The following is a 107,573-nucleotide window of genomic DNA, read 5'->3' as shown; positions in this document are numbered from 1 at the left end:
TCGGCCGGCTCTTGCCACAGCCACGCTGGTCGAACAGGGCGATGCGGTACTTCTGCGGATCGAAGAACCGCCGCATGGTCGGGTTGATCGCCCCGCCCGGGCCGCCGTGCAGCACGACGGCGGGGACGCCGCCAGGATTGCCGCATTCCTCGAAGAAGATCTCATGCGGGCCGTCAGTCTTCAGCCACCCGAAATTGTACGGGTCGATCTCGGAATACAGCCCCCGCCGGCCATGACTCTGGGCGACGGAGGAGGTGGGGTGGGCACGGTCCATGGTCCGAGTTCTACGACGGCTTCCCCAAGGTCGCCAGTGACCTTCCGTTCAGGTTGCCGGAAACCGCCGCCCCAGCCAGTCCAGCAACGCCCGGTTCACGGCCTCCGGCTTCTCCTGCTGCGTCCAGTGGCCGCTGTCCTGGATCAGGGTCTTCTCCAGGTCGTCGCAGATGTCTTCCATGCCGTCGGCGGACGAGGGCGGCAGCACCGCGTCCTTCTCGGCCATGACCATCAGGCTGGGCTGGCGTACCCGATGTTCAATTTTCTCGGCCGCATGCCAGTTGCGGGTGAAGTTGCGGTACCAGTTGATGCCGCCCGTGAAGCCGGTCCGCTCGAAGGTCTCGGCGAAGGCGTCGAACTCCTCGTCGGTCAGGAAGAAGGGCCGCGGATCGACCTGTGGGCTCCACACCGCCAGCATGTCGACGATGGCGAACAGCGACGGATCGCCCTCCTTGCGCTCGCTGGCGAAGCCGCCCGAGGTCGGCATGCCCGGCATGTCCAGCGGCCGGCGCAGGAAAAAGTCCATCACCTTGCGAGCGTCGGCGTTCAGGATCGCGTCGGCCTCGCCCGGGGTCTGGAAGTGGACGATGTACATCCGGTCGCCCAGCCGCTTGCGCATGATGGCGATGGGGTCGAAGGCGGCGCGGGGGTGGAAGGGGGTGTTGAGGCTCATCACCCCGGCCACCCGGCCCGGATGGCGGATGGCCATGTACCAGACCACGAAGCCGCCCCAGTCATGGCCGCAGAAGATGGCCTTCTCGATGCCGAGGTGATCCAGAAGCGCCACCAGGTCGCCGCACAGGTGTTCCAGGTCATAGCTCTCGACCTCCGCCGGCGCCTCGGTCAGGCCGTAACCCCGCTGGTCCGGCGCGATCACCCGATAGCCGGCCTCGGCCAATGCCTTGATCTGGTGGCGCCAGCTGAAGGCCAGTTCGGGAAACCCGTGACTGAAGACGATGGCCGTGCCCGTCTTCGGCCCGGCCTCGTAGTAGGCCATGCGGATGCCGTTGACCTGGGCGTACTGCACCGGCGGCATCATCGTCTCGATGGCGGACATGCTCGGTTCCCATCCCTGTTTTGAGCCAGCCTGACGGCCCGCCGCCACGGAAGGCAACCCACAATTCCTCCTCCGGCGCGCAGCGACGGAGGAGGAATTGCGCTCTCCTTCCGACCGGCCTAGTACCTCCCCGTCTTGTCCAGCACTCCCGAAACCCTCCCGCCGCCGGCCCCCACCCCTTGGGGCCTCGTCATCCTGCTCGGCGCGATGACGGCCTTCGCGCCGATGTCGATCGACATGTACCTGCCGGCCCAGACCGCCATCGTCGGCGCGTTGGGCGCCACCCAGGCCCAGGTCGAGCTGACCCTGTCGACCTTCCTGGCCGGCATGGCCATCGGCCAGTTCTTCTACGGCAGCGCCTCGGACCGCTTCGGCCGCCGCATGCCCATCCTGATCGGCTGCGGCATCTACACCATCGCCTCGGTGATCTGCGCCCTGTCGAGCGACATCAACGCCCTGATCGCCGCCCGCTTCCTGCAGGCTCTTGGCGGCTGCGCCGGCGGCGTCGTGGCCAGGGCCATCGTGCGCGACAACTTCGATCACCGCGACACCGCCCGCATCCTGTCGCTGCTCATGCTGGTCATGGGCCTCGCCCCCATCCTGGCCCCCATCGCCGGCAGCCTGGTGCTGGAGATCGCCGACTGGCGGGCCATCTTCTGGTGCCTGGCCGGCTTTGGCGTCCTGGTCGCCCTGGCGGTCGGCTTCCGCCTGCCGGAGTCGCGCTCGGAGGAGACCGCCGCCCAGGCGAGGTCGGAGAACCCGCTGCAGGCCTACCTGGCCCTGCTGACCCAACCCAAACTGATCGGCTACCTGCTGGCCGGGGCCCTGAACGGGGCGGTGCTGTTCACCTACATCTCCGCCTCGCCGGGGTTGATCATGGGCATCTACGGCGTCTCGCCGGTGGTCTACGCCTGGCTGTTCGGCTTCAACGCCTTCGGCATCATCGGCGCCAACCAAGTCAACCGCATGCTGCTGCGGACCTACCACCCCGACGCGGTGCTCAAGGGCGCCAGCATCGCCGGCCTGTCCTGCGGCGCCCTGTTGCTGGTCGCCGCCCTCACCGGCCTCGGCGGTCCCTGGACCGTCCTGCCGTTGCTCTTCGTGACCTTGACCACCTATTCGCTGATGGCCGGCAACACCACGGCCGGGGCCCTCAACTGCGACCCCCGCCGGGCCGGCTCGATCTCGGCCCTCAGCGGCGGGCTGTCGTTCGGGTTCGGCGCGGTGGCCTCGGCCCTGGGCGGGCTGCTGCACAACGGCACCCCGGGGCCGATGGCGGCGGTCATGCTGGCCTGCCTGGTCGGCTCGGCCCTCAGCCTGCGCCTGCTGGCCCTCAAGCGCGCCTGAAGGCCGCCAGCGCCAGCATGGCCCAGCCGGCCATGAAGGCGAGCCCTCCAACCGGCGTGATCGCCCCGAACCAGCGCGGCGCCCCGAACGCCATGGCCACGAGCGAGCCGCTGAACAACAGCACGCCGACGAGGAAGGCGACGCTGGTCCCCCGGACCGGCTTGAAGCCGCCCCGCGCCAGCCCCGCCACGGCGAGCACCGCCAGGGCGTGGACGGCCGCATACTGGCTGGCCGTGTGCAGCCATTCGATGGCCTTGGGGTCGCTCATGCCGTGGGCGGCGAAGGCCCCGAAGCCCACCGACAGCAGTCCGACCAGGGCCGCGACGGCCACATCCAAATTCCGCGTCAATTGACCCTCCGTCACCGTTGCGTCTCGCTGCCGTGCGCGTAACCTGAACGCCGATAAGACATATCGCCCGCAAAGAGGCGACCTGCTTTTCGAGGGAAGGACTACGGCATGGCGCTCACCCGCGGCGACGATTATCCGATTCACCAGACCCCGGAGCCCATCGCCTACGGCGGCACCGACCGCAATTTCTACGACCGCTACTTCTTCAACGGCTACCACCCCCAGGAGGGCGAGGACTTCTTCGCCGTCGCCTTCGGGGTCTATCCGCACCTCAACGTCACCGACGCCGCCTTCGTGGTCGTGCGCAACGGCGTCGAGGTCGCCCTGCACGCCAGCGGCCATCTCGGCGACCGCATGGACATGGCCGTCGGCCCGATCCGCATCGAGGTCCTCGAACCCCTGCAGAAGCACCGCGTCAGCGTCGACGCCCCCGACCATGGCCTGAAAGCCGAGGTGGTCTTCACCGGTCGCGCCTTCCCGATCGAGGAGCCGCGCTTCATCCGCCGCAACGGCACCCGCGCCTTCATGGACTACACCCGCCTGACCCAGAACGGCCGCTACAGCGGCTGGATCGAGCTGGATGGCGAGCGCCGCAGCATCGACGGTTTCGTCGGCACCCGCGACCGCTCCTGGGGCGTCCGCCCGGTCGGGGCCCGCGACAGCCAGGAGATCGTGCCGGCCGTGCCGCCGCAGTTCTACTGGCTGTGGTCGCCGGCCAGCTTCGACCACGGCGCCTTCTTCTTCCACTCCAACGAAGACGCCCTGGGCCGCGCCTGGAACACCCGCGCCGTCTGGGCCCCCGACAACGCCCATGAGGACGGCTTCGAACACCTCAACGGCGAGGCCAAGGTGGTCTGGAAGAGCGGCACCCGCCACGCCACCAGCGCCGTCATCGAGCTGACCGACGACTTCGGCAAGCCGGCCGGCAAGGTCGAGTACAAGCCGATCTATAACTTCCAGATGATGGGCCTGGGCTACACCCATCCCAAATGGGGCCACGGCATGCTGCACGGCCCCCTGGCCGTCGAGCGCGAGGACATCGTCCTGGCCGACGCCGACCCCAGGATGCCCTTCAACCTGCACGTCCAGGCGCTCAGCGACGTGACCTACACCAACCCCGACGGCGCCGTGCGCAAGGGCAGGGGGGTGTTGGAACAGCTGGTCATGGGGCCGCACCGGCCGTCCGGCTTCCAGGACATCCTGGATTTCGCCAAATGAGCCTGCAGGACCAGCTGGAAGCCTATCTGACCCGCACCGGCGGCAAGCCGGCCAAGGTGCATGACCTCAGCCGCATCCCCGGCGGGGCCAGCCGCGAGACCTACCGCTTCGACCTCGAGGTCGATGGGGGCGTGCGCGGCATGATCCTGCGCCGCGACCCGGTCGGCAGCCTGATCGACACCGACCGCCGGGTCGAATTCCTCGCCTTCCGCTCCTTCTTCGACAAGGGGCTGCCGGTGCCCGAAGCCCTGGCCCTGGAAGAGGAGGGGGCCGAGCTCGAACGGCCCTTCTTCATCATGGGCCGCATCGACGGCGGCAAGGCCCAGAGCCCCTTCACCGAGGCCCCCTACGGCCCGCATGCCGCCGCCATCGGCGAACAGTTCTTCAGCCACCTGGGCAGGATCGCCGCCGCCGACCCTGCCAGCCTGCCGATCAGCGAGGCGGCCCCGTCGCCGGCCCTCGACGCCTGCTGGTCGAAGGAGCTCGACTACTGGGAAGGCGTCATCGACACCGACGAGGAACATCCCCAGATGATCGTCCGGGCGGCCATCCGCCGCCTGCGCCGTCATCCCCCGGCGCCGGCCCAGAAGCTCAGCGTCGTCCACGGCGACTACCGCACCGGCAACTTCCTGCATGACGGCAATGGCAGGATCGTCGCCCTGCTCGACTGGGAGATGGCCCACATCGGCGACCCCCTGGAAGACCTCGGCTGGGCCATCGAGCCCCTGTGGTCCTACAAGGAGACCGACCGCGTCTCCGGCATGGTCCCGCGCGAGAAAGCCATCGCCCTCTGGGAGGCGGCCAGCGGCTTGAGTGTCGACCCGGCCGCCTTCGCCTGGTGGGAGCTGTTCGCCTCGGTCAAGGGCGCCGCCATCTGGATCTCCGCGGCCAAGGAGTACCGCGCCGGCGGCCTGAAGGACCCGATCCTCGGCCTCTCGGGCTGGTACACGGCCCGCCGCCAGGACGAGATCATCGCCGCCGCCCTGGCCCGGCTGGAGGGCCTGTCATGACCCCGACCGTTTCCGAACTGCTGCTCGGCAACTTCCTCTGCCTGATGGAGCCGCCGCCGCCGGAGTCGATGGGCGACTTCATGACCGGCAAGGTCGCCGTCACCGGCATGATCGCCATGCTGGCCGCCCAGGAGGCCGAGCGCGGCGCCGAGGCCCGGCTGTGGGAAAACGCCGCCATCCGCGAGCTCTTGAAACAGGGCGGCGCGGCCATCCCCGCCGACGCGGCCGTCGACAAGGACTTCGCCATCTGCGGCCTCGACCGCGTCAACGCCGCCCTGCGCACGGCCCTGATCGCCCTGCACATCCAGGCCGAGGAGAAGGGCGACCGCGCCCTCGACCACGCCATCCTGCGCTTCTATGTGAAGAGCGCCGACATGCGGCGGCTCGACATGCCGCCGTTGCCGGCGACGTAACACCGATCCTTCTCCCGACAAGCGGGAGAAGGAATCAGGGGTAAGCTGGCCCATGACCAAGCCCCTCGCCCTCGACCGCCAGACCCAGGACATCCTGGAACGCAAGCTGCGCAAGCATCTGCAGGACGAGTACGGCTTCGAGCTTGGCCAGTTCGAGGCCCTGGACCTGCTCGACTACCTCGCCGAGACCCTGGGTCCGCTCTACTACAACCAGGGCCTCTATGACGCCCAGGCCGTGCTGCGGAAACGGGCGGACGATCTCATCGAAGCCGTTGAGGCCATCGAGAAGCCGGTCAAACTCTGACGCCTGAAAAGATGCCCCCTTCCCACGGGGAGGACGGGGAAGGGGGCAGGCGCCCCGCTACCAGCGCTTGCTGACAGCGATGCCGTAGGTGCGAGGCTCGGTGTAGAAGGCGTTGCGGAACAGGCCCGAGGAGTCGTCCGTCAGGTAGGTGTCGGTGATGGCCTCCTCGTCCGTCGCGTTCTTGACGAAGGCGTCGAAGCTCCAGCCGCTGGCCTGGTTGTTGAAGGTCAGGGTCAGGTTGACGTTCTGCCAGCCGTCCAGCCTGTCGGCCTCGGAGTTGTAGATCCGGGTGTAGGTCCCGCTCTGCAGGTAGTAGTCGCCGCGCGCCACCGCCTCCCAGCCGTTCGGCAGGAAGAAGCTGTACTGGCCGCCGAGCGACCAGGTCCAGTGCGGCGCGTTGGGCAGCTGGTTGCCCTTCAGGTCGACCGAGACGCCGTCGCTGACCAGGCCGCCGAAGGCGTTGGAGCCGATCGCTGTGGCCCCGGAGCTGGTCAGCAACGTGCCCGCCGTCGCCGTCGAGGTGACGGTGCAGACGCCGAGCAGGGCGAAGGGGTTGTTGGTGGCGTTGGCGTAGGCCAGGGCGGTGGCCGCGTCGGCGGCGCGGACCACGCAGTTGGAGGCGGCGCTGGACTTCACCAGCACCAGGCCGGCGTCGTCCTGGGTGCGGTTGAAGGTGTCGATCGAAGTCCCGCCGGTGATCCTCGTCTCCAGCCAGCCCACCGAGGAGTTGAACCGCAGGTCCGAGGTCGGCGCCCAGATGGTCTCCAGCTCGATGCCGTGGATGCGGGCGTCGATGTTCTCGTTGGTCGAGGCCTTATTGACGATCTTCGACACCTGGTAGCCCTGGTAGTCGTAGGCGAAGGCCGTGGCGTTCACCACCAGCCGCCCGTCCAGCAGGGTGTTCTTGGCCCCGATCTCGACGGCGTTGACGAACTCCGGGTCGAAGTTGGCCACCCCGCAGCTGACCCCGGCCGAGGCCGAGCAGGGGGTGTTGAAGCCGCCGCCCTTGTAGCCGCGCGAAACGAATGCATAGAGCAGGGTGTGGTCCGTGAACGACAGGTCCGGGCTCCAGTCGACGCCAAACCGGCCGGTCGTCTCGCCGAACGACACATGCTGGCTGATCGGCGTGGTCGTGCCCGAGCCGGTCGTGCCCAGGGCCACGGCGTAGCTCTGGCTGCGCTTGTCGTCGTCGGTGTAGCGCAGGCCCAGGGTGACCTTCACGGTGTCGCTGGGCTTCCAGTAGACCTCACCGAAGATGGCCTTCGATTCCAGCTGATAGGGCGCATAGGAGTCGTAGTAGTTGTGGCCGCTGCGGTCGGGGTTCTTCTTGGGGTCGATGGCGACGCAGTTTGCGCCGGAGGTGCAGTTGGCGTTGCCGGTGTTGAGGTAGTTGAGCACCTGGTAGTAGGCGGTGCCGGTGTTGAACATCACATAGTAGTCGCCGTCCTCGACGTCGTAATCGAGATAGAGCAGCCCGACATTGAAGTTCAGCGGTCCGTCGAACGACGACTGCAGCCGCAGCTCCTGGCTGACCTGCTGGCTCCTGCCCCAGGAGATGTCGCTGGTGGTGAACTGGTTGGCGGCCCCGTTCTGCGGGTCGGAAACCGTCCCGCCCGGGAACAGGGCGCTGTAGATGGCCGAATAGGTCGCTGACCCCACCGAGCTGGAGAAGGCGTTGACCGGGTTGGGCGTGCTGTTGAACCCGACGCTGGGCGAGTAGCGGTTATAGTCCTGGCGCGTGTACAGGTAGCTGTCGGACCAGGCGGTCAGGCTGGACAGCGTCAGGCTGTCGGTCAGCTCCCACTCCATGTTCAGCTCCCAGACGTTGGAATGGGCGCGATAGATGGGGTCGAAGGCGGACTCGATGTTGCGGACGTTGCTGTCCTGCATCTTGCCGGCATAGGCGTCGCCGGTCTGCAGGCCGGTCAGGGCGGCATAGAGGCCGCCCAGCGTCGCCTGCGAATTGACCGTGCCGAGCGCGTCCTTGTCATAGACCGACGTCGCCTTGCAGCCCTGGCTGAAGAACCCGCGCTGGACGGTGGCGATGGCCGAGTTGGAGGAGTAGCTGGCGCCGCCGACCGTGTCCGGGCCGGTGTCCTTGGCGCAGTACTGCTTGCCGATCCGCGAGCGGTGGTCGTCCTCGGCGAAGCGGTCGTACATCAGGGTGGCGGTGAAGCGGTCGTTCGGCGTGAAGGCCAGGGTGGCGCGCACGCCGTAGAGGTCGCGGTCGTCGATGTCGTTGCCGGTCGTCGTGTTGACGCCGTAGCCGTCCCGCTGCAGCACCGAGCCGGCCACCCGCAGGGCGAACATGTCGCCCATCGGCAGGTTGACCATGCCGCGGAATTTGGCGCCGTCGTAGTTGCTGATCTCGGCCCGGGCGTTGGCCTCGAAGACGTCGGTGGGCTTGTTGGTGATCATGTTGACCACCCCGCCCGTGGCGTTGCGGCCGTACAGGGTGCCCTGCGGCCCGCGCAGCACCTCGACCCGCTCGACATCGTAGAACTCGGTCTCGAACAGGTTGTTGGAGACCAGGGGGGCGTTGTTCAGATGGACGCCGGTGCCGGCGTCGCCCGACGCGGCGACCAGCTTGGAGCCGACGCCGCGAATCTGGAAATTGTAGCCGGTGAAGTTGCCCTTGGAGAAGTTCACGTTGGGGATGGCCAGGACCAGGTTCGGTCCGCCGTCGATCTTGGCCTTCTCCAGGCTGTCGCCGCTGAAGGCGGACACCGCGATCGGCACGTCCTGGATGGACTCCTCGCGCTTCTGCGCGGTCACCACCAGCTCCTCGACGGTCTGGGCCGGTTCGCTGCTCTGCGCCCAGGCCGCCGCCGGGGCGCTGAGCGCCAGGCAGGACACGCCGCAAATCAGGACACGGCGCTGCATCTTCAGCGTCTTCATCTGTTTCTCTCCCTGGTCACCGCCGTTTTCCGGCGTTGTTTGCTTGTCAGCGCCGGGCCTGCTGGGCCTCGGGAGCGCTGCTTGCCAAAAGGAGGGCATGGACGTCAGAGACTGTCACGATGGAGGCCGGGGCTTATTGCTTGGAATACCAGCGGCGTCCGGCGTTTGTCTTCTGTATGTGCCGTGACAGGCACAGAATGTATCTTCGACGTTTCTTGAGTATTTCGCGCCGTTTCAAGTGAAGGCCTTCACCCACGATCTCGCCATCTTTCGGGACGGCGAGGGGAGGCCAGGCGGGCGCGACTCCTGCTAACGGAGCCCCATGCCCACCCAGCTGCGCCTTGGCCTCTACTATTGCGCCATCTTCATCGGCACAGGCGCCAGCCTGCCCTACATGCCGGTGTGGTTCCGCGCCCAGGGTCTCAGCGGGGCGGAGATCGGCGTCATCCTGGCGGCGCCGGCCCTGGCGCGGATCGTCATCTCGCCGATGGCCGCCGTCTGGGCCGACGGGTTCCGGCTGCGGCGCACGCCGCTGGTCATCCTCGGGGCGGTGGCGGCCCTGGCCTATGGGGCCATCGGCCTGGTCCACGGCTTCACCGCCTGGCTGCTGGCCTGGACCATCGCCGCCGCCATGCTCGGCACCCTGCCGTCGCTGGCCGACGTCATGGGCCTGCGGATGTCGCGCCGCGAGGGCTTCTCCTACCCCTTCGCCAGGAGCTTCGGCTCGGTCGCCTTCATCGTCGGCAACCTCGCCGTCGGCGCCCTGCTGGGCCTGCTCGCCCCGGACCTGGTGCTGTTCTGGACCATCGCCGCCGCCGCCCTGGCCGCCGTCTTCGCCCAGGTCCTGCTGCCGGCTGAGCCGGTCAACGAGACCGGCGAGGCCCCGCCGCGCTCGGCCCGGCTGCGCGGCCTGTCGGACCTCATTCGCAATCGCGGCTTCATGCTGGCGGTGGTTGGCAGCGGCCTCATCCAGGCCACCCACGGCTTCTACTACGCCTTCTCGGCCCTGCTCTGGCGCAAGCAGGAGATCGGCGAGGTCTGGATCGGGGTCCTGTGGGCGGTCGGGGTGATTCTCGAGGTCGCCTTCATGTGGTTCGCCGAGCCCTGGCGCCGGCGCGTGCGTCCCGAGGTCATGGTGGTGATCGGCGGGATCGCCGCCCTGGTCCGCTGGACGGCCCTGGCCTTCTCGCCGCCGCTGTGGCTGCTGTTCCCGCTGCAGGGCCTGCATTCGCTCAGCTTCACGGCCACCTTCCTGGGGTCCCTGGCGCTGATCGAGCGCTACGCCCCGCCGCACACCGCCTCGGCCGCCCAGACCATCAGCTCGGCCCTGGCCGGCGGCCTGTTCATCGGCCTGGCCACCCTGGCCTCAGGCCCGCTGTTCGACGCCTTCGGCCCGTTCGGCTATCTGGGCATGACCGCCATGACCCTGGTCGGCCTCGGCGTCATGGCGGTATTGATCCGTAAACCCTGAACGGTCAGAACCTGTCCAATTCTTCATGTTTGGCCGTCTTGCCACACTGGGGAACCCGTTGGATAACCGGGATATCTGGTTCCGGGGAGGGACGCCCCATGCAAGCCATTGTCGAACTGATCGCCGCGGTCCTCGTCTGGATGGCGGTGGCCAGCCTCAATCAGCTTGGCCTCAAGGTCGATCTGCCTGATCCCCCGGCCAAGGCCGAGCGGGTGATCCAGCGCGAATCGGCGCCGGACCGGAAGGCCGACGCGGACGAGTCCGACTGTCCAGAAGCGGTTAAGGTCGCCAAGCCGAAGGCCACCGCGGCCTAACTGCCGCAAACCTTAACGAAATCGTCGCAAGCGACTTAACTCCCAGCACAATCACGTCTAGGTTTCTCCCGTTGCGCGAGGCATGGGGTCGGGGCCTTGGCGCAGGTTGGAGGTCCGGCTCCCAGGACGACGCTAAGCGCATGGCCAAGAAGCGCCCGACGCTCGATTTCACCCGCATCGCGCCGGAGGGGATCGTCCCGCGTTTCGAGCCCGCCCCGGACCAGCGCCTCGACGCGCCGCCGGTGCTTGAGGCTGACTTCGAGATCGTCAGCGCCCCCGCCGTCGAGATGGCGGTCGAGCCGCAATCCTTCACGCGCCCGTCTTCGCCGCCCCCATCCGCCGCGCCCCAGCCTTCGCCCCCCGAATCGGCGCTCACCCCACCGACGCCGGAACAGATCCTGCGGCCGACCGCCGAACCGCCGCTGCCGCCGGCCGTGCTGCAGCGCGCGCCCAAGGTGAAGGAGGCGGGCGGCGCCGCCGTCTGGGCGCTGGCCTGCGTGGTTTCGGCCGTCTGGGCGGCCGCGCCGCTCGCCTACGCCTTCGGCTACCGCCAGAATGTCGCCCCGTTGCAGAACGATCCGATGGCGATGACCGTCTTCGCCCTGCTGGCCATCGGGCCGTTGGCCCTGATCTGGATCGCCGCCTACCTGATGCGCCAGGGCCAGAAGCTGGGCGGCGAGATTCGCCGCACCCGCGACCTGGCCCAGACCATGGTCGGGCCCGCCGCCCTGGCCGCCGCCGAGGCCGGCACGGCCGTGGAGGGCATCCGCCACCAGATCGAAGCCGCCGCCGCCTCCGCCGCCGAGGCCCGCGACACCATGCTGGCCCTGCGCCAGGCGCTGGCCGAAGAGACCGAACGGCTGGCCGAGGCCGCCGCCGCCGCCGAACGCACCTCCCGCGAGCTGGCTGCCACCCTTGGCCGCCAGCGTGATTCGCTGGGCGCCCTCTCTGGCGAACTCGACGCCCGCTCGGCCGCCGTCTCCGACAGCATCTCGATGCAGGCCCGCATGGTCGCCGAGGCCTCCGACCTGGCCGAAACCCAGCTCCGCGAAGCCGAAGCCGCTCTGACCGCCCGCGCCGCCGACCTGGCCGCCGCCGCCGGTGAGGCCAGCGACGCCGCCCGCGTGGCCGGCGAGGACCTGGCCCGCCAGGTCGCCCGGCTGGAGACCGCCGGCGTCGGGGTCGGCGACCAGATGCGGCTGGTCGAGGCCGGCCTGTCGCAACAGCGCGCCAGCCTGGTCACCGTCAGCCACGCCATCCGCGCCGACCAGGAGGACTTCGCCGCCCAGGCCGAGACCCGCGCCGCCCAGCTGTCCGAATTCATGGCCCAGGCGACGATGAGCGCCTCGGAGCTGGGCGACACCGCCGCCCGCGGCGGCGAGGCCCTGCGCCACCTGATCGGCGAAGCCGCCAGCCAGATGTCGGCCTTGCTGGAGACCGCCGCCTCCGAACGCGAGGCCCTGACCGGCGAATCGCAGAACGCCCTCAACCTCTTGAGCGACGCCGCCGCCGGCGAACGGGCCCGCATGGAGCGCGACCTGCGCGAGTCCATCGACCGCCTGACCCAGGCCGCCCTCGACGCCAAGAACGCCGCCGAAGGCCACGCCGGGGCCGCCCAGGGTCGCGTCGACCAGTTGAACGAAGCCGCCTTCGCCGCCCACCAGAAGGCCGACGCCATCTTCCAGGCCCGCCTGGACGAGGCCCGCGACCTGATCGAATCCTCGGCCCAGATGGTCGAGCAGGCCGGCGCCCAGACCGCCGCCCGGCTGGAGGAGGGGGCCGCCTCGGCCAAGGCCACCCTGGCCGAGCTGCAGGCCCTGCTGGCCGATCTCGACGCCCGCACCCGCAGCCTGCCCGAACAGGCCCGCGCCCAGACCCAGCAGGTCACCGCCGCCGTTGACCGCGGCATGGCCGACCTGATGGAATCGGCGCGCCACACGGCCGAGGAAACCCAGGCCATCGACACCGCCTTCCAGGAACGGGTGCGCCGCAACTACGACATGCTGACCGATGCGGTGAAGCTGATGGGCGTCGTCGCCGGGGCGGCCAATCAGGCGACACCCGCCGCTCCCGCCACCCCGCCGCCGGCCTCCCTGCGCAGCCGCGAGATCAGCGGCGAGGCCGCCGCCCGCGAGGCCGGCCTGCGTCCCCGCCTGCGCCTGACGCCGACCGCCACCGACGAGGAGTTCCGCAGCGTCTTCGAAGCCGCCGGCGGCCGGGCCCCCGCCGAGCCGCCGCCGGAAGGCGAGGCCGGCTGGAGCTGGAAGGACCTGCTCTCGACCATCGACGGCGACGACAGCGACGCCGAGGGCCTGGCCGAACGCCTGCTCGGCGAGATCGAGGCCATGGGCATCGACCCGACGGCCCTCTTGCCCCGCAACCGCATCGACGAGCTGGCCGCCGCCGTCCAGACTCGCGACTACGGCGGCGCCCGCGAGGTGGTCCGCCGTCTGGCCCCCGCCGCCATCCGCCGTCTGGTCCGCCGGCTGTTCTCCGACGCCGCCCTGCGCGGCCAGACCGAACGCTACCTGCGCCGCTTCACCGGCATGCTGGACGAGGCGGCCGAGCGCGATCGCGGCGGCATGCTGGTCGCCAGCCTGCTGTCGTCCGACGCCGGCCGCGCCTGGTTGCTGCTTGACGCCGCCCACGGCGATCTGGTCTGACCCGCTAGATGCCGCCCAGGAAACCTGTCTCCGCCAATCCTGCCCAGGGGGGTGATGCCGACACCGGTTTCTCGCGCCGGCGGGCGACGATCAACGACGTCGCCCGGCTGGCCGGCGTCTCCAAAAAGACCGTCAGCCGAGTCATCAACGACAGCCCCTCGGTGCAGCAGGAGACCCGCGAGCGCATCGAGGCGGTCATCAAGCAGACCGGCTATGTGCCCGACCCCCAGGCCCGCGGCCTGGCCTTCCGCCGCTCGTTCCTGATCGGCCTGATCTACGACAACCCCAACCCGCAGTATGTCGTGAACATGCAGCTTGGCCTGCTCGATGCCATGCGCGGCAGCGGCTTCGAGCTGGTCGTCCACCCCTGCGACCGGGCCAGCCCGCCGCTGGTCGAGGACATCCGCAACTTCATCGAGCGCCAGAAGCTGTACGGCGTCGTCCTCACCCCGTCGGTCTCGGAAGACGAGCGCATCGCCGAGATGCTGCGCGAGATCGGCTGCGCCTATATCCGCGTCGCCTCGGTCTCACTCGACGCCCCCGGCCACATGATCGAGACCCAGGACCGGCTCGGCGGCCTGGCCGCCGCCCGCCACCTGGCTGAGCTGGGTCACAAGCGCATCGGCTTCATCTCCGGCGTCGCCACCTTCCGCTCCAGCGCCGAGCGGCGCTCGGGCCTGCAGGAAGGCCTCGCCGAGCACGGCCTCAGCCTCGATCCGGCGCTGGTCGCCGAGGGCGCCTACACCTTCGAGTCCGGCCTTGAGTGCGCCAGGGCCTTGCTGAGCAAACAGGATCGCCCGACCGCCATCTTCGCCGGCAACGACGAGATGGCCGCCGGCGCGCTGCATGCCGCCCGCGAGCTCGGCCTGTCGGTGCCGGGCGACGTCTCCATCGTCGGCTACGATGACTTCCAGATCGCCAGCCGCGTCTGGCCGCCGCTGACCACCGTCCGCACCCCAACCCGCCGGATCGGCCAGATGGCGGCTGAAAAGCTGATGGGCAAAGAGGCCGCCGAACCGGCCCCGGAAGACCGTCTGCCGACGATCGTGGTGCGCCAATCCAGCGGCCCGCCGCCGCAATAGCGTAAATCGCTGTTCCACTCTTCCGCGTCGCACACTAGATACGCCGCATGAAGAGCCTGAACGATATCCGCGCCACCTTCCTCGACTACTTCGGCAAGGCCGGTCACACCGTCACGCCGTCGGCTCCGCTCGTTCCGCAGAACGACCCGACGCTGCTGTTCGTCAACGCCGGCATGGTGCCGTTCAAGAACGTCTTCACCGGCGCCGAGACCCCGCCCAGCCCGCGCGCGGCCAGTTCGCAGAAGTGCGTCCGCGCCGGCGGCAAGCACAACGACCTCGACAACGTCGGCTACACCGCCCGCCACCACACCTTCTTCGAGATGCTGGGCAACTTCTCGTTCGGCGACTACTTCAAGGAACAGGCGATCGACCACGCCTGGACCCTGCTGACCCGCGACTTCGCCCTGCCCAAGGACAAGCTGACGGTCACCGTCTACCACACCGACGACGAGGCGGCCGCGCTGTGGAAGAAGATCGCCGGCCTGTCGGACGAGCGCATCATCCGCATCCCGACCAACGACAACTTCTGGTCCATGGGCGACACCGGCCCCTGCGGCCCGTGCTCGGAAATCTTCTACGACCACGGCGACCACATCTGGGGCGGCCCGCCCGGCAGCCCGGAACAGGATGGCGACCGCTTCGTCGAGATCTGGAATCTCGTCTTCATGCAGTTCGAGCAGCACGCCGACGGCACGCGGACCAGCCTGCCCAAGCCCTCGATCGACACCGGCATGGGGCTGGAGCGGATCGCGGCGGTCATGCAGGGCGTGCACGACAACTATGACACCGACCTCTTCAAGACCCTGATCGCGGCCAGCGTCGACCTGACCGGCGTCAAGGCCGAGGGTGACCGCGCCCCCAGCCACCGGGTCATCGCCGACCACCTGCGCACCAGCGCCTTCCTGATCGCCGATGGCGTCACGCCGTCGAACGAGGGCCGCGGCTACGTCCTGCGCCGGATCATGCGCCGGGCCATGCGCCACGCCCACCTGCTGGGCGCCGAAGAGCCGCTGATGCACCGCCTGGTTCCGACCCTGACCGCCGAGATGGGCGGGGCTTACGGCGAGCTGCGCCGGGCCGAGCCGGCCATCATCGACACCCTGCGCCAGGAGGAGGAGCGGTTCCGCCGCACGCTCGGCCGTGGCATGGGCCTGCTCGACGAGGCGACCGCCAATCTGGCCGAGGGCGGCGTGCTGTCGGGCGATGTGGCCTTCAAGCTCTACGACACCTACGGCTTCCCGCTCGACCTGACCCAGGACGCCGTGCGCGCCAAGGGGCTGACCGTTGATACGGACGGCTTCGACGCCGCCATGAAGGACCAGCAGGACAACAGCCGCGCCAACTGGAAGGGCTCGGGCCAGAAGTCGGCCGCGGCCGCCTGGTTCGCCGTGCGTGACGAGGTCGGGGCCAGCGAGTTCACCGGCTACGACAGCGTCGATGGGACCGGCAAGGTCCTGGCCCTGCTGATCGACGGCGCGGCCGTGGAAGCGGCCGCCTCCGGCGAGACCGTCCAGGCCGTCTTCGACCAGACCCCCTTCTATGCCGAGAGCGGCGGCCAGGCCGGCGACAAGGGCGTCGTCGAATGGGACGGCGGCTCGGGCGAGGTGCTCGACGTCCAGAAGCAGGCCGGCGACCTGTTCGTCCACGACATCAAGGTGCTGAGCGGTTCGCTGACCGTCGGTGCGGCGGCGGCGCTGCATGTCGACCCGCCGGCCCGCCAGGCGACCCGCGCCAACCACTCGGCCACCCACCTGCTGCATGCGGCTCTCCGCCATGTGCTGGGCCCGCACGTCAGCCAGAAGGGCCAGATGGTCGACGGCGAACGCATCCGCTTCGACTTCAGCCACGGCGGTCCGCTGACCGCCGGCGAGATCGCGCGGATCGAGGATGAGGTGAACACCGTCGTCCTGCAGAACATCGCCTCCGAGACCAAGCTGATGAAGCCGGAAGAGGCCATCGAGGCCGGGGCCATGGCCCTCTTTGGCGAGAAGTACGGCGACGAGGTCCGCGTCCTCACCCTCGGCCGCGCGCTGGACGGGGAGGGGACCTATTCGGTCGAACTGTGCGGCGGCACCCACGTCTCGCGCACCGGCGACATCGGGCTGTTCAAGGTGGTGTCGGAAGGCGGCATCGCCGCCGGCATTCGCCGCATCGAGGCCCTGACCGGCGACGCGGCTCGCAAGTGGCTGGAAGGCCAGGCGGGCGTCGCCACCGGTCTGGCCGAGAAGTTCAAGGTGCCGGTCGGTGAAGTCGCCGCCCGCGTTGAGGCCCTCGAGGGCCAGCGCAAGGCGCTCGAAAAGGCCCTGGCCGACGCCAAGAAGGCGCTGGCCCTGGGCGGCGGCGGTTCGGCGGCGTCCGGACCTGAGGATGTCGGCGGCGTCGCCTTCATCGGCCGGGTGCTGGACGGCGTCGGCGGCAAGGACCTGCGGGGCCTGGTCGAGGACTTCAAGAAGCAGGTCGGCTCGGGCGTCGTCGCCCTGGTCGGCGTCTCCGACGGCAAGGCGGCGGTGGCCGTCGCCGTGACGTCTGACCTGGTCGGCCGTTTCAACGCCGCGGACCTCGCCAAGGCCGCCGTCATCGCCATGGGCGGCCAAGGCGCCGGCGGCAAACCCGACTTCGCCCAAGGTGGCGCCCCTGACGACAGCAAGGCGGCGGACGGCGTCGCGGCGGTGAAGGCGGCGCTGGGTTAGAACCCCGGGCGGGCTCGGAAAATCCTCCTTCGGCGCGAAGCGACGGGGGAGGGGGACCGCCGCCGAAGGCGGTGGTGGAGGGGGCAGCACCGGCCCTCGACGATGACCATAAACGCCGTCGTCGCCGTCCGCGCCAGAACGCGGCCAATCCCATCCGCCGGCGCTGCCCCCTCCACCCCCGGCCCTAAGTCGGGCCGGCGGTCCCCCTCCCCCGTGGCGCTTCGCGCCCCGAAGGAGGATTTTCGCGGTCGCCGACAGCGGCGAAGATGGTCAGGACGGCGGAATCCATGTCTCCGAGGACCAAGGAAGCAGGCAGGCGGAGCACACCAAACCCCTGGTCGGTCAGCCAACGGTCGCGCGCCCTATCCCGCTCAGGTTGGTCCCCGAAGTGGTGTGACTGCCCGTCGACCTCAATAATCAGACGACAGGCGCCGCAGTAGAAATCCGCAACATAGGGACCGATCGGCTGCTGACGCCGAAAGCGTATGCCCTCGAACTTCCGGCTTCGCAGTACCTGCCAGAGCAAGACTTCCGGCAGGCTCATCTCCCGCCTCAACGACCGCGCCAGAGCGATGGTCGTCCGCCGGCTACGCATGATCTCCCGCAGCCCGATAAAACGCCGACAGCTTGTTCCCCGTCGGGTCGCGCACGTACGCCAGGTAATACCCCTCGCCATACGCCGCCCTCGGCCCCGGCGGCCCCTCACAGCTACCGCCGTGCGCCAGCGCCGCTGCGTGAAACGCATCGACCTCCGCTTCCGACTCCGCATGCAGCCCGATCATCACGCCATTGCCCGCCCGCGCCGGCTGCTCGTCGAACGGCGGGCAGATCAGGACCGTGCCGTGATCGTCGCCCTCAGGCCCATAGCCGGCCCAGCCGTTCTGCAGCCAGACCCGCCCTATGCCGAGCGCGCCAAGCACCGGATCGTAGAAGGCCACCGCCTGCTCCAGGTCGTTGCAGCCGATGGTGAGATAGCTGACCACCTTGCGCATGGCCGTTACGCGGCCGCGAACAGCGCGATCTTGTTGCCAGTCGGGTCGCGCAGGTAGGCGCCATAGAAGCCCGGCGTTCCCGGCGGACGGTGCCCAGGCCCGCCCTCGTCCGTGCCGCCATTGGCCATGCCCGCCGCATAGGCGGCGTCGACCTCGGCCGCGGTCTTGGCCTGGTAGGCGACCATGATGCCGTTGCCGGCCCGGGCCGGCTGGCCGTCGAAGGGGGGGCAGATGGCGGTGTGGCAGTCGGCGAAGCCCTCGCCGCCGCCCTTGGGGCCGTAGCCGATCCAGCCGCCGCCCTCGGTCCGCCGGTCATGGCCCAGCGCGTCGAACAGTGCGTCGTAGAACTTGCCCGACTGCTCGCTGTCGAGCGCGCCGATGGTGACGTAGCCGATCATGAGAACCTCCCGTATCTGATCGGGAGACCTTACGCCCAAACGTGAACAAAACAAGAACTATCGTTCGCCCTCAGGCAGCTGCACATGGACCAGTTTCCAGACAAACAGGCTGCGCCGCTCGAAGGTCAGCAGGGTCACCTTCTCCGGCTCACCCGGCCGTTTGACCGCGAAGCGCACCCGCTCAAGCCCGAAGTAGGCGACGCCCGGCCAGGGGCCGCTGACCAGGCCCTTGGCGCCGCTCATCAGGCTGCCGTCCGGCTTGGCCTCCGGCGGCGCGCCGCCCGGCGGATAGCCGCGCAGCACGTCGCCCAGGCCGGCTACGGTGACATAGCGGTCGACCTTCGGCGGCTGCGGGGCGACGTCCTTCCAGGCCCGTTTGATGGCCCCGACCGGGTCCTGCCAGATGGTCGGCGGCTCGGCGGTGCGGGTCGTATCGGGGTCGAGCTGGCCGGCCAGACTCTTGCGCACGGCCGGGAAGTCGACGAGCTGGCTCATCGCCTGCACGTCCTCGGCCACGGTCGCGGCCCTTAAGGCCCGGTAGCTGTAGAAGGGCGCCGCCACGAAGGCGATGGCGAAGATCGCCAGGGCGAGCAGGACGATCCGGAAGAGGCTGTTGCGCATGGCCCCATTTAAGAGGGCCAAACCGCGCCTCCCGCAAGCTCTCTCCATCCAGGCGGGAACCCGTCAACCGGGCGGTCGGCATTCGGCCAGGGTACGGGCCACCAGGTCGGCATGGCTCATGGCCATCAGGCGGCCGGCGTCCTCGACCCAGTCGAAGCGGGCCTCCGGCAGAATCTCGCGCCAGACGGCGAAGGTCCGGGCCGGGTCGTGCAGGAAGTCGTGGCGGCTGAGCAGCACCCGCCAATGGGCGGCGCCGGCCAGCGGCGGGCTGGTCCAGCGGCCCATGGCTCTCTGCTCGGCCACATAGCCGGCCACCCGCCCGGTGCCGAACAGCCGAAAGCCGCGCCCGTGGTCGGCCAGGTTCCGCGGGTCGGCGAAGGTCGCCATGTCGAACGGACTGCCCTCGACGCTCTTGAGCATGATCCGCCTGACCCGGTCGGGCGACAGGTTGGCCCCGATCAGCCGGGCCAGGCCCTCGATCAGGTCCGGATGGCGCAGAAAGGCTTCCTGCATCGCCCCCATCGGGCCGCGTCGCCGGTCGTGCGAGGCGCTGGAGGGGTCGGGATTGACCAGCAGCACCCGGCCCATCAGGCCCGGCGCCTCGCGCGCCAGGGCGACGGCGACCTGGGCCCCGCCACGGCCGAGGATGTCGATGCGCTCGAGTTTCAGATGCGCCAGCAGCAGGCGCACATCGTCGACGGCGGCGCCGAACGGATCGGCCCGCCCCCGCGCCTTGTCGGGGTGGGGGTCGGTCAGGCCGAAACCCGGCCGGTCGAGGCTGAGCGGCCGGAAGCCCTGGGCCTGCAGGGCGGCGACCAGCCGGCTCGACTGCGGCCGCGAGGCGGAACTGGAGTGCAGCACCAGCACCGGCCGGCCGGAGCGGGGGCCGTAGTCGCTGTAGGCGACCTGCGAGCCGTCGGGGCGCCGCAGCAGGCCGAGCGGCTCCATCCGGTCGGTGTCCAGCTGGGCCTCGCCGTGGGTGGCGTCGGTGATCAGGGCCAGGGCACGGGCCTCGGTGACGGCCCGGGCCAGGCCGGCGGCCGAATGCACGCCCATGACCTCGAAGACGACCTCCAGCTCCTTCTTGGCGGTGGCCTCGGAGATGCCGGCCGCTGAGGCCGCCTCGGCCCGGGTCAGGCCCTCGGCGATGCGCAAGGCCAGACTGGCCTGGCGGGGCGACAGGCCCCAGACGTCGGTCAGCTCGGCGGCGCCGGCTTCGCCCTGCGGCCAGATGCCGAAGGAGAGCCGCACCAGCCGTTCGATGAAGCCGGTGATGCGCGGCGCCCCGACCCGCTTCATGGCGTCGAAGGCCACCTTGCGGGCGGTCTGGTAGGAGACCCCGGCCTGCTGGGCCGCGCCGCGCACGTCGCCGGTCCGCACCAGGCCGATGGCGACGCGGGTCTGCAGGTCGGTCAGGCCGAAGGCCCGGCAGACATCGCCCAGCACCTGGGCCGCCGACAGGGCGCCGACGACGAGGATCACGGCGGCGGCCCGGCCATCCTCCAGGGCGGCCAGGGCCTCGTCGGGCAGGGCCCAGTCGAGGGCCAGCGGGGCGGCGGCATAGAGGGCGGTCGAGCGACCGGCGGCGGCTGCGCCGTGGTCGATCAGCACCGTGCGTCGCCCGCCCCCGGCGATCACGCTGGCCAGCACCTCGCTGTCCGGCGCGCCATCCGCGAAGGCCTGGCGCCAGGCGGGGTTGGCGAACAGGGCGGCGCCCTGGCGGTCGACCACCGCAACGCCCAGCCGCTCGGCCCGCAACAGGGCGAAGGCCATGCCCGGACCGCCGAGATCCTTGGCGAAGTCGCGCGAGCCGGAGCGCAGCACCTCGATGACGGCCGCGGACTCGTTGAGCCACGGCTCGATTGAGCGGCCGGCCAGGGTCTGGTCTTCGGAGAGGGGAGTCTGGCGATCCACCCGGGCCTCAGCAGCGACGGTGGCGCGGGGGGACTGGACGCAACATGACGGAACTCTGTCGGTGATCGCCGGCGACTGGACGGAGTTTGGCAGAGGTCGAGAGGCGGATCACGCCGTTTCTTCGCCGGGCCTTATCGGCGGTACTGGATGAACCCGCTGGCCTTGGCGACGCGGTCGTAAAGAGCCTGGGCCGTGGTGTTGCTCTCGTGGGTCATCCAGTAGACGCGGGCGGCGCCCAGGGCGTCGGCGCGGGCGTAGACCGCCTCGATCAGCGCCCGGCCGGCCCCCGACCCGCGCACCGCCGGATCGACGAAGAGGTCGCCCAGATAGCAGTAGGGGCTCAGCGACCAGGTGGAGGCATGCAGCACGCACTGCACCAGGCCGATCACGGCGCCGTCCCGCTCGGCGACCAGTGCGAACATCGGCGAGGCCGGATCGAGCAGGCGCTGGAAGGTCGCCTCGGTCACCTCCGGCGCGACGCTCGACTGGTAGAAGTCGAGATAGCCGGCCCACAGCCGCGCCCAGGCCGGCCGGTCGGCGGCGGTCAGGTCGCGGATCGTTCCGGTGAAGGCCATTGCGGGTCTCGGAAATGAACAAGGGCGGCTGGATGATCCAGCCGCCCCGTTGTCGTCTAGGCCTTGGCCATCGCGACTTTAAGGTTCTCGTCGACCTTGTCGAGGAAACCTTCGGTGGTCAGCCAGCTCTGCTTGTCGCCGACCAGCAGCGCCAGGTCCTTGGTCATGAAGCCGGCCTCGACGGTGTCGATGCAGACCTTTTCCAGGGTGTGGGCGAAGGTGGCCAGGGCGTCGTTGTCGTCCAGCTTGGCGCGGTGGGCGAGGCCCCGGGTCCAGGCGAAGATCGAGGCGATCGAGTTGGTCGAGGTCGACTGGCCCTTCTGGTGCTGGCGGTAGTGGCGGGTGACGGTGCCGTGGGCGGCCTCGGCCTCGACGGTCTGGCCGTCGGGGGTCAGCAGCACCGAGGTCATCAGGCCCAGCGACCCGAAGCCCTGGGCGACGATGTCCGACTGCACGTCGCCGTCGTAGTTCTTGCAGGCCCAGACATAGCCGCCCGACCACTTGAGGGCCGAGGCCACCATGTCGTCGATCAGCCGGTGCTCGTAGGTGCCACCGAACTTGTCGAACTCGGCCTTGAACTCGGCGTCGAAGATCTCCTGGAAGATGTCCTTGAAGCGGCCGTCGTAGGCTTTCAGGATCGTATTCTTCGTCGACAGATAGACCGGGTACTGGCGGGCCAGGCCGTAGGAGAAGCTGGCGCGGGCGAAGTCGCGGATCGAGTCGTCGAGGTTGTACATCGCCATGGCGACGCCGGCGCTCGGGGCGTCAAAGACTTCCTTCTCGATGACCTGGCCGTCTTCACCGACGAACTTGATGGTCAGCTTGCCGGGGCCGGGGAACAGGAAGTCGGTGGCGCGGTACTGGTCGCCGAAGGCGTGGCGGCCGACGATGATCGGCTGGGTCCAGCCGGGCACCAGGCGCGGCACGTTCTGGCAGATGATCGGCTCGCGGAAGATGACGCCGCCCAGGATGTTGCGGATGGTGCCGTTGGGGCTCTTCCACATCTTCTTGAGCTTGAACTCTTCGACCCGCTGCTCGTCCGGGGTGATGGTGGCGCATTTGACGGCCACGCCGTGACGCTTGGTGGCGTTGGCGGCGTCGATGGTCACCTGGTCGTCGGTGGCGTCGCGGTGCTCGATCGACAGGTCGTAGTAGTCGAGCTCGAGGTCGAGGTAGGGGAAGATCAGCTTATCCTTGATGAGCTTCCAGATGATGCGGGTCATTTCATCGCCGTCCATGTCGACGACAGGATTGGCGACCTTGATCTTGGCCATGGGTGGGGAGTCTCCCGAGGGGTTGGCGCGCTGAAAGACGAGGGGACACAGGCCGTCTCGTCCCGCGCGAGGCGGGGAGGGCTATAACCCCGATTGCCGCCGGGTCCAACAGCGCGCTTGCGCAAGGGCCCCGGGCAGGTATGAGCGATACATGCCGCTGGACCAGCAGACCGCCGCCGCCGAGGACCAGAGGGTGCTGGACGCCGCCCGCATGGCCTTCGCGGCGCGGGGCTTCGAGGGCGCAGATCTGGCGGAGATTGCGGCCGGGGCGGGGACGTCGGTGGCGGCGCTGTCGGGTCGCTACCCCGACAAGAAGGCGCTGTTCACCGCCGTCCTGGTCTCCCTGGAGAAGGCCTTCGACGCCCACTGCCGCGCCGCGTCCTCGGACCTGGCGGCCGAGCCCATGACGCTGATCCTGGCCGGCTGCCGGGCGGCGCTCGAATTCAGTGGCCGGCGGGACTTCGCGCGCATTGTCATGATCGAAGGGCCCGGCGTGCTGGGGGCCGAGGAATGGGAGCGGATCGATCATGGGCTCGGTTTGCCGACCCTGCGTCAGGGTCTGCGCAACCTGGCGCCGCACGCCAATGAGACTGCCGTGCGCCCGATGGCGGTGATGATCATGGGGGCGCTGAACGAACTGATCCTGGCCCTGGCCAGGGGCGAGAAGGGCGTCGCGGTCGATGACAGCCTGGCGGTGCTGGAGCGGCTCCTGCGGGCCTGGGCCAGCCGCTAGTCGAACGAGGCCGGCAGCAGCCGCTCATAGATGCCGCGCACGGCGCCATAACATTCGCAAGCTACCGCCTCCAGGCCGTTGCGGTCGAGGATGTCGACGACGCCTCGGCGATAGCGGATCAGGCCCTTGGCCTGCAGACTGCCGGCCACGGCGGTGACGGTGGTCCGCTGGACGCCCAGCATGTCGGCCAGGAACTCCTGGGTCAGGCTGACGGTGTCGCCGTCGATACGGTCGCGGCAGGACAGCAGCCAGCGGCCGAAACGGGCCTCCACCGAATGCAGGGCGTTGCAGGCCACCGAATGGACGGCGTGGCCGAACAGGGCGTCGTTGTGGCGATCGACCAGGGCCATCAGGGCCGGACTGCGCTTGCAGCACTGCTGGAAGGCGGACGCCGAGATGCGCGAGGCCGAACCGGCGATCTGGATGACCGCCCGCGACAGCGCCGCCCGTGGGCCCAGCGCCGTCATCAGTCCGAAGGCGCCCTCGCGGCCGATGGTCACCGACTCGATGGCCGCGCCGCTGTGCATCAGGGTCAGCAGGGAGATGACGCAGTCGTGCGGGAAGTATACCGTCTCGATGGGATCGCCCGGCTCGTAGAGCAGGCGGCCCTTCTCCATGTCGACGGATGAAAGCTGTGCCGAGAGCAGGGCGAAGTCGTCGGGCGGCAGGCTGGCAAGCAGGCGGTTTTTCAAGCGTGGTGAACTCGTCATGGCGAATCGAAACGCCGTTACCGCGGCGGGGGTTGCAAGCTATCGGGAGGAAGAAGCAAGCACTGTCAGTTGGTCGACATAGTTCAGGCGGGTATCGGTGTTTCCGGTCCTGCAACAAAGTGTCGGCGGCGAAATCCGGCCACTCGATAGTTCATGCGGCTGTCGGGCGCCCGACACGGACATCATTCAACAACACTCAAATTGGGCGAATCCCTCGGAGAATACTCATGAAGTACCGCCGCCTCGGCCGCACCGGCCTCTATGTTTCCGAGATCTGCCTCGGCGCCATGACCTTCGCCGAGGAGAGCGCCGGCATGTGGGGCGCGATCGGGGCCGTGGCCCAGCCGGGCGTCGACGCCATGGTCGAGCGGGCGCTGGCCGCCGGGGTCAATTTCATCGATACGGCCGACGTCTATTCGATGGGGCAGTCGGAGCGGCTGGTCGGCGCCGCCCTGCGCAACCTGGGGGTCAAGCGCAGCGACGTGGTGATCGCCACCAAGGTCTATGGCGAGATGGGTCGCGGGCCCAACGACCGGGGCGCCTCGCGCGGCCACATCATGGACGGGGTCAAGGCCAGCCTGGACCGCATGGGGCTGGACCACATCGACCTGTTCCAGATCCACGCCAACGATCCGATCACCCCCGTCGAGGAGACCCTGCGGGCGCTGGACGACCTGGTGAGCCAGGGGCTGGTCCGCTACATCGGCTGCTCCAACTGGCAGGCCTGGAAGATGATGAAGGCCCACGGGATCAGCGACCGCATGGGCTATGCGCGGTTCGAGAGCGTCCAGGCCTACTACTCCATCGCCGGCCGCGACCTGGAGCGCGACATCGTGCCGATGCTGGAGGACCAGCAGATGGGGCTGATGGTCTGGTCGCCGCTGGCCGGCGGCCTGCTGTCGGGCAAGTTTGGGCCCGACAGCGAGGGGCCGGAGGGGGCGCGCCGGGCCTCGTTCGACTTCCCGCCGGTCAACCGCGACCGGGCCTGGCCCTGCGTCGCCGCCATGCGGACGATCGCGGACGCGCGCGGCGTCTCGGTGGCCCGCATCGCCCTGGCCTATGTGCTCAGCCGCCCGTTCGTCACCACGGTGATCGTCGGGGCCAAGACCAACGAACAGCTCGATGACAACCTGGCTGCGGCCGAGATCGAGCTGACGGCCGAGGAGCTGAAGGCGCTGGACGAGGTCTCGGCCCTGCCGCCGGAGTATCCGGGCTGGATGCTGTCCCGCCAGGGCGGCAGCCGCGAGCCGCGGCCGTTCAAGCCGAAGACGGCGTAGGCGGAGCCTAGTTCAGCGTCACGTCCGCGCGCCCGCCGAGCGCGGGCTCGCGGCCGGTCGCGTTGGCCCGGGCCACCTCCCACATGTACTTCACCGGGCCGGCGTCGCTGATCCACACCCGGGCGTCATGGCATTTGAGGCGCAGCAGCCGCAGGTCCGGGTCGTCCTTGCCCTCCGGGTACCAGGCGGCGACCATCATGCTCCACCATTGAGCGATCTTCTCGCGATCCATCTCGACGGTCAGCTCACCGCCGATGCAGGCTTGGCATTCACGGTCCCGGGCCTGGACGATGAACATCGCCTGGCGCGCGCCGCGGCTGACCTCGCGGGCCAGGTCCGTCTCGGCCCGGGTGAAGAACCAGATCTCGCCGGCCTCGGGCGCGGTGAAGGCGGTCATCGGCTGGAAATGCTGCGGCGGGCCGTCGACGATGCCGACCATGCCGATGTGCGCCTTCTCGATCTCCGCCCAGAGGCGTTTCTCGATCGCGTCAGGGGTGTCGGTGGACATGGGACCTCCTGCGAGTTTGTCGCAAGAGAATGCCGGTCACCCATCAGGTGTTCCGGCCGCCGGGCGATTTTAGGCGGCGGGCAGGGCGATCTGGTGGTCGACGAGGATGGACCAGGTCTTGCCGGTCCGGGCCCACACCCTCACGTAGTGGCCGCGCCGGGCCTTGCCGTCCTGCGTCCAGCGGGTCTCGCCCCAACTGTAGGCCAGGTCGCCGCTCTTGGACATTGCCCCGCCCAGGTAGCTGGCCTGCACGGCCGTCGGATCCTTGGCCAACAGGGCCCGCGCGGCGTCCTTGCCGGTGGCCGGCGCGGCGCCCGCGCGGATCACCCGGGCCGACTTGTCCAGCCTGGCGGCGATGGTCGTGGCCGTGTCGCGCGACAGGCCGTCGGCCAGCACAGCCTCGAGGCCCGCCGGCGTGACCGCCGACGGCTCGCCGCCGGTCAGCAGATGGGTCTCGGGCGGCGTCGGCGAGGCCGTGTAGAGGTTCGGCGTGCCGGGCGTGCCGCGATCGAGCACGAACTTCCAGCCGCCATCGGGCTGCCTGGCCCAGACGGTCAGGTAGTAGCCGGGATCGACCCCGTCCTTGGTCGTCCACTGCGACGGGCCAGAGGCGAAGGCCAGGTCGGCGCCGCTCGACACCACCACGAAGTCCGGCCGCCATTCGATCAGGCCCGGCCAGGTGGCTTTGGCCAGGTAGTCGCTGGCGACGATCGGCTCGGGCAGGAACATGATCACGCCCGGCGCGGCGAACTCCCGGAAGGCCGGGACATTGCCGATCTCGGCCGCTCGCTTGGCGAAGGCCGCCTCGGCCGCGACCACGCTCTGGGCGTCGCCGAGCTCGGCGCTGATCGCGCCGCCGCACAGCGCCAGCCCGAGGACCAGCGCCGTCAGGCTTGCGTTCAGAGCCCTCATCGCGGGCTCGCGAAGGCGCTGCTCATCCAGCCCCGGTTGCCGTTCTCGTCATCGACCTCCATCCAGACGCCGTTGCGGGCCCCGGTCGGATAGACCAGCACGCCCTGGCGCAGGGTGTAGACGATGGCGGCCTGCGGCGAGGGGCCCTTGCGCAGCTTGACCTCGGCGGTGGTCACCTGGGCGACCGGGCCGGCGTTGGCCTTGGCCTCGGCCCCGCCGGCGACGTTGCCGCCCTGGATGTAGTCGACCAGGTCGACGAAGGCGTTGAAGTAGGCGGCGCTGATGATCTTGCCGATGTCGGTGTCGCTGTAGCCGCCGCCGACCGCGCCGATCAGCCCGCCCAGGCCGGCGCCGCCGGCGCCAGCGCTGAAGGAGATGTCCTTCTTCTTGGCCGTGCCCTCGGCGACGTAGACCTGTTCGGTGGTGCGGCTGTCGACCAGGGTGATCAGCGCCTGGGCTTCGATGTTCTTGGTGCGGATGCCGCCGACGATGCCGCCCACGGTGCCGCCGATCAGGCCGCCGGCCACGCCGGCCACGTTGCCGCCGCCGGTGTTCTCATCGGCGTTGGCCAGGTCGGGGATGATGAAGTAGTCGGCCGCCTTGACCGTGCCGCGGCCGATGCCGCTGTCACGGCGCAGCTCGCCCGATTCCGACAGCTCGCGCTCGCCCTGGCGCATCGCCAGGCCGGCCCCGCGGTCGACCACCCGCAGGCAGTTGGAGCGCGAGGCGAACAACTTCAGCAGCTTCTCGGGGTTGGAGAGGCCGTAGGACCGCCACCATTGCACTTCCGGCTCCTGGATGGCGACTGTGGCGATGGGCGCGGCGCAGCGCGGCAGTTCCGGCGTCGCCGCCTTGGGCGCGGGCTTGGCGCCGTACTGGGCGTAGGCCGGCGCGGACAGGGCCGCGGTCATCCCGATGGCCAGGACGGTGGCGATGATCTTGCGCATGATGGTTCCCCAGATGGTTGCGCGAACGGTAGTCGCTGAACCTTACGCAGGCAATCGCTCAGCGGTTTGCCGCGGATGAAGAATTCGAGAGATCGGGGCCGCTGGAGGGTGGTTTATCGAAGCGGAACCATTATAGCACGGATTGAGCGGTGTGGTTTGGAAAATACGCTGTATTTTCAGTGTATTATGACCCATGCGAGACCAATCGGAGGTCGGCCTGGGAGGCCGTTTCGACCGGGGTGGAACCACCCGGCGACCACCGTGGCGCTTGCGCCAGGGAAGGCACGCGGTCTTTGGGCGACACGCGGCGCCGGCAGGACTTTTGAATCCTGGGTATGGTCGGGGCAGGGGGGTGGAATGCACAAGTTGGCGTTTGTGAGTTCGCCTCTGGTCTCCCTTCTCCCCTCGTGGGAGAAGGTGGCCCGAAGGGCCGGTTGAGGGGGCTCACCGACCTCCGACACAGCTTGTCCACACCGCCTCGACGCAGCTTACAGACCTATCGACCCCTCATCCGTCGCTTCGCGACACCTTCTCCCACAAGGGGAGAAGGGACCCCTCACGGCAGCTGACCCGGTCTTGGCCGCCGGCCGTATGCGGTTGCCCTGCCCCGGCGGGGTGCAGAACCGTTAGAACCCCAACACCTTGGCATACCGGTCCTTGTGGAACCCGGCCCCGCCGAACAGCTGCTCGGTGACCCGGGCCCGCTTCATGTAGAGGCCGGCGTCGTGGACGTCGGTCATGCCGATGCCGCCGTGCATCTGGACCATCTCGTTGCTGACCAGATGGATCAGCTCGCTGGCCTTGCACTTGGCGAGCGAGGCAGCGGCGCGGGCGTCGCCGCCGGCGTCCAGGGTCTCCAGCGCCGCCTCGATGGCCGAGCGGGCCATCTCCAGGTCGGTGAACATCTTGGCCGCCCGGTGCTGCAGCGACTGGAAGGCGCCGATCACCTGGCCGAACTGGGTGCGGACCTTCAGGTAGTCGAGGGTGACCTCGAAGGCCTGCAGGGCGCTGCCCAGCATCTCGGCCGACAGGCCGATGCGGGCCCGGTCGAGGATGGCCTCCAGCGGGGCCCAGCCCTGGCCTTCCTCGCCGAGCAGCTCGCCGGGGGTGCCCGCAAAGGTGAGTTCGGCGGCCCCGCGGCTATCGGCCAGGGCCAGGTGCTTCACGGTGAGGCCGGCCGCGCCCTTGGGGACGAGGTAGAGTGAGATGCCGTCCGTCTCGCCGGGCTTGCCCGAGGTGCGGGCGGCGACGATGAACAGGTCGGCGACGTCGCCGTCGACCACGAAGGTCTTCTTGCCGGTCAGCTTGCCGCCCGAGGCGGTGAGCGCCGTGCGGGCCGGGTTGTGGTGCGGGCCCTCATCGACGGCCAGGGCGGTGACCACAGCGCCCTCGGTGATCTTCGGCAGCCATTCGGCTTTCTGGGCCTCGGAGCCATAGAGGGTCAGGGCGCTGGCCCCGATCATCGCCGTCGACAGCAGCGGCGAGGCGGTCAGGGTGCGGCCGGTCTCCTCGAGGATCAGGCCGAGCGACAGGTAGCCGAAGGCCGAGCCGCCGAAGTCCTCGGGCACGATCACCCCGGCCCAGCCCATGGCCCCCATCTCGGCCCAGGCGGCCGGGTCGAACGGCTGGTGGCTGCCGCTGTCGCGCAGGGCCCGCAGCTTGCCGACGGGAGACTCCGTCTGCGTCCAGGCCTTGGCCCCGTCGCGCAGCATGGTCTGTTCTTCGTTCAGGACGGCCATCAGGCGGTCTCCATCGTTCGGTGATGCACGGCCCACTCAAGGGCGGATTCGAGACGGTCGTTGCCCCAGAAGAGCTCGCCGTCGGCGGTGAGGAAGCTGGGCGAGCCGAACAGGCCGCGCTCGCGGGCCTGGGTGACATGCTCTTTGAGGCGGGCCTTGGTCGCATCGGACTGGGCGGCGTCGAACACCGCGCCCGGCGCGGCCCCGACCTCGGCCAGCAGCGGCTCCAGCACCTCCGGCTTGGAGATGTCGAGGTCGGCGACGAAGTTGGCCTGGTAAACGGCGCGGCTGAAGGCCGGCGTCCAGCCGTCGTCGAGGCCGACGATGGCCACCCGGGCCGGCAGGTACGAGTGGCGCGGGAACTGGCTGGGGTGGGTCAGGGGCAGGCCCTGCTGGCTGCAGACCCGCTCCATGTCGCGCCACATGTACTGGCCCTTGACCGGGAAGGCGTTGAACGGGCTGTCGGTCAGGCCTTGGTGCTCATGCAGCAGCGGGCCCAGCAGGAAGGGCCGCCAGGCGACGGCGACGCCGGCCTCCGCCGCCAGCCCCTCGATCCGCATGGCGGCCGGGTAGCTGTAGGTCGAGGCGAACTCGTACCAGAATTCGATCATGCGGCGGCCCCACGGAGTTCCTTCTCCCGCCTGTCGGGAGAAGGTGGCCGCGAAGCGGTCGGATGAGGGCAGCACCGGCCTTGGAAGGCGTTGCGTGACGTGCTGCTGCTGACGCTGGTGTTCATGGTCATCGGCTTCCGCTGGTGCTGCCCTCATCCGACCCCCTTCGGGGGCCACCTTCTCCCGACGAGCGGGAGAAGGGCGCTATCGCGCTACTGGTGGTCCAGCAGCCCAAGCACCCGCTTGGCGATGACGTTGAGGTTCACCTCGCTGGTGCCGCCCTCGATGGAGTTGGCCTTGGCCCGCAGCATCGACCGGATGCTCCCCAGCTCCTCGCCCGAGAAGCCGTCGCCTTCCCAGCCCAGCCCCTGCAGGCCCAGGCTCTCGACCAGCAGTTCGGTGCGCTCCTGGTTCAGCTTGGCGGCGGCGTATTTGATGATCGAGGTGGCGGCGCTCGGCCCCGCGCCCTGTTTGCTCTCGGCCTCGGCCCGGCGGATGGTCAGGGCGAAACAGGCCTGGTCCATCTTGTGGCTGGCGATGCGGCCGCGCAGGTCGGCGTCCTCGATCCGCCCGGCCTCGTCCATGCCGACGTAGGCCTTGGCCGCGTCGACGACATCCAGCCCGCCGCCGCCGCCGAAACCGCCGGCCGAGATGTTCTGGCGCTCGTACTGGAGGAGCCGCTTGGCGATCTCCCAGCCGCCGTTCAGCTTGCCGACCAGCTGCGCCTTGGGGACCTTCACGTCGGTGAAGAAGGTCTCGCAGAAGGGCGAGCTGCCGCTGATCAGCTTGATCGGCCGGGTTTCGACGCCGGGGCTGGTCATGTCGAACAGGATGAAGCTGATGCCCTCGTGCTTCTTGGAGGTGTCGGTCCGCACCAGGCAGAAGATCCAGTCGGCCTGGTCGGCGTAGGAGGTCCACACCTTCTGGCCATTGATCAGGTAGTGATCGCCCTGGTCCTCACAGCGGGTCTGCAGGCCGGCGAGATCGGACCCGGCGCCGGGCTCCGAATAGCCCTGGCACCAGCGGATCTTGCCCTTGACGATATCGGGCAGGAACCGCTGCTTCTGGTCCTCGGTGGCGTACTCCAGCAGCACCGGCCCCAGCATCCAGATGCCGAAACTGGCCAGCGCCGGCCGCGCCTTGATCCGCCGCAGCTCGCTTTCGAGCACGCGGTTCTGCTCCTTGGAGAGCCCGCCGCCGCCATAGGCCTTCGGCCACATCGGCGCCGTCCAGCCCTTCTCGGCCATGCGGTCCATCCAGACCTGGATGTCGGGGTTGGAATAGCTCGCCTTGCGCCCGCCCCAGGGGGTGTCGTCCTCGCCGGCCGGGCCGTTCAGCGACGGCGGGTAGTTGGCGGCTAACCAGGCGCGGGTCTCCGCGCGGAAGGTTTCGAGTTCGGTGGCGCCGAAGTCGGCCATGGCGTGGGTCTCCCGCGAAGGTTTGCGTCCGGCGTTAGGGGGCCGGTTCGGGCGGGAGATTAGCGGGGGGAAGGGGAGGGGGGAAGGGGATTCAAACGGATGTTTGGCGGGTGTCATCTAGGGGAACTTGATCAGGTGGTCTTTTAGTTCCTGTCGGTCGGCCGCACTGAGTTGAATGTTATCGATCACCCATTGGATGACAGCCTTGGCGGTCTGGCGCGTATCCGAGGCCGGCTGAGAATTTTCGAGGCGTTCGCACCACTCAGCAATCGGCGGGTTTGTAGAGGACGAGCGCCAAGACCTAATCGTGTGGCGCGCATCAGGAAAGAAGGGGGCGTTTAACCTGGAAAGCGGCCAGCGTCGGCGGCTGCTGGATTTCAATGCAGCGATCTTTTCCAGAGGGCCTTCGTAGAGATGCCAAAGCGCCGGGTTGCCTTCCAAGCCCTCGACCCAATCAATTTCCCGCCCATCACTGAGACGCTGTATTAGGGGTCTCGCATGTCGCCGAGCCCAGTAAATCAGCTGGTCGGCTCTAAACAGATCATCAAAAAGCAGAGTGTACCCGTACGTCCCGTATCTGTTGCTGGCACTCCCATACTCATTTAGTCGGTTGAAAAATTTTTCATCCGGATAGTCATGCCAGAACTCGATTCCTGAAATTTTGGGCTTCTTAAATTTCGGTGGGGTGAGGCGCGGATCAATGGATCTCACCAGAGCGAGCAACTCAATAATATTGTGTCCGCCAGATTTCGCTGATTTTCCATTCATAAGAAGTATTGTTTTTAGATACTTTTCGGTAGCGTGCAGAAGGAGCCACCAAAAATCCCAGTCTCTCTGTTCGAAGAAGGAAGCGCGACTACTGATATAGTTTTGATCGGCAGTGCTTAGGAACATCCTGCTCGCAATGCCATTTGTGAATGGGCGAATTGAGTCCATGGAAGCGCTCTGAATTTCCCTTCGGGTGACCTTGAACATGCATCATGTTGGTTGGGCTTCGCTCTGCCAAGGCACCGAGATTCGACCAATCGTCCAGCACCTGCCCGCATCGTCTCGCAGTTGACGGTCCGCTACGCCCCGTTCAGAATCCCCACATGGACCTGCCCGCCGACGACCTCATAGATCTGAGCCTGACCGCAGCCCGGCAGATCGTCAAAGACGGCGTCGAGGAGGTCGATGTGCGGTCCGGCGTCGATTTCAGCGACCGGCCGGCCTACTTCATCTCCTTCCGTTTCGATGATGATCGCCACCGAGCCCGCGCCTCGCTGCTGAAGACGCGGCTGTCGCAACGCATCCGTGACGAACTCATCACGCGCGGTGACGGACACTATCCCTTTGTTCGCCTGCTGCTGGCCAAGGACTGGGCCATGCGGGGGGACATTTGAACCCCGCCGAGCTGCTGGACGTCGCCCGGCTGCTCAGCGATCCGGCTTCCGTGGCCGTGCCTTCCGACTCACAACTGCGCCGGGCCGTTTCGACCGCCTACTACGCCGCCTTCCACGCCGTCCTTGGCGCGGCGGCCGAGCGGTTCATGGGAGCGGGGGCCGCTGATCGGCCGGGCTTCGCCTTGCTCTATCGCGGGTTCGGCCACGAACAGATGCGGCGGCTGTGTATCGAGGTGGACAAGGCGGTCCTTGGCGAGAAATTCCAGCGCCAGCTCGGCCGCCAGTCCATCGATCCTCACCTGCGCGCGTTCGCGGCCGACTTTGTCGCGTTGCAGCAACTGCGGCATCAGGCGGACTACGACCCCCATGCGCGGTTCGTCCACAGTGACGCGCTGGACGCGGTCGCCACGGCGGAGCGGGCGGTCCAATCCCTGCTCGACGCCCCTGCGGAGGACCGGACGGACTTCCTGGCGCTCCTGCTGGCTAACGCGAGAGGTTGATCGCGCTCGCTCAGCGTCTGTCCCCGCGCTAGTCTCCCCAGCTGTCACCGTCTCCCGAAAGCGTACCCCACCATGACCGACCAGGACGACCCCACCGGCCTGCTCGCCAGCCCCGACCTCGCCCACGTCCTCGAATCCGATCGCTTCCGGCAGTTCCTCGACCAGGTGCCGATCGCCATCGCCGTGTCCAACCTGCGGCCGGACGAGCACATCTGTTACGCCAACATCGAGTTCGAGCGGCTGACCGGGCTGGCCGCCGCCGGCCTCGAGGGACGGCCCTGGTCGGCGCTGCCGGGGGCCGCCACGCGGGACGCCCGCCCGCTGGCCAAGGCGGTCACCGAGGAGAGCGAGTACATCGGCGTGTTCGCCTTCGAGCCGGGCGGGGCGGCCGCGTCGGTCGACGTCTGGAGCAACCTGATCGAGGACGAGGGCGGCGAGGCGGTGTTCCGGCTGATCGCCCTGGTCAGCGCCGACGGGCGCGGCGAGGTCGACCTCACCGCCTACGAGATGCGGATCAAGGAGAAGGACACCCTGCTGCGCGAGCTGCAGCACCGGGTGGCCAATAACCTGCAGATGATCACCGCCCTGATCCGCATCGAGGCGCGCAACGTCTCGGAGGCCACGGACGGGGCGCCGCACGACGACCGTTTCGACCGGCTGGCCGGGCGGATCGAGGCCATGGGGCTGCTCTACCGCTCGCTGTCGGGCGAGGACGCCGACGACACCATCGATCTTGGCACCTATCTGTCCGGCATCGCCGCCTCGGTGATGCAGGCTCACGCGGTGGAGGGCATCCACCTGAACCTGCAGGTCGACACCTGGCCGGTGTCGATCAATGTCGCCATGCCGACCGGGCTGGTGGTCAACGAGCTGCTGACCAACGCCCTCAAGCACGCCTTCGAGGGGCGGACGGGCGGGACCATTACCTTGAAATGCCTGGTCGAGGAGAGCGGCTGCCGGGTGGTGGTGGCCGACGACGGGGTGGGGCTGGCCGAGGGCGTGGTCTGGCCGCGCAAGGGCAAGCTGAGCAACCTGATCGTCCAGTCCCTGCGCCAGAACGCCAAGGCGCGGGTGGAGATCGAGACCGCGCCGGGCGAGGGCATGCGGGTCACGGCATGGTTCACGCGGGAGAATGCGCTGGACCCGGCGCCGCCGGCCTAACGGTTTGACGCCACCGCGATCCAGTCGACGGCCCGGTCGAACTCCAGGCCTGTCTGGTTCGGATCACCGCCCGGCGTTTGCAGGAAGTGATCGGCGCCCGGAACCCGCCGCAGGGTCACATCGCGGCCGTGAGCCAGCAGGGTGGCGTAGGCGACCTCCGTCGACAGGATCGGCACGCTCTGGTCCGCGTCCCCGCTGAGCAGATAGACCCGCGCGGCGCTGCGCATCAGCTCGTCCGCCGTCGAGACCCGCAGGAAGGATGACCAGCGGCGGTAGGGGTGGCCCCAGGCGAGGTCGTCGATGCTGTCCGGACGTCCGTTGATCGCCCGGACCTGGGCCTCGAGTTCGGCCAGCGCCCCGGCGCGCTGGATGGCCGGCTCGCGGTAGGTCAGGGCGATGAAGTCGAACAGCTGGGTGGTTCCGGTCGCGCCCATGGCGACGACATCGGTGACCTGGCGATCACGGCCGGCCAGCATGGCCGCCATCACCGCGCCCTCGGACATGCCGAAGACGACACGCCGGCCGCCGGCCGCGGGGGCGTTGGCCTGGGCGGCGCGCATCGCCGCCTGCAAGGCCGCCAGCCAGCGCTCGGCGGTGAACTCGCGGTTGAAGTCGGCGCCGCAATCGGTCGCCGTGCCGCTCCAGGCGCCGGGAGACCTGTTGGCGAAGGGCTTGTCGACGACGACCACGGTGAAGCGCTGCTTCCCCGCGATCCGCAGGGCGCCGTACACGGTGCTGCCCCAGTTGCCTCGGCCGTCGTCGATGAAGGCCGGCTGGCAGCCGGAGCCCTGGATGAGCAGCAGCAGCGGCGCGCCGGGCTCACCCGGGCTGAGGAAGTAGCGGATATCGCGGCCGAGCCGGTCGCGGGTGTGGAATTCGGAGAACGGCAGGCCCTTGAGGGGTTTGCCGACCCCCTTGGGCGCCGCCTCGCCGGCTGGCGCGAGCGCCAGCGCAAGCACGAGGCCGATCGCCGCGCCGATCCTGCCGCCGGCCATCGGCGCTAGGCCGCCTTCTTCGCCGCCGAACAGCCCTTGGCCAGGTCCGCCTTGGTCAGGTCCACCGCCTCCATCAGCGCCTGGTTCAGCAGCCCGGCCGTCTCGCCCTTGCCGCCCACCCAGTTGATGGCTTCCTTGCCGCCCCGGTAGATGTTCTCGCCCAGCGGGCCGCCCGCATAGCGGTAACGGATGCGGAAGACGACGCTGGCCGCCTTGCTGGTGCTGACGGCGAAGACGTAGCTCTTGAGGATCTCGACATCGAGGATCAGGTCGGCTTCGGCGGCCGTGTCGACCAGCGACCAGCGGGCGTCGCCCTGCAGGGTGACCAGGCCCGACTTCACCCAGCCGGGGGCGTCCGAGGACAGCACCGTGCCCATGCCCATGTAGCCCATGGTGGTGGTGTCCGACCGCTTGTCGGCGACGCCGGCGATGTGCAGACGGCAGGGAGGGATCTTGCCGGGCTTGGGCGGTGTCGGGGCCGGCGGGCCCACGGCGGCGGTCATGTCGAGGGGAACGGCCGGGGCGGAAAGGGCGACGCCGGCCGGGGCCGACAGGCCAAGCAGCAGCGCGAGCGGTCCGGCGATGAAGGCGGAACGGTGGGTCATCTTGGGGCTCCGTCGGGACGGGGCGGGGGCCTTGGAGGGGCGCCACGCCCTGGTCGCGGTCCGATAAGGAAGAATGGCCAGGAACCGGCAGGTCCCTGGCCAATCGCTGGTCCTACTTGGCGGCGACCGGCGGCGGCGCGCGCTGGATGTCCATGGCCAGCTTGCCGGCCACGGCGGCGGAGCCGACGTCTAGGGCTTCGCGGATGGCCTTGCCGTTGTTGGCCGACCACATGGCGATGTTGGTCTCGCGCTTGCCGGTCGCGCCCGGCAGCATGGTCACATAGGTGAAGGTGTTGCGGTACAGGGCGTTGCCCGGGAAGTAGGCGAACTTGGCGTTGCCGCCCTTGGCCGGCTTGAAGGCGTTCAGCGCGGCGCTGTTGGCGAACAGGTCGGCGTTCAGGGTGACGGTCACCGAGGCGGCGTCGCTGGAGAACTGGTAGTCGGCGACGGTCATCAACACGGCGCCCGACTTGGAGCCGGTGATGGCGTTGTCGATGCCGGGACGGAAGACGTCCTTGCTGACCCGCACGCCCTCGACCTTCAGGAAGCTGACCTGCGACAGCGACTTCTGCAGATCGGCCTTCAGCACGCCGTCGAAGTCGTAGTCGACGATGGCGTCGCGGGCCGGCTTGACCGCTTCCTGGGCGGCCTGGGTGTTGGCGGCGTCGATGCCGGCGGCGACCAGCGCGCCGATCATGCCGCCCTGGCCGCCGGCGCTGACCGGCGCGATGTAGACGTAGATTTCGCTCTGCTTGACCGGCGCCACGACCTCGGTCGAGGGGATGGCGTCGCGGGCGGCGGCGGCCAGCGGCACGTTGACCGGCGTGACGGTCACGCAGGCGCTCAGGCTCGCGCCGCCAAGCGTCAAGGCGCAGGCGAGCAGAATGGTCTTGAAGCTGTTGGTACGCATGAAGGCCCCCCAGGCCGAAGAAAAGCACAACCGGGGGCGATCATTCGCCCCCAATTACCCGGCAGTAGCAGCCGGGCAAGGGGAGGCCAAGTGAACTTCTTATGCAGGCCTGGCGGCCTAGCGCCGCGCCTTGCGGGCCGCGTACTTGGCGTCGCGGGCGGCCTGGGCCTCGGCCTTGGTCAGGGCCTTGCGTTCCTTGCGTTCGCCGCGCTTGGCGTCGAGGGCGGCGGCTTCGTCGGCGGCGCGGGCCGCTTCGGTGGCGGCGGCGGCGTCAGCCTGGGCCTGCTTGCGGGCGGCCTTTTCGGCTTCGCGGGCCTCGCGCACCCGGGCCAGTTCCTCGGCCTTCTTTTCGGCGCGGGGTTTCAGGGCAGGGTCGGTGACGGTGGGCTTGGGCTTGAAGCGGGCGAGCAGGGCGGCCTTGGCGTCGGCGGCGGTCTTCTGGCGGTCGGCGAACGTATCGCCCAGGGCGTTTTTCATCAGGGTCCTTGAAGAGGAGCGGGGGCAGCGACGGAGGAAAAAACCTCACGCCATGTTCACAACGCGCCAGAAAAGCCGTGGGGGCCAGCGGGCGTCGCAAAGTCGTTTGAAGGTCACCGATCCGAAGAGCTGGGCCGATGTGCGAGCCTGTAGGGTGCGTTTTTCAGGGCCTAAAAGCAAGGAATATTGCCGAACGACTTGTCGGGCGCCCCGAAATCTTGCCGAAAATTGCCCCGTCCGCGGCGCTTTTCGGATGCCTCCGCCGCCCCTATACCGAGCCCATGATCCCCTGGCTTCACCTCTCCACCGCGACCATGCCCGGCGGCGGCGGAACCCTGCGCCTGATGCAGCGTGGCCAGGAGTTTTCGATCATGACCGAGGGCGGCATCGAGCTGATGAACAGCCGCCTGAGCGGCTCGGAGCAGGCCCTGGCCCAGCTGACCGCCGAGCGCTTGGCCGGCCGGGCGGCGCCGCGGGTGCTGATCGGCGGCCTGGGCATGGGCTTCACCCTGCGGGCGGCCCTGGCGGCCTATCCCAAGGACGCCCGCATCGTCGTCGGCGAGCTGGTTCCCGAGGTCGTCGACTGGGCCCGGGGCCCGATGGCGGCGGTGCATGAGGACAGCCTGGACGATCCCCGCGTGAGTATCGCCGTCGGCGACGTGCGCCGGCAGATCGCGGGGGAGGGCGTTTGGGACGCCATCCTGCTCGACGTCGACAACGGTCCCGAGGGCCTGACCCGTCGCGCCAATGACAGCCTCTACGACACCGCCGGCCTGGCCGCCGCCCGCCAGGCCCTGACCCCCGGCGGCGTGCTGGCCGTCTGGTCCTCGGCCCCGCACGCGCCGTTCAGCAAACGGGTGCGGGCCGCCGGCTTCGCGGTCGAGGAGCTGAAGGTCAAGGCCGGCCCCGGCCGCCGCAAGGCCAGCCACGTGATCTGGCTGGCGGTGAAGCGGTAGAACTGGAAAAGCCTCTTGCTGACCCTAACGGCGCCTCTGTCAGGATCGCGCCAAGCTCCGGGAGAAACACCATGACCGACCGCGTGACCGTCGACATCCAGGACGGCGTCGCCGACGTCCGGATGGTCCGGACCGACAAGATGAACGCCCTCGACGACGCCATGTTCGCCGCCCTGATCGCGACCGGCGAGCGGCTGAAGACCGAGGCGGGGGTGCGGGCCGTGGTGTTGTCGGGCGAGGGGCGGGGCTTCTGCGCCGGGCTGGACATGGGCAATTTCGGCAAGATGGCGTCCGGCGAGCGCAGCGGCGGCGCCGGCCTGGTCGACACCCCGCGCACGGCCAGCGGCGCCAACCGGGCCCAGAATGCGGTGATGGTCTGGCGCGACATCCCCGTGCCGGTGATCGCCGCCGTGCATGGCGTGGCGCTGGGCGGCGGTTTCCAGCTGACCCTGGGGGCCGACATGCGGTTCGTGGCCCCGGATACCAGGATGGCCGTGCTGGAGATCAAGTGGGGCCTGATCCCCGACATGGCCGGCGTCGCCCTGCTGCGCGGCCTGGTGCGCGACGATATCGCCCGCGACCTGACCTACACCGGCCGCATCTTCACCGGCGAGGAGGCCTATGGCCTGGGCATCGCCACCCGCGTCTGCGCCGATCCGCTTGCCGAGGCGCTGGCGGCGGCGCGTGAGATCGCCGGCAAGAACCCGGCCGCCATCCGGGCCGGCAAGCGGCTGATGAACCTGATGGCCGACGGCGACCAGCAGGCCATCCTGCTGGAGGAGAGCGTCGAGCAGGGGGCCCTGATCGGCTCGCCCGGCAACATCGAGGCGGTGATGGCCAACATGGAAAAGCGGGCGCCGGTCTTCCAGGACTAGCCGAGCACCGCCAGGGCGACATCCGCCGCCAGGTCGCCGACCGGGGCGGTGTTGGTGTTGCCCAGCGCGACCACCGTCAGCTTGGCCTCCAGCACGCGGAACAGCAGGGTGTTGACGCCCATCAGGCTGCCATAGCGCTCGGCTGTGCGCAGCTTCTGGCCGGCGACCTTCAGGGTGCGGATCCACTGGCCGAGGCCATAGTCGTCCAGACCCGGCGTCAGCATCAGGTCCAGCGAGCCGGGGCTGAGCAGCCGGCCGCCGTAGAGGGCCTCCGCGAAGGCGGCCAGGTCGTCGACCGTCGAATACATGGCCCCGGCGGCGTAGAGGTTCTCGATGTAGAACGGCAGCTCACCGACCAGGGCCGCGCCGGGCTCGGGCTGGAAATAGCTGTCGGCCAGGGCCGGGATGATCCGGTCATGCGCCGCCAGCCCGGTGGCCTTGAGGCCAAGCGGCGCCAGCAGGTCGGCCAGGGCCGCCTCATAGCTCTTGCCGCACAGGGCCTCGATGACCTTGCCGAGCACGAAGTAGTCGCCGTTGTTGTAGTCAAACGCCGCGCCGGTCGGCCGGACCAGCGGACCGCTGGCGAAGGTCTCGACCAGGGCCTGGCTCGATCGAGGCTGCTGGAAGATCGGCATGCCCTCGCGCAGCGCCTGTTCGTAGCTTTCGACGGTGTTGGTGTTGGCCAGGCCCGAGGTGTGGTTGAGCAGGTTGCGGATCGGCACGGCCTCGGCCCCGTTGCCGGCGTACTTCGGCAGATAGCGGGAGACCGGCGCGGCCAGATCGAGGTGGCCACTGTCCCGCAGCCGCAGGATCAGCACGGCGGTGAACAGCTTGGTGATCGAGGCGATCCTGTAGCGGTGGTCCGGCGAGGCGGCGACCGCGAACGGCCGGTTGGACTGGCCGTAGGCGGCGCGGTGCAGGGCGCGGCCCCCATGCCGGACCAGCAGGGCGCCGCTGAAGCCGCGCTTGGCGGCCAGCTGGTCGATGGCCGAGGCCGAGGGAACGGCCGCCGCGCCGGACAGGGGCGCCAGCAGGGCCAGAAGCCCGGCCTGCCGGCGGTTGAGATGGGAGGGTTGGGTCATGACGCGTCCTTGCTTTCGGCGGTTGGACGAGGCGTCGAGGGCGGCTGGAGGCAGGGCGGATATCTTTTTTCGAGGGCGCCTCCACGGGGCGTCCTGGAAGCGTCTAGGGTCCGTGGCGCGGCATGTGGGAGATGGGCATGGGTCTGGCGATGGTCTGGGGCTTCCTGGCGCTGGTGGTGGTCTGCGTGACCCTGGCGAGTCACTTCGGCCGGTTGGAAACCGAGCGCACCCTGCGCCAGGCCATCGACCGGGGCGTGCCGCTGGATCCGCCGACCATCGAGCGGCTGAAGCGGGCGGCCAGCATGCCCTGGGCGGTGCGCCTGATCGCCCTGGGCATCGTGGTGCTGTTCGTCGCCGTCGGCCTGGCCGCCTTCGCCGGGGTGCTCGGCTTCCATGAGCCGGAGTCGCTGGCGCCGCTGCTGGCCATCGCCCTCTTCGTGGCCTTTGTCGGCGGGGGACTGCTGGCCACTGGGGTCTGGCTGCGCCGGGAATGGAAAGAGCCAGTCCCCTGAGCGGCCCCGATCCGGCGGATGAGGCGCGGCTGGTCCTGCTGGCCGTGGCCGGCGACACGGCCGCCTTCGAAGCCCTGGTCGCCCGCCACCAGCCCCGGCTGCGCCAGTTCCTGCGCCGGGCCAGCGGCGACGCCGCCCTGGCCGACGACCTGACCCAGGCGACCTTTCTCAAGGCCTGGCGGAATCTGGCGGCTCTGCGCGACGCGGCCGCCTTTGGCGGCTGGCTGCGCCGCATCGGCTTCAACCTGGCCATGGACGCCGCCCGGCGGGCGGGACCGGCGATATCGCCGCTGGCGGATGATCTCGCCGGCGCCCACACGCCGGCCTCGGAACAGCGGCTGGACCTGGAGGCCGCCCTGCTCCAGCTGAGCTTCCCGGCCCGCGCCTGCGTGCTGCTGCACCACGGCGAGGGCCTGAGCCACGGCGAAATCGCCGCCGAGACCGGCATGCCCATCGGCACCGTCAAGTCGCACCTCGCCCGCGCCACCGCCCAGCTGCGCAAGCGCCTCGCCCCCTGGAGGACGGAACCATGACCGATGCCTGGCTCGCCCAGAAACTGATGGACGACGAACCACCCGCCGACCCGGCCTTCACCGCCGGCATCCAGGATGCCCTGCGACGCGATCTGCGGGGCGAGCGCCGTCGGCGGTGGCTGTTGGCCGCGGGCCTGGTCCTGGCGGCCGCCGTGGTCATGCCCCTGCCGCAGCTGGCCCTGACCCGGATCCAGACGCTGGGTGGGTGGGGAAGTCTGGCGGTGTGGGTTCCCTTTTGCGTGCTGACGGGCCTGGTCACCCTTCTGCTCGCGCTCGGCCTGTCGCAGGCGCTGCAGGGCCCCCGGCGTCTGGCGGCGCACGGCAACTCCCGCTAAGCCTGCGCAGTCGATGCGCACCTCCGAGCTCCGAACCGCCGCCCTCGCGATCGCGCCGACTCTGTCGGCGGCGGCGGCGCTGTTTGGCGGCTGGCTGCTGTTGGCCTCCGGCGCGACGCCGACCGATCCCGAGCGCCTCAGCTTCCTGTTGCGGATGAGCGAGCCGGCGGTCATCGACGCCAGCCACTTCGCCTCCTCGCTGCTCGGCATCTTCCTGATCCTGCTGGCCTTCGGCCTGCGCGCCCGGCTGGGGGCGGCCTGGGCGGCGGCGGTGGCCTGCCTGGCGGTGGCGGCGGCGCTGGCCCCGCTGAAGGGGATCAACCTCGAAGAGACCGGCATCCTGGTCCTGCTGCTGCTGATGGTCGCGCCGTTCCGCGCCGCCTTCACCCGCACCGCCCGGCTCAGCCGCATGGAGATCACCCCCGGCTGGCTGTTCTCGGCTGCCGCGGCGGTGATCGGGGCCGGATTGCTGGGCTGGTGGTCGTTCAGCAACGCCCAGTACGGCGACCGCCAGGTCTGGCGGGTGATGTTCGACGCCGACGCCGAACGGGCCATCCGCAGCTCGGTCGGGGCCGGAATCCTGCTCCTGGCCGTCGGCGTCTGGCGGCTGTTCGCCACCCCGGCCACGCCCGCCGTGGCCGGCGAGGACGATCCGGACTTCGCCCGGGTGCGCGCCATCCTGGCCAACGCCGAGAGCGCCGAGGCGGAGTCCAACCTGGCCCTGCTCGGCGACAAGCGGTTCCTGTTCTCCGCCAGCGGCGAGACCTTCCTGATGTTCGGGGTGCGGGGCCGCAGCTGGGTGGCCATGGGCCCGCCGGTCGGCCGCCGCGACGAGCATATGGAGCTGTTCTGGCGCTTCCGCGAGATGGCCGACGCCCACGCCGCGCGGCCCTGCGTCTACGCCCTGGAGCCCGAGGACCTGGTCGATGTGGTCGAGCTCGGCTTCTTCATCCAGAAGACCGGCGAGAGCGCCCGCCTGCCGCTGGCCGACTTCTCTCTGGCGGGGCGCCGCCGCGAGGTGCTGCGCCGCAACTGGCGCAAGGCCGGCGAGGCGGGCGCCACCTTCGAGGTCGCGCCGCCCGGCGCGGCGCCGATGGACGAGCTGCAGCGCATCTCCGACGCCTGGCTGGCCGAACACACCGGCGGTGAGAAGGCCTTCAGCCTGGGCGGCTTCATCCCCCGCTACGTCGCCGAGTTTCCCGTCGCCCTGGTCCGCGTCGATGGCCAGATCGTCGCCTTCGCCACCCTGTGGCCGACGGCGTCCAAGTCCAGCCTGTCGATGGACCTGATGCGCTACGGGGCCGAGGCGCCGAAGAACATCATGGACTTCCTGTTCGTCGAGCTGCTGTCCTGGGGCCGCGAGCAGGGCTACCTGGCCTTCGACTTCGGGGTCGCGCCGCTGGCCGGGCTGGAGGACCGCCCGCTGGCCCCGATCCTCAGCCGGGTCGGCCGGCTGCTCTTCGAGCGGGGCGAGGACTTCTACAATTTCCGGGGCGTGCGCCGCTACAAGGACAAGTACGACCCGCTCTGGCGGCCGCGCTACATGGCCTGTCCGCACAAGTGGCAGGTTCCCTTCCTGCTGGCCGACATCGGCCTGCTGTCGTCGGGCGGCGTGGCCGGGATGATGGGGCGGCCGAAGAAGGACGCCTAGCGCGTCATCGCGAAGCCGAGCAGGGCGGCCAGGTGGACGCCCATCATCGCCGTGCCGGCGGCGAAACAGACCATCAGCGGCCGCCAGGGGATCATCCGGGGGCCCTTGACCAGGTTGGGCGGCAACGACCCGCGCCAGCCGGCGAACAGGGTCAGGCCGGCCAGGGTCGCCAGGAGGATGAGGGTCAGGGTCATCGGCATGGAGCCCAGATGGAACCCTCCGGCCGCGGACGCAAGAGGCCCGCGATGTTTCAGCGCGGGGCGGGGTTTGAAGGCCACAGCACTGGGTTTGGAAAGGTCTTGTTAACCATGGTGAGCGCGAAGTTCGCCCCGAAACGGGTGGTGCGTCCATCCGTCCACAGGTTATCGGGGGCAACGCAAGATATAGCGTTAACCTCGCGTTTACACACAAGGGCTCGCTGGCTAGCGTCCGAAGCCAAGTGCCGGGAGAACGATTCGAATGACGGCGGGGGCGCCCTGGAGCGTTAAGGGTATCGACCCCAAGGCGAGGGAGATCGCAAAGGATCTCGCGCGCCGCTCCGGCATGACGCTCGGCGAATGGCTGAATCACATGATCGTCGAGGGCGAGGCGCCCGAGGGCGAGCCTGAGATCGCCGATCCCTCCGTCATCCCCCATCCGCGCCCGGACGCCCCGGCCCGACTTGAGGCCGTGCACCACCCGGCCGACGAGGTCGGCAAGGTGACCGAGGCGATCGAGCGGCTGACCAGCCGCATCGAGGCGGCCGAGCAGCGCTCGACCCTGGCCATCACCGGCATCGACCAGTCGGTGCGCGGGGCGCTCAGCCGCCTGGAAGGGGCGGAGCGCGAACAGATCTCGGTCGCCGCCCGCTTCGAGGGCGCGGTCGACGAGATCCGCACCGAACAGGCCCGCGCCGTCGAGCGCCTGCGCCGTATCGAGGCAGAGTCCACCGGGCCGCGTTCGGCCGAAGCCCTGCGGGCCCTGGAGGGCTCGGTCGGCAAGGTGGCCAGCGCTGTCTACGACACCGAGGCCCGCAGCCGCGAGGCCATCGCCGCCCTGGAAGCCAAGGTCGCCGCCCTCGAATCCGGCGGCCAGGCCCCTGACGCCGCCGCCCTGGCCGACGAGGTGGCCGCCCGGGTGCTGGGCCGGCTGGAAGCGGCCGAGACCCAGACCAACGAGGCCATCCGCGACCTCGGCTACAGCTTCGTCAAGCTGGACGGCCGCCTGCGCAAGATGGAGGGGGCCGACAACACCGCCGCCCTGCAGACCCTGTCGCACAGCCTCAATTCGCGGCTGGAGCAGGTGCGCCAGGAGATGGCCGAGAGCCTGCGCCGCGCCTCCGACGGCGGTTTCGGCCGCGTCGAGCAGAAGCTTTCCGAGATGACCGCCCACGTCCATGCCGCCGAGCAGCGCTCGGCCGCGGCGATCGAGCGGATGGGCCGGGAGATGGTCAACATGGCCGACAACCTCAGCCGCCGGGTGCAGACGGTCGAGGGCCGCAGCGCCCAGGCGGTCGAACACGTCGGCGGCGAAGTTTCGAGGATCGCTGGGTTGGTCGAGCAACGGCTGGCCCACACGGACGGCAGTTCGGCCCAGGCGCTGGAACGCCTCGGCGTCGAGATCGCCCGCATCACCGAGCGGCTGAGCGAGCGCATCGCCAACAGTGAGCGCCGCAGCGCCCAGGCCATCGACGACGTTGGCGAACAGGTCGCCCGGGTCACCGAGCGGATCAGCCAGCGTCAGGAGCGGGTCTCCACCGACCTGGCCGAACGCATCCGCCAGAGCGAGGAGCGCACCGCCCGGCTGCTGGAGGAGGCGCGCGAGAAGATCGACGCCTCGATGACCAGCGCCACGCGCCGGATCGCCGACAGCGTCGCCGCCGCTCCTGCGCCGGCTCCGGCCCAGCCGGTGCGCCGCAACGAGCCGGCCGGCATGGACCCGTTCGCGCCCGATCCCTTCCCGACCCGCGGCCAGGCCATCCCCGAGGACGCCTTCGCGCCCCGCACCTTTGAATCGCCGAGCTTCGGCGGTTTCTCGCCGGGTCCCGCCGAGCCCGGCTTCGACGACGACTTCCCGGTCCGCGAAACCGGCCCCGCTGCCTTCTCGGACGCCGACTTCGACGCCGCCGACGCGTTCGTCGCGCTGGACGACCAGAATGAAGGCCTCGAATTCGAGACCACGCCGGCCCCGGTGTTCGACGCCGACCCCGGCCGACCGCTGAGCACCCGCGAAGTCATCGAGCAGGCCCGCGCCGCCGCCCGCAACGCCGTCGGGGCGACCTCCGAGCCGCGCGCCGCCAAGCCCACCCGCAAGGGTCTGTTCGGGGGCCGCGCCAAGGCTCCCAAAAAACAGGCCAGCTCGACCCTGATGACCACCATGGCCATCACCGGCGTCCTGGCCTTCGGCGGTGCGGCCGCCACCGGCTATGTGATCCTCAACGGCGGTGGCGATGGAACCATGGGCGAGCGCATCGCCCGGGGTCTGCAGATCAAGCAGGCGGACAGTCAGGAAATCCTGACCGCCGAGGCCGACACCACCCCGGCGCTGACCGTCGGACCGAGGGTCGCCCTGGCTGTCGCGCCTGACCTCGCCGACGCCACCGTGACGCCGCCGGCCGCGACGCCGACGGCCACGCCGCCGGCCGGTGCGCCGGTAACGGCCGCGGCGCTGTTCGGCGACGCCGTGCGCCGGGTCGAGGCCCGCCAGCCAGGCGGTCTCAACGACCTGCGCAAGTCGGCCAACCAGGGCTATGCCCCGGCCCAGTTCTACCTCGCCAAGCTCTATGAGAACGGCGAGGGCGGGGTGGCCAAGGACGCGGCCGAAGCCCGCCGCTGGACGGAACGGGCCGCCGAGGGCGGCGACCGCAAGGCCATGCACAACCTCGGCCTCTACTACTTCGAGGGCACGGGCGGGGCGAAGAACCGGACCACCGCCGCCCAGTGGTTCCGCCGGGCCGCCGACCTGGGCCTGACCGACAGCCAGTACAACCTCGGCAAGCTCTACGAGGAAGGCCTCGGCGTCGCCCAGAACGGGGCCGAAGCCTACAAGTGGTTCCTGATCGCCGGCCGGGCCGGCGACTCCGAAGCCAAGTCCAGCGCCGAACGCATCAAGGGCGAGCTGTCGCCCCAGGCCCGCACCGGCGCCGAGCGCGCCGCCGTAGGCTACCGCGCCGCCGCGCCCAACCCCTCGGCCAAACTGGCCGCCGCCCCGGCCGTCAGTTCCGCGGCTCAAGCCCAACGGGCCCTGTCGCGGCTCGGCTACTACCAGGGCCCGCAGGACGGCCGGGCCTCGCCCGCCCTGGAAGGCGCGCTCAAGGCCTACCAGAAGGACAAGGGCCTGCCGGTCACCGGCCAGATGGACGCCCAGAGCTCCGCCAGCCTGGCGATCTACGCGCAGTAGCTCCATCGGCGCCTTCGAGACCGCCTATCGAAGCGGTCAACGATTATACCAAGGTCCGGGGCGGGGAAGAGGATGCTTTGCGGCAAGCCTCTGATGTTTCGTGACTTTTTGGTAGCGGCCAGGGCTGTGAAGGTTGGCGCCGGCGTTGACACGGCGTGGGCGCCGGCGCGGGAAATGTTGATGTCCCGGTGAGTGGGCCCGTCTACGCGCCGAGGAGGAGAAGGAACACATTGAATCGCCGCAAGCCCTTGGCGCAGGCCCCGAGGGTCGGCGCTGGCGGCGATTCAATGTGTCCGCCGTGCCTGAAGATGAATATGTCTAGACATATTCGGCGACTATTTACCCTGCAAACCGAAGGCCCGGAGCACTGCTGGGGTTGAAGTGTCCGGGCGGGCCGCCCATCGCCCATCGTGCCAGTAGTGGCGGCCTTTTCGCGGCCCTTTGAGCCAGTACTCCCACGTACCTACACACCGCGACCCGCCTTCGTCACCACAATGGACGTCCGTGATGATCACGGCCGGAAGACCCTTCATGTGCTGCAGGCTGCCATAGCGTCGAGCCTTGCTCTTCGCATGGTCGTCATCGAAGGCGAATGCCTCCACGTCCATCGTCTCATACTCGGTGAAGCAGGTGATCTGATATCGCCGTAACGTCTCACTCACGTCGGGTGCTCACCAATGGGCGGCGCGGCGCCTTGGCCGCGGTCTTCGCCGTCTCTCCAAAGCGGGCTTTGTTCTCGTCGCACTCTAGCTCGCCGGTCAGGTCGGCGAACTTGTCAGCTTGAGTTTTGCTGCCGAAGGTATCGTGTTTGGTCATGTGATCAGCCGCGTCCTTTTAAGTGGCGCTTGCGGTGTCGGTCACGGGGCTTGCCGGGCATCCTCTTCAAAATGCCGGTCTCAGCAAGACTGTCGAGGACTCCTTTGGCGGTTCGCCATTCGGCAGTGAGAAGCAGGCTAGCTTCAATGACATCCCCGCGACCCTCCTCAATCGCCGCCGAGCATCGCCCAGCTCAGCGGGTGCGCCTTGTCCTTGCCCAGCGCCACGGCCAGCGGCGAGGCGCTGAACATCCCCGCATAGGCCTTGTCGCGAATGTTGAGACCGCCGGCATAGGCTCCGAAGGCCGGCAGGATGACCCGCTCGCCGTCGGTGGCGAAGCAGCGGCGGCGGACGGCGCGGCCCCGGCCGACCAGGCGGGCGCAGGGGTGCAGGTGGCCGGCGACCTCGCCGGGCTGGTGGCCCTGCTGCGGCTCGTGGCGGAGAATGAGGGTTCCGACGGCGATCTCGTCGGCGAGGTCGCCGGGCAGGGCGCGGGGGCCGTCCTCGTCGTGGTTGCCGACCGCCCAGACCAGCGTCCGGCCGAGGGCGAGGGCGGCGATGCGTTCGGCGACGAGCGGGGCGAGGCGGTTCTCGGCGTCGCCGTCATGGAAGCTGTCGCCGAGGAAGACCAGGGTGGCCGGCGCGGTGGCGACGACCTCGGCTTCCAGGCGGGTCAGGGTCTCGACGGTGTCGTAGGGCGGCAGCAGCTGGCCGCGTGACGCGTAGGCGCTGCCCTTTTCGAAGTGCAGGTCGGCGACGATGAGCATGCGTTCGGCCGGCAGCCAGAGTGCGCCGCTGGGGCGCATGACCACCGGGTGGCCGTGGATGGCCATGGCGACGCCGCCGCAAGGACTGCTGGCGAAGGCGCGCTCGCGCAGGGCCTGGGCGTTCACGACAGAGCCTCGGCGATCAGGTCCTCGGCCGCCTCGGCCAGGATCATGTCGGCCGTGTCGCCGCCGACCCGCTCCTTGCCGATCTCCAGCAGGATGGGCACGGCGAAGGGCGAGAGGTGGTCGAGGCGGGAATGCAGGATCTGGCCCTTGATGCGCGCCAGCATCTGGCCGACGCGGGCGACGTCGATCATTCCGCTGGCGGCGTCGGCGCGGGCGCAGCGCAGCATCAGGTGGTCGGGTTGATGGCGGCGCAGCACGTCGTAGATCAGGTCGGTCGAAAAGGTCACCTGGCGTCCGGACTTCTCCGACCCCGGCATGCGCCGTTCGATGAGGCCCGAGATGAGGGCGCAGCCCTTGAAGGCCCGCTTCATCATGAAGCTCTCGTCCAGCCAGGCCTCGAGGTCGTCTCCGAGCATGTCCTGATCGAACAGTGAGTCGAAATCGAGGTCATCCATGGGTTTGAGCGACCAGACGGCCATGGCGTAGTCGTTGACCACAAAGCCCAGCGGGCCGACCCGCAGCCGGTCCAGCCGCTTGGTCAGCAGCATGGCCAGGGTGGTGTGGGCCAGGCGTCCCTCGAACGGATAGACCACGAGAAAGTGGCGTTTGCCGCGCGGGAAGGTCTCCAGCAGCATCTGCTGCGGCGTCGGGATCAGTGACTTGTCCTGCTGCACGGTCAGCCATTCGCAGACGTCGGTCGGCAACGCCTTCCAGCTGTCGGGGTCGCTCATCATCCGCCGCACCTTGGCGGCCAGGAAGGTGGAGATGGCGAACTTGCTGCCGCCCCAGCTGGGCAGTTTGGGATTGTCGTTGGGGGCGGGCGTGACCAGGGCGTCGGTCGAGGTGATGCCCTGCAACCGCCAGACGCCGCCGGCGAAGATGAAGGTGTCGCCGGGCTCCAGCATCTCCAGGTAGCCCTCCTCGACCTCGCCGATCTTGCGGCCGACCGTGCCGCGCCGGCCGGCCAGGCGGATGTTGAGCACGGCGGGGGAGACGATGGCCCCGACGTTCATCCGGTGGCGCTGGGCGGTCTGGGCGTTGCGCACCCGCCAGAGGCCGTCCTGGCCCTGCACGATGCGGCGGAAGCGGTCGTAGGTGCGTAGGGCGTAGCCGCCGGTGGAGACGAATTCGACGACCTGTTCGAAGTCTTCCCAGGACAGGTCGCGATAGGGGCCGGCGGTGCGGACCTCGTCGTAGAAGGCCAGCAGGTCGAAGGGCTCGGAGACGGCGCAGCCCATGACATGCTGCGCCAGCACATCGAGGGCGCCGATGCGGGGCGGCTCGGGGTCGAAGGCGCTCTCGGCGATGGCCTCGCGGGCCGCCTGGCATTCGAGGACCTCGAAGCGGTTGGCGGGGACGAAGATGGCTTTCGACGGCTCGTCCAGCCGGTGGTTGGCGCGGCCGATGCGCTGGACCATCCGCGAGGCGCCTTTCGGCGCGGCCAGCTGGATGACCAGGTCGACGTCGCCCCAGTCGATGCCCAGATCGAGGGTCGAGGTGCAGACCACGGCCCGCAGGTCGCCCCGCGCCATGGCCGCCTCGACCTTGCGGCGCTGTTCGGCGGCCAGGCTGCCGTGGTGCAGGGCGATGGCCAGGCTGTCGTCGTTGAGCTTCCACAGTTCCTGGAAGGCGAACTCGGCCTGGAAGCGGGTGTTGACGAAGATCAGCGAGGTGCGGTGGCGCTTGATGACCTCATAGACGTCGGCCATGGCGTGTTGCGCCGTGTGACCGGCCCAGGGCACGCGGCCCTCGGAGATCAGCACCTCGACCTGGGGCAGGGGGCCGGGCGGGCCGCAGACGAGGCGGACCGCCTGGGCGGGATCTGTTCCTCCCCCATCGGGGGAGGGGGACCGCGCCGCAGGCGTGGTGGAGGGGGTCACCACCGGCGGCTCAGCTTCGATCAGGCGTACCCGCTGGCCTGAGGAGCGGACCCCCTCCGTCAGCGGCTGCGCCGCTGCCACCTCCCCCGATGGGGGAGGAGCTGGAGACAGCCACCGCCGGATCATGTCCGGATCGTCGACCGTCGCCGACAGACCGACCCGCCGCATGCTCGGCGCGAACTGCTGCAGGCGGGCGATGTCGAGGGCCAGCAGGTCGCCGCGCTTCTGGGGCCAGAGGCTGTGAATCTCGTCGATGATGACGCAGCGCAGGTCTTCGAAATAGCGCCGCGCGCCTTCCCAGGCGCAGAACAGGGCCAGCTGTTCGGGGGTGGTCAGCAGGATGTCCGGCGGCTTGATCCGCTGGCGTTGCTTGCGGGCCTCGCCGGTGTCTCCGGTGCGGGACTCGGCTGTAATGGTCAGGCCCATCTGGGCGATGGGCGTCATCAGGTTGCGCTCGACATCGACCGCCAGGGCCTTGAGCGGCGAGATGTAGAGGGTGTGGACGCCGCGCGGGGTGTTGGGCGGCGGACGCTGGCTGAGTTCGATCAGGCTGGGCAGGAAGCCGGCCAGGGTCTTGCCGCCGCCGGTCGGGGCGATGAGCAGGGCGTGGGCGCCGTCCTCGCCGGCCTGGACCATGTCGAGCTGATGGGTGCGCGGCGCCCAGCCCCGGCCGGCGAACCAGGCTTCGAAGCGGTCGGGGAGGAGCGCGGGAAGCGCGGCGGCGGTCATCCCGGCCGATATAGCATGTTCCCGTTCTGTTTCGAGAGGGCCGTGGCGTGATACAATGCCGCCAACAGGGAGGGCGCGAATGGACCTGCGGACGATCGACGGAGAGGCGGTGTTGCTGGTCGCGGCCGAGGGGCCGCCGCTGGGCAGCGAGCGGGACGCCACCGACCTGATCGGCGACGCCCTGTCGGCCGGGGCCGGCGTGGTGGCCATCCCGATCGCGCGGCTGGACCCGGCCTTCCTCGATCTCTCCAGCCGCATGGCCGGGCTGATGATCCAGAAGTTCACAAACTACCGGATCGAAGTCATCTTCGTCGGCGACATCTCCGCCGCCTTGGCCCGCAGCGGGGCGCTGCGAGCCTTCGTCATCGAGTCCAATCGCGGGCGCGGGGTGCGGTTCGTCGCCAGCCCGGACGACCTTTAGCCGATCAAGCCGCGACAAGGCGGCCTCTTCCGCTTGTTCCCCTTTCGTTTCGGGCCGGATCGGACTAGGGAAATGGGGTGAACGCCGTCTCCTCCAGCCTCAACCTTGCGCCGGCCCTGATCGTGCTGCCGGGGCCGCGATGCGCCGTGGCCGATGGCAGCGAGGCGCGGGAGCTTAGGCCGCCGGCGGCGCGGGAGCTGGCCGAGGCCGGGCCGGTGCTGGTGGTGCATGCGGGGATGACCGCCAAGCGGCTGGGGCTGAACACGCCGCCGCGGGCGCGCGGGGTGTTCGACGCCCTGGAGCTGTTCGCCTTCGTCAAGCCGGCCAGGTTCGCGGCGCCCTCGGCGGTGGGTCTGTCGCAGGCGCTGGGGCTGCCGGAACCGAAGGGGGCGGTGGAGCAGGCCGCCACCCTGCGCCAGGCCTGCGAGGTGATGCTGCGCGAGCTGGAGACGGCGCCCTGGCCATCGCGCGAGGAGGCGCTGAACCTGGCCGAGACCATGGACCGGGCCGGCTGGGCCTGGGGGCCGGCGGTGATCAATGCGCTGCGCAGCCGTACGGTCGGCGAGGCTGGGCGGCGCGGATCGGGGCTGGATGTCTGGGCGCGGGTTTCCGAATGGGAGGACCAGGCGCCGCCGGGCGAGCCCGGCTCGCGGCCGGTGACGGCGCAGGCAGCCGAGGAGCGGCTGACCCTGCTGCTGCAACGCTCGGGGCTGGACGAGGCGCGGCCGATGCAGGCGGTGTTCGCCGCCGAGACCGCCTACGCCTTCTCGCCGCGCGACAAGGAGGGCGAGCCGCGCATGGTGCTGGCTGAGGCGGGGACGGGGGTCGGCAAGACCCTGGGCTACCTGGCCCCGGCCTCGCTGTGGGCCGAGGAGAACGGGCCGGCGGTGTGGATCAGCACCTACACCCGCGCCCTGCAGCGGCAGATCGAGCGCGAGAGCGCCTCCATCTTCCCGGACCCGGCCGTGCGGGCCCGCAAGGCGGTGGTGCGCAAGGGGCGGGAGAACTACCTCTGCCTGCTGAACTTCCAGGAGCAGGTGCAGACCGCTCAGCTCGGCAACGGCGACCTCATCGGCATGGGTCTGGCGGCGCGATGGGTGCGGGCGACGCGGGACGGCGACATGACCGGCGGCGACTTCCCGGCCTGGCTGCCCAGCCTGTTCGCGATTCCCCCGTCGGCCCAGGCCAGCCCCGCCAACCTGGTCGATCGGCGCGGCGAGTGCGTGCACGCCGCCTGTGGCCACTACCGCGCCTGCTATGTCGAGAAGGCCATCCGGGCCAGCCGCCGGGCCGACCTGGTGATCGCCAACCATGCGCTGGTGCTGACCCAGGCGGCCTTCGACGGGGCGCGGCGGGCGCGGGGCAGCAAGGCCGATGTCGAGACGGCGCAGCTGAAGCGCATCGTCTTCGACGAGGGCCACCATCTGTTCGACGCCGCCGACAGCGCCTTTTCGGCGGCGCTGAGCGGGGCCGAGGCGGCGGAGTTGCGGCGCTGGATCCGCGGGCCGGAGTCGCGCGGGCGGCGGGGCAGGGGGCTGGAGCACCGGCTGCTCGACGTGCTGGGCGACCGGGAGGACGCGCAGCGGGCGCTGCAGGACGTCACCCGGGCGGCCTCGATCCTGCCGGGCGAGGGGTGGTCGGGGCGGATCGCGCCGCCGAACGGCGAGATCAATCCGATCGGGCCGGTGGAGAACTTCCTGGCCGCCGTGCTGGAACAGCTGCGGGCCCGCAACAGCGAGCGCAACGCCGGGGCCCTGGACATCGGCATGGAGTGCCAGGCCCGGCCGGCCATCGACCGGGTGCGGGAGACGGCGGCCGACGCCGCCTCGGCTCTGGCGTCGGTGGAGGCGCCGCTGCTGGCGCTGGCGCGGCATCTGGAAGACCTGCTTGACGACGAGGCCGACGAACTGGGCCCCAGCGAGCGGGCGCGGATCGAGGGGGCCTTGCGCGGCCTGGACCGGCGCGCGCGGATGACCCTGCCGGCCTGGCGCTCGATGTTGAAGGCCATCGAGGAGGACGCCGAGGACGATCCCGACTTTGTCGACTGGTTCGACGCGACCTTTCTGTATGGCCGGGTGGTCGACGCCTCCAGCCGCCGCCACTGGGTCGATCCGACCGAGCCGCTGACGGCCGCCGTGCTGGCCCCGGCCCACGGGGTGCTGGTGACCAGCGCCACCCTGACCGATCCGTCGTCGGATGATCCCTTCGCCCTGGCCGAGATGCGCACCGGTGGGGCGCGGCTGCCCGAGCGGCCCAAGACCATCCGCCTGGCCTCGCCCTTCGACTACGCCAACCAGGCGCGGGCCTTCGTGGTGACGGATGTGGCCAAGGACGATGCGCGGCAGGTGGCGGCGGCGATGCGCGAGCTGTTCCTGGCGGCCGGCGGCGGCGGGGTGGGGCTGTTCACCGCCATCCGGCGCCTGCGGGCCGTGCATGAGAAGATCGCCGCGCCGCTGGCCGACAAGGGGCTGGCCCTCTACGCCCAGCATGTCGATCCGATCGAGGTCGGCGGGCTGGTCGATATCTTCCGGGCCGAAGAGGACAGTTGCCTCCTGGGCACCGACGCGGTGCGAGACGGCGTGGACGTGCCGGGCCGGTCCTTGCGGCTGCTGGTTTTCGACCGCGCGCCGTGGCCGAGGCCCGACATCCTGCACAAGGCCAGGCGGGCGCGGTTCGGCGGCAAGGGCTATGACGACGCGGTGGCGCGGAACCGGATCGCGCAGGCCTTCGGGCGTCTGATCCGGCGGGCCGACGACAAGGGGGTGTTCGTCATGCTCGACCCGGCCTCGCCGACGCGGCTGTTCGCCGGGTTGCCGGAAGGGGTGGATATCCAGAGGGTGGGGCTGGTCGAGGCCATCGAGGCGACGGCGGAGTTTTTGAAGACCTAGAACGCCCTTCGGAAGCCGCCGTGCGACAGGGCGGATTCTCCCAGGGGCGTCGCCCGGGCTTTGGTCATCCGGCTTCGGCTTCCCGGGCGATCACGATAGAGTTCGATGTAGCCTCTTTCGGCGAGCCAGATCACGTCGGGATCGTCGGAGCGCGGCGTTGCATCGGCGTTCAGAGGCAGATGATCGGGACTGGCCGCGCAGCCGAGGAGATGCAGCCGCTTTTTGGCGGCGGGCAGGCGCTCATAGTCCCAGCCGCGGGGACGCGGGAAGGTGGGCGTGAGTGGGGCGGGACGGCGTTGCACCCAGCCAGAATAGATGTCGCGTCGGCGGCGACAAGAGGCGGCTCCGTGCAGCTTCACGAGCGGGCGGCGAAGTCTTACCCTGCGCGGATGACCCAACCCCTCTGGACCGCCGTCGACGCCTATTTCAACGACAGCCTGGGGGCCAACGACGCCGCGCTCGACCATGCCCTGGCCAACAGCCGGGCGGAGGGGTTGCCGCCGATCGCCGTGGCGCCCAACCAGGGCAAGCTCTTGAACCTGCTGGCCCGGTCGATCGGGGCCAAGGCCATCCTCGAGGTCGGGACGCTGGGCGGATACAGCACCATCTGGCTGGCGCGGGCGCTCGGCGAGCGGGGTCGGTTGGTCACCCTGGAGCTGGACGCCCACCATGCGGCGGTGGCGCGGGCCAACCTGGCGTTTGCCGGGCTGGGCGAGATCGCCGAGGTGCGGCAGGGGCCGGCGCTGGAACTGCTGCCGGTGCTGGAGGCCGAGAGCGGGCCGCCCTTCGACCTGGTGTTCATCGACGCCGACAAGCCGTCCAATGCGGACTATTTTGGATGGGCCCTGAAGATGACCCGGCCGGGCGGACTGATCATCGTCGACAACGTCGTGCGCGGCGGGGCGGTGATCGACGAGAACGGCGACGCGGCCGTGCAAGGCGTGCGGCGGCTGGCGCAGCTGATCGCCGCCGAGCCTCGGGTGGACGCCACGGCGCTGCAGACCGTCGGCGACAAGGGCTACGACGGCCTCATCATTGCCTTCGTGAAACCCTGACTGTCCGTCTGAGGACGAAGCGCCAAGTCTTTGACTTAAAACGGTCGTCTTGCGGCGATGTTGGCCGTCTAGGTGTCCCTGCGTCGGGGGCAAGACGGAGTGAAACGATGCATATGGCGCCCATCCATCCCGACCTGCCGATCGATGAGTCGGCCCGCCCGGAAGGAAGCTTCTGCGCCCGCGCCATGGTGCAGCGGGTGCGATGGGGCACGGGCCTGACCCAGGACGCCTTCGCGCGGACCTTCCGGCTGGACGCCGACGCCCTGTGCGAGATCGAGGCCGGCAGGACGCTGCCGGACGCGGCGCTGCTGGCCTATCTGCAGGTCATCGAATGGCGGCCGGAGGCGGTGCTGGACGCGCTGGATCAGGGCAACAGGCCCATTTGAACCCACCCCCGCCTTCCGATCATCCCGACGAAAGTCGGGACCCAGTGTCCACCGGCGGAACAGGCGCTGGCGCTCTTCAGAGCTGAACCCACAAGCAGTTTGCCAGCTGGGTCCCGACTTTCGTCGGGATGATCGGAGGTTTTTGGGCTCGCTTGACAGGCAACCATTTGGTTGCATAATATGATCCTCGATGGAGACGGACGCGGTCTTTCGCGCGCTGGCTGACCCCAGCAGGCGCGCTCTTCTGGACCGGCTGTTCGCGCGCAACGGACAGACGCTGATGGAGCTGTGCGACGGCCTGGCGATGAGCCGCCAGGCGGTGAGCAAGCACCTCGGCATTCTTGAGGAAGCAAGCCTGGTGGCCGCCGTGAAGCGGGGCCGGGAGAAGCTGCACTACCTCAACCCGGTGCCCATCGCGGAGATCGCCGACCGCTGGATCGGCAAGTTCGAGCGGGCCCAGGTCAAAGACCTGGTGGCGTTCAAACACCAACTCGAGAGCCCAGAAGGGGACACCGAATGAGCGACCCGGCCTTTGTCTATGTGATCTACATCCGCACCACGCCGCAGAAGCTGTGGGACGCCCTGACCGACCCGGACATGCGGCCGAAGTTCTGGTTCGGCCGGCGGTCGGAAAGCGACTGGAAGACCGGCTCGAAGCATGTGCTGACCGCGCCGGACGGAAGCATCGACTTCCAGGGCGTGGTGCTGGAGAGCGATCCGCCCCGCAAGCTGAGCTACAGCTTCGAAACCGCCTCGCCGACGACCAACGTCACCTATCTGCTGGAGCCGGTCGAGGACAGCGTGCGTTTGACCGTCACCCACGACGGCTTCCCGGACGACAGCACCCAGCGCAAGGGCGTCAGCAACGGCTGGCCGGCGATCCTGTCGGCGCTGAAGAGCCTGCTCGAAACCGGCGAGCCGACGCCGCAGGTCATGCCCTAGGAGCAACAACGATGTCCAAAGACCCGGTGGCGAAGGCGGAAACGATGATCCGCGCGCCGGTGGCGAAGGTCTTCGAGGCCTTCGCCGATCCGGCGGTGACGACGAAGTTCTGGTTTGATCGGTCGAGCGGCGTTCTGGAGGCCGGCAAGACGGTTCACTGGGAATGGCGGATGTACGGCCACGCCGACGACATCCACGTCCGCGCTATCGAAGCGGACAGGTCCATTATCTACGATTGGGGCGGGCAAGGGAATTTATCGCGGGTGGAGATGACCTTCACCGCCCTCGATGACGGCCAGACCTTTGTAGAGGTCACCAACGGCGGCTTCCACGGCGATGCCGAGTCCGTGGTCGCCCAGGCCCTGGACAGCAACGGCGGCTTCACCACCGTGCTGTGCGCGGCCAAGGTCTGGCTGGAGCACGGGATCAACGCCCGGCTGATTGAGGACAAGTTCCCGCAGGCCCTGAAGGCCGACTGGAAGGGGCGTTGAAACGAGAAATGCCGCCGGGGTTTCCCCCGACGGCGCTCTTCAGCCCTTCACACAGACCACCTGCCTAAGCGTGTGGACGATGCCGACCAGGTCGGCCTGGGCTGCCATGACCGCGTCGATGTCCTTGTAGGCCATCGGCGTTTCGTCGATCACCTCGGCGTCCTTACGGCACTCGACGCCGGCGGTGGCCGCCACATGGTCTTCGACGGTGAACCGCCGCTTGGCCTCGGCCCGGCTCATCGCCCGGCCGGCGCCGTGCGAGCAGGTGCAGAAGCTGTCGCGGTTGCCCTTCCCCCGCACGATGAACGATTTGGCGCCCATCGAGCCCGGGATGATCCCCAGCTCACCCTCCTTCGCCGACACCGCGCCCTTGCGGGTGATGAAGACGTCCTTGCCGAAGTGGTGCTCCTTGGTGACGTAGTTGTGGTGGCAGTTGACCGCCTCCTGCGTCACTTCCAGATCCGGGAACAGGCCCCGCAGCACCCCCAGCACCTGCTCCATCATCGTTTCCCGGTTGGCCCGGGCGTACTTCTGGGCCCAGCTGACGGCCCGGATGTAGTCGATGAAGCCCTCCGACCCTTCCGGGAAGTAGGCCAGGTCCTGGTCCGGCAGGTTGATGAACCACCGCCGCATGTCGTGCTTGGCCCGCTCGATGAAGTAGGAACCGAACTTGTTTCCCACCCCCCGCGAGCCGGAGTGGAGCATCACCCACACGTCGCCCGCCTCATCGAGGCAGAGCTCGATGAAGTGGTTGCCGGTGCCCAGCGTCCCCAGGTGGCCAAAGCCCCGCGGGTGCGCGGCCTTCGGGTGCTTGTCGACGACGGCGTTGTAGCCGGCCTCGAGCTCGCCCCACCGGGCCTTGGCCGCTTCCGGCGGATCGACCTGCCAGGACCCGACGTCGTTGCGCCCGCCGTTGTCGGTCCGGCCGTGCGGAACGGCCGCCTCGATCAGGCTGCGGATCTCGAACAGGTTGTCCGGCAGGTGCTCGGCCCGGATGCTGGTCCGCGCCGCCATCATGCCGCAGCCGATGTCGACCCCCACCGCCGCCGGGATGATCGCCCCGATGGTCGGGATCACCGAACCGACGGTCGCGCCCTTGCCCCAGTGGACGTCGGGCATCACCGCCATGTGGTGATGGATGAACGGCAGGCTGGCGACGTTGCGCAGCTGCTTCATCGCCGCATCCTCGATCGGCACGCCCTTGGTCCAGGCCTTGATGTGGACCCCATCGCTTTCAAACGCTTCGAAGCCGCTCATCGGGCTTCTCCCTTTCTCTTTCCCATCCCCTCCCGGCATCGCGGACTGGAAAGAGGAACCCCCAAAACGAAGGAACCCCTCCAGGCCGGGCCGGGAGGGGTTCCTACGTACGATCTCAAGGTTTGCTGGCCTTAAGCGTTGGTCCCTTCCCATGCGCAACCATCCTCGCGCCGCAGCTTGGCGCTGAGCGAGGGGATATTGCCGGTCATGGGTTGGGCTTTGTGCGCCACGGGTCGTCTCTCCTTGAGGGCGCGGCGGGTAACACGGGATTCTGACTTTCGCCAAGCGCCAAATCGGAACTCTTCTCCATCCGTTCGCAGTGTGTGTTCGTAGTTGCACCGTCAGGTCGGGCAGGGAGAGACACATGCGACGGATCGCGCTGGGAATATCGCTGGCCCTCCTGGCCGGAATGGCGGCCGCCGCGCCGGTGCCGGCCTCGGCCGAGAAGACGCTGGCGGCCGGCAAGCCCTGGGTGGTGGTCAGCCAGGCCGGCGAGGCCGCCGTCCTCCATGGGGCCATCGACATCGCCGCCTCGCCGCAACAGGTCTGGGCGGTGCTGGTCGACTGCGCCCAGGCCCGGAAGGTCATCGCCAACATGACCGTCTGCCGGGTGGTCGAGAAGGGCGCGACCTGGGACGTCCGCGAGCAGGTCAGCCAGGGCAACGTTTTCGTGCCGACCATCCGCAGCCTGGTGAGGGCCGACTACACCCCCTACACGCGGATCACCTTCCGCAAGGCCGGCGGCGACCTGAAGGCGATGAACGGCGAGTGGCGGCTGGAGGCGCGGGGGACCGGCACGCGGGTGATCTACGAGAACCGGGTGGCGGCGGACATCAAGCTGCCTGCCGATCTGGTGCGGGCGGGGATGAAGGCGGATTATGGGAAGGTGCTGGTCAATTTGCGCAAGGCGGTGACGGGGAAATAGTCCACGGCCGGCGCTGCCATCATCCGACCCCCTTCGGGGGCCACCTTCTCCCGACGAGCGGGAGAAGGGCGCTGCGCTTTCAGTGCTTGCCGCGGTCCCGGCCGAAGTTCGGTTCGGGGCTTTCCTGGCCCAGCGCGATGACGCCGCGGCGGATTTCGCGGGTTCTCGTGAACAGCTCGTGCAGCTTCTCCGCCTCGCCCCAGCGGATGGCGCGGGACAGGGCCTGCAGGTCTTCGGTGAAGCGGCCCAGGACGTCGAGCACCGCCTCGCGGTTGGCCACGAAGATGTCGCGCCACATGGTCGGGTCGGAGGCGGCGATGCGGGTGAAGTCGCGGAAGCCGCCGGCCGAGTACTTCATCACCTCGGCCTGGGTGACCTCCTCCAGGTCGGCGGCGGTGCCGACGATGTTGTAGGCGATCAGGTGGGGCAGGTGGCTGGTGACGGCCAGGACCAGGTCGTGATGGCGCTCGTCCATCTGCTCGACCTGGGCGCCCAGGGCGCGCCAGAAGCTGGCCAGCCGGGCGACGGCCAGGGCGTAGGCGTCATCGTGGCGGGCGGCGATGGGGGTCAGGATGGTCCAGCGGTCCTGGAACAGCTCGGCGAAGCCGGCGTCGGGGCCCGACTGCTCGGTGCCGGCGATCGGGTGGCCGGGGATGATGTGGACGCCGGCCGGGGCGGTCGCCTGCATGGCTTCCGACACGCTGCCCTTGACCGAGCCGACGTCGGAGATGGTCGAGCCGGCCTTCAGGTGCGGGGCGATGGTGGCCATGACGTCGGCGACGGCCAGCACGGGGGTGGCGAAGATCACCAGGTCGGCGTCGATCACGGCCTTGCCGAGGTCGGCCTCGACGGCGTCGGCGATGCCCAGGTCCGTGACCCGGTCGAGCACGGTCTGGCTGATGTCGGCGACCGTGATGTGGCCGGCGGCCTTGTACTCGCGGGCGGCGCGGACGACCGAGGAGCCGATCAAACCACAACCAATGACGGTCAGGCGCTCGAAGACAGGCAGGGTGGTCATTGGCCCATGAACTCCGCCAGGCCCTCGACGACGGCGCGATTGTGCTCTTCCAGCCCGATGGTGATGCGCAGGTGGTCGGGCAGGCCGTAGTTGCCGACGCCGCGGGTCAAGAGGCCCTTGGTGGCCAGGAAGGCTTCGGCCTCGACGGCGGTCTTACCGGGAGCGGTGGGGAAGCCGACGAGCACGAAGTTGGCGGCGCTGGGCACGACGTTGAGGCCGAGACCCGAAATCTGCTGGGTCAGCCAGGGGCGCCACTGCTCGACCAGGGCCACGGAGCGAGCCATGAAGGCGTCGTCGGAGAGGGCGGCGACGGCCGCCAGCTGGGCCGGGATGTTGATGTTGAACGGCAGGCGGATGCGGTCCACCGCGCTGGCCATCTCCTCGGGCATGTAGCCCCAGCCGACCCGCAGGGCGGCCAGGCCGTGGATCTTGGAGAAGGTGCGGGTCACCACGATGTTGTCGGCGTGGCGGGCCATGCCCAGGCCGTCCTCGAAGGTCGGATCGGTGTTGAACTCGGCGTAGGCGCCGTCGAGGACCAGCACCACCGAGGGCGGCAGGCCCTCGTGCAGGCGGCGGACCTCCTCGGCGCTGATCCAGGTGCCGGTCGGGTTGGCCGGGTTGGCCAGGAAGATCAGGCGGGTGCGCTCGTCGACGGCGTCCAGCATGGCGTCGACATCGATCGTGTAGTTTTTCTCGGGGACGTACTTGACCTCGCCCTGGCAGGCGCGTGCCCCGATGGCGTAGGCGGCGAAGCCGTGGGCGCCCTGGATCATATTGTCGCCGGGCTCGAGGAAGGTCTGGTTCAGCAGCTGGAAGATCTCGTCCGAGCCGCAGCCGAACAGCAGGCGCTCGGGCTCCAGGCCGTACTTCTCGGCGACGGCGTGGCGCAGGATGTCGGCGCGGCCCTGGGGGTAGAGGTTCAGCTTGCCGGCGGCCTCGGCGTAGGCCTGGCGGGCCTGGTCGGAGCAGCCGAGGATGTTCTCGTTGGCCGACAGCTTGATCGGGTTGAGCACGCCTTCGGCCGCGGCCTTGCCGGGCTTGTAGGGGGCGATGTCGAGGATGCCGGGCTTGGGAACGGGACGGGGCGCGGCGAAACGGTCGGTGGACATGGCGATCCTTAAGACAGGAAGGCCCGCCTCTTACACGTCGAACGGCTCGGGTGCAGCCCCGATGACGCCGGAAAGTCGGCCGGGGGCGCGGGCGAGGCGCTCGTCGTCCTTCTGGTAGAAGCCGGCCAGGGTGAACAGCTTCAGGCCGCCGGACTCCAGCAGGGGGGCGGCGGCGACGCCGTCGCGGCTGAGGGCGTCGATGACGGCGGCGTTGCTGCCTGCGGCGTCGGTGACCCACAGGGTCTGGTCGGCGCCGGTCGGCTCGACGGGCACGGCGGCGACGGCCAGGGCCCGGGTCGGACCCCATTGGGTCAGGCAGGGCAGGGTGGCGAAGACCCGGATTTCGGGCTCGGCCAGCAGCCGGCCCCACCAGGAGGAATCGCCGGTCAGGGCCAGGACGCCGACGCCGCCCAGCTGGCGGGCGCCGGCCAGGGCGTCCTCGGGCTTGGTGACCATGGTCACCGGCGGGGCGACGCCGAAGCGCTGGCGGGCGGCCTCCAGGGTCTGGGCCTCGGCCCGGCCGCCCCAGACGGTGACGCTGAACGGCCCCTGGCGCGACAGGCTGTCGGCGATCAGCTCGCGCCAGATGCGGACGACCAGGCCGGGGCCGGCGATGGGGTTCTCGCGGGCCAGCTTCTTGCGGATGACCTGAGCCTCGCGGCCGGGGCGCAGGCCGAACTTGAACTCGCCGCCGGCCGCCTTCTTGGCCTGCGCGACCGCGACAGCCAGGGAGGCGCGCTCGTCGATCAGGCGCAGCAGGTCGGCGTCGACCTCGTCGATCCGGGCCCGGACGGCGTCCAGGGTAAGCGGCGCTGATGGAGTGTCCCGACCCATTTGTTCCTCAAAATTCACGCCTTGCGCCTAAAGCCATGCGGCCCGGGACGCAATAGGCGGCAGGCGGCGCAAGAATCTTGCGCCGAATTTGCCGCATCCGTCACCAGACGCGGGGCGAGGGCCCGATCTCCAGCGGGCCGATGCGGGCCTTGCCGTCACTGAGGCTGACGCGGCCCTGCAGGGCCTGGCCGCTGCCGGTCAGGTCGCCGAGGGTGGCGTCGAGGTCGCCGCTGAGGCGGCCGTTGGCGTCGGGGGTCAGGGTTCCGGCCTTGGCGGAAAGCTTGGCCGCGCCGCCGGTGATCGAGGCGCTGTCGACCTGGATGACGCCGCCCTTGGCGGCCCAGGCGCGGGCGGCGCCCTCCCAGTCCTCGCCGGCCAGGGCCGACATCTTGGTCAGGGTGAGGTCGAGGTCCATGTCGACGACGCCGCCCTCGGTGGCGCGGGCGGCCAGGCCCTCAAGGGCCATATGGGCCCCGCCGATATGCAGGAGAACGCCGCCCAGGTCGTTGGGGCCGGGCAGGATGCGCATGTTCAGCTGCCTGGCGGCCGACAGGAAGTAGGGCTTGGCGCCGGCCTCGGGGTTGAAGGTCAGGCCGGCGCCCTCGATGGCGATGGTCGGCGGGCGCTTGTCGAGGTCCGACAGCGAGGCGCGCAGGGCCTGGGCCTGGACGATGACGGCGCCGCCGTCGGGGCGGGTGAAGGTCAGACCCTGCGGGGCGACGAACACCCAGTGGTTCAGGGCGTAGACGAAGGCCTCGCTCTTGATCTGCGGCGTCGACAGGGCCCAGCCGGAGGGTTCGGAGACCTGGGCGTCCTTGAGGGTGATGTCGAGCCGGAACGGGTAGCCGCCGACCGTGCGTTCGGTCCAGGTCAGGCGGTAGCCCTTGTCGCCGAGCACCTTGGCGGTCTCGTCCATCCGCCGCATGGCCTCGCCGCGCAGCCACCACCAGCCGCCGGTCCAGGCGGCGATGGCGATGGCCAGCAGAATAAACGGGATGGCGATGCCGCTGCGTTTGCGGCGCGGGGCGGGATCGGGCAGGGTCTCGGACAAATGCGTTCTCTCAGGTCGGCGTAAATGAGCGATGCGGGCGGCGAAGGCCGTTGGGTGTTCGGGTATGGATCGCTGATGTGGCGGCCCGGGTTCCCGTTTGTAGAGCGAAAGGGCGCGGTTCTCCACGGGCGGAGAAGGGCGTTCTGCATCTATTCGGTGCACCATCGGGGGACCTATGAGCGGCCGGGGCTGGTGCTGGGTCTGGCGCCGGGCGGGGCGACGCGCGGGGCGGCCTACCGGGTGGCCGAGGAGGCCTGGCCGGAGGTCTACGCCTATCTGCGGGAGCGGGAGCAGCCGACGGAGACCTATGTCGAGGCCTGGCGCGAGGTGCGGCTCGATGGTGGCGGCCGCGCGCCGGCGCTGGTTTTCCTGTCGGACAAGGGCCATCGGCAGTGGGCCGGGGATCTGAGCCTGGAGCGGCAAGCGGAGCTGATCCACGGGGCGGTGGGGCTGTCGGGGCGGAACGAGGACTACCTGACGGACCTGGTGGAGCACCTGCGGGCCGAGGGGATTCGGGATGAGGGGATGGAGCGGTTGTTGAAGATGGTGGAGGGGTAGCATCCCTCCCCGAATGGGGAGGGTGGCGCGCAGCGCCGGGTGGGGCAGTGGGTCACCCCTGTTGGCCGGCTGAGTCCCCTGGCGCATAGCCTCGAAAGTCAATGACCGACTTCCCCACCCGACGCGCGTAACCGCGCGTCTGCCCTCCCCAATTCGGGGAGGGAGGTTACAGTGCCTTCCCCATGCGCAGGAGCGGGACGGGTTCGCCCGCGCGATCGTCATGGAAGGCTTCGAGCGGGTGATAGCCGCAGGCTTCATACAGCGGCCGGCCCGACATCGTCGCGACCAGTTCGACCTTGCTGAAGCCGGCGGTCTTCGCGGCCCCCTCGCACAGCGACAGGATCAGCCGCGCCACGCCCCGGCGCTCGAAGCCCGGCGCGGTGTACATGGCGCGGATCTTGGCGGCGTCCTGGGCCTCGTTGAGCAGGGCCGAGTCGCGGCCCGGGGAGTGGTCGCCGCCGTAAGCGGTGGCCCGGCGGCTCCAGCCGCCGCAGCCGGCGAGCTTCCCATCCTCTTCGACGACGAAGTAGGTGCGGTCGGCGATCAGCTGGCTGTCGAGACCCATCAGCTGGCGGCTGGCGGCGAGCTGGGCGGGGGTGAGGACGGCGGCCAGGTGAATGTCGATGGCGGCGGCGGCCAGGGCGGTCAGGGCCGGGATGTCCGCTTCGGTCGCGAGGCGGTGGGACAGCAAGCTTTAGAGCCCTTCGTCCAGCAGACGCGCGCAGGCGGTCTCGATCGAGGTTTCCAGCTGGCGCATGAAGTCGGCGCGCTTGAGGCCGGAGGGGATCGGCGGCTGGAACTCGAAGACGATGGTCCCCGGCTCCATGATGAAGCCCTTGGCGACGTTCCAGTGGCGGCCGGTGTTGAGCGCCAGCGGCGTCACCGGCAGCTCCAGCTCGCGGTAGAGGGCGGCGATGCCGGGCTTGTAGTCGCCGGCGTCGCCGGGGTTCTTGCGGGTGCCTTCAGGGAAGATGACCAGCTGGCGGTCTTCCAGCATCCGCTCCTTGGAGTCGGCGACCAGCTTGCGCAGGGCGGTCGAATGGCCCTCGCGGTCGACGACGATCATGTGCGAGCGGGTGGCCCACCAGCCGAAGAAGGGGATGGAGACCAGTTCCTTCTTCAGCACGAAACAGGCGTCGGGCAGGAAGGCGAAGGCGCCGAAGATGTCGAACATCCGCTGGTGCTTGGTGGCGATCAGGGCGGCCCCGACCGGCAGGTGCTCGCGGCCGCGGACCTCGACCTTGACGTCGCAGACGACGCGCAGCAGCCAGGTGACCGACTTGCCCCAGACGACCATCACCGCCATCAGCGGCTTGCGCGGACCCAGCAGCAGGGGCGACAGGCCGATCGCGAGGATGGCCGAGAGGACGTAGAACAGGACCAGGAAGACGAGGGAGCGGAACACGGTCACTTCGTCTTCTCCTTAGGCTCCGCGTCGGCCCCGGGCGCTTTGCGGAAGAGGCCCATGACAGATTCCTGGACCAGCACCGCCAGGTATTTGCAGTATTCCAGGGTCAGCCGGCGGATCTGGGTCTGGTCGCGCCACCAGTGGGCGGCATCCATGGCGTCGGTCTTGACTGGGTAGGCGATCAGCTTGGCGCCGGGCATCTCGCCGCGCAGCTCCAGCATCGAGCGGGGGATGTGGTAGTCGGCGGTGACGACGATGATCTGGGTGAAGCCGTGCTTTTCGGCCCAGGCGGCGATTTCCTGGGCGTTGCCCTTGGTGTCGGCGGCCTCGAAGCCGAGGTCGACGCAGCACTGGTAGATCGGCTTCCAGGCGCCGGTGACCTCCAGCAAATCCTCCCTGGAGACCTCGGTGTTGACGCCGCTGACAAGCAGCCGCTTGCCCTTGCCCTCTTCGAGCAGGCGGACGGCCGCCTTGATGCGCTCGGTCGAGGCCCCGGTCAGCACGGCGACGGCGTCCGACACCGGCGGTTCGGCGGCGGGCGTCAGCTTGTCGATCCGCCCGGCGAAGGCCAGCAGGCCGACGAACCAGACCACGACGAGAATGAGCAGCAGGGATAGGCGGCGCATGACGCTGTTCTAGAGGGTTCCGAGGTTCCGTGGGAAGACCGGCCGGCGGAGCGCGTTAACGAAGCGGCCCGGTATTGTAGCATGAAACGGCGCCGTGCTAGACTCGTTTGGCCAATAAGCGCAATTAAATCAATGTATTATGCATAGGTATTTCGTTGCGGCGGCATCGGATTTGCGCAGAGGCGGCGCCTGTTTTTCATGCGGGTGGCATGGGGGTTTCATGGGGATTGGGGCGTGCGGCTAGCCCAGCTGGCGCAGGATGGCGGCGGCCGCGAGGCGGGCGGCGATGGCGGCGGTGAGGGCGGCCAGCAGTGGGGCGGGGAGGACGGCGAGCAGGTCGATCCAGGCCAGGGGCAGGACGGGGGTCAGGCCCTGGCCGCCGCCGGCCAGGCGGGCGAGGGCCGCGACCACGGCCGCGCCGCCGGCTCCGAACACCCCGGCGATGAAGGCGGCGGTGGCGAAACGGCTCTGGAACAGCTGGGCGACAAAGCCGGTCTCGGCCCCGGACAGGTGCAGCACCTCGATGACGTCGCGGTGGGCGGCGAGGCCCGCCCGGGTGGCGAAGCCGATGACGGCGATGGCGGCGGCGACGATCAGCAGGCAGATGGCCAGGGCCGACCAGCGGGCGAAGCCGGCGGCGCGCTGGATGTCCTTGATCCAGACGCTGTGGTCATCGACCTTGGCGTCGACGCCGGCGGCCTTCAGGGCGCGGTCGAGGTCGGCGGCTTTCGCGGGGGCCTTGGCGTCGAGCTCGACGGTGACCAGGCGGGGGACGGGCAGGTCGTCGATCAGCGCCTCGCGGCCGAGCCAGGGCTCGAGCAGGGCCTCGGCCTTTTCCTTTTCGAGGGCGCGGGCCTCGCTGACGCCCTTCACCCCGGCCAGCACCTCGGCGGCGCGGGCGGCGGCGGCGTCGGGGGTCTCGGCGCCGTGCGGCTGGATGACGACGGTGGCGCTGTCGGAAAGCTGGCTGGTCCAGCCACGGGCGGCGCGGTCGGCGGCCAGGGCCCCGATGGCGGTCAGGCAGGCCAGGAAGCAGAGCACGGCGACGACGAAGATCAGCGCCCCGTCGCGGGCGTCGCGGCGCGGCAGCAGGGGGCCGGGGCGCCAGCGGGCCGGGTCGAACATCGTGTCAGTCATCGGCCGTCGCTCCGGCCGTAGGCGAGCAGGCGGCCGCCGTCGAGGTGCAGCACCGGCTGGCCGCTGCGGGCGACGAGATCCTCGTCGTGGGTGGCGATCAGCACGGTCGTGCCCAGGCGGTTGAGTTCGACGAACAGGCGCAGGATGCGCAGGGCGTGACCCTGGTCGACGTTGCCGGTCGGTTCGTCGGCCAGCAGGATGTCGGGGCGGCCGACGACGGCGCGGGCGATGGCCAGCCGCTGCTTCTCACCGCCGGAGAGGGTGGCGGGCAGGGCGTGCTGGCGGGACTTGAGGCCGACCCAGCTCATCAGCTCGGCGACGTCGGCGCGGTATTTGTCGGGCTTGCCCCCGGCGATGCGCAGGGGCAGGGCGCAGTTGTCGAAGGCGCTGAGGTGTTCAAGCAGGCGGAACTCCTGGAACACCACCCCGATGCGGCGGCGCAGAAAGGGCCGGTCGCTGAGGGCGATCTGGTCGATGTCGCGGCCGAACATCTCGATGCGGCCCCGCGACGCACGTTCGGCCATGTAGATCAGCTTCAAGAGGCTCGACTTGCCGGCCCCCGAGGCGCCGGTCAGAAAGTGGAAAGAGCCAGGCGGCAGCTCGAAATTGATGTCGCGCAGCACCTCCGCCGAACGGCCATAGCGCATGCCGACGCCGGAGAAGCGCAGGGTCGGCCCAGCGGGCAAATCGCTCGTGTAGGCGTTGCGGTCAGTGGACATGGGAGCCGGAATCGGCGACCTCACATAGAGTTGCGGGAGCGGACCGATTCGCCGGCCATGATACTAACCTGCCCAGAGTGCGCTACCCGGTATTTCGTCGGCGACGATCAGGTCGGCGCGACTGGCCGTACTGTCAAGTGCGCCGCGTGCGGCCATCGGTGGACAGCCCATCCCGAACCCGAACTCGACCTGTCGATAAGCGGTGAGGAAGGGGCCATCGGCCGCGAGCCGCCGACCCTGAATCCGACCCCCGCGCCGCTGGACGAACTGCCCGGCGAGGAACTGCCCAAGGTGTTCCGGGCCAAGGCCCAGACCGAGCGGCGGGTGCGCGAGGCGGCGACGACGGGGATTGTCTGGGCCGGGATGACCGCGATGATGATCGTGCTGGGCTTCGGGGCCGTGGTGATGCGCGACAGCGTCGTGCGGATCTGGCCGAAGACGGCTTCCGCCTACGCCGCCGTGAACCTGGACGTGAACCTCATCGGGCTGGAGATCGAGGACATCCGGTTCGAACCGGCCCTGCAGGACGGCCATGCGGCGCTGTCGGTGTCGGGCGTCATCCGCAACATCCGCAGCGAGCCGGTCACCGCCCCGCCGCTGCAGATCAGCCTGATCAACAAGCAGAACAAGCGGGTGATGGCCAAGATCGCCCAGGCCTCCGATCCGGTCATCCCGGCCGGGGAGACCCGTCACTTCGCCGTGGTGCTGCTGGATCCGCCGAAGACGGCGGCCGAGATCGAGGTCGGCTTCGTCACCGACAAGGGCGCAGTCGCCGCCAAGCCCAGGCCGAAGAAGGCCGCGGCGCCGGAGGTGAAGGCGCCGACCCTGCGCGGCACGGCCGAGCCCGGTCCGCTGACCGCTGACGAAGCCAAGCCGCTCGACCCGCATGACCCCAATGCGCTGCCGACGGCGGCCGCCGAGGAGCACCACTGATGAACGAGACGCCGACGGTGCTGATCTCGGAGGCCGAGATCGCGGCGGCGGTCGAGGCGCTGGCGGCGCAGATCGCCCCGCGCATCGACGACGATACGGTGGCCATCTGCCTGTTGACCGGCGGCATCTGGTTCGCCGCCGACCTGACCCGGGCCCTGGCCAGGCTGGGGCGGCTGGTGCATTTCGACGCCCTGTGGCTGTCGTCCTACAAGGACGCGCGGGCCTCCTACGGCCGGTGCGAGGTGCGGGCCGACCTGCAGCGACCGGTGCTGGGCCGCAAGACGCTGATCCTCGACGACGTGTTCGACACCGGGCTGTCGCTGAGCGAGGCGGCGCGGCTGACGAAGGATGCCGGGGCGTCGGAGGTTCTGACGGCGGTGTTCGCGCGCAAGCCCTGGCCGGAGAAGCGGGCCCTGGAGCCGGACTTCGTGGCCTGGGAGGCGCCCGGGCGGTTCCTGGTCGGCTATGGGCTGGACGTGGCCGGGACGATGCGCGGGCTGCCGTATATCGGGGCGATGGACTGAGGCTTTGCGCTCGTCCGACCGTCAGTGCGGCGGTTAACGATGCTCGCGCATTTTCAGGTTGCATCTTGCGCAATGTGACCGCCAGTATCGGTTTTCCAACCCCTGAGGAGACCGAGAGATGGACACCCATACGATCAACCGCCTCGATTCGCGGCTGCAGGCTCTGGAAGCGGCGCTGGTCGCGCGGCGAGACGCCGAGGGCGCCAAGCCGATCATGATGAAGGACCCCGGCTCGGTCGACTTCAACGGCGGCTTCGGGGGCGGCAAGAGCCCGGGCGGCGAGGATGCGCAGAACGCCCAACCGTGGATCCGCCAATAGCGCGATGCTCAAGGCGTCCATTCGCTATGACGATCTGAAGGCCCCCGTCGAACAGTTCGACGGGGGTTTTCTTTTTGGCGAAAGCCGCATCGTTCCGTTCGGCCATCGCCTGCTGCGGTCGGAAGTCCTGGTCGGATCCCGGCGAAGGGTTGTCATCGTGCGGGAGCGGTTGGCCGGCGACACCCGGCCGGCGACCGAGGTTTCGCGGTCGGACGACGCGGCGGTCGAGGCCGCCCTGGCCGCGTTGGAGACCTATCCGCTGGACTGGCTGACCGTCGCCTGGGAGGCGGATGGCCGCGCCGTGCGGTTCGCCTGTTCCTACTGGGGATTGGCGCCGATCTATCTGCGCGGCGACGTCGACGGGGTCGAGGCGACCTGGAGTCCGAGCGAGCTGTTGCCGGCGGGCGGCCTGTCGCTGGACGGCCCGGCCTCGGCCCGGTTCCTGGCGGGCAGCGCCGGCTATGGGGCGGAGATCGTGGTCTCCGGCCTGCGGCGACTGACGGCCGCCTCGACGATCGTCGCCGAGGCGGGGAGGCTGTCGGTGGGTTATCCGCCGGCCAGCCCGGGCGTTGTGCCGGCCGACCTGGCGGCGGGAGAGGACCCGGTCGCGCTGTTGCTGGACGCGACGGCGGCGCTGATGGAATTGCGGCCGCTGCGGCCCGACCGCACCGCCGTTGAGATCAGCGGGGGCATGGACTCGGCGATTACCAGCCTGGTCGCCGCCCGCGCCTTCGGGCCGGGGCTGCTCAGCTATGGCGCCGTGTTCGAAGGGGCGATGGGCCGGGCCCAGGTTGGCCGGCGTGAGCTGATCGTCGCGACCGGCCGGATGGCCGACCTGGCCGTGCCGGCGATCCGGCTCGCGCCCTACGGAGAGACCAGCCCGCGACGCCGGCCGCTGACCGTGTGGCCGCACGACGAGAACTACCCCGAGATATTCGAACCGATGATCGCCTTCTGCGCGGCGTCGGGCGTCGACGCCCTGATCACCGGATCGGGCGGCGACGAGCTGTACCCGCTGTACCCGCATGAGCGCGGCGAGGGGGCGGGCGGCGACCGCGGCGACCTGTTGACCGAACGGGGACGGAGCCTGCTGGCCGGAACCCGCGACGGCTATCCGTTCGCCGGCGTGCTGGACTCGGCCTGGACGGCGGCGGCGGCCCGGTCCGAGCGCCTGCTGCGGCATGGAATTTGGCCGGTCTATCCCTTCCACAGCCGGTTGTTGACCCAGTTCACCTTTCGACTGCCGGCCGAGCTCCGGCACGACAGGCGGCTGCATCGGATGAGCCTGACCCGGCTGACTGGCGACGACTGTTTCGAGACCGAGTACGTCAAGGAGACCTTCGGGCCGACCCTGAACGTCGGCCTCGAGCGCAACCGGGGTTTCGTTGAAGCCGTGATCGGGGAGGCGCGGTCGGTGGCGCTGGGCCTGGTGGACGGGGCGGCGGCCGAGGCGCTGGCGGCGCGGCCGGCCGAGGCCCTGACCGGCGACGAGCGAGACATGCTGTTCTTCCTGCTGAACTTCGAGACCTTTGTGCGCGGCCAGGCGACGCGGCTGGCCTGAGATGGTCGTCCCGCCGCCAGACGAGATCGCCGGGGTTCTCGAGGTCGGGTCCTACGCCCTGGGCATCGACGACGGGCTGAGCGACCTGGACCTGAGGGTGGTGACGCGCGGCGCGGCTTCAGCTGACGTCGTCGAGGCGGCCGTCGCCCTGGCCCTGGCCGGACGCCCGGGACTGTCGCGCGATCAGGTCGACCTGACCGTGCAAACCCTCGCCGACGCCGCGGCCGAGCACGCGGTGGGAACGTCGCTGGCCTGGCAGCTGTCGGTGTCGTCGCGACCCGTCGTGGTCGGGGACGATCTTGCCGCCCTGCTGTCGGGGCCGCCTGGGGCCTTTGATTGGCGAGCCCGGCTTGCCCAATGCAGCCGGCTGTTGCGCGAGGCGGCGCTCTTTACCGGGTCTTCGCGGGCGGGTCAGGCGCATGATGCGATCCTGCTCGACGCGGTGCTGTGGATGACCGGCATGGCCTGTGGCGGCGCCGCCCCCCGGCGGGAGAATTTCCTGCGCTATGGCCTGGGGTATCCGGGCGAGGGCGCGCCTGTGTTCGCCGACCCGGACGGCCTTTTGGCCCCGTTCGCGGCGGCGGCGCGGCCGGCGCGCGCCGGCTGCGGGTTCGACGAGGCGTTCCTGGCGGCGGGGCGACGGCTGCACCGGCAGGCGTTGGACTATCTGGGGCCGTTCGAGGCGACCGCCGTCGCCATCGAGCCGTCGGCGGAGCGGGCGCGGCTGGCGCGGCGCGAGCGCCGGCTGTGCGAACTGCTGGAGCCGGTGCTGCCGCCTGGGCTGGTGCTGGTCAGCGCCCGGCCGGCGACCTATCGCAACGCCGCCGCCTGTTGGCCGGGACTGGCGCCGGTCATGACGCTTCACGCCACGGCCATGCGTTGGATCCAGACGACGCCGGCGGAGGACGAAATCCTGCTGGAGGAGGTCCTGACGGCGGCGGTCGGCGCGCTGGGCGACGCTCGGGCGCGCGGGCCATGAGGCTGGAGGACCTCACCGACCTCTACGGGCGTTCCTTCGATTTTCCGGTTCGGGAGGAGCCGCCCAGCCTGCGCTACCTGCTGGCCGTGACCCCAAGGTGCGGCGGCACGCTGCTGGCCCTGGCCCTGTGGCGGACCGGCGCCCTCGGGGCTCCGTTGGAGTATCTCAATCTGCCGCGGCTGGAGGCCTTCAAGGCGCGCATTGGCGGGACGGACCTGGCCGGCTACCTCACCGCCCTGGCGCGGCGTCGGACCTCTCCCAACGGCGTGTTCGGTGTCAAAACCTTCCTGACGCAGCTGCTAGAGGCGCGCCGCGAGGATGCGGACATCCTGCGGCGGCTGGCCCCAGGGGCCTGGGTCCGCTTGCGGCGGCGAGACAGGCTGGCGCAGGCGGTGTCGCTGGCGCGCGCCGAGCAGACACAGGCATGGGTCGGACCCGGGGTGGGCGGGCGAGAGCCGATCTACAGCCGGGCGCAGATCGAGGAGAAGGCGGATTTCCTGGCCTGGCAGGACGAGGGCTGGCAGGAACTGCTGGCCGACACCGACACGCCGGTCGTCACGCTGTGGTACGAGGATGTCGCGCGTGATCCGGGGGCGGCGGCCGGCCAGGTGCTGGCGGCGCTGGGCCTTTCGGCCGCAACCCCGGTGTCCCTGCCGACCCTGGCCCGCCAGCAGGATGGGCTGAGCCTCGATTGGCTCGCCCGTTACCGGGCGGGAGACTGAGCGGGCGTCATACCTGACGCGCGGCGACGGCGAGCATGGCCGGGCCTTCCGGCAGGCCCACCCGCAGGCAGCTGAGGCCGGTCGAGACGCGCTCGATGAAGCCCCATTGCCAGATGGGTTCCTCGTCCAGACCGGTGAGCTGCGCCAGACGGCGGCAGCGGGCGCGGCCGCGGTCCAACGGGTCGCCGGCCAGGAGGTCGGACGACCATTCGCGCATGGGGATGGCCAGGTCGTAGGCCGGCTCGATGATAAGGCCGTCGGGATCAACGAACTTGAAGCCGCCGGGGTTGTGCGGATCGGCCAGGGTGTTCCAGCCGTGGGCGTCGCCGTGGGCCAGGACGCAGTTGGCGGGGTCGTGGGCGTCGGCGCGGGTTTCGGCGAAGGCCAGGGCGCGGTCGATGATGGCGCGGGGGCAGGGGTGGCCCAGGGCCGTCCAGGTGGTTTCGATGAAGGCGGCGAGGTCGGCGGCCTTTTCGGGGCCGGTCATCATGGGTTCGGCCGGCAGGGGCGCGGTCCAGGCTTGGCGGAGGGTCTGGCAGATGGCGACCATCTGCTCGTCGAGGGTGAGGCCGAGGCTGTCGAGCATGGGGCCGAGGCGCTCCAGCAGCATGGCGCGGCTGGCCGGGTCGTGGCGGAGGAGGGCGGCGTAGCCTCGGCCGGCGGCGGCCTGGAAGGTGCGGCGTTCGCGGTCGGTGGGGTCGGCGCCGGGGTAGGGCAGCTTGAGGACGGCGGGGACGCCGCTGTCGAGCGTGACCTCGACGACCAGGGCCTCGGTGCCGCCGGACATCACCGGGCCGATGGTCATGGACCAGGCGACGGCGAGATCGGCGACGGTTGTGTCGAGGGCGGCGAGCCAGGCGAGACCGGCCTCGCCCTGCTGCTCGGCGCGGCGGCGGACGATGTCGGGGAGGGCGAGGCTCACAGCCAGCTGGCCGGGGCCTCGCCGGCCAGCATTTCCTCGTAGGTGGGGCGGCGGCGGATGACGGCGAATTTGTCGCCGTGGACCAGCACCTCGGGGACCAGGGGGCGGCTGTTGTACTCGGATGCCATGGCCGCGCCGTAGGCCCCGGCGCTCATGAAAGCGACGAGGTCGCCGCTGTCGAGGCCGGGCATGATCCGGTCGCGGGTGAAGGTGTCGCCGGTCTCGCAGACCGGGCCGACGACGTCGAAGGGTTCCGGCTCGGCGTTGGTGGCGGCGACCGGGCGGATGTCGTGGAAGGCGTCGTACATGGCCGGGCGCAGCAGGTCGTTCATGGCCGCGTCGAGGACCAGGAACTTGCGGCCCTCGGGCCGCTCGTGCCGGTGCAGCACCTGGGCGACCAGGACGCCGGCGTTGGCGGCGATCATGCGGCCGGGCTCGAAGGCCAGCTGGACGTTCAGGTCGCCGATCACCCGGGCGATCATGGCGGCGTAGTCGGCCGGCGAGGGGGGCTCGGGCATGTTGAAGTAGGGCACGCCCAGGCCGCCGCCGAGGTCGAGGCGCTCGACGTGAAAGCCTTCGGCGCGGAGGTCGAGGACCAGGCCGCGCATCTTGGTGAAGGCCTGCTCGAAGGGGGTCAGGTCGCTGATCTGGCTGCCGATGTGGCAGGCGACGCCGAGGGGATTGAGGTGCGGGTGCTCGGCAGCCTTGGCGTAGAGGCGGCGGGCCTCGGTGAAGGAGACGCCGAACTTGTTCTCCGCCTTGCCGGTGGCGATCTTGGCGTGGCCGCCGGCCTCGACGTCGGGGTTGACCCGGAAGACGACGGGGGCCTGGAGGGTCAGGGTTTCGGCGATCTGGGCGATGAGGTCGAGTTCCGGTTCGGACTCAACGTTGATCTCGGCGACCCCGGCTTTCAGGGCGAACTCGATCTCCTGCGGGCGCTTGCCGACGCCGGAGAAGACGATGCGGCTGGCCGGGATGCCGGCGGCCAGGGCGCGGCGGATCTCGCCCTCGGAGACGGTGTCGGCCCCGGCCCCCAGGGCGCCCAGCACGCGCAGGACCGAGACGTTGCCGTTGGCCTTCACGGCATAGGCGATCAGCGGCTCGCCGAGATTGGCGTGGGTCCGCAGGGCCTCGCGGAAGACGTGGAAATGCCGCTCCAGCGTGGCCTGGCTGTAGACATAGACGGGGGTGCCCACCGCCTGCGCGATGGCGGCGAGGGAGACGTCTTCGCAGTAGAGGTCGCCGGAGCGGGTCTCGAAGTGATTCACCTAGACCTGCTTATTGGGGAGGCTTGCCGAAGGGATCGTTCGTGCCGGCGATCGGTTGCTGGCGGATGGTCGCGGTGCTGGAGGCCGGGTCGCGGACCTCCTGCGGCGAGCCGGGCTGGGCCGGCTTGTTGGCCTGGGCCGAGGCGGCGCGGCGGGCGGCCTCTTCCTTGGCGCGGGCGTCGGGCGCGCGCTCGTCCGGGCCCCAGAGCGGGCCGGGGCGTTCGAGGTCGCCGGTCTTGCCGCAGGCGGTCAGGAGCGGGGCCGCCAGGAGGGCGGCGGTGAGGATCGCGGTGCGGAGTTTCATGACAGGACTTCTTTCCAGCGGGCGATCTGGCTCTTCACCTGATCGGGAGCGGTTCCGCCATAGCTCTGCCGGCTGGCGGCGGAGGCGGCGGGGGTCAGCACCGAGTAAACGCCGTCGGTGATGCGCGGGTCCAGCGCCTTCAACTCAACAAGCGAAAGTTCGGGCAGGTCCACGCCCAGCTGCTCGGCCCGTTTGACGGCGGCGCCGGTCAGGTGGTGGGCCTGGCGGAAGGGCAGGTTCAGTTCGCGGACCAGCCAGTCGGCCAGATCGGTGGCGGTCGAGTAGCCGGAGCCGGCGGCGGCGGCCATCCTGTCCGTGTTGGGTTCGAGATCGGTCACCATGCCGGCCATGGCCAGCAGGGCCAGTTCCAGGGAGTCGAAGGCCTCGAAGGTCGGGACCTTGTCCTCCTGCATGTCCTTGGAATAGGTCAGCGGCAGGCCCTTCATGACCACCGTCAGGCTGGTGAAGCCTGCCAGGACCCGGCCGACCTTTGCCCGGGCCAGTTCGGCGGCGTCGGGGTTCTTCTTCTGCGGCATGATCGAGCTGCCGGTGGTGAAGGCGTCCGACAGCTTGATGAAGCCGAACTGCGGGGTCATCCACAGGACGATCTCTTCGGCCAGCCGCGAGAGGTGGGTGGCGGCGATCGAGGCGGCGGCGAGGGCTTCCAGCGCGAAGTCGCGGCTGGCCACCGAGTCGAGGCTGTTGGCGGTCGGGCGGTCGAAACCGAGGGCGGCCGCGGTCTGGTGGCGGTCGATGGGGAAGGGGCTGCCGGCCAGGGCGGCGGCGCCGAGCGGGCTTTCGTTCATGCGCACGCGGGCGTCGGCGAAGCGGGACGCGTCGCGGCCGAACATCTCGACATAGGCCATCAGGTGGTGGCCGAAAGTCACCGGCTGGGCCGGCTGCAGGTGGGTGAAGCCGGGCATCAGGGCGTCGGCGTGGGCCTCGGCCTTGGCGATCAGGGCGCGTTGCAGGGCCTTGAGTTGCTGCTGCGTGCGGTCGCAGGCCTCGCGGACCCAGAGGCGGAAGTCGAGAGCGACCTGGTCGTTGCGGCTGCGGGCGGTGTGCAGCCGGCCGGACGGTTCGCCGATCAATTCGGCCAGGCGGGCCTCCACATTCATGTGGATGTCTTCGTATTCGTCGCGGAACGGGAAGGTCCCGGCGGCCATCTCGGCCTCGATGGTCGAAAGACCGTGCTGGATTTGCGCCTCATCCTCGCTAGATATCGCCCCCACGGCGGCCAGCATGGCGGCGTGGGCTTTCGAACCGGCCAGGTCCTGGCTGGCGAGACGGCGGTCGAAGCCGATGGAGACATTGATGGCCTGCATCAGGTCCGCCGGCTTGGCGCTGAAACGCCCGCCCCACATGGCCTGGCCTGATGGTTTATGCGAGGAGTCGTCGGTCATATGAGCGAAGTGTCCAAGGCCGATCGGCGGCCCGATGTGATCCGGTGGGCGATAACGGTAGCCGTCCTGGTGGGCGTGCTGGCGGTTCTATATGTCATCCTGAGCGCGGTCATAGTCCCCAATGGGCCCGCGAACCTCGAAACCTTGAAGCGCGGCAAGCTGGCGAAGCTGGAGATCACCAAGGCGCCCAATCCGCCGCCGCCGACGGTGTTCAAGGATGCGGACGGCAAGGATGTCACCATCGCCGGCTTCAAGGGCAAGGTGACCGTCGTCAACTTCTGGGCCACCTGGTGCGCCCCCTGCCTGGTCGAGATGCCGACCTTCTCGCGGCTGGCGGCGACCTATGACGGCCAGCCGGTGGCGATCGTGGCGATCAGCATCGACAAGGACGACAAGGACATGCAGGCGCGGGCCTTCATGGCCAAGAACCGGCCGCTGGCCTACTACCGCGACGCCTCGGGCTCGATGCCCTTCCTGCTGAACCCGCAGGCGCAGGGCATGCCGACCACGGTGATCTACGACAAGAAGGGCGTCGAGCGGGCGCGGGTGTCGGGCGAGGCCGACTGGAGCGGGCCGGAGGCGATGGAGCTGGTGCGGTCGCTGCTGGCGGAGCCGTAGTGGACGCGGGCGCCATCGACAGTCTCGAGCGGATCGCCGACCGGGCCTGGCCGGCGGCCGAGCGGTCGAGCCTGGGGCCCTGGATCCTCAATGCCTCGACGGGCTGGTCGGGGCGGTTGAACGCCTGCTGGCCGCTGGGCGAGCCGCCCGTGCCGCTGGGCGAGGCGGTGGATGCGGTCGAGGCCTGGTATGCGGCGCGTGGATTGCCGCCGGTGTTCAAGCCGGCCGGGCCGCTGCCGGCGCTGGAGGCCGAGCTGGCGGGGCGGGGGTACCGGGCGCGGACACCGACCCTGATGATGGTGGCTGAGATTGCGGACGTGGCGCGGCCGGAGCGGGTCTTGGTGTCGGATACGGTCGGGGAGGCGTTCGAGCGGGTGTTCCTGGGGACGCAGGACAATCCCGCGGATGCCGCCGAGCGGATGGGAGCGTTCCATCGAATCGCCCGGCCGCGGGTGTTCGCGCGGATCGAGGTGGACGGCGCGCCGGTGGCGATCGGCGGCTCGGCGGTCGAGGGCGACTGGGCCGGGGTGTTCGGGATGCGGACCTTGGCGGCCTGGCGGCGCCAGGGTCTGGCGCAGGATATCGTCGCGGCCCTGATGGTTGGGGCGAGGGCGGCGGGAGCTTCGAAGGCCTATCTGCAGGTCGAGGCGCCGAACGCGCCGGCGATTGCGCTGTACGAGCGCTTCGGGTTCGCAACTGCGTTTGCCTACAGCTACTGGGACAAGCCTGCCTGATCGGTCTTCCGCTGGTCACGGGCAGCGGCCCACTGCGCCAGCGCCACGCCGGCCAGGGCGGCGAGGGCCCCGAGGCCTTGGAGCGGGGTCATGGCTTCGGTGAAGATCAGCCACCCCAGGAGCGCCGCCACGGCGGGTTGGACCAGGACGACGACGCTGGTGGTTGCGGTCGGCAGGCGGCCGAGCGCCCAGGCGATGGCGCCCTGGCCGGTGACGTGGACGATGGCCAACCCCAGGCAGGCGCCCCAGCCGGCCAGGCTGTCCGGAATGATGTCCTCGCCCATGGCCGCCATGATCACGGCCAGGCCGACGGCGCCGACCAGGCTGGACCAGAACATCACCGCCATGGTCCCGAAGCGGGCCCGGGCCTGGCGCACGCAGAGGAAGTAGGCGGCGTACCAGAGGGCGGTGGCGGCCGAGAGGATGTCGCCGAGCGGTGGGTTGGTTCCGGGCGCGGTCGCGCCGCGGCCGGCGGCCATGGTCCACGCGCCGATCAGGCCCAGCGCCATGCCGGCCAGGAAGATCGGGCCGACCCGCTCCTTGAAGACCAGGAAGCCGACGATGGTGACGACGATGGGGGTCAGGTTGGCCAGCACCGTGGCGTTGGCCACCGAGGTCATGCCGATGCCGTAGTGCCAGAAGGCCAGGTCGGCGGCGAAGAAGACGCCGGCCAGCATCAGGGCGGGGCTGGGCCAGGCGGGCGAGGGCTGGGCGGCCTTGAACAGCGAGGGGCGGAAGACGAAGGGGGCCAGCATCGGCAGGGCCAGCGCCAGGCGCCAGAAGCCGGCGGCGGCGGGGCCGGTCTCGGTCAGGCGCACGAAGATGGGGGCGAAGCCGATGGCGCAGGCGCCGGCCAGCAGGGCGATCAGCGGCAGCGCGCGACTGTTCACGTAAATCCTAGCTCCCGGCGCAGGTCTTCGGCGGTGACGCCGCTGGCGCGAATCTCCCGAAGGGTCTGCGCTTGGTCGCGCTTGGCGTAGCGCTTGCCGTCCGGTCCGACCAGCAGGGGATGGTGGCGGTAGGTCGGGGCCGGGAGGCCGAGGAGCGTCTGAAGGAGGCGCTGGACCGGGGTGGCCTCGTAGAGGTCCTGGCCGCGGATGACGTGGGTGACGCCCTGCAGGGCGTCGTCGACGACCACGGCCAGGTGATAGGCGACCCCGACGTCCTTGCGGGCCAGGACGATGTCGCCGGCGGTTGTCGGGTCGGCGGGGCGGGTCTCGTCGCCTTCGGTGAAGGTCAGGTCGAAGCCGCCGAGGTGGGCGCGGGCGGCGGCGAGGGACAGGCGCCAGGCGAAGGGCTGGCCGGCGGCGAGGCGCTGGGCCTCCTCGTCGGCGGAGAGCGGGGCGCCGACGTAGGCGGCGGGCAGGCCGTGCGGGGCGGACTGGGCGGCCTGGGCGATCTCCTTGCGGGTCTTGAAGCAGCGGTAGGCGAGGCCGGCGTCGCGGAGCTGGGTCAGGGCGGCGTCGTAGTCGGCCAGGTGGTCGGACTGGCGGCGGACCGGGGTCTCCCAGCTCAGGCCGAGCCAGGCCAGGTCTTCGAGGAGGGCGGTTTCGTACTCGGGACGGCAGCGGGTGACGTCGATGTCCTCGACGCGCAGGAGGAGGCGGCCGGATGCGGCGCGGGCGGCCTCGAAGGCGGTGAGGGCGGAATAGGCATGGCCCCGGTGGAGATGGCCGGTGGGCGAGGGGGCGAAGCGGGTGACGAAGGATGGCACGCGCCGTATTTAGCGCGGTGATCGGGGACATGTTCGGTTTTCATTGGAAAACCGTACGTGTCCCCTCTTTGGCGCCGGCAGGAAGAGGGGACACGTTGGCTTTCCTGCGGAAATCCAACATGTCCCCGGTGCTCAGTTATTCGCCGGCGCGTCCGACATCTCTTCCAGGATGGCGCCGGCCTTGCGGGCCGAGGCCTCCTGCGCGACGTCGCCGAGGGAGACGATGCCGGTCAGGTTCTGTTTGTCGTCGACGATCAGGATGCGGCGGATCTGCTTGTCCTGCATCTGAAAGATGACGTCGGCGATGGTGGCGTCCTCGCGGCAGGTCTGGACGTCGGTGGTCATCACTTCCGACACCTTGGTGTCGAAGCTGCGTTGTTCGCCGACGACGCGCAGGACGATGTCGCGGTCGGTGATGATGCCCTTGATCTGGCCGTCCTCGACGACGGGAATGGCGCCGGTGTCGATCTGGTTCATGCGCCGGGCGATGTCGGCGACGGTGTCCGAGGGTTTGGCGACCTGCGGATTGGCGGTCATGACGTCGGAAATCAGCATGGCGAGTGAGCCCCTTCAGCGGCTTTGGTGAGCCTGCCTAACGGGTGGGGCGTCGCCCGCGTTCCGTCGGGACCCTTAAGTGGAGGGGGTCTTGCGGTTGAACATGCCCAGGTGGCTGAGCACGGCGCGCAGGAAACCCTGGTCGCCGCCGAAGGCCTCCTTGAGGGGCGCGAACTGCTTGAACATGCTCATCTCGGCCAGGCCGTGGCCAGCGCACCAGGCGGCGATGGTGGCCAGCTCGACGTCGATGTCGGGGACATCGTCGCCGGCGACCTGGCGGAAGGCGCCGCGGACCAGGCAGTAGGCGCTGTCTTCCTTGTCCTGGATGCCCTCGGGCAGCATGTCCTTGTCGCGCGAGCAGTCATACATGACGCGGTAGAGGGCCGGGTGGTCCTGGGAGAACTGGACATAGGAGACGCCGATCTCGGTCAGGATGGCGCCCATGTCCGCGTCGCAGCGGGTCTTGGCGTCATTCATGGCCACGCCCAGGGCTTCCCAGCCGACATGGGCGACGGCGTCGAGCAGTTCGCCCTTGTCCTTGAAGTGGTGGTAGGGCGCGGCCGGGCTGACGCCGGCCTCGCGCGCCACGGCGCGCAGAGACAGGGCGCTGGGCCCTTCGCGCTCCAGGATCCGGACGGCGGCGTCGACCAGGGCGCGGCGAAGATCGCCGTGGTGGTAGGGGCGGATATCGGCAACAGCGGCGGTGCTCATTGAACCTGTATAAACTTTCATCCGAACGACGTAAAGATCATCTTGACAGCGCTTAGATCGGTGTTATCTAAGCACTGTCCAGATCGGACAAACCCTTCGCCCCCCTCCCCGGGTGAGACGAGGGGATCAACAGGGGGGCCACCATAAAATGGGGCCCACAACTTAAAAGGTGTGTGTCATGCAAGTTTCCAAACTGTCTTCGTTCGAGCGCCTCTTCGACCGTTCGGCCTCCGTGCTGTTTCTGGGCATGGGTCTGATCCTGGCCGGCGCGACGGCCTTCATCGGCCTGTAAGAACGATCGGGCAGGCGGCCGGCCCTCACCGGCCGCCAGCGCCCGCAGGTTTCCACGCGATCCAAGTCGCGCCCCTCGCGACAAAGAAAACTTCCAGGGCTCCTTCGGGGGCCCTTTTCTTTTGCGGCTGTGTCTTGGAGCCGTCGCCTATCGGCGCCATCTTCAATGGGCCGTCGGGAATGTTGGCGATTCCCGTGTATCGGCGGAAAGGCAGGCGGGTCTTCAGTCCGATTGCGTATTTCACATTGCGGGAGCTGGGGTGATGGAGATCACCAGCCATGCGCCGTCCGGTTGGCCCGCCCTTGTCCTGAACGCCGACTATCGGCCGCTCAGCTATTATCCGTTGTCCGTCTGGCCCTGGCAGGACGTGATCAAGGCGGTGTTCCTCGACCGCGTCGATGTGGTGTCGACCTATGACCAGGTGATCCGCAGTCCCTCGTTCGAGATGCGGCTGCCATCGGTGGTCTCCCTCAAGCAGTTCGTCAGCCAGGACCGGCCGCCAGCCTTCACGCGGTTCAACCTGTTCCTGCGCGACGCCTTTTCCTGTCAGTACTGCACCTCGACCATGGACCTGACGTTCGACCATGTGCTGCCGCGCTCGCGGGGCGGGCGGACGACCTGGGAGAACATCGTCACCGCCTGCGCCCCCTGTAATCTTGCCAAGGGCGGCCGCACGCCGCGCGAGGCCCACATGCATCCGCGCCGGGCCCCGCGCCGGCCCTCGATGCACGAGCTGCAGGAGCGCGGACGCCGGTTCCCGCCGGGACACCTGCACGAAAGCTGGCTCGACTACCTCTACTGGGACATCGAGCTGGAGGCGTAGGAGCGTTCCAGCAGGCGGGCGATGGACGGGAAGCGGCTGGCGGCCGCGTCGATCCAGGCCAGGCCCTTGGCGATCTCGGCGGCGTTGTTGGCCCGCGAGGTCGCCTGCAGATGGCGGCGGGTGGTCGGATTGAAGGCCTGGGTCGGGTTCTTGGCGTAGCGGCTCATCAGCGGACTGGCGACGATGGCCTGGATGACGGCCGGGTCGGCGGGCTGGCCCAGGTGGGCCAGGGCCTGAGTGAGACCTTCGGCCGGGTTCGCCAGGAAGACATCGAAGTCGATCCACAGCGCCTGGTCCGGGTGGGCGCGGGCGGCGGCGTCCATGGCCAGCATCTCCGCTGTCCAGACCAGGCCGGCGCGCTCGCCGACCGACATCGTGTGCAGTCGCCAGGGCTCGACGCCGAGACGGCGGTGCAGCCGGGCCATGGCGACGGTGGCCGAGCTGCGCACGTCGCCAAGGCCATGCTGGCTGGCCAGGACGCCGGCCAGCCAGCTTTCCGGGGCGGCGGTCATCATCAGGGCGCGGGGCTTGCTCGGGCGGGCCAGCAGGGCGGGGGCCAGTTCACTGGCCCAGCTGGTGGCCTTGACCAGCGGCGTCTGGCCGGGGGCGTAGGTGCGCGACCACAGCTTGAGACAGAGGCCGAGCACGGCCTCGAACCGCTCCGGCGACCACAGGCTTTCGGGGCGGGGCAGCTGGGCGTGGATCTGGGCCAGCAGGGGCAGGGCCGTCGGCTCGCGCAGGGAATGGATGCCCGGGACAGCGCCGAGCAGGCGCGACAGCAGGGTCGAGCCGACATGGCCGACGTGGAAGATGAAGTCGCAGCGCTCGGGCAGGTCCGCGGCGTGCTCGGCGATCTCGTCGAGACGGGCCCAGAGGCCGGGGGTGTCCTCGCCCAGCACCCGGTCGTCGAGGAAGCTGGCCTCGACGTAGTGGCGGCGTGTCAGGCGCACGAGATAGGCGGCTTCATGCACCGGATCGATGGAATGGAGGAGGATGTCCGGGGTGGCGGTGAGCTGGGGCCCTAGCCCGTGGAGGACGCGCGTCCCGCCTGTTTCAAACCCTGCATGCGGCATCCCGCCGCAGTACACCCTGTTTGAGTAAAGGGTGATTACAAATTGGAAACATTAAGCAATATCAATGTTCAGCGAGGCGGAGCCGTGTTCGGTCGTTGCGATTCCGTCTTGTTTCCCGAGGCCAGACGACGGGCGGCTTCCTCGATGACCCGCCTGCGAGATCCGCCAAGCCGCGGCCGGGCGGCGCGTTCCTTGGCGAAGAGGTGAGCTTCCTCGCCGTGCAGGTCGCGCATGTAGGACATCTCCAGCCGCACCTCGCGCTCGAAATCGTCCTTGTTGGTCTTGCGTTTGAACAGCACGGGGCCCCCTTCCGCGTCCATCTAGGCTCAAAATAGGCCCATTTCAGCCCACGAAAAGGGGGCTCGCATATCAACGTGTTGGCAATGCGACAGTGACTAGGATCAAGGCATGTCCAGTTCCATCGCGCCTCGTCCTGTCGAAAGACGCCGCAATCAACGCCAGCGCGCGCTGCTGACCGGCAAGCTGGCCACCGACCAGGCCAACATCACCATCGACTGCGTGATCAAGAACCTCAGCGCCGAAGGGGCCCTGGTCGAGACGCCGTCGCCGCACCTGATCCCCAACGAACTGCACCTGCTGCAGGTCCGCGAAGGCATCGCCTGGGACGCCAAGGTCGTCTGGCGGCGGGGCAACAAGGTCGGGCTGGAACTGCTTGAGCGCCATGACCTGCGCGAGACCACCGCGCGGCAACTCAAGGCGCTGCGTCACGTCTGGAAGCATATGGCCGGCGCCGCGCCGAAGGACGAGGACTAGGAAATCGTCGGCGGCGGCGTTGGATCGGTGGCAGGCGCGGGCCCCGGTTCGGTCGGCAGGCCGGGGTCGGTCGCCGGCGGCTCGGGATCGTAGGCCGGGGCGGGATCGGGCGTCGGTTCGAAGTCGGGGCCGGGATCGGACATGGGGTTACCTCTGGTTACAGAGGCAACCAGCCGCGAGCGTCCCGGGTTCCGCTAAATCTTCTCGCTGATCTTGATGGCCGCGCGGCAGCCGGCGCGGATGACCGCGGCCAGCAGCGGATAGCCAGGCGCCTCTCGGGCTCCTTCCCCTACCGCAATGTCCTTGTGGGCCAGTTCATCGTCGCGAAACTTGGTCAGTTCGGCGGCCAGCTCGGGCTCGCGCTTTTCCAGTTCGGCGATCTGGCCGGCATAGTGCTGCTCGATGACCGTCTCGACCGCCTCGGTGCAGGCGTGGGCGGCCTTCTCGCCGAGCAGGGCGGTGCCGGCCCCAAGGGCGAAGCCGGCCAGCCGCCAGACCGGCGACATCAGGGTGGGGCGGACGCCGCGTTCGTTGAGGATCTCGTCGAAACGGGAGAGGTGGACCTGCTCGTGGCCCTCCATCTCGGCCAGCTGGGCGGCGGTGCGACCCATGCCCGGCGCGCGGTCCATGACCGCCCGCTGGCCGCGGTAGATGTGGACGGCGGCCAGTTCGCCGGCCTGGTCGACCCGCAGAATCTCGGCCAGGCGCCCGGTCTGGGCCCCCATGCCGGGGCGGGCGGGGATGGGCTTGGCGCTCATTTCAGGAGGCCCGTCTTCGGTTCGGCCCCGGCGGCGATGAAGCTCCACACCGCCAGCTTCAGCGAGACGATGACGTTCCATCCGGCCATGGAGAGGCCGAGAAGCGACCAGACGATCTTGTCGCAGGCCGGGGCGGCGGCCTTGGCGCCGTTGAGCAGGTCCTGCACGCCCGCCGCCGAGGACCCGCCGGCCCCGCCGCTGCTGGAGCAGGCGGTCGGGCCCGGCCACCACAGCTGCTCGACCCCCGCGTGGTAGAAGGCCAGACCCGCCCCGAACAGGAAGACCAGGCCCAGGCCTAAGTCGAACCAGGGCGCGGTGCGGCGGCCCAGGGCGGTGCGGCGCACGACGATGGCGACGGCGGCGATGGCCATGGCGACCCAGTAGACCTCCCGCGCCCGCAGGCAGAGGGTGCAGGGCATCAGCAGCAGGAAGCTCTGGAAGGCGTGGGCGACGGCCAGCATCAGGGCGGCCGACAACAGCGCCGTCTCGGGCCAATGGCGCAGCAGGAAGGAGATCAGCCGTTTGAGCGCTTGCATCGAGGTGTCTCTAACAGACGGCTGGCGCGCCGCCCCCGAGGAAATGGGCGATGACGAATCCGGCGACAATGAGGACGATCACCCCCAGCGCGACCAGGCCCAGGCGCTTCTCGATGACCGGCAGCATGGCCGGGCCGGCGACCTTGACCACCCCGGCGACCAGGAAGAAACGGGCGGCGCGGGTGAGGGTGGCGGTGAGGATGAAGATCGGCAGGCTGAGCTTGCCCATGCCCATGGCGATGGTCACCAGCTTGAACGGGATTGGGGTCAGGCCCTTGATCAGCACGACCCAGGCCCCGTACTCGCGCACCCAGCACTGGAAGGTGTCGAGGTCGCCGGAGTTGCCGCTCAATGACAGCAGCCAGCGGCCGAGGTCCTGCAGGTAGTAGCCGATGGCGTAGCCGGCGAGGCCGCCGAGCACCGAGGCCAGGGTGCAGACAAAGGCATAGAACCAGGCGCGCTCGGGCCGCTTGAGCACCATCGGAGCCAGCATGACGTCCGGCGGGATGGGAAAGAACGACGCCTCGGCGAACGATACGGCGAAGAGGGCGGACGGGGCGTGCTTGGAACCGGCGAGGCCCATCACCCAATCGTAAAGTTTGCGCAGCATGAGCCCGTGCTAGAGGGCGGCGAGGAAAACGCCAAGCGGGATTTCGAACCGCGCGCATAGGCGGACGTTGATTGGGTCCGGCGCGTTGCGCAGATAGTTTCATATGATACTATCGTCAAAGCGACCCCCCGATCGGAAAGGCACCTCAGATGAACGCCCCCAGCACCACCAAGGACCTGTTCGACAACCCGCTTGGCACCGACGGCTTCGAGTTCGTCGAGTTCACCTCGCCCGATCCGGAAACCCTGAAGACCCTGTGGGAGCTGATGGGTTTCACGGCGGTGGCCAAACACCGCTCCAAGAACGTGCTGCGCTTCCGCCAGGGCGACATCAACTTCATCCTCAACATGGAGCCGGTCGGCCAGCCCGCCGAGTTCCAGGCCGCCCACGGCCCGTCGGCGAATGCCATGGCCTTCCGCGTGCGCGACGCCGCCAAGGCCTTCAAGCTGGCCGTCGAGCGCGGCGCCAAGCCGGTGCACGGCCTGGTCGGGCCGATGGAGCTGAACATCCCGGCCATTGAGGGCATCGGCGGGACAAACCTCTATCTGGTCGACCGCTACGGCGCCCACGAGATCTACGACGTCGACTTCCTGCCGATCGAGGGCGCCGAGGAGAAGCTGGCCACCAACGGCGTCGGCCTGACCTACCTCGACCACCTGACCCACAACGTGTTCCGGGGGAACATGGCCAAGTGGGCCGACTTCTACGAGCAGGTCTTCAACTTCCGCCAGATTCGCTACTTCGACATTGAGGGCAAGGTCACCGGCCTGTTCTCCAAGGCGATGACCAGCCCGGACGGCAAGATCCGCATCCCGCTGAACGAGAGCCAGGACGACCAGAGCCAGATCGAGGAGTTCCTGCGCGACTACAAGGGCGAGGGCATCCAGCACCTGGCCTTTGGAACCGACGACATCTTCGCCACCGTCGAGACCCTGCGCGAGCGCGGCGTGAAGTTCCAGCAGACGCCGGACAGCTACTACGAGCTGCTCGACGCCCGGGTGCCGGGCCATGGCGAGAACCTGCAACGGCTGCAGGCCGACAACATCCTGCTGGACGGCGCCCCGACCGAGGGCCAGGGCCTGCTGCTGCAGATCTTCACCGAGAATCTGATCGGCCCGATCTTCTTCGAGATCATCCAGCGCAAGGGCAACGAGGGCTTCGGCGAGGGCAACTTCAAGGCCCTGTTCGAGAGCATCGAGCTGGACCAGATCCGGCGCGGGGTTGTGCAGGCTTAAGGAGAACGGCGTTCTTGCGAACGTCATGAGTTAGCGATTGCGCTCCCCATTTCCGGTTCGCTAGGTTGACGCATCAGTTGCGTTACGGCCTGGCGGAGCCGGCCGTGTGGGGGGATTTCAAAGTGGGCAAGGTTCTATTCGCCGCCGACGACGGCGTGCACGGTCGTGAGCTGTGGATTGCGGATTCGGACGGCAGCGGGGCCACCCTGTGGTCCGACATCAATCCGGGGACGGCTGCATCAAACCCGGACGGTTTCACGCTGATCAACGGAAAGGTCGTCTTCCTGGCGACCTCCGCTGACGGCGGCCGTGAGCTTTGGGTCGCCGACTACCAAAACGCCCCGGTCCGGCTGTTCGACGCCTATCCGGGAACGGGATCGTCCAACCCCGTCATCCTGAAGGCCGTCGGCGGCAAGCTGTTCTTCACGGCCAACACGCCGGATCTCGGCCGGGAGCTGTTTGTCACCGACGGCACGGCGGCGGGAACGCAGCTGGTCAAGGAGATCCGCCCCGGAAACGCCGCGGCCGCCGGGATCACCTACGTGGGGACAGTTGGCGATCGCGTGGTGTTCCTGGCCACCGACGGTGTGACCGGTCGGGAGATGTGGGCCTCCGACGGCACGGCCGCGGGCACCATGCTGCTGGCAGACATCAATCCGGGTGCGGGCGGCGTTACGATCAGCTTCAACCAGAATACCCAGACCTCCTACGTGCAGACACGCGAAGTGGACGGGAAGCTTCAGTTCCTGGTCGGGGTCAGCGGGTTCAGCTGGTGGGAGACCGACGGAACGTCAGCCGGAACCCAGAGGGCTCCCGCCGTCGACCTGGGCGGTGTCACCTTCCGCGCCGCGGAAACGGTGATCGGGTCGAAGACCTACTTCATCGGCAATGACGGGTCGGGCTATGCGATCTGGGTGGCCAACGCCGATGGCTCCGGCCCCGTCCGCCTCACGGCCCCCCAAGCCAATTCGCTGCCCACCCCGAACTTCACGCTGGCGGGTGGCAAGGTCGTGTTCCTGGGCAGGGACGCTGCTCACGGAGAGGAACTTTGGGTCACTGACGGTACGGCCGCCGGCACAGGCCTGCTCAAGGAAATCGTTCCGGACTTCTACTCGACGCAGATTCTGGACATTGAAGCCTACGGCGGCCAGGCGCTGTTCGCGGCGCGGCTGCCGGATCAGAACTGGGGCGTCTGGATCACCGACGGGACGAACGGCGGCACCACGCTGCTCAAGACCCTCGGCAACTTCAACGGCTCGCCGTTCGTGCCTCTGGGCCAAGTCGACGGCAAGTTCCTGTTCCGTGTGATCAGCGACCAGGGCAACGGCCGGACCGAACAACTCTGGGCGACCAACGGCTCGGCTGGCGGCACGCTCCAGCTCGCCAGCTACGTGCAGACCTATACCTTCCCGAACCCGCGCAACGAACTGCCCAGTGACTTCATCAAGTTCGGTGAGCGCTACGTCTACATCGCCGGCAGCCCGTCGAGCGGGCGGGAGCTGTGGGTCACGGACGGCACGGCCGCCGGAACGCGGATGCTGCTGGACAGCGTGCCGGGCGCCCGCGACGGAGAATACACGAACTTCCGCGTAGTAGGCGACACCCTGTTCTTCTCGGCCCGCACCGATTCAACCGGGGTTGAGCTCTGGCAGACCGACGGAACCGCGGCCGGCACCCATATCGTAACGGACGCCAACCCTGTGCCTGATCCCTCGGTGGGCACGGCGGTCGGGTACGGCTTCGAAGAGATCAACGGCGGGGCCATCTTCGAGGTCGAAACCGTCGCCGGCGCGATCGAGCGCTGGTTCAGCGACGGAACCGCCGCGGGGACGGTGCGACTGCTGGCAGGAGCGACGGACGGCTACGACGGGCTGCAGGTCGACGGAAAATACTATTTCCAGGCGACCACACCAGGGCATGGCTTGGAGCTGTGGGTATCCGACGGCACGGTGGCCGGAACCCATATCGTCAAGGAGATCGGCGCCGGCGGCATAAGCGGGCTGACCCCGGCATCGCTGATCCTGCCGTTCGGTGATCAGGTGGTGTTCGCCACCCGGGTCGGGACCGCCCAGCTTTGGCTCAGCGACGGGACCGCGGACGGCACCGTCAAGCTGCTCGACACGGCGGGGACCGCCGTTGTCGCGCGCGCCTTTGAGGATCGCATCTTCGTCCGGGTCACGAACGGCGGCGTCAATCAGCTGTGGACCTCCGACGGCACGGCCGCCGGAACAGTAAATCTGGGAGGCATCTCGCCCTCGAACGTTCCTCAGCAGTTCGACAACATCGTTCAGATGGGGGACGCCTGGGTGTTCGCCGCAACGGGGGATGGCGGCGTACCGATCCTGAAGATCACCGACGGCACGCTCGCCGGAACCCGGGCGATCGGCGAGGGCTACAGCAATCCGCGCAACTTCGCGGTCGCGGGTGACAGGCTGTTCTTCGTCGCCAACGACGGCAATACCGCCGGAGACCTCTGGGTCACGGATGGAACCACCGCCGGAACGATCCAGCTTCGCGACGCCTACCGCGACCTGGCGACCACCCGCATCCTCGGCGTGGAAGCAGCGCACAGCGGATTCGGAGACCTGGACTACGGCCATGCGACGACTTTGGACGGACGCATCCTGTTCGTGCAGGAGGTGGTCGGGATGTTCGGCAGCCAGCAGCTGTACGCCAGCGACGGCACGGTCGCCGGAACTGTCTCCCTCGGGTTCAGCGGTGCGTTCGAAACCGCCTATGCCTTTCATGAGGGGCGGCTGATCTTCTCAAGCCGGACTTCCATGGGCAGCACCTATGACCTGTGGAGCACCGACGGAACGGTGGGCGGGACTGTCCGCCTTGTCCAGGACCGGCTGTACTCGACCCCATCGCTCCTCACCGACCCGAGGACGCTGAACGGCGACATCACCTACGTCACCGTCCTGGAAGGGGGCGGAATGGCGCTCTGGGCGACCGATGGCACGCTTGCTGGCTCACGGCAGATCGCCTCGGTCGGATCGCAGATCACCAGTCAGATGATCTCGCTGGGAGATCGGCTGATCTTCACCGCCGCCCAGCAACCGGACGACTTCGAGCTGTGGGTGGCCGACGCCAACGGCGCGGCGATGATTGAGGTCAGGCCCGGCGCCAGCGGCAGCTATCCATTTGATTTCACGCTGTTCCAGGGACTGGTCTATTTCATCGCCGATGTCGGTGACCACTACGAACTATGGCGCACCGACGGCACGGCGGACGGGACGGTCCGGGCGGTCGATCTCGATCTTGGCGACGCCTTCTCCGATCCGGAGATTGAAGTCGTCGCGGGACGGCTGAGCTTCATGGCCAGCGATGGCGTCAACGGCTTCGAGCTCTATGCATTCGACGGGACCACCGCGGTGCGCCTGACCAACGCCGTAGTGGCCGGAGACAGCAGTCCCGGACCGGTCTTCGAAGTTCCGACGCCCCCGCCGCCGCCGACCATCAACGGCAAAGCGCGCAGCGAGGTCATCAACGGCACTGCAGTGACCGAGATCATCAACGCCCTCGGCGGCAATGACATCGTCAACGGCCTGGCCGGCGACGACACCCTCAACGGCGGCGACGGGGCCGACCAGCTGTTCGGCGGCGCGGGGATCGACACCCTGGTCGGCGGGGCCGGCAACGACGCCCTCGACGGCGGCGATGGCGCGGACGTCCTGCGCGGCGGCATCGGCAATGACCTCTACATCGTCGGGGCCGGGGACGTGATCGAGGAACTGGCCGGGGAGGGGGCGGATTCGGTCACCGCCTCGGTCAGCTTCACCCTGTCGGACAATCTCGAGAACCTGACGCTGACGACGATCCGTAACATCGACGGGATCGGCAACGGCCTGGGCAACCGGATCACCGGCAACAACTACCACAACCGGCTGGAGGGCGGCGGCGGCATCGACACCCTCGACGGGATGAACGGCAACGACGTCATCCTCGGCGGCTCCGGCGGCGACGTCATCCAGGGTGGCGGCGGCGCCGACCACATCACCGGCGGGACCGGCAACGACAACATCCGCGGCGGCAGCGGCGCCGATGTGTTCGCGGTGCTGCAGGAGTCCATCGGCGTCAATGAGACCGACAGCCTCAAGGACTTCTACACCAGCCAGGGCGACGTCATCGATCTGTCGGCCATCGACGCTAACGCCAGCCTCGATGGCGACCAGGCCTTCAGCCTGGTGTCGAGCTTCACCAAGTCGGCCGGCCAGATGACCCTGACCTACATCGCTGGCCAGGCGCTGACCCTGCTGAAGCTGGATGTGAACGGGGACGGACGGTTCGACTACCAGCTGAAGATCAACGGCAACGTGACCGCCGATAGCGGGACCTGGACGCTTTAGGCGGGGCCTCGCCCTTCCAAGAGGCTGGTTTCATTCGTTACTATCGGTTCGCGCCGGCAAGAGCGCGGACCGGGAGTGACCCATGAGGCTGGCTGCGAGACTGTTGGTGGTTCTGGCCCTGGCCTACGCCCTGCCGGCCGCCGCCCAAAGCCCGCCCAAGCCCAAGTGGGCCCTCGTCATCCACGGCGGGGCCGGCGTCATCGAGCGGGCCAACATGGATGCGGCGACGGAGGCGGCCTATCGCGAGGCGCTGGCCAGCGCCGTGGCCGAAGGCCAGCGGGTGCTGGAGAAGGGCGGCAGCGCCCTGGACGCGGTCGAGGCGATCATCCGGGTGATGGAGGATGATCCGCTGTTCAACGCCGGGCGCGGCGCGGTCTTCACCGCCGAGGGCCGCAACGAACTGGACGCGGCGATCATGGACGGGGCGACGATGAAGGCCGGCTCGGTGGCCGGCGTCACCCGCACCCGCAACCCGATCAGCCTGGCCCGGGCGGTGATGGAGAAGTCGCGGCATGTGATGCTGGTCGGGCAGGGGGCGGACGCCTTCTCGCTGGCCAACGGGTTGGAGCAGGTCGATCCGGCCTGGTTCTTCACCGAGCGGCGGTGGGAAGGGCTGGAGAAGGAACTCAACGCCCAGAAGCTGCCGATCCCGACCCGGCCGCCGAACGCGCCGGCCCCGGCCAAGCAGATTTCGCAAGGGCCGCTGATCGACGACCACAGGTTCGGCACGGTCGGGGTCGCGGCGCTGGACAGCGCCGGCAACATCGCCGCCGGCACCTCGACGGGCGGCACCACGGCCAAGCGCTGGGGCCGGGTCGGCGACGCGCCGATCATCGGGGCCGGCACCTATGCCGATAACCGCAGCTGCGCGGTCTCGGCGACCGGGACGGGCGAGTACTTCATCCGCCTGACGGTGGCGCGGACCATCTGCGCCCTGGTGCAGTACAGGGGCATGAGCCTGCAGGCGGCGGCCGACGAGGTGGTCCAGAAACAGCTGGTCGCCATCAACGGCGACGGCGGCGTCATCGCCCTGACCGCCGACGGCCAGCTGGCCTGGAGCTTCAACACACCGGGCATGTACCGGGCGCGCGCGTCGGCGGGCTCGGCGCCGGTGATCTCGATCTACAAGGATGAGCCCTAGAAGGCGCACGATGAGTAAGAAGAACTGGATTCCCGTCCGCGGCGCGCAAGGCGCTCACAGCCGTCAGGCGCATGCCGACCTGCCGGACGGCGCCTATGAGCGGGAGATGTCCAAGGAGGGCTTCTTCGGGCCGGCGGCGTTCCTCTATCACCCGCGGCCGCCGACGGGTTGGTCGAAGTTCGAGGGCCCGCTGCGGCCGCGGGCGTTCGACCTGAACCGGCTGAACCAGCCGCAGGCCTCGCCCTGGGATGCGCCGGTGGTGCTGCACAACAATGCGACCGAGCTGCGGTTCTGGAAGCCGGACGGCAAGCTGACCGATCTGGCCCGCAACGCCGACGGCGACCAGCTGCTGTTCATCCATGCCGGGGCCGGCGATCTCTTCACTGACTTCGGGCGGATCGGCTACCAGGCCGGCGACTACCTCTACCTGCCGCGCGGGACGATGTGGCGGCTGGCGCCCAGCGAAGCGACGGCGGTGCTGACCATCCAGGCGACCAACACCCACTACACCCTGCCCGACAAGGGCCTGCTCGGCCCGCACGCCATCTTCGACCCGGCCATGCTCGACACCCCGGCCATGGACGAGGCCTTCCGCGACCACCAGGCGCTGGCCGGTGAGTTCCCGGTTCGGATCAAGAAGCGTGGCCAGGTGTCGGTGGCGACCTATGACTACAACCCGCTGGACGCGGTGGGCTGGCATGGCGAGCTCAGCCCCGTGCGGCTGAACGTCAAGGACATCCGGCCGGTGGTCAGCCATCGCTACCACCTGCCGCCGAGCGTCCACACCACCTTCCTCAGCGACCGGTTCGTGGTCTGCACCTTCACGCCGCGGCCGTTCGAGACCGATCCGGGGGCGATCAAGATCCCCTTCTTCCACAACAACGACGACTTCGACGAGGTGCTGTTCTACCACGCTGGTGACTTCTTCAGCCGCGACCACATCGAGAGCGGCATGATGACCTTCCACCCGAGCGGTTTCACCCACGGCCCGCATCCCAGGGCGCTGAAGAACATGCTCAGCCAGCCGAAGCCGGCGACCGACGAGTATGCCGTCATGATCGACACCCGCGATCCGCTGGAGGTCGGCGAGGGGGCTTCGTTGGTCGAGAACCCGGCCTATGTCGACAGCTGGAAGACGGCAGGATGAGCGGTATGCAAAGGCGTTCGTTGCTGTGGGGGCTGGTTGGGCTACCGTTGGTCGGTGGCTCTCCCGCCCTCTCCGCGACCACCGAGGCAGAGGCCCGCAAGCAGCGGTCGATCGCACGGCTGAAGTCGGAGGGCGTCCCTTACAGCGACGAGCTGCCGGTGATCGTCGATTCCAACGAGGCGAAGCCGCCAAGTGCGGAGGCCGTCGCGCGCCGTTTATGCGCGCTGATGGTCATGACCCACAAGGCCATGGTGAACGACCACGCCCAGTCGAAGGTGGTGCGCGAGGCGGTGGGCGATCGCGCGGCCTTTTCGCCAGACGAGCTGGCCTTCATGGACACGGCGGCGCCGAGCCCGCGGGCGGTGAAGCAGGCGAAATGGCTCTACGAGGCGGCAGTGCCGATGGCATGGGCGCTGGGGCGTCGGGCGAAATTGGGGCCGCTTGATCGGCTTGTCGAGATCGACAGCCTGGGCGATCTGGTCGTCTTCGACCACGGCAAGTCCCTGGTCGCCCAAGCGCGGCTTCGGCCAATCGGCGAGATTCTCGACGAGGCGGACCTGATCTATCGTTATCACTGGGCGGTGCGGGAGACGGCTCTCGATGGCTTGCCGATTCCGGCTGGGCTGAGAGAAGGCGTGGTGAGGGAGCGCCACCGGGGCCTGAACTGGCTGATTGGCGACGAGGCCGACTGGGACAAGGTTGGCGCCGACACATGAGCGATCCCGACCTCACGGCCTTCGCCGAGGACGAACTGACCCGGGCCCTGACTTTGAGCTGGCGCGAGCTGTCGAAGATCACCCCCTGGGGCGACACCTTCGAGGGCCTGTCGCCCGCCGGGCGCGAGGTCGAGGTGGAGCGAAACTACATCTGGGCCGCTGAAGAAGGCGGTGACATTCTCTGCGAGGTGGCCGTCTTTGGCGGCCCGTCGCGTTACGACCAGGGGGCGCGGGTCAGTCGCCTCATCAAGAAACCATAAGGAAACGCCCGTGAAGCTCGCCTCCCTCAAGTCCGGCCGTGACGGCAAGCTGGTCGTGGTGTCCAACGATCTGGCCTGGTGCTTCGACGCCTCCGCCGCCGCCCCGACCCTGCAGGCGGCGCTCGACGACTGGGAGCGGTGCGAGCCGATCCTCAAAGCCCTGTCGGCCAGCCTGGAGGTCGGCGGCGTGCCGCGCCAGCGCTTCCACGAGCATGATGCCTCCAGCCCGCTGCCGCGCGCCTACCAGTGGGCGGACGGTTCGGCCTACGTCAATCACGTGGCCCTGGTGCGCCAGGCGCGGGGCGCCGAGATGCCCGACAGCTTCTGGACCGATCCCCTGATGTACCAGGGCGGCTCGGACGGCTTCCTGGGGCCGCGCGATACGATCCCCCTGGCCGACGAGGCCTGGGGCTGTGACCTGGAAGGGGAGGTGGCGGTGATCACCGGCGACGTGCCGCAGGGGGTGAGCGCTAAGGAGGCGCTCGGCCACATCCGGCTGGTCATGCTGTGCAACGACGTCTCCCTGCGCAACCTGATCCCCGCCGAACTGGCCAAGAACTTCGGCTTCTTCCAGTCCAAGCCAGCCAGCGCCTTCTCGCCGGTGGCGGTGACGCCCGATGCGCTGGGCGAGGCCTGGAGCGACGGCAGGCTGCACGGCCGGCTGGACGTCGAGCTGAACGGCAAGGCTTTTGGCCAGGCCGACGCCGGCGTCGATATGACCTTCGACTTCGGCGCCCTGATCGCCCATGCGGCGAAGACCCGCAAGCTGGCGGCCGGCACGGTGATCGGCTCGGGCACGGTGTCGAACCGTGACGCGGCCGGCGGTCCAGGCAAACCGATCGGCGACGGCGGCCACGGCTACAGTTGCATCGCCGAGGTGCGCACGGTGGAGACGTTGCTCAACGGAGAGGCGAAAACGCCCTTCCTGAAGCACGGCGACACGGTGCGGATTGAGATGCGCGACGGCCGGCGTCACAGCATCTTCGGCGCCATCGAACAGACCGTGGCGCCTGTGTGATGAGGAGGCGCCGCGTGGCCGGCCATCTGTCCTTGGCCCCGGCTTTGGGGGCTCCAGCGCCCGCCGCGGCGGACACCTCCGTCCTGGTGCTCGACGACTACCTGCCGTTCCGGCTGTCGGTGGCGTCGAACGGTGTCTCGCGGCTGATCGCCCGGGCCTATGAGGACCGTTTCGGCCTGACCATTCCGCAATGGCGGCTGATGGCGGTGCTTGCCGAGGGCGGGTTGACCCAGCAGCAGGTCGTCAGCCGCACGGTGATGGACAAGGTCAGCGTGTCCCGGGCGGCGCGCGAGCTGGTCGCCCGCAGCCTGCTGGCGCGGGACTCCAACACCGCCGACGGCCGCAGCCACCTGCTGACCCTGACCACCATGGGCCGCAGCCTGCACGCCGAGATCGCGCCCCTTGCGAAAGCGTATGAGGCGGCCCTGCTGGCCGGCCTGGCCCCCAGCGAGGTGGCGACGCTCAAGCGCCTGCTGCTGCGGCTGGAGGCGGCGGCGACCAAGCTGTCGGGTGACAACGGCCGCTGATTTCGGAACCATGGGCCGGGGGAGGCGCTGACCTCCCCATGGAGGACCCCATGGCCGATTCCGCAGAACCGAAGGCCTTGGCCGACGCCAAGACCCTGGCCCACGCCAGCCCGATCCGCTTCCCGAACGAAAGCGCCGAGTACCGCCGCGCCCGCGAGGCCTTGCTGGCCGAGGAGATCGAGCTGCGCCGCCACATCGAGCGGGTGGCGGCCCAGCGCCGGGCCCTGCCGCCGGGCGGCGAGGTCACGGGCGACTACCGCTTCATCGGACCGGAGGGCGAGGTGACGTTCGAAGAGCTGTTCGGGGATAAGGACACCCTCATCGTCTACAGCTTCATGTTCGGGCCGCAGCGCCAGACCGCCTGCCCGATGTGCACCAACGCCGTCGGGACCTGGGACGCGACCATTCCCGACATCCAGCAAAGGGCCGTCTTCGCCGTCGTCGCCCGTTCACCGATCGAGCGGCTGACCGCCTACAGCCGGGAGCGCGGCTGGCAGCACGTGCCCTGGTACAGCGACGTCGACCAGGCCTACAGCCGCGACTACCACGCCATCGCCGCGGACGGCGGCGACAGCGCCTCCTATGACGTCTTCACCCGCCGGGACGGCGTTATCCGCCACTTCTGGAGCGGCGAGATGGGGCCGGAGACCATGGACCCGGGCCAGGATCCTCGCGGCGCGCCGGACCTGTCGCCGCTGTGGACCATCCTCGACACCACGCCGGAGGGCCGGGGAGCGGACTGGTATCCGAAGCTGGCCTATCCCTGAGCGCCGGGCGCTAGCGAGCGGTTTACACTGCTGTTTCCGGCCGATAGGGCCAGCGGATGATCAGCACGCTCGACGCCGCCATGCTTGAAAACGACGCCCGGCTGCGTGAGGCGCTCCTGGGCCTGAACAACGCCCATGCCGTGGAGCTGTCCCTGCTCGACGCGTCCGGACTGCGGCGGTTGGTTGGCGAAGCGTTCGCGGCCCGGTGTAGCGGCCTCGCCGACGCCCTGCTGATCGCCTTCGATCAGGACGCGGACTACGACAGCTCCAACTTCCTGTGGTTCCGCCAGCGCTATGAGCGATTCGTCTATATCGACCGGGTGGTCACCGCCGAGGCGGCGCGGGGCAGGGGACTGGCCCGGCGGCTGTATCGCGACCTGGTTGATCAGGCGCGGGCGGCCGGCCACGTCCGCCTTGTCTGCGAGGTCAATGCCGACCCGCCCAACCCTGGTTCAGACGCCTTCCACCGCAACTTCGGCTTCCGTCCGGTCGGCGAGGCCAGGCTGGCCAACGGCAAGACGGTGACCTACCTGGCTTTCGACATCGAGGCGCGTTGACGCCGCCCTCGCCATCGCTAGATTGCCGGGCCTTCTCGATCCGCTTGCGCGGGCCCCTGTGGTGGAATTGGTAGACGCGCCGGACTCAAAATCCGGTTCCGAGAGGAGTGTCGGTTCGAGCCCGACCGGGGGCACCACCTGCGCATGACGACCGAACACGGGGCGTCCATGAGCTACCTGCTGTTCTATTCGCCAGGCACGGCCAGCCTGGCGGTCCATTGGATGCTGATCGAACTCGGCGTCGCCTTCGAGGCGGAGGCCGTGGACATCAAGGCCGAGCGATCGGCGGCCTATCTGGCGCTCAATCCGGCCGGCCGGGTGCCGACCCTGGTGGTCGACGGGGCGCCGGTCAGCGAATCGGCGGCGCTGCTGATGCTGCTGGCCGAGCGGCACCCGGAGGGCGGTTTCGCGCCGGCGGTCGGGTCGCCTGGGCGGGCGGCCTGGCTGGAGACCATGCTGGTGCTGGCCAACGGTCTGTCGCCGGCCATGCGCGACTGGTTCTACGCCGACAAGGACGGCGACCCGGCCGGGGCCGAGGCCGTGCAGGCGTTGGCCAGGCGGCGGATCGAGGGGGTCTTCGAGCGGCTGGACGGTCTGCTGGCCGACGGGCGCCCCTATCTGCTGGGCGAGACGGTGACGACGGCCGATCTCCTGGCGACCATGCTGATGCGCTGGTCGCGCAACATGGCGCGGCCGGCGACCAGCTGGCCGAACCTGGGGCCTTATGTCACCCGCATGCGCGGTCGGCCGGCCTTTGTGGAAGTCTGCCGGCGTGAAGGCCTCACAGACTGGCTGAACGGCTGAAGGCGAGCGCCCGGCGTCGTGAAACTTTGCGTTTACAGGCCGTTGGCCGCCTTGCATGGTGCGCCTCGGGGGTGATCCGGCGTCGGGCCGGGGCTTCCCCATGTGCATTCAACCGGGGGCCTTAGCCGTGATTTCGCTCTTCAAACACCTGTCGTCGCTCGCGGGGCGCCTTGCCTTGCTTTTCGCCTTCCTGCTGGCCGCGCCGGGCGCCGCCTTCGCGGGGCAGTATCTGCTGCCGACGCCGACCGACGTGCCGGCCGCCGAGAAGGCCGTGGTGGCCTCGCCCGCGCCGGTGCAGCTGCTGTTCCAGTTCAAGACCAAGGGCGCCCCCAACCCGCAGGCGACCAAGTACCTGACCAAGGCCGTGACTGAGAACGTCAAGGCGACCGGGGCCTTCAGCGAGGTGACAACGGGGCCGGCGTCCGGCGGCGCCGTCCTGTCGGTGACCATCGAGAACATCCCGCAGGAGGGGGCGGCCGGTAAGGGCTTCGCCACCGGCCTGACCTTCGGCCTCGCGGGCACCACGGTGATCGACTACTACGTCTGCACCTTCGAATACATCCCGGCGCCGGGTGCGCCGAAGGTGACCAAGGAAATCAAGCACCAGATCATCTCAACGATCGGCCTGACCAAGGCGCCCGAGAACACCATCAAGATGAAGGGGTTCGAGGACGCGATCATGACTGTCACCCGCCATGTGATCGCCAACGGCGTCAACGATGTCGCCAAGGATCCGGGCTTCGTGGTCGCCGCCGCCCCGTTGGTCGAGCCGGCCGCGGCTCCCGCCGAGCCCGCGACGCCGGCCGCGCCGGAAGCGGCGCCGGCTCCTGCCCCCGCGACTGGCGGTCTCCGCTGATGCGCGGCCGTCTTCTCGCCGCCCTCGCGCTGGCGCTGGCCGCGACGCTCGGCCTGTCGGCCTGCGCCACGACGCCGATGGTCGAACCGGTGGCCAGCATCGACACCCTGCAGACCCTGCAGATCTCGGGCGTGGGCCCGATCCGGGTCGGCGCCTTCAAGCCAGACGCCTCCTTGCCGGCCGGCAAGGACAGGTCGATCAACTCGCGGGCCTCGACGATCAAGCCGCCGTCGGGCAATTCCTTCGCCGCCTATCTCGGTCAGACCCTGGCGACCGAACTCAAGGCAGCCGGCAAGCTGGACGACAGTTCGGCCCTGGAGGTCACCGGTTTCTTGACCGAGAGCAAGCTGGACAGCGCCGGGTTCGCCACCGCCAGCGGCTCGCTCGCCGCGCGGTTCGTGATGACCCGCGGCGGCGTTGTGGTCTACGACAAGGTGCTGCGGGTCGATGCGACCTGGGACTCGAACTTCATCGGGGCCATCGCCATCCCGGCGGCGATCAACAACTACAACGCCCTCTATCCCAAGCTGGCCCGGGCCCTGCTGCAGGACCCGGCGTTCGTGGCCGCTGCCAAGGGTTAGCCGTTCCTACCCGTCCGGAATCCGCCGGAGCGTCCGGCGGATTCCGGAGGCAGCCGCCTCGGATCTAGGAGTTGGCCCACTCGGCCGTCGGCCGCCAGCTGCGGGCCTCGCCGCGGGCTTCCACGAAGCGGGCGGCGCGGCGACGGCGCAGGGCATCGTGCAGGCCGTCGGCCAGGCTGAGGATCTGGTCGTCGTCGCAGAGGGCGATAGCGGTGGCGAGCTGTTCACGGAGGCGCTCGAAGGCGTCCGGCTGCAACTGATGATGATGGACACTCACAGATTGCCTCCTCTCGTTGAGACCAGAATGGGACAAACGAAGGGAGGTTCCAAATTATCTATGGTTTACGGCCGGTTACCGGAAAGTTCTGGCAAACCGGGAAGGAAGGCGCCGAGGCTCAGGGGCACGGTCCGGGGCCGGGAGCGGACCGCCCAGACGGCGGCGACAGGCAGCATGACGGCGATCAGGATCAGCTTGACGATGACCAGCCAGCCGAGCGGCGTCGGTAGCGCGATCAGCACGAAGGCGAGCAGCGCCATCATGCTCAGCATGAAGGCCAGCTGGCCGAAATAGCTGAGCGGGCCGGCGCCGACCGAGGCCCTGGCGTCGGGGGCCAGGGCGACGACACGGTCGAGGCAGGCCAGGACGAAGGGAATGAAGCTGGGCGAACGGTCCTCGAAATCGCCGACCGATTTGAAGTGGGCGTTGTCGATCAACAGGGTGGCGCCCTTGCGGGTGGTCAGTTCGAAGACATGCCGCCAGGTCTTCCAGCGGGTCGGAGCGAAGGCGGCCCGCACCGCCCCGACGTCTTTCCATAGGAGGGTCAGGCTGTCGCCGCTCGGCCGCGTCCAGATCAGGCAGTCGTCCTCGACCCGCCAGACATGCTCGCCCTTCTCGAAGGCGTTCTCACGCTTGGAATAGGTCGTGGTCATGACGCCTGTCCCTGGTCGCTCGCGGCTCACCTCAGCCCCGGCGTGACCATGGGCGTGAACCTTCGCCGGCCGCGCCTCCCGAAAAGGGGGGAGTGGTGCTTGCCGCGCCTCAAACGAGCGTTCAACATGACCCCAAAATCGGGGGGCGCCGCGTTCATGGCCGCTGAGAGACATTCGGGCTGGCGTCTCGCCGCCTTCGCGGCCCCGGCGATCCCGCTGTCGGCCATGCTGCTGCCGATCACCATCTATCTGCCCAACTACTACAGCAAGGAGCTGGGGGTGAACCTGGCGGCGGTGGCCGCCGCCGGCGTGCTGATCCGCCTGTTCGACCTCGGGTTCGACCCGGCCTTCGGCTATCTGGTGGACCGTGTCCGCACGCCGCTGGGCCGCTTCCGGCCCTGGGTGCTGATCGGCGCGCCGATCGCCATGCTGGCGATCTTCAGCCTGTTCATGGCCAAGCCGGGGGTCGGCGCCGTCTATCTGACCTTCTGGCTGATCATCGTCGGGATCGGCCAGTCGATGGGGCAGCTCAGCATGATGGCCTGGGCCTCCCAGGCGGCCACCCAGTACCACGAACGATCCCGCATCTACGGCTGGTGGCAGGCGCTGACCGTGGCCGGCATGCTGATCATTCTCACTCTGCCGGTGATCGTCGGGAAGATGGGCGGGACGGACGCGGCGGGGGTCCACGCCATGGGCTGGTTCGTCATCGCCGCCCTGCCGCTGACCGTCGGCCTGGCGATGCTGGCCATGCCTGAACCGGCCAGCGTCAACGTCGATCACCACATCAACTGGCGGCACTACTGGCGGATGATCCGGGAGCCGATGGTGCTGCGGGTGCTGGCCACCGACATCATCATCAGCACGGCCCCGACGGTGGCCGGCACCCTGCTGTTCTTCTATTTTGAATCCGTGCGGGGCTATGGCCGGCCGGAAACGGCGCAGCTGCTGCTGTTCTACTTCCTGGGCGCGCTGGCCGGGGCGCCGCTCTGGACGCGCCTGGCCAAGCTGATCACCAAGCACCGGGCCCTGGCCGTCGCCGCCCTCTGCTATGCGTTCGTCCAGATCTGCGTGCTGGTCGTACCGGGCGGGCCGCTGGTCAGCATCCTGGTGACGTTCGTCGCGGGCCTGCCCTTCTCGGCGGGCAGCATCCTGCTGCGGTCGATGATGGCCGATGTGGCCGACGTCGTCCGGCTGCGCACCGGAGCCGACCTTTCGGGCATGCTGTTCTCCCTGCTCAGCGGCACCATCAAGATCGGCACCTCGATCGCCGTGGGGGTCAGCCTGTTCACCCTGGACGCCGTCGGTTTCGACGCCAAGGCCGGGGCCGCCAACAGCGAGTTGGCCCTCAACACCCTCGGCGCCCTGTTCGCTCTGCTGCCGGCCGGGCTCGGCGTGCTGGCCGCCTGGATCATCAGCGGCCACAAGCTGGACCAGGCGGCGCACGACGACATTCGCAGGCAGCTGGACGACCGCGAGGTTCCGCCGCCGACCCCCGGCGAACTGGGCTGACCGATCCGCAAAGCCATGGCACAGTGGCGGAAATGCTTGGGAAACGCCGTCATGACCCGCTCCAACGTGCTTGAGATCGAGCCCCTGTCGCCGGCCATCGGGGCGGTGCTGCGTGGGGTGAACCTGGCCGAGCAGGCCAGCGACGACCTGATCGGCGACATCCGGGCGGCGCTCCTCAGGCACCAGGTGATCTTCTTCGAAGGGCAGGACTTCACGCCCACCCAGCAGCGGGACTTCGCCGCCCGGTTCGGCGACCTGCACGTCCATCCGCTGTACGACCGGGACGAGGGTCATCCCGAGATCATGGTCATCGACAATCACGTCGATAACCCCACCGACAACAACTTCTGGCACACCGACGTCACCTTCATCGACACCCCGCCGATGGGCTCGATCCTGGCGGCGCGGCAGCTGCCGCCGGTCGGTGGCGACACCATGTGGGCCTCGATGACGGCGGCCTACAACGCCCTGTCGAAGCCGATGCAAAAATTCCTGCAAGGCCTTGAGGCGGTTCATGATTTTTCCTACGCCTTCACAGCCGAGGGGATTGCGGGCTCGCAGGCCGGACGCGAGAAGTACGACAAGGCGGTGGCGGCCAACCCGCCGGTGACACACCCGGTCATCCGCACCCATCCGGAGACCGGCGAGCCCGGCATCTTCGTCAACTCGGTGTTCACCCGCCGGATCAAGGGGCTGCGGCGCGAGGAGTCGAAGGCGCTGATGGCCTTCCTGAACCAGCACGTCCAGCAGCCGGAATTCGTCGTCCGCTGGCGCTGGCGGCCGGGTGACGTGGCCTTCTGGGACAACCGCAATACTCAGCACCGGGCGGTCGACGACTTCCTGCCGCACCGGCGGATCATGACCCGGGCGACGGTGCTGGGCGACAAGCCGGCCTTCCATCCATGAGCCGCACGGCCAGCTGCAGCTGCGGGGCGCTGATCGCGGTCTGCGAGGGCGAACCGGTGCGGGTCAGCGTCTGCCACTGCCTGGCCTGCCAGCAGCGGACCGGCAGCGCCTTTGGCGTGCAGGCGCGGTTCGAGACGGACAAGGTGCGGCTGGTCGGGCCGCGCTCGAACTTCAGCCGCACCGGCGATGGCGGGATGACCGCCACCTTCGACTTCTGCCCCAGCTGCGGCACGACGATCAGCTGGCGATTTCCCGAGGCGCCGGAGGTGGTCGCCATCGCCGTCGGCGCCTTCGCCGATCCGACCTTCCCGGCCCCGGTGCGGGCGGTCTACGAGGAGCGGCAGCATCCTTGGGTGACGCTGACCGGGATCGAGGAGCATGAGGGGTAGCGGACTTGCGAAGCGGGTCCATTGTAGCAGATTTGGCCATAATGGCAGCTGGAAAATATCAGCAAAAACAACCACGTAACTGGTCGTTTTGACCCATGCGGGACCAGCTTTTCGTCGGCATCCAGGGTCGTTTGAACCACCCTGGATCCACCCCGAATGACCCTGTCTGGCGGCGTGCGGCCGGCGGTCCGTTCAGGCGTTGAAATGGATATGTCTAGACATATTCATCTGCCATCGACCCCGCCCCGCGAGTCGCCGGGATGAGCGGAAAGGGTGGGGGTCAGCCGGGGCGGCAGGCCGCGACGCAGGCTTTTGCCAGTTCCGCTGAGCCGTCGATCAGCGGCACGGCGAGGTCGGCGGCCGACAGCACCAGTGGGACCTCCGTGCAGCCGGCGATGACGGCTTCGGCGCCCCGGTGTTCCAGGCCGGCGGCGCAGGCGGCCATCAGGGCGCGGGCGGTGGGGCCGGTGTCGCCGGACTTGATGCGGTAGAGGATGTCCATGAAGGCATCCTGCGCCGCATCGGTCGGCAGGACCGGTTCGCGGCCGGCGGCGGTCAGGCGATCCCGGTAGATGTCGAGGGCCAGGCGGGTGCCGAGCACGCCGATGCGTTTGGCGTGGCCGGCGGCGGCGATGGCGATGTCGATCAGGTCGATGAGGGGGAGGGCGCTGGCCGCCCGAATCTCCTCGGCGTGCAGGTGCGCGGTGTTGCAGGGCATGGCCAGGACCTGCGCCCCTGCGTCGCGCAGGCGGACGGCCATGGCGGCCAGCACCGGGCCGGCCGCGCCATCGCCGACATTGCGGTCGGGGACCTGGGGGTTGAGGTCCATCACGACCCGGATGTGGTCCTGGTCGCGGGCGGCGGGGGTGGCGGCCTGCAGCTTGCCCAGGAAATCGAGTGTGGCCGCGGGGCCCATGCCGCCAAGGACGCCCAACACCTTCATTTCAGGCCGGCTTCCAACTCGAAGTGGTAGCCGGACAGGCCCTGGGCGCCGCCGGTGTGCAGGAAGACCACGGTCTCGCCCTTGAAGGCGCCGGCCTTGCTGAGGGCGATCAGGCCCTTGAGGGCCTTGCCGGTGTAGACCGGATCGAACAGCAGGCCTTCGGTGCGGGCCGCCAGGCTAAGGGCGTCGATCACCCCCTGGTCGATCAGGCCGTAGCCGGCGCCGACATAGTCGCAGTCGGCGATCACCTGCTCGCGTTTGACGCGGGACTCGTGGCCGAGCCGGGCCGCCGTCTCAACGGCAAGCTTGAAGACATTCTCCTCCTGCTTGGCTTTCGGCGCGCGGACGCCGATGCCGAGGACGGGGATGTCGGCGCCGCTGACCGCGAAACCGGCGACCAGGCCGGCATGGGTGCCGGCGCTGCCGGTGGCGGTGACCAGGCGGTCGATCTTCAGGCCCGTGGCGTTGGCCTGGGCGGCCAGTTCCAGGGCGCAGTCGACATAGCCCAGCGCGCCGGTGCTGTTGGAGCCGCCGCCGGGGATGATGTAGGGCGTCCTGCCCTCGGCGCGGAGCTGCTCGGCCAGGGCGGCCATGGCGGCGTTCATGTCGGTGTCGGCCGGGACCGTGCGCATCCCGCCGCCCAGCAGCCGGTCGAGCAGGACGTTGCCGGAGCCGACGTAGTCGGGGCTGCGATTCCCTGTCCGGTCCTCAAGGATGATCTCGCAGGCCAGGCCGAAGCGGGCGGCGGCGGCGGCCGTTTGCCGCACATGGTTGGACTGAACCGCCCCCTGGGTGATCAGGACGTCGGCCCCCTGCGCAAGCGCCTCGCCCAGCAGGAACTCCAGCTTGCGGGTCTTGTTGCCGCCGCCCGCCAGGCCGGTGCAGTCGTCGCGCTTAATCCACAGGTCGATGCCGAGCACGGAGCCAAGTCGGGGCGCCGGCTCAAGCGGCGTCGGCAGATGGGCGAAGCGGGCGCGAGGAAAGCGGGTCAGATTCATGGGGTCTGTCGATATCCTGTTGGCGCCAAAGGTAAAGCCGCTGTCTTCCGTCGCCGGCCCACTTGCGCCGGACGACAGGGCGTCCTTCAAGACATCGATCAGTAGGCTGACGGAGATATCAAGCAGCGCCAGCGCCGCCCGGAAGACGGGCCCGGGAAATCGCCCGGCCGGCTACTCGGATTTCGCCCCGGTCGCGGTTCGCCTTGGCCTTGAGCAATTGGGCCGTAGCGAGGAATATCAACCGAGCGCGGGCGTGACCTTCGAACCGCTTGACGGCGACTATTTGTAATGCGGCTTATCCACGAACCGTGATACTTTAATGACGGTCACAACTGAGCGCTGGGAGGAAAAAAGCTAATGTCCAAGAAAGTCGCGTTCGCAGCCGCCGCCATGACGGCCGCCACCCTGTTTGCCGCCACCACGCCTGCTTCCGGCGCGGCTCTCGTGCTCGGGCAAGGCCTGGCGACGGCCTGTTCCAAGGCCGCCCTCAGCGGCCGCAACGACCTGAAGTCCATCGACAACTGCACCCTGGCCATCGAGACCCAGGCCATGGGTCCGCGCGATCGCGCCGGCACCTTCGTCAACCGCGGCATCCTGAAGCTGCGCCGGGCTTCTTACGATGACGCGCGCGCCGACTTCGCCAACGCCCTGCGCCTGTCGCCGGACCTGGGCGAGGCCTACGTCAACTGGGGCGCCAGCCTGATCGCCGAACAGAAGTACGCCGAGGGTCTCTCCGAGATCGATCGCGGCATGGCGCTGGGCGTCGATGAGCCGGAGAAGGCCTGGTACAACCGCGCCATCGCCTATGAGGCCATGGGCGATCCGAAGAACGCCTACCTGGCCTATCAACAGGCCATCGCCCTGGCGCCGGAGTGGAAGGAGCCGCAGCTGCAGCTCACCCGCTTCTCGGTGACCCGCAAGTGAACCGGACGCCCGCGCTTCTGGCGGGCGTGCTGATGGCGCTGGCGGCGGGTTCCTCCGCCAGCGCTTCAGTCCTGGTGCTGGGCGAAGGCCTGGCCCCGGCCTGCTCCAAGGCGGCCTTCCGCGGCAAGTCGGACAAGGCCTCCATCGAAACCTGTTCCCGCGCCCTTGAGGAGGGGCTGGCCATTCGTGACCGCGCCGGCACCCTGGTCAACCGCGGCGTGATGCAGATGCGTGGCAAGGCCTATGGCCCGGCCGCGCGGGATTTCGAGGAAGCCATCCGGCTGAGCCCCGAACTGGGCGAAGCCTTCGTCAACCGCGGCGTGCTGCGAATGGCGGACCGGGACTATGCCGGAGCCCTGGCCGAGATCGACCGGGGCATCGCCCTCGGCGTCGATGAGCCGGCCAAGGCCTACTACAACCGGGCGCTTGCGCAGGAAGGGTTGGGCGACGCCAAGGCGGCGTGGCTGGACTACCGGAAGGCGCAGTCGCTCGACCCGGACTGGGACGCGCCGGCGAAACAGCTGGTGCGGTTCAAGGTCCGGAACTGATTTTCCTTCTCCCGCTCGTCGGGAGAAGGTGGCGCGAAGCGCCGGATGAGCAACTGTGTTTGGTTAGGCGGTGAGCTGTGTCCAGGGCTTGTTGTCTCTGAGCATGGCGTTGAGGGTGG

At 69.2% G+C, this 107,573-nt stretch carries 116 protein-coding genes and 1 tRNA gene (1 of these 117 running past the window's edge); 60 read left to right on the top strand and 57 right to left on the bottom strand.

Features of this window, described 5'->3' with window-relative positions:
- Nucleotides 1-274, bottom strand: the beginning of a protein-coding gene (gene pip, locus AC1RSK_RS19430) for a prolyl aminopeptidase (RefSeq protein WP_492909316.1). 719 nt of this gene lie to the left of the window's left edge; only the first 274 of its 993 coding nucleotides appear in the window; its start codon is at nucleotides 272-274; the stop codon falls past the left edge of the window.
- A gap of 48 nt (nucleotides 275-322) precedes the next feature.
- Nucleotides 323-1,330 (bottom strand): alpha/beta fold hydrolase, encoded by a 1,008-nt coding sequence (locus AC1RSK_RS19425; protein WP_492909315.1) that lies wholly within the window; start codon nucleotides 1,328-1,330, stop codon nucleotides 323-325.
- 135 nt (nucleotides 1,331-1,465) lie between these two features.
- Between AC1RSK_RS19425 and AC1RSK_RS19420 the strand changes: the two genes are divergently transcribed.
- Complete coding sequence (locus tag AC1RSK_RS19420) at nucleotides 1,466-2,677, top strand: multidrug effflux MFS transporter (protein WP_492909314.1); 1,212 nt, start codon at nucleotides 1,466-1,468, stop codon at nucleotides 2,675-2,677.
- Here AC1RSK_RS19420 and AC1RSK_RS19415 read toward each other — a convergent pair.
- Nucleotides 2,664-3,026, bottom strand: coding sequence for a DUF423 domain-containing protein (locus tag AC1RSK_RS19415; RefSeq protein WP_492909313.1), 363 nt, complete (start codon nucleotides 3,024-3,026; stop codon nucleotides 2,664-2,666). The genes AC1RSK_RS19420 and AC1RSK_RS19415 overlap by 14 nt on opposite strands.
- 108 nt (nucleotides 3,027-3,134) lie before the next feature.
- Here AC1RSK_RS19415 and AC1RSK_RS19410 point away from each other — a divergent pair, with 108 nt between their 5' ends.
- The 4 genes from AC1RSK_RS19410 to AC1RSK_RS19395 are packed head-to-tail and all read left to right on the top strand — an operon-like array spanning nucleotide 3,135 to nucleotide 5,971.
- Entirely contained in the window at nucleotides 3,135-4,244 is a 1,110-nt protein-coding gene (locus AC1RSK_RS19410) for an Rv3169 family protein (RefSeq protein WP_492909312.1), read from the top strand.
- A complete protein-coding gene (locus AC1RSK_RS19405) occupies nucleotides 4,241-5,254 on the top strand; it encodes a phosphotransferase family protein (protein ID WP_492909311.1) in 1,014 nt (337 codons plus the stop codon). Before AC1RSK_RS19410 ends, AC1RSK_RS19405 begins: the two co-directional genes overlap by 4 nt.
- Nucleotides 5,251-5,667, top strand: a complete 417-nt coding sequence (locus tag AC1RSK_RS19400; protein ID WP_492909310.1) for a hypothetical protein — start codon at nucleotides 5,251-5,253, stop codon at nucleotides 5,665-5,667. The genes AC1RSK_RS19405 and AC1RSK_RS19400 overlap by 4 nt, the downstream gene beginning before the upstream one ends.
- Before the next feature lie 52 nt (nucleotides 5,668-5,719).
- Nucleotides 5,720-5,971, top strand: coding sequence for a DUF2164 domain-containing protein (locus AC1RSK_RS19395; RefSeq protein ID WP_492909309.1), 252 nt, complete (start codon nucleotides 5,720-5,722; stop codon nucleotides 5,969-5,971).
- Between the two features lie 57 nt (nucleotides 5,972-6,028).
- Here the strand turns inward: AC1RSK_RS19395 and AC1RSK_RS19390 are convergent, their stop codons facing one another.
- Nucleotides 6,029-8,869 (bottom strand): TonB-dependent receptor, encoded by a 2,841-nt coding sequence (locus AC1RSK_RS19390; RefSeq protein ID WP_492909308.1) that lies wholly within the window; start codon nucleotides 8,867-8,869, stop codon nucleotides 6,029-6,031.
- Nucleotides 8,870-9,191: 322 nt separating this feature from the next.
- Here AC1RSK_RS19390 and AC1RSK_RS19385 point away from each other — a divergent pair, with 322 nt between their 5' ends.
- From AC1RSK_RS19385 to alaS, 5 genes are all read left to right on the top strand, one after another.
- The gene (locus AC1RSK_RS19385) at nucleotides 9,192-10,340 is read left to right on the top strand and encodes an MFS transporter (RefSeq protein ID WP_492909307.1); all 1,149 of its coding nucleotides are present in this window, start codon (nucleotides 9,192-9,194) and stop codon (nucleotides 10,338-10,340) included.
- A 98-nt stretch (nucleotides 10,341-10,438) separates the two neighbouring features.
- Nucleotides 10,439-10,654: a hypothetical protein gene (locus AC1RSK_RS19380; protein ID WP_492909306.1), complete on the top strand. Its 216-nt coding sequence runs from the start codon at nucleotides 10,439-10,441 to the stop codon at nucleotides 10,652-10,654.
- Nucleotides 10,655-10,794: 140 nt separating this feature from the next.
- Entirely contained in the window at nucleotides 10,795-13,317 is a 2,523-nt protein-coding gene (locus AC1RSK_RS19375; protein ID WP_492909305.1) for a polar localization protein TipN, read from the top strand.
- Between the two features lie 8 nt (nucleotides 13,318-13,325).
- Complete coding sequence (locus AC1RSK_RS19370; protein WP_492909304.1) at nucleotides 13,326-14,399, top strand: LacI family DNA-binding transcriptional regulator; 1,074 nt, start codon at nucleotides 13,326-13,328, stop codon at nucleotides 14,397-14,399.
- A gap of 47 nt (nucleotides 14,400-14,446) precedes the next feature.
- Nucleotides 14,447-17,089, top strand: coding sequence for an alanine--tRNA ligase (alaS, locus tag AC1RSK_RS19365; RefSeq protein WP_492909303.1), 2,643 nt, complete (start codon nucleotides 14,447-14,449; stop codon nucleotides 17,087-17,089).
- A gap of 184 nt (nucleotides 17,090-17,273) precedes the next feature.
- Here the strand turns inward: alaS and AC1RSK_RS19360 are convergent, their stop codons facing one another.
- The 7 genes from AC1RSK_RS19360 to AC1RSK_RS19330 all read right to left on the bottom strand — a co-directional run bounded on the left by AC1RSK_RS19360 (nucleotide 17,274) and on the right by AC1RSK_RS19330 (nucleotide 22,863).
- A complete protein-coding gene (locus tag AC1RSK_RS19360; protein ID WP_492909302.1) occupies nucleotides 17,274-17,684 on the bottom strand; it encodes an endonuclease domain-containing protein in 411 nt (136 codons plus the stop codon).
- Nucleotides 17,677-18,081, bottom strand: coding sequence for a VOC family protein (locus AC1RSK_RS19355; RefSeq protein WP_492909301.1), 405 nt, complete (start codon nucleotides 18,079-18,081; stop codon nucleotides 17,677-17,679). The genes AC1RSK_RS19360 and AC1RSK_RS19355 overlap by 8 nt, the downstream gene beginning before the upstream one ends.
- A gap of 5 nt (nucleotides 18,082-18,086) precedes the next feature.
- On the bottom strand, nucleotides 18,087-18,479 hold the full coding sequence (locus AC1RSK_RS19350) for a VOC family protein (protein WP_492909300.1): 393 nt from the start codon (nucleotides 18,477-18,479) through the stop codon (nucleotides 18,087-18,089).
- Between the two features lie 57 nt (nucleotides 18,480-18,536).
- Nucleotides 18,537-19,100 carry a DUF2939 domain-containing protein gene (locus AC1RSK_RS19345; protein WP_492909298.1) on the bottom strand — a complete coding sequence of 188 codons (564 nt, stop codon included), beginning with the start codon at nucleotides 19,098-19,100 and terminating at the stop codon, nucleotides 18,537-18,539.
- 63 nt (nucleotides 19,101-19,163) lie between these two features.
- Nucleotides 19,164-21,014, bottom strand: a complete 1,851-nt coding sequence (locus AC1RSK_RS19340) for an alpha/beta fold hydrolase (RefSeq protein WP_492909297.1) — start codon at nucleotides 21,012-21,014, stop codon at nucleotides 19,164-19,166.
- 131 nt (nucleotides 21,015-21,145) lie between these two features.
- On the bottom strand, nucleotides 21,146-21,589 hold the full coding sequence (locus AC1RSK_RS19335; RefSeq protein WP_492909296.1) for a GNAT family N-acetyltransferase: 444 nt from the start codon (nucleotides 21,587-21,589) through the stop codon (nucleotides 21,146-21,148).
- A gap of 56 nt (nucleotides 21,590-21,645) precedes the next feature.
- Entirely contained in the window at nucleotides 21,646-22,863 is a 1,218-nt protein-coding gene (locus tag AC1RSK_RS19330) for an NADP-dependent isocitrate dehydrogenase (protein ID WP_492909295.1), read from the bottom strand.
- 151 nt (nucleotides 22,864-23,014) lie between these two features.
- Between AC1RSK_RS19330 and AC1RSK_RS19325 the strand changes: the two genes are divergently transcribed.
- Complete coding sequence (locus tag AC1RSK_RS19325) at nucleotides 23,015-23,596, top strand: TetR/AcrR family transcriptional regulator (protein ID WP_492909294.1); 582 nt, start codon at nucleotides 23,015-23,017, stop codon at nucleotides 23,594-23,596.
- Here AC1RSK_RS19325 and AC1RSK_RS19320 read toward each other — a convergent pair.
- Nucleotides 23,593-24,288, bottom strand: coding sequence for a Crp/Fnr family transcriptional regulator (locus AC1RSK_RS19320; protein WP_492909293.1), 696 nt, complete (start codon nucleotides 24,286-24,288; stop codon nucleotides 23,593-23,595). The genes AC1RSK_RS19325 and AC1RSK_RS19320 overlap by 4 nt on opposite strands.
- Before the next feature lie 245 nt (nucleotides 24,289-24,533).
- Here AC1RSK_RS19320 and AC1RSK_RS19315 point away from each other — a divergent pair, with 245 nt between their 5' ends.
- Nucleotides 24,534-25,583: an aldo/keto reductase gene (locus tag AC1RSK_RS19315; protein ID WP_492909292.1), complete on the top strand. Its 1,050-nt coding sequence runs from the start codon at nucleotides 24,534-24,536 to the stop codon at nucleotides 25,581-25,583.
- Nucleotides 25,584-25,590: 7 nt separating this feature from the next.
- Here the strand turns inward: AC1RSK_RS19315 and AC1RSK_RS19310 are convergent, their stop codons facing one another.
- The 7 genes from AC1RSK_RS19310 to AC1RSK_RS19280 all read right to left on the bottom strand — a co-directional run bounded on the left by AC1RSK_RS19310 (nucleotide 25,591) and on the right by AC1RSK_RS19280 (nucleotide 32,693).
- On the bottom strand, nucleotides 25,591-26,091 hold the full coding sequence (locus AC1RSK_RS19310) for a pyridoxamine 5'-phosphate oxidase family protein (RefSeq protein ID WP_492909291.1): 501 nt from the start codon (nucleotides 26,089-26,091) through the stop codon (nucleotides 25,591-25,593).
- 69 nt (nucleotides 26,092-26,160) lie between these two features.
- Nucleotides 26,161-27,003: a DUF4440 domain-containing protein gene (locus AC1RSK_RS19305; protein ID WP_492909290.1), complete on the bottom strand. Its 843-nt coding sequence runs from the start codon at nucleotides 27,001-27,003 to the stop codon at nucleotides 26,161-26,163.
- Nucleotides 27,000-27,950, bottom strand: a complete 951-nt coding sequence (locus AC1RSK_RS19300) for a CsgG/HfaB family protein (protein WP_492909289.1) — start codon at nucleotides 27,948-27,950, stop codon at nucleotides 27,000-27,002. Before AC1RSK_RS19300 ends, AC1RSK_RS19305 begins: the two co-directional genes overlap by 4 nt.
- Before the next feature lie 626 nt (nucleotides 27,951-28,576).
- A complete protein-coding gene (locus tag AC1RSK_RS19295) occupies nucleotides 28,577-29,689 on the bottom strand; it encodes an acyl-CoA dehydrogenase family protein (protein WP_492909288.1) in 1,113 nt (370 codons plus the stop codon).
- Nucleotides 29,689-30,300 carry a 2-hydroxychromene-2-carboxylate isomerase gene (locus tag AC1RSK_RS19290; RefSeq protein ID WP_492909287.1) on the bottom strand — a complete coding sequence of 204 codons (612 nt, stop codon included), beginning with the start codon at nucleotides 30,298-30,300 and terminating at the stop codon, nucleotides 29,689-29,691. The genes AC1RSK_RS19295 and AC1RSK_RS19290 overlap by 1 nt, the downstream gene beginning before the upstream one ends.
- Nucleotides 30,301-30,512: 212 nt before the next feature.
- Complete coding sequence (locus AC1RSK_RS19285; protein WP_492909286.1) at nucleotides 30,513-31,718, bottom strand: acyl-CoA dehydrogenase family protein; 1,206 nt, start codon at nucleotides 31,716-31,718, stop codon at nucleotides 30,513-30,515.
- A gap of 117 nt (nucleotides 31,719-31,835) precedes the next feature.
- Nucleotides 31,836-32,693, bottom strand: a complete 858-nt coding sequence (locus tag AC1RSK_RS19280) for a hypothetical protein (protein ID WP_492909285.1) — start codon at nucleotides 32,691-32,693, stop codon at nucleotides 31,836-31,838.
- A 116-nt stretch (nucleotides 32,694-32,809) separates the two neighbouring features.
- Here AC1RSK_RS19280 and AC1RSK_RS19275 point away from each other — a divergent pair, with 116 nt between their 5' ends.
- The 3 genes from AC1RSK_RS19275 to AC1RSK_RS19265 all read left to right on the top strand — a co-directional run bounded on the left by AC1RSK_RS19275 (nucleotide 32,810) and on the right by AC1RSK_RS19265 (nucleotide 34,761).
- Entirely contained in the window at nucleotides 32,810-33,100 is a 291-nt protein-coding gene (locus AC1RSK_RS19275; RefSeq protein WP_492909284.1) for a hypothetical protein, read from the top strand.
- Complete coding sequence (locus tag AC1RSK_RS19270; RefSeq protein ID WP_492909283.1) at nucleotides 33,097-33,600, top strand: hypothetical protein; 504 nt, start codon at nucleotides 33,097-33,099, stop codon at nucleotides 33,598-33,600. The genes AC1RSK_RS19275 and AC1RSK_RS19270 overlap by 4 nt, the downstream gene beginning before the upstream one ends.
- Before the next feature lie 72 nt (nucleotides 33,601-33,672).
- Nucleotides 33,673-34,761, top strand: a complete 1,089-nt coding sequence (locus tag AC1RSK_RS19265; protein ID WP_492909282.1) for a sensor histidine kinase — start codon at nucleotides 33,673-33,675, stop codon at nucleotides 34,759-34,761.
- Here the strand turns inward: AC1RSK_RS19265 and AC1RSK_RS19260 are convergent.
- The 4 genes from AC1RSK_RS19260 to AC1RSK_RS19245 form a co-directional block, all read right to left on the bottom strand.
- Nucleotides 34,758-35,756 carry an alpha/beta hydrolase family protein gene (locus AC1RSK_RS19260; protein ID WP_492909281.1) on the bottom strand — a complete coding sequence of 333 codons (999 nt, stop codon included), beginning with the start codon at nucleotides 35,754-35,756 and terminating at the stop codon, nucleotides 34,758-34,760. The two genes, AC1RSK_RS19265 and AC1RSK_RS19260, sit on opposite strands and share 4 nt — an antisense overlap.
- Nucleotides 35,757-35,761: 5 nt before the next feature.
- Nucleotides 35,762-36,361 (bottom strand): hypothetical protein, encoded by a 600-nt coding sequence (locus tag AC1RSK_RS19255; protein ID WP_492909280.1) that lies wholly within the window; start codon nucleotides 36,359-36,361, stop codon nucleotides 35,762-35,764.
- Between the two features lie 112 nt (nucleotides 36,362-36,473).
- Nucleotides 36,474-37,271, bottom strand: a complete 798-nt coding sequence (locus AC1RSK_RS19250) for a hypothetical protein (protein WP_492909279.1) — start codon at nucleotides 37,269-37,271, stop codon at nucleotides 36,474-36,476.
- 117 nt (nucleotides 37,272-37,388) lie between these two features.
- On the bottom strand, nucleotides 37,389-37,748 hold the full coding sequence (locus AC1RSK_RS19245; protein WP_492909278.1) for a DUF6481 family protein: 360 nt from the start codon (nucleotides 37,746-37,748) through the stop codon (nucleotides 37,389-37,391).
- Nucleotides 37,749-38,029: 281 nt separating this feature from the next.
- On the opposite strand from AC1RSK_RS19245, the gene AC1RSK_RS19240 reads away from it, so the two are divergent.
- On the top strand, nucleotides 38,030-38,704 hold the full coding sequence (locus tag AC1RSK_RS19240) for a spermidine synthase (protein ID WP_492909277.1): 675 nt from the start codon (nucleotides 38,030-38,032) through the stop codon (nucleotides 38,702-38,704).
- A gap of 71 nt (nucleotides 38,705-38,775) precedes the next feature.
- Nucleotides 38,776-39,579 carry a crotonase/enoyl-CoA hydratase family protein gene (locus AC1RSK_RS19235; protein WP_492909276.1) on the top strand — a complete coding sequence of 268 codons (804 nt, stop codon included), beginning with the start codon at nucleotides 38,776-38,778 and terminating at the stop codon, nucleotides 39,577-39,579.
- Here the strand turns inward: AC1RSK_RS19235 and AC1RSK_RS19230 are convergent.
- On the bottom strand, nucleotides 39,576-40,661 hold the full coding sequence (locus AC1RSK_RS19230) for a serine hydrolase domain-containing protein (protein ID WP_492909275.1): 1,086 nt from the start codon (nucleotides 40,659-40,661) through the stop codon (nucleotides 39,576-39,578). The two genes, AC1RSK_RS19235 and AC1RSK_RS19230, sit on opposite strands and share 4 nt — an antisense overlap.
- A 137-nt stretch (nucleotides 40,662-40,798) precedes the next feature.
- Between AC1RSK_RS19230 and AC1RSK_RS19225 the strand changes: the two genes are divergently transcribed.
- From AC1RSK_RS19225 to AC1RSK_RS19210, 4 genes are read left to right on the top strand one after another with little or no spacing between them, the layout of a single operon-like run.
- Nucleotides 40,799-41,173, top strand: a complete 375-nt coding sequence (locus AC1RSK_RS19225) for a hypothetical protein (RefSeq protein WP_492909273.1) — start codon at nucleotides 40,799-40,801, stop codon at nucleotides 41,171-41,173.
- Nucleotides 41,152-41,706, top strand: coding sequence for an RNA polymerase sigma factor (locus AC1RSK_RS19220; RefSeq protein WP_492909272.1), 555 nt, complete (start codon nucleotides 41,152-41,154; stop codon nucleotides 41,704-41,706). The genes AC1RSK_RS19225 and AC1RSK_RS19220 overlap by 22 nt, the downstream gene beginning before the upstream one ends.
- Nucleotides 41,703-42,041, top strand: coding sequence for a hypothetical protein (locus tag AC1RSK_RS19215; RefSeq protein ID WP_492909271.1), 339 nt, complete (start codon nucleotides 41,703-41,705; stop codon nucleotides 42,039-42,041). The genes AC1RSK_RS19220 and AC1RSK_RS19215 overlap by 4 nt, the downstream gene beginning before the upstream one ends.
- 13 nt (nucleotides 42,042-42,054) lie before the next feature.
- On the top strand, nucleotides 42,055-43,692 hold the full coding sequence (locus AC1RSK_RS19210; RefSeq protein ID WP_492909270.1) for a phosphatidylglycerol lysyltransferase domain-containing protein: 1,638 nt from the start codon (nucleotides 42,055-42,057) through the stop codon (nucleotides 43,690-43,692).
- Here the strand turns inward: AC1RSK_RS19210 and AC1RSK_RS19205 are convergent.
- Nucleotides 43,689-43,886 (bottom strand): hypothetical protein, encoded by a 198-nt coding sequence (locus AC1RSK_RS19205; protein ID WP_492909269.1) that lies wholly within the window; start codon nucleotides 43,884-43,886, stop codon nucleotides 43,689-43,691. The two genes, AC1RSK_RS19210 and AC1RSK_RS19205, sit on opposite strands and share 4 nt — an antisense overlap.
- 265 nt (nucleotides 43,887-44,151) lie before the next feature.
- Between AC1RSK_RS19205 and AC1RSK_RS19200 the strand changes: the two genes are divergently transcribed.
- On the top strand, nucleotides 44,152-47,070 hold the full coding sequence (locus AC1RSK_RS19200) for an SEL1-like repeat protein (RefSeq protein ID WP_492909268.1): 2,919 nt from the start codon (nucleotides 44,152-44,154) through the stop codon (nucleotides 47,068-47,070).
- 654 nt (nucleotides 47,071-47,724) lie between these two features.
- Here AC1RSK_RS19200 and AC1RSK_RS19195 read toward each other — a convergent pair.
- The 3 genes from AC1RSK_RS19195 to AC1RSK_RS19185 form a co-directional block, all read right to left on the bottom strand.
- A complete protein-coding gene (locus AC1RSK_RS19195) occupies nucleotides 47,725-47,886 on the bottom strand; it encodes a hypothetical protein (protein ID WP_492909267.1) in 162 nt (53 codons plus the stop codon).
- Between the two features lie 167 nt (nucleotides 47,887-48,053).
- Nucleotides 48,054-48,719 carry a ligase-associated DNA damage response endonuclease PdeM gene (gene pdeM / locus AC1RSK_RS19190; protein WP_492909346.1) on the bottom strand — a complete coding sequence of 222 codons (666 nt, stop codon included), beginning with the start codon at nucleotides 48,717-48,719 and terminating at the stop codon, nucleotides 48,054-48,056.
- A gap of 56 nt (nucleotides 48,720-48,775) precedes the next feature.
- Nucleotides 48,776-51,388 carry a ligase-associated DNA damage response DEXH box helicase gene (locus AC1RSK_RS19185; protein ID WP_492909265.1) on the bottom strand — a complete coding sequence of 871 codons (2,613 nt, stop codon included), beginning with the start codon at nucleotides 51,386-51,388 and terminating at the stop codon, nucleotides 48,776-48,778.
- A 79-nt stretch (nucleotides 51,389-51,467) separates the two neighbouring features.
- Between AC1RSK_RS19185 and AC1RSK_RS19180 the strand changes: the two genes are divergently transcribed.
- Both AC1RSK_RS19180 and AC1RSK_RS19175 read left to right on the top strand, forming a co-directional pair.
- On the top strand, nucleotides 51,468-51,809 hold the full coding sequence (locus AC1RSK_RS19180; protein WP_492909263.1) for a DUF4180 domain-containing protein: 342 nt from the start codon (nucleotides 51,468-51,470) through the stop codon (nucleotides 51,807-51,809).
- 77 nt (nucleotides 51,810-51,886) lie between these two features.
- Nucleotides 51,887-54,697, top strand: a complete 2,811-nt coding sequence (locus AC1RSK_RS19175) for an ATP-dependent DNA helicase (protein ID WP_492909262.1) — start codon at nucleotides 51,887-51,889, stop codon at nucleotides 54,695-54,697.
- Here AC1RSK_RS19175 and AC1RSK_RS19170 read toward each other — a convergent pair.
- The gene (locus AC1RSK_RS19170; protein ID WP_492909260.1) at nucleotides 54,694-55,056 is read right to left on the bottom strand and encodes a hypothetical protein; all 363 of its coding nucleotides are present in this window, start codon (nucleotides 55,054-55,056) and stop codon (nucleotides 54,694-54,696) included. The genes AC1RSK_RS19175 and AC1RSK_RS19170 overlap by 4 nt on opposite strands.
- 30 nt (nucleotides 55,057-55,086) lie before the next feature.
- Here AC1RSK_RS19170 and AC1RSK_RS19165 point away from each other — a divergent pair, with 30 nt between their 5' ends.
- The 5 genes from AC1RSK_RS19165 (at nucleotide 55,087) to AC1RSK_RS19145 (ending at nucleotide 57,571) form a co-directional block, all read left to right on the top strand.
- Nucleotides 55,087-55,752 carry an O-methyltransferase gene (locus AC1RSK_RS19165; protein WP_492909258.1) on the top strand — a complete coding sequence of 222 codons (666 nt, stop codon included), beginning with the start codon at nucleotides 55,087-55,089 and terminating at the stop codon, nucleotides 55,750-55,752.
- A 107-nt stretch (nucleotides 55,753-55,859) separates the two neighbouring features.
- Nucleotides 55,860-56,138, top strand: a complete 279-nt coding sequence (locus tag AC1RSK_RS19160; protein ID WP_492909256.1) for a helix-turn-helix domain-containing protein — start codon at nucleotides 55,860-55,862, stop codon at nucleotides 56,136-56,138.
- 190 nt (nucleotides 56,139-56,328) lie between these two features.
- On the top strand, nucleotides 56,329-56,658 hold the full coding sequence (locus tag AC1RSK_RS19155; RefSeq protein WP_492909254.1) for an ArsR/SmtB family transcription factor: 330 nt from the start codon (nucleotides 56,329-56,331) through the stop codon (nucleotides 56,656-56,658).
- A complete protein-coding gene (locus AC1RSK_RS19150) occupies nucleotides 56,655-57,080 on the top strand; it encodes an SRPBCC family protein (protein ID WP_492909252.1) in 426 nt (141 codons plus the stop codon). Before AC1RSK_RS19155 ends, AC1RSK_RS19150 begins: the two co-directional genes overlap by 4 nt.
- Nucleotides 57,081-57,091: 11 nt before the next feature.
- Nucleotides 57,092-57,571 carry an SRPBCC family protein gene (locus AC1RSK_RS19145; protein ID WP_492909250.1) on the top strand — a complete coding sequence of 160 codons (480 nt, stop codon included), beginning with the start codon at nucleotides 57,092-57,094 and terminating at the stop codon, nucleotides 57,569-57,571.
- Nucleotides 57,572-57,610: 39 nt separating this feature from the next.
- On the opposite strand, the gene AC1RSK_RS19140 is transcribed toward AC1RSK_RS19145, so the two are convergent.
- Nucleotides 57,611-58,828 carry an RtcB family protein gene (locus AC1RSK_RS19140; RefSeq protein WP_492909248.1) on the bottom strand — a complete coding sequence of 406 codons (1,218 nt, stop codon included), beginning with the start codon at nucleotides 58,826-58,828 and terminating at the stop codon, nucleotides 57,611-57,613.
- Nucleotides 58,829-59,192: 364 nt separating this feature from the next.
- Between AC1RSK_RS19140 and AC1RSK_RS19135 the strand changes: the two genes are divergently transcribed.
- Nucleotides 59,193-59,753 (top strand): SRPBCC family protein, encoded by a 561-nt coding sequence (locus AC1RSK_RS19135; RefSeq protein WP_492909246.1) that lies wholly within the window; start codon nucleotides 59,193-59,195, stop codon nucleotides 59,751-59,753.
- Nucleotides 59,754-59,832: 79 nt separating this feature from the next.
- On the opposite strand, the gene AC1RSK_RS19130 is transcribed toward AC1RSK_RS19135, so the two are convergent.
- The 4 genes from AC1RSK_RS19130 to AC1RSK_RS19115 form a co-directional block, all read right to left on the bottom strand.
- Nucleotides 59,833-60,771, bottom strand: coding sequence for a prephenate/arogenate dehydrogenase family protein (locus tag AC1RSK_RS19130; protein ID WP_492909244.1), 939 nt, complete (start codon nucleotides 60,769-60,771; stop codon nucleotides 59,833-59,835).
- Entirely contained in the window at nucleotides 60,768-61,880 is a 1,113-nt protein-coding gene (gene hisC, locus AC1RSK_RS19125) for a histidinol-phosphate transaminase (RefSeq protein ID WP_492909242.1), read from the bottom strand. Before hisC ends, AC1RSK_RS19130 begins: the two co-directional genes overlap by 4 nt.
- Before the next feature lie 30 nt (nucleotides 61,881-61,910).
- Complete coding sequence (locus AC1RSK_RS19120) at nucleotides 61,911-62,714, bottom strand: chorismate mutase (protein ID WP_492909241.1); 804 nt, start codon at nucleotides 62,712-62,714, stop codon at nucleotides 61,911-61,913.
- Between the two features lie 100 nt (nucleotides 62,715-62,814).
- Nucleotides 62,815-63,765: a DUF2125 domain-containing protein gene (locus tag AC1RSK_RS19115; RefSeq protein ID WP_492909239.1), complete on the bottom strand. Its 951-nt coding sequence runs from the start codon at nucleotides 63,763-63,765 to the stop codon at nucleotides 62,815-62,817.
- Nucleotides 63,766-63,789: 24 nt separating this feature from the next.
- Between AC1RSK_RS19115 and AC1RSK_RS19110 the strand changes: the two genes are divergently transcribed.
- Entirely contained in the window at nucleotides 63,790-64,323 is a 534-nt protein-coding gene (locus AC1RSK_RS19110; protein ID WP_492909237.1) for a gamma-glutamylcyclotransferase, read from the top strand.
- A 166-nt stretch (nucleotides 64,324-64,489) separates the two neighbouring features.
- Here AC1RSK_RS19110 and AC1RSK_RS19105 read toward each other — a convergent pair whose 3' ends face one another.
- The 5 genes from AC1RSK_RS19105 to ftsE all read right to left on the bottom strand — a co-directional run bounded on the left by AC1RSK_RS19105 (nucleotide 64,490) and on the right by ftsE (nucleotide 68,213).
- Nucleotides 64,490-65,014: a GNAT family N-acetyltransferase gene (locus AC1RSK_RS19105; RefSeq protein ID WP_492909235.1), complete on the bottom strand. Its 525-nt coding sequence runs from the start codon at nucleotides 65,012-65,014 to the stop codon at nucleotides 64,490-64,492.
- 3 nt (nucleotides 65,015-65,017) lie between these two features.
- Nucleotides 65,018-65,734: a lysophospholipid acyltransferase family protein gene (locus AC1RSK_RS19100; RefSeq protein ID WP_492909233.1), complete on the bottom strand. Its 717-nt coding sequence runs from the start codon at nucleotides 65,732-65,734 to the stop codon at nucleotides 65,018-65,020.
- Complete coding sequence (locus AC1RSK_RS19095; protein ID WP_492909231.1) at nucleotides 65,731-66,357, bottom strand: YdcF family protein; 627 nt, start codon at nucleotides 66,355-66,357, stop codon at nucleotides 65,731-65,733. The genes AC1RSK_RS19100 and AC1RSK_RS19095 overlap by 4 nt, the downstream gene beginning before the upstream one ends.
- Before the next feature lie 240 nt (nucleotides 66,358-66,597).
- Nucleotides 66,598-67,494 carry a cell division protein FtsX gene (locus AC1RSK_RS19090; RefSeq protein WP_492909229.1) on the bottom strand — a complete coding sequence of 299 codons (897 nt, stop codon included), beginning with the start codon at nucleotides 67,492-67,494 and terminating at the stop codon, nucleotides 66,598-66,600.
- Nucleotides 67,491-68,213, bottom strand: coding sequence for a cell division ATP-binding protein FtsE (gene ftsE / locus AC1RSK_RS19085; RefSeq protein WP_492909227.1), 723 nt, complete (start codon nucleotides 68,211-68,213; stop codon nucleotides 67,491-67,493). Before ftsE ends, AC1RSK_RS19090 begins: the two co-directional genes overlap by 4 nt.
- Before the next feature lie 57 nt (nucleotides 68,214-68,270).
- Between ftsE and AC1RSK_RS19080 the strand changes: the two genes are divergently transcribed.
- The 6 genes from AC1RSK_RS19080 to AC1RSK_RS19055 all read left to right on the top strand — a co-directional run bounded on the left by AC1RSK_RS19080 (nucleotide 68,271) and on the right by AC1RSK_RS19055 (nucleotide 73,251).
- Entirely contained in the window at nucleotides 68,271-69,146 is an 876-nt protein-coding gene (locus AC1RSK_RS19080) for an MJ0042-type zinc finger domain-containing protein (RefSeq protein ID WP_492909226.1), read from the top strand.
- Nucleotides 69,146-69,670, top strand: coding sequence for a phosphoribosyltransferase (locus tag AC1RSK_RS19075; protein WP_492909224.1), 525 nt, complete (start codon nucleotides 69,146-69,148; stop codon nucleotides 69,668-69,670). The genes AC1RSK_RS19080 and AC1RSK_RS19075 overlap by 1 nt, the downstream gene beginning before the upstream one ends.
- Before the next feature lie 118 nt (nucleotides 69,671-69,788).
- Nucleotides 69,789-69,989 carry a hypothetical protein gene (locus AC1RSK_RS19070; RefSeq protein ID WP_492909222.1) on the top strand — a complete coding sequence of 67 codons (201 nt, stop codon included), beginning with the start codon at nucleotides 69,789-69,791 and terminating at the stop codon, nucleotides 69,987-69,989.
- Between the two features lie 4 nt (nucleotides 69,990-69,993).
- Nucleotides 69,994-71,550, top strand: coding sequence for a hypothetical protein (locus tag AC1RSK_RS19065; protein WP_492909220.1), 1,557 nt, complete (start codon nucleotides 69,994-69,996; stop codon nucleotides 71,548-71,550).
- A gap of 1 nt (nucleotide 71,551) precedes the next feature.
- A complete protein-coding gene (locus tag AC1RSK_RS19060) occupies nucleotides 71,552-72,529 on the top strand; it encodes a hypothetical protein (protein ID WP_492909218.1) in 978 nt (325 codons plus the stop codon).
- Nucleotides 72,526-73,251 (top strand): Stf0 family sulfotransferase, encoded by a 726-nt coding sequence (locus AC1RSK_RS19055; RefSeq protein WP_492909216.1) that lies wholly within the window; start codon nucleotides 72,526-72,528, stop codon nucleotides 73,249-73,251. Before AC1RSK_RS19060 ends, AC1RSK_RS19055 begins: the two co-directional genes overlap by 4 nt.
- A 7-nt stretch (nucleotides 73,252-73,258) precedes the next feature.
- Here the strand turns inward: AC1RSK_RS19055 and AC1RSK_RS19050 are convergent, their stop codons facing one another.
- From AC1RSK_RS19050 to argH, 4 genes are read right to left on the bottom strand one after another with little or no spacing between them, the layout of a single operon-like run.
- Entirely contained in the window at nucleotides 73,259-74,173 is a 915-nt protein-coding gene (locus tag AC1RSK_RS19050; RefSeq protein WP_492909214.1) for an aminoglycoside phosphotransferase family protein, read from the bottom strand.
- A complete protein-coding gene (gene lysA, locus AC1RSK_RS19045; protein WP_492909212.1) occupies nucleotides 74,170-75,441 on the bottom strand; it encodes a diaminopimelate decarboxylase in 1,272 nt (423 codons plus the stop codon). The genes AC1RSK_RS19050 and lysA overlap by 4 nt, the downstream gene beginning before the upstream one ends.
- 10 nt (nucleotides 75,442-75,451) lie before the next feature.
- On the bottom strand, nucleotides 75,452-75,745 hold the full coding sequence (gene lptM, locus AC1RSK_RS19040) for an LPS translocon maturation chaperone LptM (RefSeq protein WP_492909210.1): 294 nt from the start codon (nucleotides 75,743-75,745) through the stop codon (nucleotides 75,452-75,454).
- Complete coding sequence (gene argH / locus AC1RSK_RS19035; protein ID WP_492909208.1) at nucleotides 75,742-77,148, bottom strand: argininosuccinate lyase; 1,407 nt, start codon at nucleotides 77,146-77,148, stop codon at nucleotides 75,742-75,744. Before argH ends, lptM begins: the two co-directional genes overlap by 4 nt.
- Between argH and AC1RSK_RS19030 the strand changes: the two genes are divergently transcribed.
- Together AC1RSK_RS19030 and AC1RSK_RS19025 are read left to right on the top strand one after the other, a co-directional pair.
- Nucleotides 77,149-77,766 carry a TlpA family protein disulfide reductase gene (locus tag AC1RSK_RS19030; protein WP_492909206.1) on the top strand — a complete coding sequence of 206 codons (618 nt, stop codon included), beginning with the start codon at nucleotides 77,149-77,151 and terminating at the stop codon, nucleotides 77,764-77,766.
- Nucleotides 77,766-78,500 carry a GNAT family N-acetyltransferase gene (locus AC1RSK_RS19025; RefSeq protein ID WP_492909204.1) on the top strand — a complete coding sequence of 245 codons (735 nt, stop codon included), beginning with the start codon at nucleotides 77,766-77,768 and terminating at the stop codon, nucleotides 78,498-78,500. Before AC1RSK_RS19030 ends, AC1RSK_RS19025 begins: the two co-directional genes overlap by 1 nt.
- On the opposite strand, the gene AC1RSK_RS19020 is transcribed toward AC1RSK_RS19025, so the two are convergent.
- From AC1RSK_RS19020 to AC1RSK_RS19005, 4 genes are all read right to left on the bottom strand, one after another.
- The gene (locus AC1RSK_RS19020) at nucleotides 78,479-79,390 is read right to left on the bottom strand and encodes a DMT family transporter (protein WP_492909202.1); all 912 of its coding nucleotides are present in this window, start codon (nucleotides 79,388-79,390) and stop codon (nucleotides 78,479-78,481) included. The two genes, AC1RSK_RS19025 and AC1RSK_RS19020, sit on opposite strands and share 22 nt — an antisense overlap.
- Entirely contained in the window at nucleotides 79,387-80,214 is an 828-nt protein-coding gene (gene gluQRS / locus AC1RSK_RS19015) for a tRNA glutamyl-Q(34) synthetase GluQRS (RefSeq protein WP_492909200.1), read from the bottom strand. The genes AC1RSK_RS19020 and gluQRS overlap by 4 nt, the downstream gene beginning before the upstream one ends.
- A 132-nt stretch (nucleotides 80,215-80,346) precedes the next feature.
- Nucleotides 80,347-80,769 (bottom strand): CBS domain-containing protein, encoded by a 423-nt coding sequence (locus tag AC1RSK_RS19010; RefSeq protein ID WP_492909198.1) that lies wholly within the window; start codon nucleotides 80,767-80,769, stop codon nucleotides 80,347-80,349.
- A gap of 75 nt (nucleotides 80,770-80,844) precedes the next feature.
- A complete protein-coding gene (locus tag AC1RSK_RS19005; protein WP_492909196.1) occupies nucleotides 80,845-81,480 on the bottom strand; it encodes a TetR/AcrR family transcriptional regulator in 636 nt (211 codons plus the stop codon).
- Between the two features lie 554 nt (nucleotides 81,481-82,034).
- Here AC1RSK_RS19005 and AC1RSK_RS19000 point away from each other — a divergent pair.
- On the top strand, nucleotides 82,035-82,595 hold the full coding sequence (locus tag AC1RSK_RS19000) for an HNH endonuclease (RefSeq protein WP_492909194.1): 561 nt from the start codon (nucleotides 82,035-82,037) through the stop codon (nucleotides 82,593-82,595).
- Here the strand turns inward: AC1RSK_RS19000 and AC1RSK_RS18995 are convergent.
- On the bottom strand, nucleotides 82,568-83,545 hold the full coding sequence (locus AC1RSK_RS18995) for a hypothetical protein (RefSeq protein WP_492909192.1): 978 nt from the start codon (nucleotides 83,543-83,545) through the stop codon (nucleotides 82,568-82,570). The two genes, AC1RSK_RS19000 and AC1RSK_RS18995, sit on opposite strands and share 28 nt — an antisense overlap.
- A gap of 191 nt (nucleotides 83,546-83,736) precedes the next feature.
- Nucleotides 83,737-83,988: a hypothetical protein gene (locus AC1RSK_RS18990; protein WP_492909190.1), complete on the bottom strand. Its 252-nt coding sequence runs from the start codon at nucleotides 83,986-83,988 to the stop codon at nucleotides 83,737-83,739.
- Between the two features lie 88 nt (nucleotides 83,989-84,076).
- On the opposite strand from AC1RSK_RS18990, the gene AC1RSK_RS18985 reads away from it, so the two are divergent.
- Nucleotides 84,077-84,442: a PilZ domain-containing protein gene (locus tag AC1RSK_RS18985; protein WP_492909188.1), complete on the top strand. Its 366-nt coding sequence runs from the start codon at nucleotides 84,077-84,079 to the stop codon at nucleotides 84,440-84,442.
- On the opposite strand, the gene AC1RSK_RS18980 is transcribed toward AC1RSK_RS18985, so the two are convergent.
- From AC1RSK_RS18980 to AC1RSK_RS18965, 4 genes are read right to left on the bottom strand one after another with little or no spacing between them, the layout of a single operon-like run.
- Nucleotides 84,439-84,585, bottom strand: a complete 147-nt coding sequence (locus AC1RSK_RS18980) for a hypothetical protein (protein ID WP_492909187.1) — start codon at nucleotides 84,583-84,585, stop codon at nucleotides 84,439-84,441. The genes AC1RSK_RS18985 and AC1RSK_RS18980 overlap by 4 nt on opposite strands.
- 51 nt (nucleotides 84,586-84,636) lie before the next feature.
- Nucleotides 84,637-85,200 (bottom strand): demethoxyubiquinone hydroxylase family protein, encoded by a 564-nt coding sequence (locus tag AC1RSK_RS18975; RefSeq protein ID WP_492909185.1) that lies wholly within the window; start codon nucleotides 85,198-85,200, stop codon nucleotides 84,637-84,639.
- Complete coding sequence (locus AC1RSK_RS18970) at nucleotides 85,197-85,736, bottom strand: disulfide bond formation protein B (RefSeq protein ID WP_492909183.1); 540 nt, start codon at nucleotides 85,734-85,736, stop codon at nucleotides 85,197-85,199. The genes AC1RSK_RS18975 and AC1RSK_RS18970 overlap by 4 nt, the downstream gene beginning before the upstream one ends.
- 10 nt (nucleotides 85,737-85,746) lie before the next feature.
- A complete protein-coding gene (locus tag AC1RSK_RS18965) occupies nucleotides 85,747-86,346 on the bottom strand; it encodes a YqaA family protein (protein WP_492909181.1) in 600 nt (199 codons plus the stop codon).
- A 149-nt stretch (nucleotides 86,347-86,495) separates the two neighbouring features.
- Between AC1RSK_RS18965 and hppD the strand changes: the two genes are divergently transcribed.
- The 14 genes from hppD (at nucleotide 86,496) to AC1RSK_RS18895 (ending at nucleotide 100,304) form a co-directional block, all read left to right on the top strand.
- On the top strand, nucleotides 86,496-87,581 hold the full coding sequence (hppD, locus tag AC1RSK_RS18960; RefSeq protein WP_492909179.1) for a 4-hydroxyphenylpyruvate dioxygenase: 1,086 nt from the start codon (nucleotides 86,496-86,498) through the stop codon (nucleotides 87,579-87,581).
- A gap of 122 nt (nucleotides 87,582-87,703) precedes the next feature.
- Nucleotides 87,704-91,930, top strand: a complete 4,227-nt coding sequence (locus tag AC1RSK_RS18955) for a M10 family metallopeptidase C-terminal domain-containing protein (RefSeq protein ID WP_492909177.1) — start codon at nucleotides 87,704-87,706, stop codon at nucleotides 91,928-91,930.
- Between the two features lie 82 nt (nucleotides 91,931-92,012).
- Nucleotides 92,013-93,071 carry an isoaspartyl peptidase/L-asparaginase family protein gene (locus AC1RSK_RS18950; protein ID WP_492909176.1) on the top strand — a complete coding sequence of 353 codons (1,059 nt, stop codon included), beginning with the start codon at nucleotides 92,013-92,015 and terminating at the stop codon, nucleotides 93,069-93,071.
- Between the two features lie 10 nt (nucleotides 93,072-93,081).
- Nucleotides 93,082-94,218: a homogentisate 1,2-dioxygenase gene (locus tag AC1RSK_RS18945; protein WP_492909175.1), complete on the top strand. Its 1,137-nt coding sequence runs from the start codon at nucleotides 93,082-93,084 to the stop codon at nucleotides 94,216-94,218.
- A complete protein-coding gene (locus AC1RSK_RS18940) occupies nucleotides 94,215-94,934 on the top strand; it encodes a DUF4272 domain-containing protein (RefSeq protein WP_492909174.1) in 720 nt (239 codons plus the stop codon). Before AC1RSK_RS18945 ends, AC1RSK_RS18940 begins: the two co-directional genes overlap by 4 nt.
- Nucleotides 94,931-95,194 carry a hypothetical protein gene (locus AC1RSK_RS18935; protein WP_492909173.1) on the top strand — a complete coding sequence of 88 codons (264 nt, stop codon included), beginning with the start codon at nucleotides 94,931-94,933 and terminating at the stop codon, nucleotides 95,192-95,194. The genes AC1RSK_RS18940 and AC1RSK_RS18935 overlap by 4 nt, the downstream gene beginning before the upstream one ends.
- 10 nt (nucleotides 95,195-95,204) lie before the next feature.
- Complete coding sequence (locus tag AC1RSK_RS18930) at nucleotides 95,205-96,212, top strand: fumarylacetoacetate hydrolase family protein (protein ID WP_492909172.1); 1,008 nt, start codon at nucleotides 95,205-95,207, stop codon at nucleotides 96,210-96,212.
- A 14-nt stretch (nucleotides 96,213-96,226) separates the two neighbouring features.
- On the top strand, nucleotides 96,227-96,739 hold the full coding sequence (locus AC1RSK_RS18925; protein ID WP_492909171.1) for a MarR family winged helix-turn-helix transcriptional regulator: 513 nt from the start codon (nucleotides 96,227-96,229) through the stop codon (nucleotides 96,737-96,739).
- Between the two features lie 50 nt (nucleotides 96,740-96,789).
- Nucleotides 96,790-97,506, top strand: coding sequence for a DUF899 family protein (locus AC1RSK_RS18920; RefSeq protein ID WP_492909169.1), 717 nt, complete (start codon nucleotides 96,790-96,792; stop codon nucleotides 97,504-97,506).
- A gap of 56 nt (nucleotides 97,507-97,562) precedes the next feature.
- A complete protein-coding gene (locus AC1RSK_RS18915) occupies nucleotides 97,563-98,063 on the top strand; it encodes a GNAT family N-acetyltransferase (RefSeq protein ID WP_492909168.1) in 501 nt (166 codons plus the stop codon).
- 52 nt (nucleotides 98,064-98,115) lie between these two features.
- Nucleotides 98,116-98,200 (top strand) — tRNA-Leu (locus AC1RSK_RS18910).
- A gap of 7 nt (nucleotides 98,201-98,207) precedes the next feature.
- Nucleotides 98,208-98,867, top strand: a complete 660-nt coding sequence (locus AC1RSK_RS18905) for a glutathione S-transferase family protein (protein ID WP_492909167.1) — start codon at nucleotides 98,208-98,210, stop codon at nucleotides 98,865-98,867.
- A gap of 175 nt (nucleotides 98,868-99,042) precedes the next feature.
- Nucleotides 99,043-99,723 carry a hypothetical protein gene (locus AC1RSK_RS18900; protein ID WP_492909166.1) on the top strand — a complete coding sequence of 227 codons (681 nt, stop codon included), beginning with the start codon at nucleotides 99,043-99,045 and terminating at the stop codon, nucleotides 99,721-99,723.
- Nucleotides 99,723-100,304, top strand: a complete 582-nt coding sequence (locus tag AC1RSK_RS18895; protein WP_492909165.1) for a hypothetical protein — start codon at nucleotides 99,723-99,725, stop codon at nucleotides 100,302-100,304. Before AC1RSK_RS18900 ends, AC1RSK_RS18895 begins: the two co-directional genes overlap by 1 nt.
- Nucleotides 100,305-100,368: 64 nt before the next feature.
- Here the strand turns inward: AC1RSK_RS18895 and AC1RSK_RS18890 are convergent, their stop codons facing one another.
- Nucleotides 100,369-100,581 carry a hypothetical protein gene (locus AC1RSK_RS18890; protein ID WP_492909164.1) on the bottom strand — a complete coding sequence of 71 codons (213 nt, stop codon included), beginning with the start codon at nucleotides 100,579-100,581 and terminating at the stop codon, nucleotides 100,369-100,371.
- Between the two features lie 65 nt (nucleotides 100,582-100,646).
- Nucleotides 100,647-101,234: a hypothetical protein gene (locus AC1RSK_RS18885; protein WP_492909163.1), complete on the bottom strand. Its 588-nt coding sequence runs from the start codon at nucleotides 101,232-101,234 to the stop codon at nucleotides 100,647-100,649.
- 156 nt (nucleotides 101,235-101,390) lie between these two features.
- Between AC1RSK_RS18885 and AC1RSK_RS18880 the strand changes: the two genes are divergently transcribed.
- From AC1RSK_RS18880 to AC1RSK_RS18870, 3 genes are read left to right on the top strand one after another with little or no spacing between them, the layout of a single operon-like run.
- The gene (locus tag AC1RSK_RS18880; protein ID WP_492909162.1) at nucleotides 101,391-102,746 is read left to right on the top strand and encodes an MFS transporter; all 1,356 of its coding nucleotides are present in this window, start codon (nucleotides 101,391-101,393) and stop codon (nucleotides 102,744-102,746) included.
- A 51-nt stretch (nucleotides 102,747-102,797) separates the two neighbouring features.
- Nucleotides 102,798-103,652, top strand: a complete 855-nt coding sequence (gene tauD / locus AC1RSK_RS18875) for a taurine dioxygenase (protein ID WP_492909161.1) — start codon at nucleotides 102,798-102,800, stop codon at nucleotides 103,650-103,652.
- Nucleotides 103,649-104,041, top strand: a complete 393-nt coding sequence (locus AC1RSK_RS18870) for a GFA family protein (protein WP_492909160.1) — start codon at nucleotides 103,649-103,651, stop codon at nucleotides 104,039-104,041. Before tauD ends, AC1RSK_RS18870 begins: the two co-directional genes overlap by 4 nt.
- 280 nt (nucleotides 104,042-104,321) lie before the next feature.
- On the opposite strand, the gene cuyB is transcribed toward AC1RSK_RS18870, so the two are convergent.
- Both cuyB and cuyA read right to left on the bottom strand, forming a co-directional pair.
- Nucleotides 104,322-104,984: a cysteate racemase gene (cuyB, locus tag AC1RSK_RS18865; protein ID WP_492909159.1), complete on the bottom strand. Its 663-nt coding sequence runs from the start codon at nucleotides 104,982-104,984 to the stop codon at nucleotides 104,322-104,324.
- Nucleotides 104,981-105,982, bottom strand: coding sequence for a D-cysteate sulfo-lyase (gene cuyA / locus AC1RSK_RS18860; protein ID WP_492909158.1), 1,002 nt, complete (start codon nucleotides 105,980-105,982; stop codon nucleotides 104,981-104,983). The genes cuyB and cuyA overlap by 4 nt, the downstream gene beginning before the upstream one ends.
- A 357-nt stretch (nucleotides 105,983-106,339) precedes the next feature.
- Here cuyA and AC1RSK_RS18855 point away from each other — a divergent pair, with 357 nt between their 5' ends.
- Nucleotides 106,340-106,906 (top strand): tetratricopeptide repeat protein, encoded by a 567-nt coding sequence (locus tag AC1RSK_RS18855; RefSeq protein WP_492909157.1) that lies wholly within the window; start codon nucleotides 106,340-106,342, stop codon nucleotides 106,904-106,906.
- Nucleotides 106,903-107,454: a tetratricopeptide repeat protein gene (locus tag AC1RSK_RS18850; RefSeq protein WP_492909156.1), complete on the top strand. Its 552-nt coding sequence runs from the start codon at nucleotides 106,903-106,905 to the stop codon at nucleotides 107,452-107,454. The genes AC1RSK_RS18855 and AC1RSK_RS18850 overlap by 4 nt, the downstream gene beginning before the upstream one ends.
- Nucleotides 107,455-107,573 lie beyond the last annotated feature (119 nt).

Source organism: Caulobacter sp. GW821-FHT11A05, assembly GCF_058809015.1.
This window is presented reverse-complemented; position numbering and strand designations above follow the sequence as displayed.

Excerpts from the sequence above, each read along its gene's own strand:
- AC1RSK_RS19255 (WP_492909280.1), bottom strand. The coding sequence starts at position 36,361 with ATGACCCACCGTTCCGCCTTCATCGCCGGACCGCTCGCGCTGCTGCTT.
- AC1RSK_RS19070 (WP_492909222.1), top strand. The coding sequence starts at position 69,789 with ATGGACACCCATACGATCAACCGCCTCGATTCGCGGCTGCAGGCTCTG.
- AC1RSK_RS19135 (WP_492909246.1), top strand. The coding sequence starts at position 59,193 with ATGCGACGGATCGCGCTGGGAATATCGCTGGCCCTCCTGGCCGGAATG.
- AC1RSK_RS18880 (WP_492909162.1), top strand. The coding sequence starts at position 101,391 with ATGGCCGCTGAGAGACATTCGGGCTGGCGTCTCGCCGCCTTCGCGGCC.
- AC1RSK_RS19130 (WP_492909244.1), bottom strand. The coding sequence starts at position 60,771 with ATGACCACCCTGCCTGTCTTCGAGCGCCTGACCGTCATTGGTTGTGGT.
- AC1RSK_RS19410 (WP_492909312.1), top strand. The coding sequence starts at position 3,135 with ATGGCGCTCACCCGCGGCGACGATTATCCGATTCACCAGACCCCGGAG.
- AC1RSK_RS19075 (WP_492909224.1), top strand. The coding sequence starts at position 69,146 with ATGAACGAGACGCCGACGGTGCTGATCTCGGAGGCCGAGATCGCGGCG.
- AC1RSK_RS18940 (WP_492909174.1), top strand. The coding sequence starts at position 94,215 with ATGAGCGGTATGCAAAGGCGTTCGTTGCTGTGGGGGCTGGTTGGGCTA.
- AC1RSK_RS19275 (WP_492909284.1), top strand. The coding sequence starts at position 32,810 with ATGGACCTGCCCGCCGACGACCTCATAGATCTGAGCCTGACCGCAGCC.
- AC1RSK_RS18905 (WP_492909167.1), top strand. The coding sequence starts at position 98,208 with ATGACGACCGAACACGGGGCGTCCATGAGCTACCTGCTGTTCTATTCG.
- AC1RSK_RS18895 (WP_492909165.1), top strand. The coding sequence starts at position 99,723 with ATGCGCGGCCGTCTTCTCGCCGCCCTCGCGCTGGCGCTGGCCGCGACG.
- AC1RSK_RS18920 (WP_492909169.1), top strand. The coding sequence starts at position 96,790 with ATGGCCGATTCCGCAGAACCGAAGGCCTTGGCCGACGCCAAGACCCTG.
- AC1RSK_RS19005 (WP_492909196.1), bottom strand. The coding sequence starts at position 81,480 with ATGAGCACCGCCGCTGTTGCCGATATCCGCCCCTACCACCACGGCGAT.
- AC1RSK_RS19215 (WP_492909271.1), top strand. The coding sequence starts at position 41,703 with ATGACCGATGCCTGGCTCGCCCAGAAACTGATGGACGACGAACCACCC.
- AC1RSK_RS19405 (WP_492909311.1), top strand. The coding sequence starts at position 4,241 with ATGAGCCTGCAGGACCAGCTGGAAGCCTATCTGACCCGCACCGGCGGC.
- AC1RSK_RS19225 (WP_492909273.1), top strand. The coding sequence starts at position 40,799 with ATGGGTCTGGCGATGGTCTGGGGCTTCCTGGCGCTGGTGGTGGTCTGC.
- AC1RSK_RS19425 (WP_492909315.1), bottom strand. The coding sequence starts at position 1,330 with ATGTCCGCCATCGAGACGATGATGCCGCCGGTGCAGTACGCCCAGGTC.
- AC1RSK_RS19305 (WP_492909290.1), bottom strand. The coding sequence starts at position 27,003 with ATGAGGGCTCTGAACGCAAGCCTGACGGCGCTGGTCCTCGGGCTGGCG.
- AC1RSK_RS19145 (WP_492909250.1), top strand. The coding sequence starts at position 57,092 with ATGTCCAAAGACCCGGTGGCGAAGGCGGAAACGATGATCCGCGCGCCG.
- AC1RSK_RS18855 (WP_492909157.1), top strand. The coding sequence starts at position 106,340 with ATGTCCAAGAAAGTCGCGTTCGCAGCCGCCGCCATGACGGCCGCCACC.
- argH (WP_492909208.1), bottom strand. The coding sequence starts at position 77,148 with ATGACCGACGACTCCTCGCATAAACCATCAGGCCAGGCCATGTGGGGC.
- AC1RSK_RS19370 (WP_492909304.1), top strand. The coding sequence starts at position 13,326 with ATGCCGCCCAGGAAACCTGTCTCCGCCAATCCTGCCCAGGGGGGTGAT.
- AC1RSK_RS19195 (WP_492909267.1), bottom strand. The coding sequence starts at position 47,886 with ATGACCAAACACGATACCTTCGGCAGCAAAACTCAAGCTGACAAGTTC.
- AC1RSK_RS19000 (WP_492909194.1), top strand. The coding sequence starts at position 82,035 with ATGGAGATCACCAGCCATGCGCCGTCCGGTTGGCCCGCCCTTGTCCTG.
- AC1RSK_RS18975 (WP_492909185.1), bottom strand. The coding sequence starts at position 85,200 with ATGAGCGCCAAGCCCATCCCCGCCCGCCCCGGCATGGGGGCCCAGACC.
- AC1RSK_RS18935 (WP_492909173.1), top strand. The coding sequence starts at position 94,931 with ATGAGCGATCCCGACCTCACGGCCTTCGCCGAGGACGAACTGACCCGG.
- AC1RSK_RS19065 (WP_492909220.1), top strand. The coding sequence starts at position 69,994 with ATGCTCAAGGCGTCCATTCGCTATGACGATCTGAAGGCCCCCGTCGAA.
- AC1RSK_RS19185 (WP_492909265.1), bottom strand. The coding sequence starts at position 51,388 with ATGACCGCCGCCGCGCTTCCCGCGCTCCTCCCCGACCGCTTCGAAGCC.
- tauD (WP_492909161.1), top strand. The coding sequence starts at position 102,798 with ATGACCCGCTCCAACGTGCTTGAGATCGAGCCCCTGTCGCCGGCCATC.
- AC1RSK_RS19205 (WP_492909269.1), bottom strand. The coding sequence starts at position 43,886 with ATGACCCTGACCCTCATCCTCCTGGCGACCCTGGCCGGCCTGACCCTG.
- AC1RSK_RS19235 (WP_492909276.1), top strand. The coding sequence starts at position 38,776 with ATGACCGACCGCGTGACCGTCGACATCCAGGACGGCGTCGCCGACGTC.
- AC1RSK_RS19140 (WP_492909248.1), bottom strand. The coding sequence starts at position 58,828 with ATGAGCGGCTTCGAAGCGTTTGAAAGCGATGGGGTCCACATCAAGGCC.
- AC1RSK_RS18870 (WP_492909160.1), top strand. The coding sequence starts at position 103,649 with ATGAGCCGCACGGCCAGCTGCAGCTGCGGGGCGCTGATCGCGGTCTGC.
- AC1RSK_RS19345 (WP_492909298.1), bottom strand. The coding sequence starts at position 19,100 with ATGCGCAACAGCCTCTTCCGGATCGTCCTGCTCGCCCTGGCGATCTTC.
- AC1RSK_RS19180 (WP_492909263.1), top strand. The coding sequence starts at position 51,468 with ATGGACCTGCGGACGATCGACGGAGAGGCGGTGTTGCTGGTCGCGGCC.
- AC1RSK_RS19090 (WP_492909229.1), bottom strand. The coding sequence starts at position 67,494 with ATGACTGACACGATGTTCGACCCGGCCCGCTGGCGCCCCGGCCCCCTG.
- AC1RSK_RS18980 (WP_492909187.1), bottom strand. The coding sequence starts at position 84,585 with ATGTCCGATCCCGGCCCCGACTTCGAACCGACGCCCGATCCCGCCCCG.
- AC1RSK_RS19295 (WP_492909288.1), bottom strand. The coding sequence starts at position 29,689 with ATGGCCGTCCTGAACGAAGAACAGACCATGCTGCGCGACGGGGCCAAG.
- AC1RSK_RS19080 (WP_492909226.1), top strand. The coding sequence starts at position 68,271 with ATGATACTAACCTGCCCAGAGTGCGCTACCCGGTATTTCGTCGGCGAC.
- AC1RSK_RS19030 (WP_492909206.1), top strand. The coding sequence starts at position 77,149 with ATGAGCGAAGTGTCCAAGGCCGATCGGCGGCCCGATGTGATCCGGTGG.
- AC1RSK_RS19265 (WP_492909282.1), top strand. The coding sequence starts at position 33,673 with ATGACCGACCAGGACGACCCCACCGGCCTGCTCGCCAGCCCCGACCTC.
- AC1RSK_RS19300 (WP_492909289.1), bottom strand. The coding sequence starts at position 27,950 with ATGCGCAAGATCATCGCCACCGTCCTGGCCATCGGGATGACCGCGGCC.
- AC1RSK_RS19055 (WP_492909216.1), top strand. The coding sequence starts at position 72,526 with ATGAGGCTGGAGGACCTCACCGACCTCTACGGGCGTTCCTTCGATTTT.
- cuyB (WP_492909159.1), bottom strand. The coding sequence starts at position 104,984 with ATGAAGGTGTTGGGCGTCCTTGGCGGCATGGGCCCCGCGGCCACACTC.
- AC1RSK_RS19245 (WP_492909278.1), bottom strand. The coding sequence starts at position 37,748 with ATGAAAAACGCCCTGGGCGATACGTTCGCCGACCGCCAGAAGACCGCC.
- hisC (WP_492909242.1), bottom strand. The coding sequence starts at position 61,880 with ATGTCCACCGACCGTTTCGCCGCGCCCCGTCCCGTTCCCAAGCCCGGC.
- AC1RSK_RS18990 (WP_492909190.1), bottom strand. The coding sequence starts at position 83,988 with ATGGACGCGGAAGGGGGCCCCGTGCTGTTCAAACGCAAGACCAACAAG.
- AC1RSK_RS18950 (WP_492909176.1), top strand. The coding sequence starts at position 92,013 with ATGAGGCTGGCTGCGAGACTGTTGGTGGTTCTGGCCCTGGCCTACGCC.
- alaS (WP_492909303.1), top strand. The coding sequence starts at position 14,447 with ATGAAGAGCCTGAACGATATCCGCGCCACCTTCCTCGACTACTTCGGC.
- AC1RSK_RS19110 (WP_492909237.1), top strand. The coding sequence starts at position 63,790 with ATGAGCGATGCGGGCGGCGAAGGCCGTTGGGTGTTCGGGTATGGATCG.
- lptM (WP_492909210.1), bottom strand. The coding sequence starts at position 75,745 with ATGAAACTCCGCACCGCGATCCTCACCGCCGCCCTCCTGGCGGCCCCG.
- AC1RSK_RS19210 (WP_492909270.1), top strand. The coding sequence starts at position 42,055 with ATGCGCACCTCCGAGCTCCGAACCGCCGCCCTCGCGATCGCGCCGACT.
- AC1RSK_RS19285 (WP_492909286.1), bottom strand. The coding sequence starts at position 31,718 with ATGGCCGACTTCGGCGCCACCGAACTCGAAACCTTCCGCGCGGAGACC.
- AC1RSK_RS18885 (WP_492909163.1), bottom strand. The coding sequence starts at position 101,234 with ATGACCACGACCTATTCCAAGCGTGAGAACGCCTTCGAGAAGGGCGAG.
- AC1RSK_RS19330 (WP_492909295.1), bottom strand. The coding sequence starts at position 22,863 with ATGGCCAAGATCAAGGTCGCCAATCCTGTCGTCGACATGGACGGCGAT.
- AC1RSK_RS19260 (WP_492909281.1), bottom strand. The coding sequence starts at position 35,756 with ATGGCCGGCGGCAGGATCGGCGCGGCGATCGGCCTCGTGCTTGCGCTG.
- AC1RSK_RS19120 (WP_492909241.1), bottom strand. The coding sequence starts at position 62,714 with ATGGGTCGGGACACTCCATCAGCGCCGCTTACCCTGGACGCCGTCCGG.
- AC1RSK_RS19200 (WP_492909268.1), top strand. The coding sequence starts at position 44,152 with ATGACGGCGGGGGCGCCCTGGAGCGTTAAGGGTATCGACCCCAAGGCG.
- AC1RSK_RS19150 (WP_492909252.1), top strand. The coding sequence starts at position 56,655 with ATGAGCGACCCGGCCTTTGTCTATGTGATCTACATCCGCACCACGCCG.
- AC1RSK_RS19230 (WP_492909275.1), bottom strand. The coding sequence starts at position 40,661 with ATGACCCAACCCTCCCATCTCAACCGCCGGCAGGCCGGGCTTCTGGCC.
- AC1RSK_RS18945 (WP_492909175.1), top strand. The coding sequence starts at position 93,082 with ATGAGTAAGAAGAACTGGATTCCCGTCCGCGGCGCGCAAGGCGCTCAC.
- AC1RSK_RS19060 (WP_492909218.1), top strand. The coding sequence starts at position 71,552 with ATGGTCGTCCCGCCGCCAGACGAGATCGCCGGGGTTCTCGAGGTCGGG.
- AC1RSK_RS19095 (WP_492909231.1), bottom strand. The coding sequence starts at position 66,357 with ATGCGCCGCCTATCCCTGCTGCTCATTCTCGTCGTGGTCTGGTTCGTC.
- AC1RSK_RS19160 (WP_492909256.1), top strand. The coding sequence starts at position 55,860 with ATGCATATGGCGCCCATCCATCCCGACCTGCCGATCGATGAGTCGGCC.
- AC1RSK_RS19315 (WP_492909292.1), top strand. The coding sequence starts at position 24,534 with ATGAAGTACCGCCGCCTCGGCCGCACCGGCCTCTATGTTTCCGAGATC.
- AC1RSK_RS19395 (WP_492909309.1), top strand. The coding sequence starts at position 5,720 with ATGACCAAGCCCCTCGCCCTCGACCGCCAGACCCAGGACATCCTGGAA.
- AC1RSK_RS18985 (WP_492909188.1), top strand. The coding sequence starts at position 84,077 with ATGTCCAGTTCCATCGCGCCTCGTCCTGTCGAAAGACGCCGCAATCAA.
- AC1RSK_RS19350 (WP_492909300.1), bottom strand. The coding sequence starts at position 18,479 with ATGATCGGCTACGTCACCATCGGCGCGCTCGACAGCGAGCAGTCGGGC.
- AC1RSK_RS19220 (WP_492909272.1), top strand. The coding sequence starts at position 41,152 with ATGGAAAGAGCCAGTCCCCTGAGCGGCCCCGATCCGGCGGATGAGGCG.
- AC1RSK_RS19280 (WP_492909285.1), bottom strand. The coding sequence starts at position 32,693 with ATGTTCAAGGTCACCCGAAGGGAAATTCAGAGCGCTTCCATGGACTCA.
- AC1RSK_RS19240 (WP_492909277.1), top strand. The coding sequence starts at position 38,030 with ATGATCCCCTGGCTTCACCTCTCCACCGCGACCATGCCCGGCGGCGGC.
- ftsE (WP_492909227.1), bottom strand. The coding sequence starts at position 68,213 with ATGTCCACTGACCGCAACGCCTACACGAGCGATTTGCCCGCTGGGCCG.
- AC1RSK_RS19390 (WP_492909308.1), bottom strand. The coding sequence starts at position 8,869 with ATGAAGACGCTGAAGATGCAGCGCCGTGTCCTGATTTGCGGCGTGTCC.
- AC1RSK_RS19155 (WP_492909254.1), top strand. The coding sequence starts at position 56,329 with ATGGAGACGGACGCGGTCTTTCGCGCGCTGGCTGACCCCAGCAGGCGC.
- AC1RSK_RS19165 (WP_492909258.1), top strand. The coding sequence starts at position 55,087 with ATGACCCAACCCCTCTGGACCGCCGTCGACGCCTATTTCAACGACAGC.
- AC1RSK_RS19250 (WP_492909279.1), bottom strand. The coding sequence starts at position 37,271 with ATGCGTACCAACAGCTTCAAGACCATTCTGCTCGCCTGCGCCTTGACG.
- AC1RSK_RS19290 (WP_492909287.1), bottom strand. The coding sequence starts at position 30,300 with ATGATCGAATTCTGGTACGAGTTCGCCTCGACCTACAGCTACCCGGCC.
- AC1RSK_RS19335 (WP_492909296.1), bottom strand. The coding sequence starts at position 21,589 with ATGGCCTTCACCGGAACGATCCGCGACCTGACCGCCGCCGACCGGCCG.
- AC1RSK_RS18915 (WP_492909168.1), top strand. The coding sequence starts at position 97,563 with ATGATCAGCACGCTCGACGCCGCCATGCTTGAAAACGACGCCCGGCTG.
- AC1RSK_RS18965 (WP_492909181.1), bottom strand. The coding sequence starts at position 86,346 with ATGCTGCGCAAACTTTACGATTGGGTGATGGGCCTCGCCGGTTCCAAG.
- AC1RSK_RS19385 (WP_492909307.1), top strand. The coding sequence starts at position 9,192 with ATGCCCACCCAGCTGCGCCTTGGCCTCTACTATTGCGCCATCTTCATC.
- cuyA (WP_492909158.1), bottom strand. The coding sequence starts at position 105,982 with ATGAATCTGACCCGCTTTCCTCGCGCCCGCTTCGCCCATCTGCCGACG.
- pdeM (WP_492909346.1), bottom strand. The coding sequence starts at position 48,719 with ATGGCCATCCACGGCCACCCGGTGGTCATGCGCCCCAGCGGCGCACTC.
- AC1RSK_RS19375 (WP_492909305.1), top strand. The coding sequence starts at position 10,795 with ATGGCCAAGAAGCGCCCGACGCTCGATTTCACCCGCATCGCGCCGGAG.
- AC1RSK_RS19380 (WP_492909306.1), top strand. The coding sequence starts at position 10,439 with ATGCAAGCCATTGTCGAACTGATCGCCGCGGTCCTCGTCTGGATGGCG.
- AC1RSK_RS19310 (WP_492909291.1), bottom strand. The coding sequence starts at position 26,091 with ATGTCCACCGACACCCCTGACGCGATCGAGAAACGCCTCTGGGCGGAG.
- AC1RSK_RS19355 (WP_492909301.1), bottom strand. The coding sequence starts at position 18,081 with ATGCGCAAGGTGGTCAGCTATCTCACCATCGGCTGCAACGACCTGGAG.
- AC1RSK_RS19360 (WP_492909302.1), bottom strand. The coding sequence starts at position 17,684 with ATGCGTAGCCGGCGGACGACCATCGCTCTGGCGCGGTCGTTGAGGCGG.
- AC1RSK_RS19010 (WP_492909198.1), bottom strand. The coding sequence starts at position 80,769 with ATGCTGATTTCCGACGTCATGACCGCCAATCCGCAGGTCGCCAAACCC.
- AC1RSK_RS19325 (WP_492909294.1), top strand. The coding sequence starts at position 23,015 with ATGCCGCTGGACCAGCAGACCGCCGCCGCCGAGGACCAGAGGGTGCTG.
- AC1RSK_RS19400 (WP_492909310.1), top strand. The coding sequence starts at position 5,251 with ATGACCCCGACCGTTTCCGAACTGCTGCTCGGCAACTTCCTCTGCCTG.
- AC1RSK_RS18970 (WP_492909183.1), bottom strand. The coding sequence starts at position 85,736 with ATGCAAGCGCTCAAACGGCTGATCTCCTTCCTGCTGCGCCATTGGCCC.
- hppD (WP_492909179.1), top strand. The coding sequence starts at position 86,496 with ATGAACGCCCCCAGCACCACCAAGGACCTGTTCGACAACCCGCTTGGC.